89 protein-coding genes (2 of these 89 cut by a window edge) are annotated in these 115,343 nt (G+C 61.1%); 50 read left to right on the top strand and 39 right to left on the bottom strand.

The features are described from left to right. From OPIT5_24020 to OPIT5_23975, 10 genes are all read left to right on the top strand, one after another. Positions 1-838: the end of a hypothetical protein gene (locus tag OPIT5_24020; protein ID AHF92801.1), read on the top strand. 1,712 nt of this gene lie to the left of the window's left edge; the window shows 838 of its 2,550 coding nt (coding positions 1,713-2,550); the start codon falls outside the window, past its left edge; its stop codon occupies positions 836-838. Then, positions 835-1,464, top strand: coding sequence for a hypothetical protein (locus OPIT5_24015; protein ID AHF92800.1), 630 nt, complete (start codon positions 835-837; stop codon positions 1,462-1,464). The genes OPIT5_24020 and OPIT5_24015 overlap by 4 nt, the downstream gene beginning before the upstream one ends. 52 nt (positions 1,465-1,516) lie before the next feature. Continuing rightward, positions 1,517-2,263, top strand: coding sequence for a glycosyltransferase family 1 (locus tag OPIT5_24010; protein AHF92799.1), 747 nt, complete (start codon positions 1,517-1,519; stop codon positions 2,261-2,263). Further along, on the top strand, positions 2,260-3,072 hold the full coding sequence (locus OPIT5_24005; protein ID AHF92798.1) for an N-terminal cleavage protein: 813 nt from the start codon (positions 2,260-2,262) through the stop codon (positions 3,070-3,072). The genes OPIT5_24010 and OPIT5_24005 overlap by 4 nt, the downstream gene beginning before the upstream one ends. Positions 3,073-3,129: 57 nt before the next feature. Then, the gene (locus OPIT5_24000; protein ID AHF92797.1) at positions 3,130-4,431 is read left to right on the top strand and encodes a hypothetical protein; all 1,302 of its coding nucleotides are present in this window, start codon (positions 3,130-3,132) and stop codon (positions 4,429-4,431) included. A 19-nt stretch (positions 4,432-4,450) separates the two neighbouring features. Continuing rightward, the gene (locus OPIT5_23995) at positions 4,451-6,523 is read left to right on the top strand and encodes a sodium:solute symporter (GenBank protein AHF92796.1); all 2,073 of its coding nucleotides are present in this window, start codon (positions 4,451-4,453) and stop codon (positions 6,521-6,523) included. Between the two features lie 74 nt (positions 6,524-6,597). After that, on the top strand, positions 6,598-7,281 hold the full coding sequence (locus OPIT5_23990; protein AHF92795.1) for a hypothetical protein: 684 nt from the start codon (positions 6,598-6,600) through the stop codon (positions 7,279-7,281). Further along, on the top strand, positions 7,248-7,511 hold the full coding sequence (locus tag OPIT5_23985; GenBank protein ID AHF92794.1) for a hypothetical protein: 264 nt from the start codon (positions 7,248-7,250) through the stop codon (positions 7,509-7,511). The genes OPIT5_23990 and OPIT5_23985 overlap by 34 nt, the downstream gene beginning before the upstream one ends. Before the next feature lie 27 nt (positions 7,512-7,538). Then, entirely contained in the window at positions 7,539-7,724 is a 186-nt protein-coding gene (locus OPIT5_23980; GenBank protein ID AHF92793.1) for a hypothetical protein, read from the top strand. Between the two features lie 373 nt (positions 7,725-8,097). Continuing rightward, positions 8,098-8,784, top strand: coding sequence for a hypothetical protein (locus OPIT5_23975; protein ID AHF92792.1), 687 nt, complete (start codon positions 8,098-8,100; stop codon positions 8,782-8,784). Between the two features lie 102 nt (positions 8,785-8,886). Here the strand turns inward: OPIT5_23975 and OPIT5_23970 are convergent, their stop codons facing one another. Both OPIT5_23970 and OPIT5_23965 read right to left on the bottom strand, forming a co-directional pair. Next, positions 8,887-9,624: an N-terminal cleavage protein gene (locus tag OPIT5_23970; protein AHF92791.1), complete on the bottom strand. Its 738-nt coding sequence runs from the start codon at positions 9,622-9,624 to the stop codon at positions 8,887-8,889. Positions 9,625-9,662: 38 nt separating this feature from the next. Next, positions 9,663-10,355, bottom strand: coding sequence for a hypothetical protein (locus tag OPIT5_23965; GenBank protein AHF94722.1), 693 nt, complete (start codon positions 10,353-10,355; stop codon positions 9,663-9,665). A gap of 142 nt (positions 10,356-10,497) precedes the next feature. Here OPIT5_23965 and OPIT5_23960 point away from each other — a divergent pair, with 142 nt between their 5' ends. From OPIT5_23960 to OPIT5_23930, 7 genes are all read left to right on the top strand, one after another. After that, complete coding sequence (locus tag OPIT5_23960; protein ID AHF92790.1) at positions 10,498-11,700, top strand: ROK family transcriptional regulator; 1,203 nt, start codon at positions 10,498-10,500, stop codon at positions 11,698-11,700. Between the two features lie 166 nt (positions 11,701-11,866). Beyond that, positions 11,867-12,850 carry a hypothetical protein gene (locus OPIT5_23955; GenBank protein ID AHF92789.1) on the top strand — a complete coding sequence of 328 codons (984 nt, stop codon included), beginning with the start codon at positions 11,867-11,869 and terminating at the stop codon, positions 12,848-12,850. Positions 12,851-12,895: 45 nt separating this feature from the next. Further along, a complete protein-coding gene (locus OPIT5_23950; protein ID AHF92788.1) occupies positions 12,896-14,176 on the top strand; it encodes an oxidoreductase in 1,281 nt (426 codons plus the stop codon). Between the two features lie 11 nt (positions 14,177-14,187). Then, a complete protein-coding gene (locus OPIT5_23945; protein AHF92787.1) occupies positions 14,188-16,203 on the top strand; it encodes a glycoside hydrolase in 2,016 nt (671 codons plus the stop codon). A 2-nt stretch (positions 16,204-16,205) separates the two neighbouring features. Then, positions 16,206-17,057: a hypothetical protein gene (locus OPIT5_23940; protein AHF92786.1), complete on the top strand. Its 852-nt coding sequence runs from the start codon at positions 16,206-16,208 to the stop codon at positions 17,055-17,057. Between the two features lie 35 nt (positions 17,058-17,092). Next, positions 17,093-18,682, top strand: coding sequence for an ABC transporter substrate-binding protein (locus OPIT5_23935; protein ID AHF92785.1), 1,590 nt, complete (start codon positions 17,093-17,095; stop codon positions 18,680-18,682). A 294-nt stretch (positions 18,683-18,976) separates the two neighbouring features. Next, positions 18,977-20,455, top strand: a complete 1,479-nt coding sequence (locus tag OPIT5_23930; GenBank protein ID AHF92784.1) for a glycoside hydrolase family 20 — start codon at positions 18,977-18,979, stop codon at positions 20,453-20,455. Positions 20,456-20,908: 453 nt separating this feature from the next. On the opposite strand, the gene OPIT5_23925 is transcribed toward OPIT5_23930, so the two are convergent. Further along, a complete protein-coding gene (locus tag OPIT5_23925) occupies positions 20,909-21,124 on the bottom strand; it encodes a hypothetical protein (GenBank protein AHF92783.1) in 216 nt (71 codons plus the stop codon). Between the two features lie 332 nt (positions 21,125-21,456). Further along, positions 21,457-22,482, bottom strand: a complete 1,026-nt coding sequence (locus tag OPIT5_23920; GenBank protein ID AHF92782.1) for a LacI family transcription regulator — start codon at positions 22,480-22,482, stop codon at positions 21,457-21,459. A gap of 176 nt (positions 22,483-22,658) precedes the next feature. Between OPIT5_23920 and OPIT5_23915 the strand changes: the two genes are divergently transcribed. The 11 genes from OPIT5_23915 (at position 22,659) to OPIT5_23865 (ending at position 40,631) form a co-directional block, all read left to right on the top strand. Beyond that, positions 22,659-23,678, top strand: a complete 1,020-nt coding sequence (locus tag OPIT5_23915; GenBank protein AHF92781.1) for a LacI family transcription regulator — start codon at positions 22,659-22,661, stop codon at positions 23,676-23,678. A gap of 426 nt (positions 23,679-24,104) precedes the next feature. Then, positions 24,105-26,582, top strand: a complete 2,478-nt coding sequence (locus tag OPIT5_23910; GenBank protein AHF92780.1) for a glycoside hydrolase family 42 — start codon at positions 24,105-24,107, stop codon at positions 26,580-26,582. 20 nt (positions 26,583-26,602) lie between these two features. After that, a complete protein-coding gene (locus OPIT5_23905; protein AHF92779.1) occupies positions 26,603-27,268 on the top strand; it encodes an N-terminal cleavage protein in 666 nt (221 codons plus the stop codon). Between the two features lie 437 nt (positions 27,269-27,705). Continuing rightward, on the top strand, positions 27,706-28,206 hold the full coding sequence (locus tag OPIT5_23900) for a hypothetical protein (GenBank protein AHF94721.1): 501 nt from the start codon (positions 27,706-27,708) through the stop codon (positions 28,204-28,206). An 86-nt stretch (positions 28,207-28,292) separates the two neighbouring features. Beyond that, on the top strand, positions 28,293-29,033 hold the full coding sequence (locus OPIT5_23895) for a hypothetical protein (protein AHF94720.1): 741 nt from the start codon (positions 28,293-28,295) through the stop codon (positions 29,031-29,033). Between the two features lie 134 nt (positions 29,034-29,167). Beyond that, complete coding sequence (locus OPIT5_23890) at positions 29,168-32,704, top strand: hypothetical protein (GenBank protein ID AHF92778.1); 3,537 nt, start codon at positions 29,168-29,170, stop codon at positions 32,702-32,704. A gap of 104 nt (positions 32,705-32,808) precedes the next feature. Next, positions 32,809-33,480 (top strand): N-terminal cleavage protein, encoded by a 672-nt coding sequence (locus tag OPIT5_23885; GenBank protein ID AHF92777.1) that lies wholly within the window; start codon positions 32,809-32,811, stop codon positions 33,478-33,480. A gap of 82 nt (positions 33,481-33,562) precedes the next feature. Continuing rightward, on the top strand, positions 33,563-34,390 hold the full coding sequence (locus OPIT5_23880) for a hypothetical protein (protein ID AHF92776.1): 828 nt from the start codon (positions 33,563-33,565) through the stop codon (positions 34,388-34,390). 143 nt (positions 34,391-34,533) lie between these two features. Further along, a complete protein-coding gene (locus OPIT5_23875; GenBank protein AHF92775.1) occupies positions 34,534-35,373 on the top strand; it encodes a glycosyltransferase family 1 in 840 nt (279 codons plus the stop codon). 112 nt (positions 35,374-35,485) lie between these two features. Further along, on the top strand, positions 35,486-38,491 hold the full coding sequence (locus OPIT5_23870) for a hypothetical protein (GenBank protein ID AHF92774.1): 3,006 nt from the start codon (positions 35,486-35,488) through the stop codon (positions 38,489-38,491). A 115-nt stretch (positions 38,492-38,606) separates the two neighbouring features. Continuing rightward, positions 38,607-40,631: a sodium:proline symporter gene (locus tag OPIT5_23865; protein AHF92773.1), complete on the top strand. Its 2,025-nt coding sequence runs from the start codon at positions 38,607-38,609 to the stop codon at positions 40,629-40,631. 121 nt (positions 40,632-40,752) lie between these two features. Here the strand turns inward: OPIT5_23865 and OPIT5_23860 are convergent, their stop codons facing one another. The 3 genes from OPIT5_23860 to OPIT5_23850 all read right to left on the bottom strand — a co-directional run bounded on the left by OPIT5_23860 (position 40,753) and on the right by OPIT5_23850 (position 44,090). Further along, complete coding sequence (locus OPIT5_23860) at positions 40,753-41,892, bottom strand: LacI family transcriptional regulator (GenBank protein AHF92772.1); 1,140 nt, start codon at positions 41,890-41,892, stop codon at positions 40,753-40,755. Positions 41,893-42,324: 432 nt separating this feature from the next. Beyond that, complete coding sequence (locus OPIT5_23855; GenBank protein ID AHF92771.1) at positions 42,325-43,212, bottom strand: gluconolaconase; 888 nt, start codon at positions 43,210-43,212, stop codon at positions 42,325-42,327. Continuing rightward, complete coding sequence (locus tag OPIT5_23850; protein AHF94719.1) at positions 43,209-44,090, bottom strand: hypothetical protein; 882 nt, start codon at positions 44,088-44,090, stop codon at positions 43,209-43,211. Before OPIT5_23850 ends, OPIT5_23855 begins: the two co-directional genes overlap by 4 nt. 170 nt (positions 44,091-44,260) lie before the next feature. Between OPIT5_23850 and OPIT5_23845 the strand changes: the two genes are divergently transcribed. The 4 genes from OPIT5_23845 (at position 44,261) to OPIT5_23830 (ending at position 48,484) form a co-directional block, all read left to right on the top strand. Beyond that, positions 44,261-45,052 carry a hypothetical protein gene (locus OPIT5_23845; protein ID AHF94718.1) on the top strand — a complete coding sequence of 264 codons (792 nt, stop codon included), beginning with the start codon at positions 44,261-44,263 and terminating at the stop codon, positions 45,050-45,052. 73 nt (positions 45,053-45,125) lie between these two features. Further along, the gene (locus OPIT5_23840) at positions 45,126-46,475 is read left to right on the top strand and encodes an aminotransferase class III (protein ID AHF92770.1); all 1,350 of its coding nucleotides are present in this window, start codon (positions 45,126-45,128) and stop codon (positions 46,473-46,475) included. Between the two features lie 85 nt (positions 46,476-46,560). Further along, complete coding sequence (locus OPIT5_23835; GenBank protein ID AHF92769.1) at positions 46,561-48,117, top strand: MlrC domain protein; 1,557 nt, start codon at positions 46,561-46,563, stop codon at positions 48,115-48,117. Further along, entirely contained in the window at positions 48,113-48,484 is a 372-nt protein-coding gene (locus OPIT5_23830; GenBank protein AHF92768.1) for an endoribonuclease L-PSP, read from the top strand. The genes OPIT5_23835 and OPIT5_23830 overlap by 5 nt, the downstream gene beginning before the upstream one ends. A gap of 40 nt (positions 48,485-48,524) precedes the next feature. Here the strand turns inward: OPIT5_23830 and OPIT5_23825 are convergent, their stop codons facing one another. The 8 genes from OPIT5_23825 to OPIT5_23790 all read right to left on the bottom strand — a co-directional run bounded on the left by OPIT5_23825 (position 48,525) and on the right by OPIT5_23790 (position 56,227). Beyond that, positions 48,525-49,103 (bottom strand): hypothetical protein, encoded by a 579-nt coding sequence (locus OPIT5_23825; protein AHF94717.1) that lies wholly within the window; start codon positions 49,101-49,103, stop codon positions 48,525-48,527. A gap of 77 nt (positions 49,104-49,180) precedes the next feature. Continuing rightward, positions 49,181-50,161: a hypothetical protein gene (locus OPIT5_23820; protein ID AHF92767.1), complete on the bottom strand. Its 981-nt coding sequence runs from the start codon at positions 50,159-50,161 to the stop codon at positions 49,181-49,183. A 24-nt stretch (positions 50,162-50,185) separates the two neighbouring features. Further along, the gene (locus OPIT5_23815) at positions 50,186-51,775 is read right to left on the bottom strand and encodes a hypothetical protein (GenBank protein AHF94716.1); all 1,590 of its coding nucleotides are present in this window, start codon (positions 51,773-51,775) and stop codon (positions 50,186-50,188) included. A gap of 24 nt (positions 51,776-51,799) precedes the next feature. Beyond that, on the bottom strand, positions 51,800-53,344 hold the full coding sequence (locus OPIT5_23810) for a hypothetical protein (GenBank protein ID AHF92766.1): 1,545 nt from the start codon (positions 53,342-53,344) through the stop codon (positions 51,800-51,802). Between the two features lie 289 nt (positions 53,345-53,633). Beyond that, complete coding sequence (locus OPIT5_23805) at positions 53,634-54,401, bottom strand: hypothetical protein (GenBank protein ID AHF94715.1); 768 nt, start codon at positions 54,399-54,401, stop codon at positions 53,634-53,636. A gap of 32 nt (positions 54,402-54,433) precedes the next feature. Next, positions 54,434-55,099 carry an N-terminal cleavage protein gene (locus OPIT5_23800; protein ID AHF92765.1) on the bottom strand — a complete coding sequence of 222 codons (666 nt, stop codon included), beginning with the start codon at positions 55,097-55,099 and terminating at the stop codon, positions 54,434-54,436. A gap of 125 nt (positions 55,100-55,224) precedes the next feature. Continuing rightward, complete coding sequence (locus OPIT5_23795; GenBank protein AHF94714.1) at positions 55,225-55,941, bottom strand: hypothetical protein; 717 nt, start codon at positions 55,939-55,941, stop codon at positions 55,225-55,227. 40 nt (positions 55,942-55,981) lie between these two features. Then, positions 55,982-56,227 (bottom strand): hypothetical protein, encoded by a 246-nt coding sequence (locus OPIT5_23790; GenBank protein ID AHF94713.1) that lies wholly within the window; start codon positions 56,225-56,227, stop codon positions 55,982-55,984. A 37-nt stretch (positions 56,228-56,264) separates the two neighbouring features. On the opposite strand from OPIT5_23790, the gene OPIT5_23785 reads away from it, so the two are divergent. Further along, positions 56,265-56,387, top strand: coding sequence for a hypothetical protein (locus tag OPIT5_23785; protein AHF94712.1), 123 nt, complete (start codon positions 56,265-56,267; stop codon positions 56,385-56,387). 254 nt (positions 56,388-56,641) lie between these two features. Here the strand turns inward: OPIT5_23785 and OPIT5_23780 are convergent, their stop codons facing one another. Next, positions 56,642-57,157, bottom strand: coding sequence for a hypothetical protein (locus OPIT5_23780; GenBank protein AHF92764.1), 516 nt, complete (start codon positions 57,155-57,157; stop codon positions 56,642-56,644). After that, the gene (locus OPIT5_23775; protein ID AHF94711.1) at positions 57,154-58,008 is read right to left on the bottom strand and encodes a hypothetical protein; all 855 of its coding nucleotides are present in this window, start codon (positions 58,006-58,008) and stop codon (positions 57,154-57,156) included. Before OPIT5_23775 ends, OPIT5_23780 begins: the two co-directional genes overlap by 4 nt. A gap of 203 nt (positions 58,009-58,211) precedes the next feature. On the opposite strand from OPIT5_23775, the gene OPIT5_23770 reads away from it, so the two are divergent. Beyond that, positions 58,212-59,297, top strand: coding sequence for a transcriptional regulator (locus tag OPIT5_23770; GenBank protein ID AHF92763.1), 1,086 nt, complete (start codon positions 58,212-58,214; stop codon positions 59,295-59,297). 171 nt (positions 59,298-59,468) lie between these two features. Here the strand turns inward: OPIT5_23770 and OPIT5_23765 are convergent, their stop codons facing one another. After that, positions 59,469-60,512 carry a hypothetical protein gene (locus OPIT5_23765; GenBank protein AHF94710.1) on the bottom strand — a complete coding sequence of 348 codons (1,044 nt, stop codon included), beginning with the start codon at positions 60,510-60,512 and terminating at the stop codon, positions 59,469-59,471. A 263-nt stretch (positions 60,513-60,775) separates the two neighbouring features. Here OPIT5_23765 and OPIT5_23760 point away from each other — a divergent pair, with 263 nt between their 5' ends. The 3 genes from OPIT5_23760 to OPIT5_23750 all read left to right on the top strand — a co-directional run bounded on the left by OPIT5_23760 (position 60,776) and on the right by OPIT5_23750 (position 64,086). Then, entirely contained in the window at positions 60,776-61,600 is an 825-nt protein-coding gene (locus tag OPIT5_23760) for a 3-oxoacyl-ACP reductase (GenBank protein AHF92762.1), read from the top strand. A gap of 134 nt (positions 61,601-61,734) precedes the next feature. Then, a complete protein-coding gene (locus OPIT5_23755) occupies positions 61,735-62,538 on the top strand; it encodes a 5-carboxymethyl-2-hydroxymuconate isomerase (GenBank protein ID AHF92761.1) in 804 nt (267 codons plus the stop codon). A 300-nt stretch (positions 62,539-62,838) separates the two neighbouring features. Beyond that, on the top strand, positions 62,839-64,086 hold the full coding sequence (locus OPIT5_23750; GenBank protein AHF92760.1) for an MFS transporter: 1,248 nt from the start codon (positions 62,839-62,841) through the stop codon (positions 64,084-64,086). Between the two features lie 49 nt (positions 64,087-64,135). Here OPIT5_23750 and OPIT5_23745 read toward each other — a convergent pair whose 3' ends face one another. The 7 genes from OPIT5_23745 to OPIT5_23715 form a co-directional block, all read right to left on the bottom strand. Further along, entirely contained in the window at positions 64,136-65,221 is a 1,086-nt protein-coding gene (locus tag OPIT5_23745) for a hypothetical protein (GenBank protein AHF94709.1), read from the bottom strand. Between the two features lie 30 nt (positions 65,222-65,251). Then, complete coding sequence (locus OPIT5_23740) at positions 65,252-65,998, bottom strand: hypothetical protein (GenBank protein ID AHF94708.1); 747 nt, start codon at positions 65,996-65,998, stop codon at positions 65,252-65,254. Further along, complete coding sequence (locus OPIT5_23735; GenBank protein ID AHF92759.1) at positions 65,995-66,777, bottom strand: hydrolase GDSL; 783 nt, start codon at positions 66,775-66,777, stop codon at positions 65,995-65,997. The genes OPIT5_23740 and OPIT5_23735 overlap by 4 nt, the downstream gene beginning before the upstream one ends. Further along, complete coding sequence (locus OPIT5_23730) at positions 66,750-67,910, bottom strand: hypothetical protein (GenBank protein ID AHF92758.1); 1,161 nt, start codon at positions 67,908-67,910, stop codon at positions 66,750-66,752. Before OPIT5_23730 ends, OPIT5_23735 begins: the two co-directional genes overlap by 28 nt. A 122-nt stretch (positions 67,911-68,032) precedes the next feature. Next, entirely contained in the window at positions 68,033-69,169 is a 1,137-nt protein-coding gene (locus tag OPIT5_23725) for a hypothetical protein (protein ID AHF92757.1), read from the bottom strand. 64 nt (positions 69,170-69,233) lie between these two features. Then, complete coding sequence (locus OPIT5_23720) at positions 69,234-69,983, bottom strand: hypothetical protein (GenBank protein ID AHF94707.1); 750 nt, start codon at positions 69,981-69,983, stop codon at positions 69,234-69,236. Between the two features lie 41 nt (positions 69,984-70,024). Continuing rightward, entirely contained in the window at positions 70,025-70,882 is an 858-nt protein-coding gene (locus tag OPIT5_23715; GenBank protein AHF94706.1) for a hypothetical protein, read from the bottom strand. Positions 70,883-71,550: 668 nt separating this feature from the next. On the opposite strand from OPIT5_23715, the gene OPIT5_23710 reads away from it, so the two are divergent. Next, a complete protein-coding gene (locus tag OPIT5_23710; protein AHF92756.1) occupies positions 71,551-72,354 on the top strand; it encodes an aldolase in 804 nt (267 codons plus the stop codon). Positions 72,355-72,404: 50 nt separating this feature from the next. Here OPIT5_23710 and OPIT5_23705 read toward each other — a convergent pair whose 3' ends face one another. The 3 genes from OPIT5_23705 to OPIT5_23695 all read right to left on the bottom strand — a co-directional run bounded on the left by OPIT5_23705 (position 72,405) and on the right by OPIT5_23695 (position 74,934). Continuing rightward, on the bottom strand, positions 72,405-73,190 hold the full coding sequence (locus OPIT5_23705) for a short-chain dehydrogenase (protein AHF92755.1): 786 nt from the start codon (positions 73,188-73,190) through the stop codon (positions 72,405-72,407). Between the two features lie 12 nt (positions 73,191-73,202). Further along, entirely contained in the window at positions 73,203-74,195 is a 993-nt protein-coding gene (locus tag OPIT5_23700) for an oxidoreductase (GenBank protein ID AHF92754.1), read from the bottom strand. Positions 74,196-74,355: 160 nt separating this feature from the next. After that, positions 74,356-74,934 carry a hypothetical protein gene (locus OPIT5_23695; GenBank protein AHF94705.1) on the bottom strand — a complete coding sequence of 193 codons (579 nt, stop codon included), beginning with the start codon at positions 74,932-74,934 and terminating at the stop codon, positions 74,356-74,358. 383 nt (positions 74,935-75,317) lie between these two features. Between OPIT5_23695 and OPIT5_23690 the strand changes: the two genes are divergently transcribed. Continuing rightward, positions 75,318-76,103 carry a glucosamine-6-phosphate isomerase gene (locus tag OPIT5_23690; GenBank protein ID AHF92753.1) on the top strand — a complete coding sequence of 262 codons (786 nt, stop codon included), beginning with the start codon at positions 75,318-75,320 and terminating at the stop codon, positions 76,101-76,103. A 195-nt stretch (positions 76,104-76,298) separates the two neighbouring features. After that, positions 76,299-77,216, top strand: a complete 918-nt coding sequence (locus OPIT5_23685; GenBank protein ID AHF92752.1) for an N-acetylglucosamine-6-phosphate deacetylase — start codon at positions 76,299-76,301, stop codon at positions 77,214-77,216. 48 nt (positions 77,217-77,264) lie between these two features. On the opposite strand, the gene OPIT5_23680 is transcribed toward OPIT5_23685, so the two are convergent. Then, complete coding sequence (locus OPIT5_23680) at positions 77,265-78,095, bottom strand: hypothetical protein (protein ID AHF94704.1); 831 nt, start codon at positions 78,093-78,095, stop codon at positions 77,265-77,267. 223 nt (positions 78,096-78,318) lie between these two features. On the opposite strand from OPIT5_23680, the gene OPIT5_23675 reads away from it, so the two are divergent. The 4 genes from OPIT5_23675 (at position 78,319) to OPIT5_23660 (ending at position 83,193) form a co-directional block, all read left to right on the top strand. Then, on the top strand, positions 78,319-79,977 hold the full coding sequence (locus tag OPIT5_23675; GenBank protein AHF94703.1) for a hypothetical protein: 1,659 nt from the start codon (positions 78,319-78,321) through the stop codon (positions 79,975-79,977). A gap of 268 nt (positions 79,978-80,245) precedes the next feature. Beyond that, positions 80,246-81,517 carry an MFS transporter gene (locus tag OPIT5_23670; GenBank protein ID AHF92751.1) on the top strand — a complete coding sequence of 424 codons (1,272 nt, stop codon included), beginning with the start codon at positions 80,246-80,248 and terminating at the stop codon, positions 81,515-81,517. Between the two features lie 117 nt (positions 81,518-81,634). Then, positions 81,635-82,396, top strand: coding sequence for a membrane protein (locus OPIT5_23665; GenBank protein ID AHF92750.1), 762 nt, complete (start codon positions 81,635-81,637; stop codon positions 82,394-82,396). A 74-nt stretch (positions 82,397-82,470) separates the two neighbouring features. After that, positions 82,471-83,193 (top strand): hypothetical protein, encoded by a 723-nt coding sequence (locus OPIT5_23660; GenBank protein AHF92749.1) that lies wholly within the window; start codon positions 82,471-82,473, stop codon positions 83,191-83,193. Here OPIT5_23660 and OPIT5_23655 read toward each other — a convergent pair. Next, positions 83,165-85,486 (bottom strand): glycogen branching protein, encoded by a 2,322-nt coding sequence (locus tag OPIT5_23655; protein ID AHF92748.1) that lies wholly within the window; start codon positions 85,484-85,486, stop codon positions 83,165-83,167. The two genes, OPIT5_23660 and OPIT5_23655, sit on opposite strands and share 29 nt — an antisense overlap. 267 nt (positions 85,487-85,753) lie before the next feature. Next, a complete protein-coding gene (locus OPIT5_23650) occupies positions 85,754-86,050 on the bottom strand; it encodes a hypothetical protein (protein ID AHF94702.1) in 297 nt (98 codons plus the stop codon). Positions 86,051-86,235: 185 nt separating this feature from the next. On the opposite strand from OPIT5_23650, the gene OPIT5_23645 reads away from it, so the two are divergent. Beyond that, a complete protein-coding gene (locus tag OPIT5_23645) occupies positions 86,236-87,351 on the top strand; it encodes a hypothetical protein (protein ID AHF94701.1) in 1,116 nt (371 codons plus the stop codon). A gap of 2,044 nt (positions 87,352-89,395) precedes the next feature. Here OPIT5_23645 and OPIT5_23640 read toward each other — a convergent pair. Then, entirely contained in the window at positions 89,396-94,165 is a 4,770-nt protein-coding gene (locus tag OPIT5_23640; GenBank protein AHF94700.1) for a hypothetical protein, read from the bottom strand. Between the two features lie 336 nt (positions 94,166-94,501). Between OPIT5_23640 and OPIT5_23635 the strand changes: the two genes are divergently transcribed. Continuing rightward, entirely contained in the window at positions 94,502-95,005 is a 504-nt protein-coding gene (locus tag OPIT5_23635) for a hypothetical protein (protein AHF94699.1), read from the top strand. Between the two features lie 356 nt (positions 95,006-95,361). On the opposite strand, the gene OPIT5_23630 is transcribed toward OPIT5_23635, so the two are convergent. The 4 genes from OPIT5_23630 to OPIT5_23615 form a co-directional block, all read right to left on the bottom strand. Further along, positions 95,362-95,520, bottom strand: a complete 159-nt coding sequence (locus OPIT5_23630) for a hypothetical protein (GenBank protein AHF94698.1) — start codon at positions 95,518-95,520, stop codon at positions 95,362-95,364. A gap of 249 nt (positions 95,521-95,769) precedes the next feature. After that, positions 95,770-96,747: a hypothetical protein gene (locus tag OPIT5_23625; protein AHF94697.1), complete on the bottom strand. Its 978-nt coding sequence runs from the start codon at positions 96,745-96,747 to the stop codon at positions 95,770-95,772. An 84-nt stretch (positions 96,748-96,831) separates the two neighbouring features. Next, positions 96,832-101,637: a beta-glucosidase gene (locus tag OPIT5_23620; GenBank protein ID AHF92747.1), complete on the bottom strand. Its 4,806-nt coding sequence runs from the start codon at positions 101,635-101,637 to the stop codon at positions 96,832-96,834. A 20-nt stretch (positions 101,638-101,657) separates the two neighbouring features. Next, complete coding sequence (locus tag OPIT5_23615; GenBank protein ID AHF92746.1) at positions 101,658-101,867, bottom strand: hypothetical protein; 210 nt, start codon at positions 101,865-101,867, stop codon at positions 101,658-101,660. Between the two features lie 307 nt (positions 101,868-102,174). Between OPIT5_23615 and OPIT5_23610 the strand changes: the two genes are divergently transcribed. Beyond that, complete coding sequence (locus OPIT5_23610) at positions 102,175-102,381, top strand: hypothetical protein (protein AHF94696.1); 207 nt, start codon at positions 102,175-102,177, stop codon at positions 102,379-102,381. A gap of 23 nt (positions 102,382-102,404) precedes the next feature. After that, positions 102,405-103,796: a hypothetical protein gene (locus OPIT5_23605; GenBank protein AHF92745.1), complete on the top strand. Its 1,392-nt coding sequence runs from the start codon at positions 102,405-102,407 to the stop codon at positions 103,794-103,796. Between the two features lie 163 nt (positions 103,797-103,959). On the opposite strand, the gene OPIT5_23600 is transcribed toward OPIT5_23605, so the two are convergent. The 3 genes from OPIT5_23600 to OPIT5_23590 all read right to left on the bottom strand — a co-directional run bounded on the left by OPIT5_23600 (position 103,960) and on the right by OPIT5_23590 (position 113,421). Beyond that, positions 103,960-106,932: a phosphoenolpyruvate carboxylase gene (locus tag OPIT5_23600; protein AHF92744.1), complete on the bottom strand. Its 2,973-nt coding sequence runs from the start codon at positions 106,930-106,932 to the stop codon at positions 103,960-103,962. A gap of 153 nt (positions 106,933-107,085) precedes the next feature. Further along, positions 107,086-109,083 carry a hypothetical protein gene (locus OPIT5_23595; GenBank protein ID AHF94695.1) on the bottom strand — a complete coding sequence of 666 codons (1,998 nt, stop codon included), beginning with the start codon at positions 109,081-109,083 and terminating at the stop codon, positions 107,086-107,088. Positions 109,084-110,448: 1,365 nt separating this feature from the next. Then, positions 110,449-113,421: a valyl-tRNA synthetase gene (locus OPIT5_23590; protein AHF92743.1), complete on the bottom strand. Its 2,973-nt coding sequence runs from the start codon at positions 113,419-113,421 to the stop codon at positions 110,449-110,451. Positions 113,422-114,009: 588 nt separating this feature from the next. On the opposite strand from OPIT5_23590, the gene OPIT5_23585 reads away from it, so the two are divergent. Continuing rightward, a complete protein-coding gene (locus OPIT5_23585) occupies positions 114,010-115,011 on the top strand; it encodes an AraC family transcriptional regulator (protein AHF92742.1) in 1,002 nt (333 codons plus the stop codon). Between the two features lie 45 nt (positions 115,012-115,056). Then, a protein-coding gene (locus OPIT5_23580) for an aldo/keto reductase (GenBank protein AHF92741.1) crosses the window boundary here: on the top strand, positions 115,057-115,343 show its start. 754 nt of this gene lie beyond the right edge of the window; 287 of the gene's 1,041 nt are visible here — the first part of the coding sequence; the start codon lies at positions 115,057-115,059; the stop codon falls past the right edge of the window.

Here is a 115,343-nt window from a genome sequence, read left to right as displayed (position 1 = left end):
GGATCTCTCCGATCGGGACATCGCCGCCATGCAACAAAATGCCGCAGCCCGTCCTGTGTCTCGGGAAGAGCTGGTTGCATTGGCGCGCCCGGTGGTCGGGCGCCCGGATGCCATCACGTCATCCCTGGCTCTCCCGTCCTCCCCGATGGAAAACAAGATTGTATCCAGTCCATGGATGCGCAACGCCGCCTGCTTTGTTTTTCCTCTCGCCGCCGATGATCGTGTCGAAGCCACGCTCTCCATGCGTCGCTTCGGCTTCTCGGAACAGCCTCGTTACATAATCGAAGGGCCGGATGGCCGCATCCTCAACCGGGGCCAGCTACAGGGAGACAGGAGTCAGGTGATCATCGAAGGCGCCAGCCCCGGCTACTATGCTCTCATCGTCGAATACACTCCCAACTTGGTGAGATGTGAGGCTCCCCGTGGTTTTTACCTGAAACCGCCGTCTGATACCGCCAGCCTGGACGTCGTCCGCTACACTGGTTCGCTCTACTTCAGCCTGCCCGAAGGGCAAAACAGTCAGGTCATCGTTGGGGGGCAGGGCGATGGTGAGAAGGTTGGCGTGGTGATCTTTTCCGGCGACGGCCAGATAATCGCTTCGGCCAAAAGCGTCAGCGGCAACCAACCGTTGGTGACCGATCTCCGCGGCGCTTCCTCTCCTGGCATCCATCGAATCCGCATCAGGAAACCGGAGACGGGCCATTTCGAGGATGCCTTTGTCAGGTTTTCCGGAGGCCAACCGGACTTGATCGCACTGTCACCCGATTCGCTTCCTGCCCAGCAGGGAAAAACCGCCGTCGCCACTGCCACGACAACCTCCTCGACCGTCTCTCGGTGAAATCTTCACACAACACTCTCCTGCTCCTGGCCCTGTTCTTCGCCCCCTGCGCGTTGCTACGGGCCAGCGTGCAGGTGACAATGGCGACCGCAAAACCCACTCAATCCGTCATTGCGAGTTATGAAGCGCTCCCCGGTAGCGCGGGCAATACAACCGCTTTTTGGAGAGGCACCGGTCCCTTCCGCCATATCGGACAGTCCTTTGGCATTGCGACGAAAGAGGAGTCCGTCCGGCTGTCAGGCGTTTCCTGGAAAATCTGGAATCTTGATTCCTCGGTCGAAGGGAAAAAATTCAGCATCAAACTCTACCGACTCACGGCTCCCAACAAGGCCCCCGACCCTGAAAAAGATCTGCTTCACTCCGAGGAGGGTCTCCTGCCTGACATTCTGGAAGAGGGATACTATCTCACATTCACGTTTTCCAGTAGTGTGAAGCTGGCTCCTGCCGGTGCCTACCTCGTGCTCTTCGGCTTTGAGGAGGCCACATCCAAGGATGCCAGTGCCAAAGTGCTGGGGTTCGAGCGTTCGGAAGGCAGGGCAAATTTCGACGGGCGTCTCTGGATCTACAACGGAACCGCTTTTGTCGCGGACAACAAGGCGATGACCTTCTTCGCACATGGGCAATGATCGGTCCCCATTCCTTTCCTCATCCACCACCAATCCAAACATACACGATATCATGAAGACAAAAATCCGACTGCATTTCCTGTTCTCGATTGCCTTGGCAGGCTGTGCCCTCGCCAGCTCCGCCAAGGCTGCCGTCAGTGTCAGCCTCAGCGCCACTGCTCCAACCGAGGATGTTTATAAATTTCAGGAGATCCCATCTGGAGGTACCGCCTCCAATGTTACCGCCTACAAGAGGGTCAGTAGCACCATATTGGAACGGACTGTCGGCCAAGGGTTTTCTACGGAAAGCGAGACAGGCGATCTCCTGATGACTGCGGTGACATTCAAAATTTACAATTTTTCTGACGCGGTTGAAGGGCTGGATTTCACCATCAGTCTCTACGAGGGAACGAGCATCACCGCTGCTTCTCCAGCAAGTGCCACGCTGCTTTCCCGCCAGACCGGAACACTACCCGAAACGCTTGTGACAGGCAATTACATCACCTTCGATCTGGGGACGCCGGTCACGCTCAGTCCCGACAAATATTATTCTGTCGTGTATTCCTTTGCCGAACTCACATCTTCTGGCAGCACAGCCAACTCCATCGGTTTCGCGACAATCGGTAGCGGTAACTCAAATACTACCGGTGGTCGCCGCTGGCTCGGTGACGACGGAACCTACACTGGCTCGACCTCCAATGGCCTGGTTCTCTACGTCCATGCGGTTGCGGTTCCCGAACCTGCAACATGGGCGCTTCTGTTCGGAATCTTTGCCGCCGCCCTTGCTATCGTCCGGAAACGTTTATCGATCGTCTCATGAAACCGGAGATATCCCCTTCTTCCCGCCAGATTCCCGGTTGCCGGACATCCGGACATCGCCTGCGCGGGCAGTGTTGGGACGGCTTCACGTTGATCGAACTCCTCGCGGTCATTGCCATCATCGGGGTGCTCGCGGCGATCACACTGGTCACGGTGGGGAAAGTGCGTTCCGCCGCGCAATCCGCGCGCTGTATGGCCAATCTCAAAAGTATCGGCACCGCACTACTGACTTATGCGACGGACAACAAAAACATGCTCCCGCCCGCCGCCAACCTCCCCAACAGCCCTGTCCCGGCGGTCAACTACACTGGCCCGCTTTTCCGGCAAAAAACTTTCTGGTTCGACGCTCTCAATCCCTACATGGGCCATCCCGCATGGGCGGCGGACCGTGCGACAAATTTCCCGGAGCCCACCGACACCGGTTCCGGCCTTCCCTTCCCCTGGCAGCAATGCCCCTCCAAAACCTACACGCCTCTCATGCGTGCGAACGTCGGTTACGGTTGGAACGCATGCAATTTCGGGTGGGATGGCTCCAAAGCCACGTCCTTCGGCTATGCTATCCGCCTCGATCAGGTTGAGACCCCTTCACGCACCATCATCGCCGGCGACTCCAAAGATCCCGACTTCATGCCGGACCAATACGCCTTCGACCGTTACATCTACGACTACGACCATGAAACCCGATATCCCTATCCCAAACGGCACAACGGAGGAGGCAACTACGTGTTTCTGGACGGTCACGTCCAGCGTATTGCTGCTGAACGCATGAGCACGCGCGAGGTGATCGACCTCTTCAAAAAAACGAAATAGCCCCCCTTCCCAAGCGCGAACACGCTCCCAGCGCACGTCACCCGTCTTTCATTACACATGAGCAGATCTCTCCCTCATCATTACGACGCCCTCGGCACGGCTGACAAAATCGCGACTCTGCTTGAACCGGAAATCGTGCGTCAGTCGCTGCAAGGCGCCGCCCAATGGCTGCGCGCCGCTGTCGCCGCGACCGGTCGTCCCGACAAATGCTGCCGTGATGCGCTTTACCATAACGACGGACGCATCACCTGGTTTTACCCCAACAGCAACACCGCCGAACTGCTTTCCGCATGGCTCGACCTTGCCGAAATCTTCAATGCCTCCGAATATCTCGACCAGGCCATCGCCTATGCGGACGGGCTGCTGAATGACCCCGTTAAAGGCCTCCTCAACGACCCCGCTCATCCCGAAGCGCGCGGCATCCCTTGGTATTGGACGGACGGCGGCACCTATGCCGGTCACTACGCCATGCGCATGCCAATCCATTTTCTCCGTATGTATCTAAAAACTGGATACAACCGTTATCTCGACATTTGCGACATCATCGGGCGTACCCTGCTCGCACGCCAGCTTGACAGCGGGCTGGTGTCCGCCGCCTGGGATCCGAATTCGGGCTGGATGCACGAAGCACGCGTAGGCAGCCGTTACGTCTGCGCTGCCGCCACCTTTGCCGTGCTGTGGCGCCTTACCGGGGACGATGCCTATCGCCGCGCGTGGGAAAAAGCGCTCGCCGCCACCCTCTCCATGCAAAACCCCGATGGCTCCCTCTTCCACTGCTACGATCCGCGCACCGCACAACCGCTCCACTCCTACGTCAAACTCCACTTCACCGCCTATGTACTCGACATGATCGAGCATGCCCATGCAGCCACAAGCGATGGCAGGTTGCTGGAATGCGGACGCAAAATCGCCGATCATCTGGCCAGCGTTTTTTACTACCGTCATATTGTCCCGTATTGCGTCGGCAACGTCACTGACCCCACGGACCAGATGGAAGCGGAAAAGCCCGTGACCGATTCGGCCCCCGGTCTGTTCTGGCTCGCGCAAAAAACCGGCGTGGCCGTTTATCGTGACATCGCGAAAAACCTCTGGTTTGGGTCGTGGCTGCACCAGTTGCCGCAAGACCGCGAACCCGGATGGGCTGGCGCCCTGATGGGAGGAAGTCCGAGACCCGACGTCCGCGAGACGCCTGCCGGTGTTCCGACCAATCGCCAATATGTGCATTACGATCCCACAGTCATCGGCCGTTGCGGTGTCTGGAACATAACGCACCATATCTTCGCTTCACAGAAGTTGCTCAAAACAGTTTTAGCCACGAAACAGAATCCTGTTTCCCCCATCCTGGAAGAACACGTCTGATCCAGACATCTGCAGTTCCATGAACATGCATGCGATCGACTGGATGATCCCGGCCGGAATCATCGTTTTCCTCCTCATGATTTGCTGGGGAGCATCTCGCCTGACGAGCAGTGTGGCGGATTTTCTCGCTGCCAATCGCATGGCGGGGCGCTACCTGCTGGCCATCGGTCAGGGTCTGACCGGGTTGGGTGCGATCAGTATCGCAGCCAATTTCGAAAAATATTACCAGGCCGGTTTTGCCGCCTACTGGTGGATGCAAATGGTCGTTCCCGTCGGGCTGGTTCTGGCACTCTCCGGTTTTGTGATCTACCGCTATCGCGAGACGCGTGCGCTCACCATGGCGCAATTTTTCGAGATGCGCTACAGCCACAATTTTCGCATCTTTTCCGGCATTCTTGCCTGGTTGTCCGGGATTCTCAACTACGGCATCTTTCCGGCGGTGAGCGCCCGGTTTCTGGTTTATTTTACCGGATTGCCGCAGCATGTGGAGTGGCTCGGCTGGTCGATTCCGACCATCGCTCCGGTCATGATCATCCTGCTGACCGTGGCCATAACGATGACCATGCTGGGCGGGCAGATTTCAATCATGATCACCGACATGATCCAGGGACAGTTCGTGACGCTCGCGATGTTGCTGATTCTTGGTATCCTGTTCTGGCACATGTCGTGGAGTGATGTATTGGAGGGGCTGCGTCACGCGCCGGAAGGGCAATCGCGCATCAATCCATTCAAACAGCAGAATGTGGCGGATTTTAACGTGTGGTTTTTTCTCATGATGGGCGTGCTGCAGGTTTATGGAACCCGGGCCTGGCAGGGATCCCAGGGCTACAACGCTGCCGCGCGCACCCCCCACGAAGCGCGCATGGCCGGCATTCTGGGAGAGTTTCGAGGCATGATCACCGGACTCGTCATCCTCATGGTGCCGATTTTTGTCTTCGCCTACCTGCATCTGCCGCAGTTTTCGGAGAACGCTGCGTTGGTGCAGGAGCAGTTGTCGCAGATTGGTGATGTGCAAATCAGAAAGCAGATGCTCGTGCCGATGGCGCTGGGTGACATCCTGCCGGTGGGCGTGATGGGCATCTTCGCCGCCGTTGTCATCATTGCGGCGGTCTCCACGGACAACACCTACCTGCATTCCTGGGGAAGCATTTTTATCCAGGATGTGCTGCTGCCATTGCGCAGGAAACCGCTCACTCCGCGCGTGCACATGTGGGTGTTGCGGTTGTCGATCCTGAGTGTGGCCGCGTTCGCTTTCACCTGGAGCCTGGTATTTCCGCTGCACGACTACATCTACATGTATTTCCAGATTACCGGGGCGATTTATCTGGGCGGAGCGGGGGCGGTGATCATCGGCGGACTGTATTGGAAACGCGGCACGGCGGGCGGTGCGTGGGCGGCAATGATCACGGGATCGGTGCTTGCGGTATCCGGAATTATGCTGCGCAACGTCGTGTGGCCCTCGCTGCTCCCACGCTGGCGCGAGACCGCACCGGACTACTGGTTGTGGGCGTCGTTGCCCGAGATGTTTCCACTTAATGGCATGCAGATGTCTTTCGGCGCGGCCGGGGCGGCGGTGGCGGCTTACGTTCTGGCGTCGCTGTTGTCGAAAACTCCACCGGCCGACATGGACAAGCTGTTGCACCGGGGCCAATACGCGGTGGCTGGCGAGCATGTGGTCCAAGCTTCCATTGACCAGGTTGCGCCGGTGGCGAGCGCATCTGTCGTCCCTACCATCCGCCGGACGTGGTGGCAGCGACTCGGCGTGGGGGCAGAGTTCACACGCGGCGACAAGGTGATCTATGTGCTCAAAATCAGTTGGGCGATGTTCTTCGTTTTCGTATTTCTGATTGGCACAACAATCAATTGGTTTTGGCCAATCCCTGATTCTATCTGGGAAAAGTGGTGGGGATTCAAGGTGGGCATTACGATTGTGGTCGGATTCATCACCGTGGTCTGGTTTCTCTGGGGCGGTTTCCACGATCTTTTCGTCATGGCTCGACAATTACGGGACACAAAACGCGATGCCGCCGACGATGGCACGGTGCGCGCGTCAGAGCGTGTGCAAATCAAAGAAGAGAAAAACGCACCATGAACCACAGTCGGTCCATAACGGTCGCCTTGGCTGGCATACTGCCTTTTCCCGGCTGCGCATCCTTGCAATCAACCATGCCTGCTCATTCTGACGCCCCCCCCGTTGTCCGTGCGCTGCGGACAGACACTCCCGTCACCATTGACGGGAAACTCGACGAGACCGTGTGGCAGTCGGCGCCATCCTGGCCTCTGTTGCTGCCGGACGGTTCGGCTAACTCCCCGGCAGAATCCGGGAGCGTGCAGTTGTCGTGGGATGATCGCTACCTCTATGGAGCGTTCACGGTCACAGATCGTGACGTGGTGCAGACGGCGACGGAGGATCAGCAGCACCATTACCAAACCGGCGATGTGCTGGAGTTGTTCATCAAACCGGCGTCCCGCTCATGGTATTGGGAATTTCATGTCACGCCCAACGGCCTGAAAACCGCGTTTTTTTATCCCAGCCGCAGCTACAAAAATCTGCCCGGTCCACTCAACTATCGCAGCGGCCTGCGGGTGGCGGCGCAAATTAACGGCACGCTCAACAACTGGCGTGACAACGATCAGGGATGGACGGCCGAAATAGCCATCCCTCTCGATGAACTCGCCGCGCAAGGCGTCCCACTCGATGCCGAAAACGCATGGACAATTCTGGTTGGTCGTTACAACTACGGCCGCCACCTGTCTGACAGGGAACTTTCCTCCCATCCGGCACTCTCCCGTGCAAATTTTCACCGTTACGAAGAATGGGCGTGCCTGGAGCTGGTCCCGCCAGAGTGAACGATTACGTGACCGGGTCCTCCCTTGCCAACTTGCTTCTGTCCCGGTCCACGGTCTGTCTTTCGTCTTTCCGAACTGCTGTCATGCCTTCACCGATCCTTCGGATCCTCCGCGTGCAACCGCCTTCCGGCTCCGGCTGGGGCGACATCCGTCAGGCGCTCGCGTCCGCGAGAAATGGCGGAATTCGTCGCGACGCCGAAATGCGCGACGCCGAAATGCGACTTGCGTGACCACGCATCGCGATTAGCTTTCCGCCCATGAGTGTGAAAGAGCAGTTGCTGGAGTCGTTCCAGTCCCTTCCGGACAATGTTTCCTGGGAAGAGGCGGAGGAACGGTTGCGTTTCCTCGCTGCAATTGCTGAGGCTGAAGCCCAGATCGATCGTGGAGAGGGAATCCCTCACGCAGAGGTGAAAGCCGGGATGCTCTCGTGGTTTCAAAAATAATATGGGCTCCACGAGCGCTGGAGGATTTACGGCGAATTGCCACCTATATTGGCAAATCCAGCCCGATTCGGGCGGAACGCTTCTGCCTCCGTTTGATCGTTCATGTTGAAACATTGGAAGCGTTTCCCCTTAAGGGCCGGATCATTCCGGAACGGAATCAGGAAAAGCTGCGTGAATTGGTTTTTCCTCCCTATCGCATCGCATACGAAGTCCGTCCGGATAGCGTTATCGTCGTCCTTTCGATCTGGCACTCGGCCCGCGGACCGATTGATTTGCAGGATAATTCCCAGGCCGGAATTTTGCTATACGGACAACCGCGCAACCTCTCCCCTGCCCGGCCAACGCCCTGCCTTGCAATTTTTCCACGATCACCATGCCTTCACCGATCCTCCAGATCCCTCGTGTGCAACCGCCTTCCGGCTCCGGCTGGGGCGACATCCGCCAGGCGCTCGCGTCCGGCCTGGTCCAGAGGCTCGGGCAGCCCTGGCGGGATCAGCCCGAAACCGCGTTCGCTCCCGGATGCGTGTGGCTCGGCCTTCACGAGTCCACTCTTCTCATCCACGCCGAACTCGCCGACCGTGAACCGGCCAACCGCGCTACCGTCCCGAACGAGCGCACCTGGGAACTCGGCGACGTGCTCGAACTGTTTCTCAAGGCCGAGGCGAGTGACACCGGAACCGGCTCCAGCGCCTACTATGAATTTCACATCACCCCGGAAAACCGGCGGCTCCAGTTGCGTTTCCCGGCGACCGCCGCCCTCCGCGATATCCGGGAAAAGCGGGCAACCCTCGATTCGTTCATGATCGCCGACAGCCTTTTCGAAAGCCGCACGGAGATCTCCCGCGGACGCGACGCATGGCAGGTCTACGCACGCTTCGATCTGCGCCCTCTTTTCCCGGACCCCGCCGGCATTCCGTCCGGCCTCCGTTTTCTGATCAGCCGCTACGACTACCAGCCGGGCGCCGCCAGGCCGGTCCTGTCGTGCAACGAATCCTCGCGCCTCGCCCGGCCCGATTTTCATCACATCCCCGGCTGGACGCAGGCTGTTCCGGAATCATAAGCCCGGAAAACAAACGAGGCAGGTGATCTCCTGTACCACCTGCCTCGCGAACCATATCTTACCTTACGCCGTTACCGGGGGAAGCGGGTCAATTGTCGCGTCTTACCGGTCGGCGACCAGATTGCCGTAAGTCACTGTACCCTTTTTCAGCACAACCGCGTGACCGTCCACCATCGCCACCGGGGCACCGCTGCGACCTCGGTAGCGAAGGCCGCGCCGGTTCTGTTCATCTACATCGGAATCGGTCGGGATAAGCTCGGTAAGTTCTTTCGTGCTATCCCTGTTTTTGAATTCGGCCGGCTCCGAAAATGTCGCGAACGCCCACGTATTCGTCCGCTGTGCGGCTTCCCCGACGAGTATTACCTGCGAGGGTCTTGCCACCTGCGAACGGGGCAGCCGGGTATCACCGCCGGATGTATCCGCACAAAGCAGACCGTGCGCCGAATAGGTAAAAGGCATGGTGGCACTCCCCTCTGAGCTGTCATTGACAGGCAGCAAGGCCAGCGGAGACACATAGAGACTCTCCCGCGCAGAAAGAACTTTTTTGGGCAGGCCGATGTATGAGACCAGTTCCGATGTCCAGTACAGCTCACCTTCGCCCTGCTTGTAATAGTAGCCTGGAGGGAATTTGTCCTTGTTGTCATCGGCATAGGTGTTCATCGCCAGCGCGATCTGCCTGAGATTCGAGACCGACTTGACCTCGCGGGCCGCCTTTCGCACCGCGCCCACCGTCGGGAGGATGATGGCCGCCAGGATACCGATGATCGCGATGACCGTGAGAAGCTCGATCAGCGTGAACGCGCGTGAATCGCCGCCGCGATGGATGTTGGTAGTTTTCATGAATCCTTTGTCTTTGTTCTGATCGATCGGGATAAGCTTCAGCAGGTCTTGCGCCGGAAACGCCCGCCCATGCGGCACGCCGTCATCGTACCTGCGATACCGGCCAGCAGCAACGCCGTCGTCGAAGCCTCGGGGATGGTCGGCCCGCTGCCAGGCGTGACCGCAAGGTTGTCGAAGGTGATCGTCTGCCGGCCCGCCCCTGAATTGTTGGCAAACTGGAGCGTGATACTCGTCACACTGCTGAGGACATCCGCCAGCGAAGCCGTCCCCTGCACGGAGGAGGTCGTCGCCCCGTCAAACAGGAACGAGAAGGTCGTATAGCTGCCGGAAGTCAGCGCCTGCCCGGCCGTCACCCAGATCGAGGTGGCTGCATCATTCGGATCGCCGTTGGCAATCTGCGCCGACACCAGCGTATCGGCCGCCGGAGCCGTCCCCCCGGAGGAAACCGTCACCGCAAGGTCCACCGTGAAAACCGTGCCGGATTCGTACGACTGCGCCGAAGCAAACGTGTAACGCACCCGCCCCAGATTGCCTCCACCCCAGTTGGCGGAATAACTGGCCCCGCGACCGGTCTGTCCGCCGGCGATGCTGTAGATGCCATCCGCGGTGGCAGCCCCGGACCGGCTCCAGGCGGTGTTCTGCGCCTGAATGTAGGTCGCATTGTTGTATTCGTCGAAATTATCAATCACGACGACCTGTGCCCGACCAAAGAAGGGAGAAACTCCCGCCATAATTACCAAGGGTAACAGAAGACATTTTGAATGTTTCATGTGTCGAAATATTTTGAATTTTCGAGATCACATCAAGCAGATTTCGCGCCCGTCCATGATTTCCCCGTTGTTTTTCGCGTCTTTTTTTCGATAGATTCCGGCAATGGAATTTTTCGAGAAAGCATGGCCGCTGGCTGAAAGCGGCGAAGGAGCCTTCACCCAGAAAGCCGGAGCCGAGCGCAACCGCCTGCGCGTGCTCGGCCTGATCGCCCGCCGCCAGTGCCTCTCGCAGCGGCAGATCACCCGTGCCACCCGGCTCCAGGCTTCCACCGTCTCCAACATCGTGCGCGACCTCAAGGAATCCGGCCTCGTGCGCGAGGGCGCCCCCATCGAGGCCGAGCGCGTCGGCCCCAAGGAGACCGAACTGGAGCTCGTGGCGGACGCCGCCTGGAGCCTCGGCGTCGGCCTGGAGCCGCTCGGCCACCGCCTCACCCTCGCCAATGCAGCCGGGCACGTGCTCACCCAGGAAACCCTCCCTCCCGGGATGTCCGTGGACGAACTGGCTGCCCTCCTGCCAGCCCGCCTCGCGGAGCTGGCCGACCGCTCCGGCCTCGCCATGGAGCAGTTTGCCGGGGCCGGCATCAGCGTCCCCGGTGTCGTCGATTCCGCCAGCGGCACCATTCTCATGTCCCGCTCCCTGGGCGTCACCCGCTTTCCGCTGCGCCAGACAATCGCGGAAAAACTCGGCCACCCTGTCTGGGTGGAACGCAATGTCGCCTGCGGCGCTTACGCCGAGCACCACATCGGAGCCGCCCGCGACCGCGATTCCTTCATCTACTTCCTGCTCAGGAACGATCCTGGCCAGCCCCGGGTCTTCGGTCTCGCCCTCGTCATTGGCGAAAAAATCTTCCATGGCAGCAACTCCGCCGCCGGCGAAGTCGACCGCAACCTCCTCTCGGCCTGCTTCACTCTCGCCTCCGGCCAGGCCGGCGCAGCGGACCCTCTCTCCGACGAAGCCTCTCTCGACGCCTTTTATCGCGCCTGGGCCGAGGGCCTCGCCGGCATCGTCAACCTGCTCGACGTGAGCTGCCTCATCCTCAGCACCAACGACGAACGCTTCACCCGCGACCGCTTCGGCATCGTGCGCGACACGGTTGACCGGAACCTCATCCCGGTCCCCGGCCGCCGCTTCGACCTGTTGCGCTCCGGCATGGGCCTCGAGGGCACCGTCCTCGGAGGCGCCCTCCTCGCCCTCCATCGCGGCCTGGCCTCCCGGCTCGGTCAGCGCAAGTCCGGCTCGCAGACAGCCGCGGGCGACAACAACAAACCGCGCACGCCCCGCAATCCGGACAGAAAACGGAAATAACCCGCCCGTCCCTCCCGGCCGGCCGATTGGTTCAAACGCCGGGCCACAGACTCCGAAAGTCGACCAGAAAATATAAGTTACTTTACTTCAAATGATTAAATGATCATAAAAATTCAAACCTGAATACAGATTGACACAATTACAGTACACCGGCAGTAATTATTTCATGCGCCGCAATATTTACAGGCACCTCCTTCCAATTTTCCTCTTCACTTCTTTCGCGGCTCCGCTTTCCGCTGCCTCACCGGGCGGTCTCGGCATGTGGGTCTGGCATCGGGAGGAGGTCGTCGAGCCCGCCCGCCGCGCGGAGTTGCTCGCCTTCAGCCAGCGGCACGGCATCGACCTGCTCCTCGTGCAGATCCGCTACACCGGCCGCGGCGAAGCCCGCGCGATGACCGACACCGCCGCCATGAGCGCCCTCCTCCGCGAGGCTCGCGCCGCCGGCATCCGGGTGGAGGCGCTCGACGGCTCCGCCGAAATGGCCTTCGAGGCGAACCGCCCGGAAACGTTGCAGGCGCTCCGCTCCCTCCTCGCCTTTCACAAGGCCCAGCCCCCCGGTGCCGGGTTCGCCGGCATCCACTACGACATCGAGCCCTACCTGACGCCGCGCTGGAAAAACGGCGACGAACCCGGCGTCATCCGCGAAACGCTCGACACGATGGCGGCGATCTACCCGCTCGTCAAAGCCGCCGACCCCGCGCTCACCGTCGCCTACGACATTCCCTCCTGGTACGACAGCCACGAGCGGCTCGTCGTCGCCTACAACGGCGCAAAGAAAAACTTCCATCAACACATCCAGGATCTTTCCGACTACATCGGCGTGATGTCCTATCGCCGCAAGGCCGTCGGCCCCAACTCCGTGACGTACCTCTGCACTGCGGAACTCGCCTATGGCCGCAAGATCGGCAAACCCGTTTATCCGTCTCTCGAAACCGTCGAACTCAAGGACGAGCCGCAGATCACCTTCTACGGCCAGCCCGCCGCCGATTTTCTCCGCACGCTCGACGAGGTCCGCTCCACCCTCCGCAGCGACTCCGCTTTCGGCGGCGTCCTGCTCCACCAGTATCGCACCCTCCGCCTCCTCCTCGAGGGCGGCAAGGGCAAGCCGTCCGCCATACCGGCCGCGCAGGACAAGGCTCCCGCCCGCTAACCGCTAACCCGCTGGCTGCACCCACCTCCTCTCCGCTCCCGCCATATGAACGCCGCGCCTCTCCGCACCGCCATCATCGGCCTCGGCGGCTTTGCCGGTTCGCATCACGAAGCGCTGCTGCGGCTGGAGGAGAACGGCGCGGCCCGCCTGGTCGCCACCTGCGATCCGCGTCCCGACGCATTTCCGGACGAATGCCAACGCTGGCGGTTTCGCGAACGCGGCATCCGTGTGTTTGCCGACCACCGCGCGATGCTCGACGCCAGCCTCGCCTCTCCCGGCGGTCTCGATCTTGTCGTCATCCCCACCCCCATCGCCCTGCACGCGCCCATGCACCGCGACGCCGTCGAACGCGGCGTCGCCGTCTACCTGGAAAAACCGCCCACCCTCGATCCCGGTGAGCTGGAGGCGATGATCGCCTGCGACCGCCGCGCCGCCAAAACCACCCTTGTCGGTTTCAACTTCATCATCGAGCCCGCGCACCTCGCCCTGAAATCCCGCCTCCTCGCCGGTGAATTCGGCCGCCTTCGCGAAGTGCGCCTGCTCGGGCAACGCCCCCGCCCCTCCGCCTACTTCCGGCGCAACGCCTGGGCCGGCCGCCTCCGCTCCCCCGACGGCCGCCTGCTCCTCGACTCCTGCCTGGCCAACGCCATGGCGCACTACGTCCACAACGCCCTCTTCTGGGCCGGCCCCCGCGCCGTCCTCGACTGGGCTCCGCCGGCCGGCGTGCAAGCCTCGCTCTGGCGCGCGCACGACATCGAGGGCGCCGACACCGTCTTCGCCCGTGTATCCACTCCGGACGGCGTCACCCTTCGCCTCGCCCTCACCCACGCCCTGCACGGTATCGACACGCTTTGCGAGACGCTCGTCACCGACGAGGCCCGCATCGACTGGGTCGCCAGGTCGCATTACGCGATCACCTGGCACGACCACCGCATGCCCCCCGAACGCCGTCCCCTCCCCTCCTTCGATCTCCTCGCGGCCAATCATCTCGATTACCACCGCTATCTTCGGGGCGAGACCTCCCGCCCCTCGACCCGCCTCGAAGACTGCCGCCCCTTCGTCCGCCTCAACGCCCTCTGCTATCTTTCGGCCGGCACGATCGCGGACTTTCCCGCCGCCCTCCGCCACCCTCGCCACGACGACGCCGGCCAGGAATTTTTCCATATCGACGGACTCGACGACGCCATGCGCGCATTCCTCGAAACCGGCGCCTGGCCCCGCCTTCACACTGTATCCGCCGCACCCCGCACCGCCACGCCGGCCGATTCCGGCAACCTTTCCGGGGCTATCGACGCCCTCCTCACGGCCACACCCGCCTTGCCCTGACCTTGCCAATCATGAAACCAGCCCTTCTCGACGAAGAAATCCACTCCACCGCCGCTCCGGCCACCGCCCCTGCTCCGGCTCCCGCCGCTCCCTCCCGGCTGGCCTTCCCCGGCGGCGTGCCCGCCGAACTGACCCGCGGCCTCGCCGCCATCACCGGGATGTTTCCCGAACGCTTCGTCCTCCCTCCCGGCCACGCCGCCGGCAGCTCCGTCCTTTCCGTCCGCTTCCGGCCAACGGTCCCCGCCCGCCCTGCCGCCCGCGCCGGATCCCTGTCGATAAAAGTCACCTCGCCCGGTCACATCACCATCGACTATGCGCGCTCCACCGATGCCTTCCGCGCGCTCGGCATCCTCATGGGCCGCATCGAAAGCGGCCAGCCGCTGGCCGACACCACGGAGAGCGCCGCCTTTGACACACTCGGCGTCATGCTCGACGTGTCGCGCAACGGCGTCCTGCGCGTTCCCGTCATCGAGCGGATCATCCGCCACCTCGCGCTCATGGGCATCAACCAGCTCATGCTCTACACCGAGGACACCTACGAGATCCCCGGCGAACCGCTCTTCGGCTACTTCCGCGGCCGCTACACGCAGGAAGACCTGCGCCATATCGACGACTACGCCGCCGCCCTCGGCATCGAGGCCGTCCCCTGCATCCAGACGCTCGGCCACCTCGAACAGGTGCTCCAGTGGCCCCCGTATCGTCCTCTCCAGGACACCGGCGGCGTCCTCCTCGCCGGCGACGCCGGCAGCGAGGCGCTGGTGGAAAAAATGATCGCCGCCGCCTCCTCCCCGTTCCGCTCGCGCCGCATCCATATCGGCATGGACGAGGCCCACGGCATCGGTTCCGGCCAGTACCGCTTCCGCAACGGCCTGCAACCCCCCTTCGAGATCCTCGCCACCCACCTCGAACGCACCGCCGCCATCTGCCGCCGCCTCGGCCTCGCCCCGATGATCTGGAGCGACATGTATTTCCGCCTCGGCTCGCGCACCAACGGATACTACGACCGCGCCTCCGTCGTCCCTCCCGAGGCCGCCGCCCGCGTGCCCGCCGACGTGCAGCTCGTGTACTGGGATTATTACCACACCGACCCGGAGTTCTACGACGACTGGATCGCCCGCCACCGTGCCATGGGCAAGGAGCCCGTCTTTGCCGGCGGTGTCTGGACATGGAACCGCCCCTGGGCCGCGCTCCCCCATTCGTTCGCCACCCTCCGCGCCGGCATGCAGTCCGCCCGCGCCAACGGCCTGCGCGAGGCCTTTGTCACACTCTGGGGCGACGACGGCATGGAGTGCGACGTGCTTTCCGCGCTGCCCGCCATCCAGTTTTTTGCGGAGCTCGGTTTCGCCGCCACCTCCGCTCGCGCCGAAGCGCAGGTCTCCGCGCATTTCCTCGGCAGTTGCGCCGCCAGCAGCGAGGCCTGGATGGCCGCGAGCGACCTCGACTGCACGCCCGGCTCCGGAGATCCCGGCGAGGTCAACGCCAACCCGGCCAAGTGGCTGCTCTGGCACGATCCGCTGCTCAACTTCCTCGACAAACACATCCCCGAAGCATGGCCGGCCCACTACGCGCAGCTCTCGCAACGCTGTGCGGAGCGGGCCGGCCGCTCGCCCGGCGACGCCCGCCTCGGCTACGTCTCCCGGCTCGCCGCCGTGCTCTCGCACAAGGCCGCGCTTCACCTGTCCTTGCGTCACGACTACATGGCCGGCGACGCCGCGGCCCTGCGCCGCGCCGCCGTCAAGACCGTTCCCGCTCTCCGCGACGAAATCCGCGCGCTCTGGCAAGCCCACCACGCGCTCTGGCACGAGCTCTACAGGCCGTTCGGCTGGGAAGTCATCGAACGCCGCTACGGTGGCCTCCTCCTCCGGCTCGAAACCCTGCAAACCCGGCTCGACGCGTGGCTCGCCGCGCCCGGCGCCCACCCGATCGAGGAACTCGCCTGCCCGAGCGAAACGGTTTACCCGGCCCACACCGCCCACAACCTCACGCTCACCCATCACCAGGCCGCCACGCCCAGCCGCATCCAGTGAGCATGCCCGGCCGTCTCCAGATCTCCGCCCGCCTTCGCCTGCTCGCCGCGCTCCTCCCCGGCGTCGCCTTCCTCTCCGCCGCATCCGCACCCGCGCCCGCTGCTGCCGTGGCATGGGACGACGTCGCCCGCGGCCTTTTTCACGAAGCCCACCAGGCCTTCGCCGCCGCCGGCGACACCGGTGACACGGACCGCGAGACCCGGCTCGGCACGGCTCTCACGCTGCTCCAGCTCCAGCCGAAAACCGACGCCAACATCCGCCGCGCCGCGACACTCCTCACCCGCCTCCACGAGGAAAACCCCGGCGACGAGACCGGCCTCGCCGCCCTCTATTACCTCGGCCGCATCGAGCACCTTCACCGCACGCCCGCCGATCCGGAAGCCGCGGCGCGCTATTATCGCGAGCTGATTTCCACCCGCCCCGATCATCCCCTCGCCGGCCAGGCCCGCGTGAAACTCGCGCTCATCGAGCTGTACCGCTCCGGCGGCCGCCCCGAAGATCGTGCGCAGACCGTCGCTCGCCTCACTCCGCTCGCCGACCGCCAGCCGGATGCCGCCTCGCGTCGCGATCTCCATCTCGTGCTCGGCGAAGCCGCCCTCCGTTTCGGGCTCGGCTCGCAACTCGCGCTCGACCACTTCCGCGCCGCGCTCGACGCCGGCATCCTCCGCGCCACCCTGCGCGCCGACGCCCTCGTGCGCTGCGGCGAGTTGGCCCGCGAGCTCGGCCATGCCGACGAGGCCCGGCGCTATTACGAAACCTTTCTCGCCGACTTCCGGCGCGATGTCCGTCGCCGCACGATCACCGAAACCCTCGCCGCGCTCTCCTCTCCCGCGGCCCTCGCCGCCGCGCCATGACGACCCGCTCCGCCTCGCGCCTTCGCCTCGCGCCCCTGGTCGGCCTCGCCCTCCTGCTTGGCTGCTTTGCGTTCGCCACGCTGCGCGTCTGGCAGCACGGCCGGTCCGGGCAACCCGCCGACGGCCGCATCGTTGTCCGCTTCGCCCACTGGCAACTCGAATCCGGCCTGCGCGACGCGCTCGACGCGCTCGCCCGCGAGTACGAAAGCCTTCATCCGGGCGTCCGCATCGAACAGGTGCCCATCCCCAAGCGCACCTACGCCCAGTGGACCAAAACCCAGCTCGTCGGCGGCACCGCCACCGACATCATCCAGATCGACCGCAATCTCGACGACGAGACGCTCTCCCGCTTCTACCGGCCCGTCACCGCCGACGTCGCCCTGCCCAATCCCTACAACCACGATACGCCGCTCGCCGGTATCCCCTGGCGCGATACGTTCATCGACGGCATGTCGGGCAATTTCAGTTACCGCCCCAACCTCCTCGACTACTACGGCGTCCCTCTCTCGATGTTCACCGTGCGGCTCTACTACAACCGCGACCTCTGGCGCCAGTTGCTCGGCGACACGCCGCCGCCGGCCACGTACGACGGGTTCATCGCCCTCTGCGAACGCATCCGCAAGATCGCCGCCGACACCGGCTGCAACGTGATCCCGATCGCCGGCTCGTACGACAACGGCCCCATCCTCATCAACAAGATGGTTTCCGGCCAGACCCAGCGCCTCTCCCGCCAGATCGACCAGACGCGCACGCTCATGCCTGCCGGCGCCGAAATCGGCCTCGCCTGGCTGCGCGGCGCGTGGAACGCCGACACGCCCGCTTTCGCCGACGCTCTCGCCATCGCCCGCGAGACCAGCCTCACCATGCAGGCCGGCTACGAACAGCTCCGGCACGAAGACGCCACCTTTTACTTCGCCCAGAACCGCGCGCTCATGATCGCCACCGGCAGTTGGGACCTCCCGGTCTATCGCACCATCTGCCCGTTCACGATCGGCGTCTTCGACGTGCCGCTCCCCGCCCGCGACCACCCGCACTACGGCCGCAACATCCTCGGTCCGCCCTCCGAAGCCGGCAACAGCACCGGCATGGCCTTCGGCATCACCCGCCAGTCGCCCCACCCGGACGAGGCGCTCGATTTTCTCCGTTTTCTCACCTCCTTCTCCGGCAACGCCGCCTTCTGTCGTGCCAGCGGCTGGCTGCCCTCGGTTATCGACATCCAGGTGCCGGAAAGCGTCGCTCCCTTTCTCCCCGTCGTCGACGGCTATGTCGCCGGCTTCGATTTCTCGCTCGGAACGCTCGGCGCCTCCACCACCCTCGTCATGTCCAACCGCATGACGCTCCTTGTCCAGCCCTCCGGCTCCGTCGCCGCGTTCCAGGCCGCGCTCCGGTCCGCGCTCACTCCCGCCATTCGCGAAGACCTGCGCCGCGTCTCGCGCAACACCCTCCGCAACCTCACCCGGCAGGATGTCCTCCTCGCCGGCCAGCTTGCCCTCGGCCAGCGCGACCCCGCCGGACCCGACGCCGCCCGCAAGATCAGCGAACTCGAGGAAGCCCAGAACCAGCAGGAGTCCCTCCGCGCCTGGATCGACCATGAACTCGACCGCAACCCGAGCAATGATCCCTGAATCCACGATCCGGTTACACAGAGGACACGGAGAAGGCGCAGAGCCCGGGGAGGACCACCCCGCTGAATTACTTTACACAAAGATCGCGAAGACCGCGAAGTGTATGAATACTGATCCTTTGCGCTCTTTGCGATCTTTGTGTAAAAATCCGGAGATTTCAGGACGTTGGTATCATTCATCCGGGAAGGGTGTGTCATGATCGTTGTGGCCTCCCTGCCCTCGACTTTTCCCGCGACGGGAAAAGTGCCCTCCCTGTGTCATCCGCGTAATTGAATCAAAGCACCCACCCATTCCATGACCACCTTCGCCCGCACCGGCCTCCATATCGACTTCCGCATCCAGGTCATGCCCATGCCCGCGCTCCGCGCGCTCGCCCGGGAGGCGGCCTCCCTCGGACACAACACGCTCATGATCGAATGGGAAGGCGCGTACCCGTTCGACAAACACGCCCTCATTTCCAATCGCTACGCGTACACCCGCGAGGAACTGACCGGCTTCATCGCCGAATGCACCCGGCTCGGCCTCGATGTGATTCCCCTCCAGCAGTGTTTCGGCCACATCGAATACATCCTGCAACACGACCGCTACGCCCATTTGCGCGAGAGCGACGCCGACATCTGCCAACTCTGCCCCTGCAAGATCGACGAGGCGCTCGCCGTCTTCACCGACATTTTCCGCGACATCGCCGCCACCCATCCCTCGCCCTTCATCCACATCGGCGGCGACGAGACCTACCTGCTCGGCCACTGCCCGGCCTGCCGGGCCAAGGCCGAAAAACACGGCAAGTCGCGCCTCTACGTCGATTATTTCAAACGGGTCGCCGACCTCGTCGTCAGCCTCGGCAAGCGTCCTGTTCTCTGGGCCGACATGCTCCTGAAAAATCCGGAGGCCGCCGCCGACATGCCGCGCGGCAGCGTGTTCGTGGACTGGAATTACGGCTGGCCCGTGAACCATTTCGGCGACCTCGAAAAACTCCGGAGCACCGCCGGAAAGGCCGGCTTCGAATTCTGGGGCGCCCCCGCCCTCCGGTCCTCGCCCGACAACCACGCCCTCACCTGCTGGCGCACGCATTTCGACAACCTCCGCGACTTCCTGCCCTTCGCCCGCGACGCCGGCTATCGCGGCATGATCCTGACCTCGTGGTCCACATCGGGTGTTTACGGTTATCTGCGCGACAAGCCGGGAGAATTCATCGACATCCTTCCCATACGTCGCGTGTATCCTGCTTCCGGATTCGGAATCCTGCAGCAAGCCTTCCGCGCCGCGCTCGACACCACCGCCGCCGGCCAGTCTTTTTCCCCCGAAGCGTTTGTCATCGACTACGCCCGCACCCGCTTCGGCCTCGACGACCGCGGCGGCCGTGCTCTCTGGCGCGCGCTCAACGCCGATGCGACCCCCGTCAGCCCGGGGGTCAATCTGGCTGCGCTTCACCGCTCCGCCCGTACGGCTTCACGCCTGCTCGCCGGCCTGCGCCCCCGCCGCCATGCCACGGAATTCGCCCACCTGCGCCTGATGGCCGATCTCCGCGAATTCCATCTCCGGTTCAAGATTGCCGAGTCGCGGCTCCAGTCCGCGTGGTTCACCGCCGCGCGTCGCCCCGCGGCCGCCCGCCTGCTGGCGGGGCTGCTGAAGGAATCCGATGCGCTCGACCGCCGTTTCGCCCGGCTCAATCGCGGTTTCCTGTACCCCGAAGAAATCGTGGAAGAGGCCCGCTACCGCTCCGCCCGCCTCCGCCACCTCCACGCCCGCCTCGCCCGCGCCGGACGGGGCTGATCGATTCGACAGGGTTTCCGGGAACCCCTGAAAAAATGCTTTTTGACCGCGAATAGACACAGGTTGGCTGCGCCCGAACCAAAGGATAGCCCACGAAACACACGAAAGGACACGAAAAGAAAGACAGAAAACCGATGGTTCGTTTTTCGTGTCATTTCGTGTGTTTCGTGGGCCGGATTCATGGAGATCGTTTCGCGGATTCCGGAAAAGCAACTTGCACCACAGAGGAAGGGAGCGGGCGCAGAGGCGGCTTCGCCGCGAGTGGAGGGTGGAAATCTCAGGCTTTCTCCCCCCGCTCCCATCCTCCGTAGTGCAATGATTCAGTGTGCTCACAGAAAACCGCGTGAACATGGGCTGGCGAAAATGCAAACCCGGTAAAAAAATCCGTGAAACTGCCCTGAAAAATCGTGCGCGGAAGCGCATGATTTCGCTCGGTACGGATGCGTTCCGGATTCAAACCGGGATAGCCACAAAAAACACAAAATTCCCTTCTGTCCGGCGGGAACCTCCCGCGCGCTTATAAGCGCGATGGAGGATTTCATGCGCGGCGTGTTTTTTCGTGTTTTTCGTGGCCATCCTTCTCTCTTCGGTTGCGGCACAGCCGCCCCAGGTCATCCGTGGTCTGGTTTTCGCATCTTTTTGCGGCCATCCAAAACAAGCCCGCCCCATAGGGGAATCATGCTTTTCCATGCACGGTTTCTCAGGGTAGTTTCACGGATGGGCTGCGCCAAAACCAGGCCTGGACGAACCAACCGCGTACCGGGCGAAGCGACAGCCTGCCATGAACGCGAATAGACGCGAAGGAAGTGGCAAGGCATGGTTTGAATCCGTGATAATCCGCGAAATCCGTGGTTAAAAAACGACTACAGCTTTATCCGAACCGCTCCAAATGTGATTTTGTTGTGTTTTTATTCACGTCCATTCGCGTCCATGGCAGGCTGTCGCTTCGCTCGGTACGCGGTTGGTTTGTTTTTCAATTTTCAGGAGTTCCCTTCCGCGCCTCACGGCGCCGTGTTGCGCGGCACGAACGGCTGGCCCGGAATGCGAAGCTGGATACGTTGCGCCCGTTTGCTCCTGATCATCTTCAACGCCGCCTTCGCAATCTCCGCCCCGATTTCCTCGCACGGTTCGGGCGCGCTCGTCAGGCTGATCGACTGATGGCTGCTCGTGAGAAAATCTCCCATCGACGCGAGCGCCACCTCCTCCGGGATGCGCACCCCCATCTCGCGGATTTTTTCGAGAAGACGCAGCGCCAGTGCATCGTTCAGGACGAACAGCGCGTCGGGACGATTCCTCGCATTCGAAGACCCCAGCAACCGTGCCACCGCCTCCGTCGGCACCACGCCCGACTTCTCCCAGATGATCCAGTCCTCCCGCAAGGCGATACCCGCCTCGCCCAGACAATCGCAGTAAGCCTGGTAGCGCGCCAGCGTCATGGTGGTGGGGTGAGTCGGTCCGACAAAGGCGATCCGCCGCCGCCCGGACGCCAGCAGGTGCTCCATCACTTCGCGCGCCGCCTTGCCCGAATCCCACGCCACGTAGCTCGCCTCCGGCAAGTCGGGCAGCGTGTCGCTCAGGAGCAGCAGCTTTTGTTTCTGCGCCATGAGTTTTTTATAAAAATCCCGGCTTTCCGGCAGCGGCAGGCAGATCAGCGCATCCACCTTGCGCTTCAGGAGCGACTGCACCTCGCGCTCCTCCCGCGCCTTGTCCCAGAGATGCACGCTGATCAGCGGCATGTAGCCGTGCCCGTCCAGCACCCGCAGCATCCCCTTGAGCACCCGGTCCGCCCAGTTGTCTGACAAGTCCGCGAACACCACCCCGATGCTGTCCGTCCGCTGGCGGCGCAGCGTGGAGGCGAAAAAATTGGGCTGGTAGCCCAACTCGTCCGCTGCCGCCCGGATGCGCTCGACCGTGCTTTCGGAAATTTTCATCTCCGGCCCGCGCCCGTTGAGGGCGTAGCTGACAGTCGCCGCCCCCAGGCCAAGATGACGGGCAAGCGCGGCAATGGTGACTGTTTTGGAACTCATGCGTGGATCAAGTGAATGGATTCAGTTTTTGCCCACCCTAAACCCCCGCGGCCCGGATGCGAGACATTCGATGCGTATCCAGGAAAAAATACGCAGCATGAAAAATCCGGACGAAGAAACATTGCATCCTCTGAAAACCCGGCAACAAGTCTCGCCCTCCGAACCCGTAAAACCGGATGACCGCCAAACCCGTCACCATCACCGCCCTCGCCCGTCACCTCGATCTCTCCATCGCCACCGTCAGTTACGCGCTCAACGGGCGCGGACGCGAAATGAAGCTCCCGGAGGCCACCATCGAGCGCGTGTGCGCCGCCGCCAGGCAGATGGATTACCGGCCCAACTTCTTCGCCCACAATCTCCGCCGCAAGCACACCGACACCGTGGGCGTCATCTTCGCCGCTCTCGACGAGAACTGGGCGCACCGCGTCCTCTGGGGCATGACCCGCGTTTTTGACCGCGCCGGCCTCACTCCTCTCCTCGGTGTGCACTTCTGGGATCAGGCGCGCGAAGAACGCGAAATCCACTCCTTCCTCCAGCGTCGCGTCGACGCCCTCATCTGTTTCCCGCAGCCCGAGAACCTCGACCTCTATCGCACCCTCATTCGCCAGAAACAGAAGCTCATTCTCCTCGGAGACACCCTGCCCGACCTCCCCGAGGCCAGCTACGCCGCCTGGGATTCCGGCGAGGCCGCCAGGGTCGCCATCCGCCACCTGCTGGCCTCCGGACGCAAGCGCATCGCTTTTGTCGGACCCGACCCGCGCATGACGATGACGAAGGCGCGCTACCAGGCCTACCTCGATTGCCTCGCCGAGGCCGGCCTCCCGCTGCGCGAGGACCGGGTCGTGTGGGCCAGGTCCGGCGAGATTCCCCGCGACGCCGTCGTCCGCCTCGTGTCGCAACCCGCCTCCCGGCCCGACGCCCTCTTTGTCGTCAACGACGGTCTTGCCCTTCCCCTGCTGGAGACGCTGACGAAGGTCGGCGTCAAAATTCCCGACCAGATTGCGGTCGTCTCGATGGGCGACCTGCTCGCCAGCGGCCACGAAGCGATCGGGCTGACGAGCATGCACGAACCCTGCGAGGAGCTCGGCGAGGCCCTGGCCGGCGCCGCGCTCACGCTTATCCGAAAACCGAATACCAAACCCCTCCATCTGCTCATCCCCGGCAACACCCTCACCCGCCGGAAAACCGCTCCGTAAAGCGCGATGAAAGAGCAGGCGCCGAAGCAAGAAGTGACGACCCCCGGCCGTTGCGACGGCGCGCAGTGCCGCCGGTAACGGGAGCGATTGCCTCTGGATGATGGCGAATCGCTCGCCGCGCTTCGTCTGCAACGGCTAAAAGCCGTCGCTCCGTGAAAAAATACCTCCTCCAGATTCCGGAAAATCGGGCATTGACTTCCAAAGACTGAATGCATTCAGTCTTTCCTGCCGCAGTTATCTTGACCATCCATGCCATACCTCGTCGCCATCCTTTGCCTCTTCCCTGTCGCCCGGATTCTCACCGACTCGGCCCCTTCGGTTCCGCCCAATAATGAAAATTTTTATTCAATAGCTTAAACACTTAACCTGCAACCCGCCGACTCCCTCACCCGTCGATAGATGCGTTTACCCTCCTTTCAAGGCCCCATGCGTTTTCGCCTCGCAATCCTCCTCTTTCTTTCTGCTGCGATTCCCCGTATTGCTCATGCCACGGAAATCGATGCCGGCATTTACCAGGCGCCTTTGCTTCTCTCATCGCAAACGACCACTTCCTGGGCTCCCACTCAAAAGGATTGTGCCGCCCTTCGCTCCTGGTCCCCCAGTCCGGTCGCTCGTGAACTCAAATACCAGGGCACTGCCGATGCCTGTGCCGAATTGCGGGTATCCAGGGGTCCTGTTGTGGCCATCCTCGGCACTCGCAGTCCCGTTGCCGATACCACACTTGAATTTGAATACCGCATCCCCGACAGCATCAGCGCCCGCGAAATCAACATCAACCTCCGCACCACCGACAACAGCAAGCTCTACGGCCTCCGCCTTCCTCCCGCTCCTGTCGGCCAATGGCAGCGCGAAACACTCCCGCTTGCCAGCATTGTCGGCGGCGATCTCTGGCGCCTGAGCGCGCTTCGCACGGCCTCTTCCATTGAGCTCGCGCTTGTTCCCAGCCAAGGCCCTGCCGCAATCCAGTTCCGCTCCATCACACTCACGCGCCATATTTCTCCATGGGGATCGTTACCCATTCCCCAACTTATCAGCCTTCCTGCCTCCGGTGCGCAACGCACCTTTTCGATCACTGCCACGCCCCGCCAATCCTGGCTCCAGATCATCGCTTCCACCCCGGTTGAGGTCATCGTCAATGGCCATAACCTCGGCCAGGCTGCGCTCAAAAACCAGGATGCCTCGAAGTGGCCGTCCGTCCCCCTTCCCGTCGCCAGGGAATTCTCCATCGACGGCCTCCTGCGTACCGATAATGAAAATACTGTTGTCATTCGCCCCGCCTCCACCCTCTCCGCGACAACACCCGCTTCGACCCTCCAGATTCTCTGCGCTCTCGGCTACGATACTCCCGATACCCGTTGTATCATCGTCTCCGATTCCAACTGGACAACCCTTCCCGCGCCCGCCCTGAACAACTCCGCCGGCACGCTCCCGCCCACGCCCCTCATCGCACGGACCTACAAGGGCAACGAGCCTGCCCGCTGGGGACGCATCCCCGACATCTATCCCCTCCGCGAGCCACAAGCCTGGAGCACACGCTCCACACCATCCCCGATCCGGAACACGTTGGCCTCTCCATCCCGGGCCCCCGTCTCCGCATCCTCCACTCCCTGGCGTACCGCCGCACCCGGCACCGGCCAAAACCCGACCACCCGCTGGCAACTTGTCACGCCTGCCGGTCATTCCCTGTATTTCCTGGGCATCCAGACCCTCGGCCTCCTCCCCAACATCAACTACCGCCATTACCGTTCCATGATGGAACGCTATCCTGACGAGAGCCATTATATCGACGACACCCTCGCGACGGTCAGCCGGCTCGGATTCAACGGCATCTCTCCCGCCGCCACCACTGCTCCCTTTCACCGCGCCGCCCGCCAGGCCGGGCTTTATCACTTCCAGTACCTCGGCCCCGAAGCCGGCGGCCCCTGGCTCAAAAATCGCGCCGGTCGTGAGGAGCGCCATCTTGCCGATCCGTTCGACGAAGGCTGGCGCGCCCGTTATCGCGCCGAAGCCCGCCGCTTCGCCGCCGAGTGGGGCAACAACCCCGCGCTCATCGGCCTTTTCGTCAACAACGAGATCCCCCTGGATGGTTCTGTCAACGGAGGCAGCGTCATCGGCTACATCTATTCCCCCGCCTGCCGCGCCGCCTTCGTCCGCTGGCTTGCCGATCGCTATGGCAACGACCTCGAAAAGCTCCGCGCAGCCTGGGCTCCCGAGCTCCCGGCCTCTGCCAGCCTTTCCGACTTCACCGCCGCTCCCGATCTCGACCCCGCCTCCGCCCGCAAGACGCCTTCTCCCAAAGTTGTGGCCGCCGAGGACGGCCACGCCGCCCCCCGCCAGGCGGCCCGTGTCCGGGGCATCGTGGAAACCGATCTCTACGACTTCGCCGTCTATGCCATGGGCATCTACGCCGGCTTCATGCTCGAAACCCTCCGGGCTGAACTCCCCGGGAAACTCATCGCCTCCAACCGTTTCATGGGGAACGCCACCGACGAGATGCTCGCCGCCTGGAAAAACTACGACCTCATCGCCTGGAACGCCTATCCCTTCAGCAAATGGCAGGCCGCCACCTACAGCCCCGCCCAGCTCGACATCCTTCGCCGCGTCCACCGCATCACAGGCCGCCCCGTCATCATATCCGAAACAGGACTACAAGCCCTCGATGCCCGCCTTCCCAATCCCACCGCCACCCTCTACACGCAGAAGCAGCGTGGTGAAGAATACGCCAACCTTCTCCGCCAGGTTTACGACCAGCTTCCCTTCGTTGTCGGCTTCATTCTCTTTGGCTGGCAAAACCTCTCCGACACCGAACGTCAGTCCTGGGGGATCGTTGACGACGCCGGCAACCCCTACACGGACTATTTCACCGCCGTCGAACGCGCCAACAAAGCCCTCCTTCGTAACTAACCCTGCAAAACCTCCCCGCCATGAAAAGCCACCCAGGACAAAACCGCCCCTCCACGCGCACCACCGTTCGCGCAGCCTTTACGCTGATCGAGCTGCTCACGGTCATCGCCATCATTGGTATCCTCGCCGCCATTATCATTCCGACTGTCGGCAAGGTCCGCGAAACCGCGAAAAATGCCACCTGCATTTCCAATCTCCGCCAAGTCGCAACGGCGATGCTTCTTTACGCGGAAGATAACCGTCAGGTGCTGCCAACCTCCGCCGCAGGCTCCGAAAACTGGATATTCGATCTGACGGGTTATTACATCCCCCGGCGCACGAGCTACATTGGCCAGCAATTGGCCAGTCTGCCCACTGCCGGTTCCGGGCAGAAAAGCATTTTCCTTTGCGAAACCAATATCCGCAGTGTGGGCGCCCCTCCTTCGGGAGCCGCAAGCACCTACGGCATGAATCACAACCTCTCCAAGCTCAGCCTCAACCGGAGCCTGCAAACATCCCGTCTCGTTCTCGCCGGAGACATGGCGCTCTATAACAACAACTGGGAACTCCGCATGCAGCCCGATGCCGTGAATCGTCTGCCGGGAAAAGTTCACAACAACAAATATCACTTCGTGTTCCTCGACGGGCATGCGGCTGCCCAAGCCGATTATCCCACCGACGCCAACGATGTTTTCTGGGTCCCCTGACCTCTCTCCCCACACGCAGGGGCGATCATGACTTACTTCCCGAAAAGCCAGCCAGTTTATCCGGCACTGAAAACCGTCCGATTCCAACAACATCATCAACTCATCCAAAACGCATGAAAACTCGTATCCAAAAGATAATTGCTCGCTCGTTGTCCCTTTGCCTGGCAACCGCCTTGCTTGGCGCTTCGGCGCAGGCCGCCACAACGCTGGTGATTCTTGAAGACACCTTTACCGCACCCTATTCATGGGGCGGCTACCTTACTGGACGCACTCCCGATACTTCTCTTCCTGGCACTACGTGGACCTGCGTCTGGCTTGAAAGCTCCAACACCAACAGCCAGCCATTTGTCCATAACAGTAACGTTGTCCGCACCCTATTCAATGGAGCCGGATATATCGACATTTCCAGCACAGGCAGCTATGCAAAGCCGACCACTATGACCATTAGTGCGGATCTGACGATCAACGGACTGACAGGCGGGAGCACCAACGGCATTGGACTGGGATTCTTCTCCTCATCCCCCGCCCAGGCCGGCGGCCAGTCCATTGTCGGCTTCACGGGCCTTGTTTTAAGCCCCGACGGAACCCTCAATCTCATGAGCAATGGAGTCGGCGTCACCGCTTACACGGCTCCCATCCCCGGATTCGCCACGACGACAACTTACAATCTCTCCTATTCCATCGATACCACGACAGGCGGCATCACCAGCGTCAGCCTGAACGGCTCTGATCTCGGCAGTATCTTCAGCAGTGTCACAGGCATCTTCACCGACTCCGCCACCGTGTATGCCGGTTTTTTTGGTCGTTCCAACGCATATGGCTCCACTGGCATCATCGACAATTTCAAGCTCACCACCGTCATCCCTGAAGCCAGTGCGATCTGGCTGATTGCCCCCGCCTTCGCCTTCGCATTGATGCTGAAACGCCGCCGCAAGTAACACATCCTCGCATCACACGGTCCGTGTCACCGCATTCGGTGTTGCGGACCGTTTCCCACAACGCGCCACCTCCTCACACAAAACCGATGAAACCACTCCTCACCCTCTGCATTGCCACCACCCTCCTCGCGTCCGTAGCGACCCACGCCGAGACCATCATCTTCCAGGACGACTTCACCACCGCCAACGGCAAAGCCGCCCTCCTCAACACTCACCGCCCGGCCACCTCCATCAACGGCACCGGCTGGCAATTCACCTCCGCCAGCGACAAACCCAACACCGAACCCTACATCCATCAGGACGGCACGGTGCGCACCCGCTTCAACGGAGCCGGCTATGTCAGCCTTGCCTCCACGGACGCCTACACCAAACCCGCCACTCTCACCCTTCAGGCCGACCTTACGCTCAACACCCTCGACGGTCCTGCCGCCGCCGGAGCCGGCATCGCTCTCGGCTTCTACAAAGCCACGCCCCTCCCCCGTGGCAACGAAACCACGGTCAATTTCCTGGGCCTGATCATCGACCAGGCCGGCAAGCTCAGCCTCATCGACAGCTCGGTGACCAACGCGAAAAAAATCCACGCCAGCGTTGCCCTTCCCGACTTCGACGCCACCAGGCCCGTCACTCTCCGCTACACCATCAACACCACCACCGGCGGCATTACCAACGTCACCTGCGACGGCGCGGATTACACCGCTGCCTTCCAAAACGTCACTGGCCTTTTCACCGACTCGGCCACCCATTACGCCGCCTTCCTTGGACGCGCCAATTCCAAACCCTCCGCTTCCGCCAACGTGGACAATTTCCGCGTCACCACTGCGGACTGACTTCGTTCTCTCTAGCAGCACAGCCCGGGCTGTGTCCGTGTTGTAGTGTCCATGTCAATCGCAGCGCATGCGAGTGCTCCGGGAGCCCCGACATGCGCTGTTTCCCGGCCCCCTCTCCATAAGATTTCCATTCGATGACCCATCCGTTCCCATTCCCGCGCACGCTCCTGTTTGTCATGTCCCTCATGGCTGTGTTCGCTGCGCCTCATCACGGCGTTGCCGAGACACAAGGTGCGGGCACTGCGTTCTGGATCTGGTATCCGGAAAAACCTGCCGACAAGACCTCCCGCTACTTTCGCAAGACCATCCATCTCGATGCGCCCGTCGACACCGCCATCTTCCACTTTGCCGCCGACGACTTCGCCTTTTTTTACATCAACGGCAAACCGGCCTCACCAGCCGGTTTCGGACTCGGCAACAAAAAATACGACCTCAGCCGCCAACTCACCCAAGGCGCCAATCTCCTCGCCTTCAAGGTGGACAACTCTCGCGGTGACGCCGGCCTCCTCGCCTACGGGGAAATCATCCTCCGGGACGGACGTATCCTGAAAATCGCGACCGACTCCACCTGGAAAACGACCGACACACTCCCGCCCGCCGCCGGCGACTCCTGGCTCACCGCCGCCTACGACGACTCCCGCTGGCTTCCCGCCCGCGCCCTCTGTGCTCCCGACGCCGGCCCCTGGCGTTCCCTCATCACCCCCGCCCTCTACAAGGACGACGGCATCACCTCCAACGCACGCACACCGATACCCCCTGCCAACCTCGGTCTCCTCACCATTGACGACTTCTCCGACACCTCCTCCTGGATGGGCGGCCCCCGACGCGGTCAGCTCCCCGGCAGCAACAACCCCTTCCCCTTCAGCTTCGGCTCCAGCCCCAATCCCGACCGCGACGACGGATTCACCGGTGAATTCGTGTTTCACTTCACCGAACCCGATGGCATTGCCCGCTTCGAAAAAAACGCGGCGAAACTCCTTCAAGTCGTCCCCGCCGCCATCGCCTTCTCCGCCAACCCCCTCGGCCACGAGGCCCTCGTCACTTTCGAATTCGTGGACAAACGAAACCAGCAAACCTTCAAAACCACCCCCGTCAGACTCACCGGCAACACCTGGCAACCGTATCGTCTCCCCATCAACTCCGACACGCTCCTCAATCACGACTCAATTCTCTACCCCATCGCCCTCCGCAACCTTTACATCGAGGTGAAAGAACCTGCCGCCGGCAAAATCCTCATCGACGATCTCGCCTACGAAACCGACATCACCCGCCACGGCGGCCCTCTCCATGCCCGACCCAACTACACAGGCATCGCTCGCGTTCCCGGCGCCCCCATCGAACTCACCTACCGCGTCCGCAACCGCCAGGCCCTTTCTCGCACCACCGACTGGACCCTGAACATCTTCAACGCCGCCAACCGGAAAATCCGCACCCTCACCGCTCGCGCCACCCACCCCGGAAACGCCCTCTCGACCCTCTCGTTCCGCCTTCCCGACAACACCCTCCCCAACGGCCCCTATCGCGCCGAACTCATCGCCAGCGACGCACCCGACGACCTCGCACACTTCGGCTGGTTTGGCGTATTCACTCCCAACGGACACCGTCTCAACCGCTCTCCCATGTGGTTTGGCATCGAAGACCAGGAAATCCGCAATGCCCCCGCCGAAACCGCCCTCCATGTTGACTGGATGCGTGCTCTCGGTGTCGATCTCGCCCGCAGTGGCATGATTGGCGGCATGCTCGAATCCATCCCCGGCACCCGGGTCGGTTTCGATGGATACGCAAAGCTCCTGCAGCCCTTTTTCGACGCCGACATCGACATCCTCATCGACTACGCAGGCGGCATCCCCCCCTGGACTTACCCCAAACCGGAATCCGGACGCTCTCTCCATACGTGGGACATCAATCTCTTCGGCGAACACATGACGCGTATCGGCCATTTCATCGCGCGCCATCCCCGCATCAAATACTTTGAGTTTCTCAACGAACCCGATCTTCCGCACTTTTCCACCCTCGCGCTTGACGACTACCTCGCCAGCCTCCGCACACTTTACCAGGCGATCAAGGCCGAAGCCCCCGCAGTCAAGATCACCACTGGCGGCGTAACCGTGGGCCACCCCCGCGCCACGCCCGGTTTCTCCAAGGGGATGTATCAGCAGGGCAAGGACTATTACGATATCGCCGCCTTCCACAGCCATGGCCCTCCCGACGACTACAAACGCTATCAGGACACCGTGAAAACCTGGCTCACCGAGGTCGGAAAAAACGTCCCTGTCGGCAACACCGAGGCAGGCTTCCGCTCCTACCAGGGCAATCACTCGCTCTTCATCAAACAAGCCGAAGTCCTCGTTCAGAAAATCACCATCGCCAAAGCCGCCGCCTCTGAATTCTACGTCTGGTTCATGCTCCAGGACTACTGGGACAAATACATCGATGCCGACGACTCCTTCGGCCTGGTCACCGTGGACAACCAGCCCAAGCCCTCCTTCCTCGCCTACAACGAACTCATCCGCCAGCTTGCCAACACCCGCCCCGCCGCCAATCCCGTCCAACTGGACCCTCGCCTCGAAATCCATCACTTCAGCGGCGAATGGGAAGACATCCTCGTCTGCTGGCCGCGCATCACCGGCAATGCCTTCAATTTTTCCATCAAAGCCACCTCCCCCGTCACGGTCATCGACCTCTGGGGCAATCAGCAAAAACTCACCCCGGTCCACGGCATGGTTTACATCAATGCACACGAGTTACCCTTTTACATCCGAAGTAGCACCAATTCCATCGCCCGGACCAGCCCCCTTGTCTCCATCGGTGCCGATAACATCATTGCCGCCGGCGAGACGCGCTCCCTTTCCCTCGAAGTGAGCAACCCTTATCCCCAACCCGTCAAAGGGACGCTCGTCTCCGGTGACATCACGAAATCCTTTGCCCTGAACAGCGCCGAAACCACCCGCATCCAGATTCCAGTTACCGTTCCCGCCACCGCCGCCGTCGCCCCGCACAGCCTGCATCTGGTTGCCAAGGTCGAAACCTCCGACGGTCAACCCGTTTACTCCGGCGAGATCGTCCTGCCCTACTTTGTCTGCCTCCCGGTCAAGGCTCCTGCCGGCACTCCCGGCGACACGCCTCAAATCACTCTCGCCACCATCGAACATGTTCGCGAGCTTGCCTTTGACCCAGGCACTCCCCGCTGGAGCGGTGCCGAGGACCTCTCCGTTCGCGCCCGCGTTGCCTGGGACAATCGAGGTCTCCACTTTGTATTCGAAATCCGCGATCAGGACATCTCCTTCCCTGCCAGCGGTCCGGACATCTGGCAAAATGACTGTCTGCAACTCGCCTTCCTCAGCGCCCGGGGCGACCAGACCGAAATTACCGTTTCCCGGGACGCCTCCACCCGAACACCCGAAATCTGGTGCCACATCTCCTCCCCCAAAAACCACACTGGCGAATGGGATGTTCCCGCGTCCATCGACACGGCCGAGGGCAAGATTGTTTACCGATTCACCCTTCCCTTTGAGAAACTCGGTGTCGCCGGCACGCGTGACGAACTCGTAAAAATGTCGTTCCTTGTTGCCGACAACGACGGCGGCAAACGTCTTCGCATCATGGAATGGGGCGGCGGTATCGAAGGCGGCAAGAACCCGACTTTATTCAACTGGCTGCGCCTGGACTGAATACCTCCATCGTCTCAACCAATCGCGCTCCGATATGTTCACTCAAGCACTTCTTCAGACTGATCAATGCACCATCGCAACCCCCTGAAACTACCCATATCCTCATGAAAACGACCACCCACCACAAGCGCCCCCGCGTCGCCTTTCCTGGCGGCTTCACCCTGATCGAACTCCTCACCGTCATCGCCATCATTGGCATCCTTGCCGCCATCATCATTCCCACCGTCGGCAAGGTTCGCGAATCGGCAAGGACGGCTGCCTGCCTGTCAAACATGCGCCAGATCGCAGCGGCCATGTTATTGTATGCCCAGGATAATAAAGACGCACTTCCTCCTGCCGACGATAATACCTGGCCCAACAACTATGTGGCGAAACTTACCGGTGCCGGGAATCCAAAAGGTCCCGATTACATTAACAGCCAGGGAAATATCTTTAATGTGAGCTCCGGAGTCCAAACCGTATTCTTGTGCCAGTCCAACATCAGGTCTGTCGCCACCCCTCGGGCCAGTGCAGCAACAACCTATGGAATGAACAACCGGGCCAGCAAGATAAGCATCAATACGGCTCAGCAGCATTCCCGTTTTTGCCTTTTGGGATGTTCCACCGGCCCCGATTGGGATATGCGTATGGAGCCTGACGGTCCAGCATGGCGTGTTCCCGGCAAGACCGCACACGGCAAATATCACTTCGCCTTCCTTGATGGGCATGCAGCCTCCCAAGCCTCCTATCCTGAAACCAGCAGTGATGATAATTTTGATACATTCTGGAAACCTTAGTCGCGCTGTTTATATCAAGAATGAATTTCAATAAACTCTGTCATGCCCGGACAGTAGCAGCCATAAACAAAGGCATAATCCAATGAAATCGAACAACCCGATCAAAAGATTCCTCCTCGGAGGAATTACTACATGCGCCTTGTTGGGCGCATTCGAGGCCCACGCACTCGCTGCTGTTGTCATTCATGATGCCTTCACGACAGGGACACTTGAAAAAGGGCTGAATCGCCAGCCGGACACAATCAATACGCTAAATCTTACCTGGTCGAGCGGCTGGCAGGGAAGCGGCACTCAAATCCCTTCTCTGGAAGACGGACGCCTCAGAACGGGATTCAATTCTTGGCATTACCTTGACATATCGAACTCTGCGACCCTGACCAAGCCAACCGAGATTACACTTAGCGCCGACCTGACTGTTAACAATATTGCTCAAAACAATAGCGGTGCCGGGGTTGCACTTGGTTTTTATTCTGCGACAACCATGGCCAGCGCACAGCAACATTTCAACGGTTTGATCCTTGAAGGCGAGTATCCGGCAAACACAGGAAGAATCTCCATCTGGATCAATGGAACTCGAATCGATGCCTACACCATCGCCGACTTCGATAAAGCTGCCAGCTACAATTTGAAATATACGGTCAATACCAGCACTGGCAGCATTACTTCCGTATATCTTAACGGTGCTGCGATTACGCTGAATTGGAAAACGCAAACCAACGCCGGTATTTTTACCGATGCGAACACCAATTATGCAGGCATATGGGGACGTTCAAATAATAGCGTGGATCAGTTTGGTTATATCGATAATTTCAAAATCGAAGGCGACTTTGTCGTGAGTCAGGTTCCTGAACCCGCCACTGTCGCCGCCTTTCGAATCGGAATTACTGCTTTTGCCAGTGGAATCGACTGACACCATGACTAACAGAGATCCCCTCACACGCTTTCGATGCCGGTTCCGGTAATTTTTCCCAAAATCTCCAAGAAACTTAACTTTATAGTGAAGCAATCCAGTTTTAATTCCGAAAACGACCAATCCATAAATCCACCCAGACTATGAAAACTAAAAATATGAAAGCTCCGATATTCTCCACTGCGCGACTCCCGCTGCTGGCACTCGCCTTGGCGTGCTTGATTCCGACGATGGCCTCGGCCCAAGTCGTGGTAACCGAGACATTCATCTCAGGCACAGCCGGAACAACGTTTTTAGGGCAAACCACCTCGGACGGCAATGCCGTTTGGAGTGCTCAGCAGGGCAATGCAGCTGCCAATGCAGCTGATCAATACACCGCTGTTGGCACCACTCCGTTTACTTCTCAGTTTGGCTCAAGTTATATGAACGGTGCCTCAGGCAGACAAAATGCATATTCTCTGGTTTACGACCTGGAAAGCCATACGGAATTGATCCTCAACATCGGCCAATTCCAAGCCCCGACAATAGGAACCACCATCAGTGCTTTTTTCAGAATCGGAGCACGGACGACAACTAACAATGGCCTTAATGCTTATCAATTCACTGCGTTATCTGCGAATTCGTTCTACGTGGGGTATGTCGATGAAACCGGAATCCTGACCGAAGTTGGAACTATCAATACCACCGGGGCGGGCACTTCGTTGTATTACGACATAAGCCTGGTGGTTACTGCTGATACGCAGCAGCTTTATATAGGCGGAGTGGCATTTGATTCCGTTGCGCGCGCGACTCAGACAGTTGCCGGAAGCGGCCTCGCGCAATACTGGAGTTTCTATCAAGGTGGCTCATCTAATAACACTTTCAGAATGGACAATCTCACGATCACCGTAGTTCCTGAGCCCACCACATCCGCACTTCTTATCGGTGGCATTGTGTTTGCGATTTTGCTGTGCCGCTGGAAGGTGCGCGCGCTCCGGCAATGAGGAAGACTTAACTGTTCCAATGATTTTGGTCGATACCATCTTCTTCAGCAAGCACCAGACCGACGCGAGAAGCCACCTCTCGACCGAATCGTTTAAATCCCATCGAAAGACCATGCTCCGGAAAATCGCAATAATCACACTATCCGCCTTATTTGTTTTTGCCCTCAATTTCTCGTTGGCCAATGCCAATTCCGATGAAGGCAGAGGAACCATCAGAATTGATGACTTTTCCGACATCTCTTCATGGATGGGCTGGACGAAGAGTGGACATGCCCCCGGAGCAAGCGTCCCGTTTCCGTTTTCCTTCGGTTCGATAAAGCAGGATGGCCGGCCGGACGGCTACTGCGGCGCCTTTGTTTATAGTTTCGAAAGCCTTCCTGCTCAGGTGTTCTATGAGAAGAACGCTGCTTATCAACTACAGGTCCGGCGACCGGAAGCCATTGAATTCGATGCCAATCCACAAGGTTATGAGTGCTGGCTCGAATTCGAGTTTTCGAAAAACAAATCCAAGAGCACCTTCAAATCACAAAAGATCAAGCTGTCAGGCAACCAGTGGCAGCGGTATCGGTTGGAGTTCAACGATCAGAATTTCCCCAGATTTTCTCCATCCGATGATCTTGTCAGCCTGCGTTCCATCACATTTCATGGAAGCGCGCGGGGACGCGGAACCGTCCTCATCGACGACATCTGCTACATTGGGGATGTTTTCCAAAACGGATCGCCAGTGGAGGCATTTCCCATTTATAAAAAACTGGAAAGCCTTCCGGAAGAAAACGTCGTTCTGGATTACAATATAGCCAACAATCTGTTTTCCGACTCAAAGGTCAAAGCCACGCTGAAGGTCTATGACCAGCACCGCAACGAGAAGGCTGACAGGAGCATGGATCTGTCGCTCCCGGCCGGCGGCCTGAAAAAGGTATCTTTCAATCTGGGCAATGATTGGGAGAAAGGTCCCTATCTGGTGGAAATCGCACTGGAATTGCAGGATAAAAAAATCCGGACTTATCATAAGGGTTGGTTTGCCGTTTTCGAGCCAAACAATCAGCGTATCAACAAGATCCCGATGTGGTTCGGCATAGAGGATCAGGAAATACGCAATTCCCCCTCCGAGACCGCCCTGCATTTGGAATGGATGAAGCTGCTTGGCGTCGATATGACACGCAGCGGCATTCTTGGAGTGCTGCTGGAACAGGCCAGAAACAGGAATATCGGTTTTCAAGGCTATGAAAATCTGCTCAAGCCTTATCTCGATGCAAATCTCGATATCCTTATGGAGTATGCATCCAATTTCCCCGGCTGGATTTATTCCGATGCAGATCGTGCCAGTCGCTTCTTCAGCACCAAACGGCCGCCGATCAATACGGCAATATTGGAAGAACATTTCTCCAAAATAGGAGACCTCATTGCACGAAACCCCGGAATAAAATATTTCGAGTTTATCAACGAGCCGGATATCAGCTACCACCATGACGACAGCGAAGTAACCGATCTTTATATCCAGGGATTGAGAGCAGCTCGGGAAACACTAAGAGCTAAGGCACCCCATGTGAAGATCACCACCGGAGGGGGAGCGCTTACTCATCCGCGGGAAAAACCTGACTTTTCGCACAGGGTTTTTCAGGAGGGCAGCCCTCACTATGACATTGCCGCCTTTCATGCCCATGTGGACCTCGATCACTACAAGAAAATTGTGGACCTGCTGGACAGTTGGATCGATTCGGCCGCGCGGCCGATGGCCAATACCGAGTCGGGATTTCGCTCCTACTATGGGGATATGCATCTCGCACTCAAACAGGCTGATGTCCTGGTGAAAAAGGTGGCCTATTCGAAGTGGAAGAATTTTGAGTTCTACATCTGGTTCATGTTGCAGGACTATGCGGACAAATACCTCAATGCCGACGACTCCTTCGGCTTGGTCACTGTCCAAAACCAACCCAAACCCTCCTTCATTGCCTACAACGAGCTTATCCGCCAGTTGGCCAACACCCGCCCCCTGCCGGATAAGCAGTTGGACTCCCGCCTGGAGTCTTATGGCTTTCGAGGGGAAAGCGAAGATGTTTGGGTATGCTGGCCCAAGATTCGGGGGAACGAATTTTCCTTCACGATAAAATCTTCGAAGCCTGTTACGGCAGGAGACATCTGGGGCAACCAAACGACACTCGAACCCCGGGAAGGTGTTGTGCATTTGAACTCGTTTCCGCTGCCCTTCTATATTCGGTCCGCTCGAGACGAGATCCAGACAACCGCTTCCTTATTGAACGTCGTTTCCGGAAACGTCCTTGTTCCAGGTGAGCGGAAACAAATTTCCATCAAACTGCGCAACCCCTACGACCTTCCTGTGAGCGGGAAAATAGGGCTCGGTAATGAGCGAAGAGAGTTTTCGATCCCGGCTTCCGGAACCAGCATCATCCAGCTGCCAATATCGGTAGGGTCAGATGCTGAAATTGGAGTGCAACGCGTCATGGCCAAGCTGAATCTGGAGTCGGCTTCCGATAAAAGGGTGCTTTATCAAGGCGACTTGTTGCTCTCTTTCGATGTGGCTCTTGCTGTTTCCCCAGGGAGTTCATCGCGCAATCAGATTGTCTTTCAATCGGTCAAGCAGGTCCGGGAACTGGCCTATGATCAATATACTCCCCGTTGGGAAGGAGAGGAGAGCCTTTCAGGGAAGCTGGACGTGTCGTGGTCGCCCAACGGGCTTCGCTTTGTCGGGAAGATACGGGATGACGATATCTGCTTCCCGAACTCCGGCGCAAACGTGTGGAAAAACGATGCCATCCATATCGGCATTATGGGGCAGCAAAAACAGCACGTGGAGTTCGTCGTCTCAAACGATTCCGGGGGGAAGGCTTCCGTCTGGTGCGTGTATTCCGACGATGGAAAAACCGGGAGATGGGATGTTCCTGTCTCCATCAAGACAGAACCAAACTCCATCAACTATTCGTTCACGATTCCCTTCGACAAGATTGGCGTCCTCTCCCGGGCGGGAGAAGAGTTCAGGATGTCCGTCCTGCTGAGTGACAACGATTCGGGTTCCCGGCTGCGAGTCATGGAATGGGGCGGTGGAATTGAGGGAGAAAGGAATCCCGAGCTTTACCGCTGGGTCAGGCTGACTCCCTGAATCGGTTATCATTCACGCCGCTAAACCAGTGCGTAATTTTCTGACTTCCTCCGGCTGAAATTCAGATTCAGCCGGAGGCGGCTATTACACTTCCTTAGCACCTTTAATCCCTCCTATGCACACGCTCGACTGGCTCGTCATTGTCATACCACTACTGATTATTCTCACGATCGGCATCGTCACGCATCGCCACATGAAAAGCGTGGCGCACTTTGTCTCGGGCGGACGGGTTGGCGGGCGCTACCTGCTCGCCGTCGCCAAGGGCGAAATGCAGGCCGGAGCGGTCGTGTTCGTCGCCCTCTGGGAAATCTTCGCACAGTCCGGTTTCGTCCCGACCTGGTGGGGCTGGATCACCATCCCGGTCGGCCTCATCGTCGCCATCTTCGGTTTCGTCATCTATCGCTTCCGCGAAACCAGGGCCATGACGCTCGCCCAGTTTTTTGAGATGCGCTACAGCCGCAACTTCCGCCTCTTCACCGGCGTCCTCGGCTTCCTCGCCGGCGTGATCAACTTCGGCATCATTCCCGCCATCGGCGCGCGCTTCATGGTCTATTTTCTCCAGTTGCCGGTGGAGCTGACCGTTTTCTCGTATTCATTTCCCACCTACATTCCCTTGATGGGAATTTTTTTGGCCATCGCCCTCACGCTCACCCTTTCCGGCGGACTCATCACCCTGATGATCACCGACTGCATCGAGGGTATTTTTTCCCAGATCATGTACATCGTCATCATCATTGGCGTGCTCTGCATGATCAAATGGAGCGAGATGGCCGAATTCATCGGCACCCGCCCGCCCAATCACTCCATGGTCAACCCGTTCGACGCCTGGGCCGTGCAGGATTTTAACCTGTGGTACGTGCTCATGGGTGTTTTTATCGGCACCTACGGCACCATGGCCTGGCAGAACTCCAGCGCCTACAACGCCGCCGGAGCCACCCCGCACGAGGCGCGCATGGGCGGCCTCCTCGGCCGCTGGCGCGAGTCCGGCAAAAGCGCAGTTGTGGTGCTCCTCGCCCTGGGGGCGCTCACGTGGCTCAACCATCCGGACTTCGCCGCCTCTTCGGTCGCCGCCCGTGAAGCCATCGCCGGCATCGATCAGCCCCAGATTCAAAAGCAGATGACCATCCCCGTGGCCCTCTCGCACATGCTGCCCGTCGGCATCAAGGGCGCGCTCTGCGCCATCCTCCTCATGGGCATTTTTGGGGGCGACTCCACGCATCTGCATTCCTGGGGCGGCATCCTCGCGCAGGACGTCATTCTCCCGCGCCTCAAGCGTCCGCCCTCGCCCAAGGGGCATATTCGCATGTTGCGCTGGTGCATCACCGGCGTGGCGGCTTTCGCCTTTTTGTTTGGCGCATTTTTCCGATCCACCGAATACGTCGTCATGTGGTTCACCGTCACCATGACCGTTTACATGGGTGGAGCCGGTGCTGCGATCATCGGCGGACTTTACTGGAAAAAGGGAACCACCGCCGGGGCATGGGCGGCCATGCTTGCCGGCTCCATCCTCTCCGGCGGCGGCATTGTTTGCTACAAGATATGGGGTGATGATTTTCTGGCTGTCGCAATCAACCGGATACTCGATCTTCTCGGGGCCGCCCCGATTCCCGTATTCACCCTCAACGGCGCTCAAATCGGCTTTTTCAGCACGCTCATCGCCATCGCGCTTTATGTGAGCCTTTCACTGCTCACCTGCCGGCGGGATTATCCGCTCAACAAGATGCTGCACCGCGAGGAGCTTCCGCTCGACGCCAACGGACGCCCTGTCGTCCCGAGGAAAAAGTGGACGTTTGCCCGCGTCGTCGGCGTGGATGAAAACTTTACCACGGGCGACAAGTGGATCACCGGCAGCCTCTTTGCGTGGAGCATTCTCTGGTTTGGCATCATGCTTCTCGGTTCGGCATGGAATCTGGTCGGCCAGTGGGGTTGGGTGAGCTGGATCAAGCCCTGGAGCAACGACACCTGGCTCGGCTTCTGGCATGTCGCCTGTATCGCCCTGCCTATTCTCATTACCGTGGTCACCGGCATTTGGTTCACCTGGGGCGGCATCCACGACATCCGCGCCCTCTTTCGTTCCCTCGCCACCTACAAAATCGACAACTCCGACAACGGCACCGTCGAGCGGCATAAACCATGGTAAACCGTCTGCTCCATACGCCGCCGGGCATGCTCCATCCCTCTTCCTCATCAGGTATTAGTCACCGGATACATTCGAAACAGGGCGCCTTTGTGGTCAATACCCGCTCCGGAAAAATGCAGCCTCAACTCGAACCCCGCACCATAAGGCGAGGGGCAACCATAATGACTTTCCTCGACGCCGGAATGACAGGCCGGTTTTTCTCCGCCACGCGCAGCAGCAATGCCAGCGCGGCTTCCGCGTAGGCCTCGTGATTCGGGTTGATCGTTGTCAGCGGCGGCTCGATCACGCTGCCGATGTCGAGATCGTCGTGGCCGATCACCGCCACATCTTCCGGCACGCGCAGGCCCTTTGCCTTCAGGGTCTGGATAAAGCGCACCGCCCAGATGTCGTTCGACGCCAGGATCGCATCCGCCCGGCCCGTGCCGACCAGCGCCTCCACGCCGCGATCCATCGTCGCCGGATCGGGCGTCACGCTTTCCGAGCCGGCGTCCCATACGCGGACCGCCGCCGCGGGCAAACCGTGCGCCGCCAGTGCCTCGGCGAATGCCGCCCGGCGTACCTCCATCAGTTCGTCGCGCGCCGCGTTCCAGAGCGCGAGCGCCGGACGTTTTTTGCCGCGCGCGATCACATGATCGACCGCCGCCCGGATGGCCGCCGCCGTATCCGTTTTCACCGCCAGGCCGCCGCGCCAGGCGGCGCGCCCGTGAAAAACCACTTTCCGGAAACGCCCGAACGCCGCCTTCGCCCACGCATCGCGCCCCGGCGCGAGGTCAAACAGGCACAGCACCGATTCCACTCCCCTCCCGGCAAAATCCGCCACGTAACCCGCCAGCGGATCGTCGGCGGCGATCTTGCCGGTTTCCGCAATCTGTGGCCCCGGCACGCGTCCGACGAGCAACCGGTAGCCGCGCGCGGCCGCCGCCTGCTCCAGGGCAAAGACGCGCTCCGCCATCACCCGCACGTTTTCCGAACCGACAATCACGCCGAGCGTGCGGCTGGAGGCGCCGCGCAATTGCTGGGCAAGGCGGTTGGGCGCATAGCCGAGCCGCGCCGCCGCCGCCCGGATACGAGCCTGCGTCTCCTCCGACACCCGCACATGCTCGCCGCCCGTGCCGAGCAGCACGCGCGCCGCCGCCGAACGCGACACGCCGGCCGCCAACGCCACGTCCCGCAGCGTTGGCAGCCGGTTTCCGGAAGAAACCGATGAAGAACCGGATGCCATACCCGGCATACCAGAACAGACCTCTCCCCCCGCGTCCATCCCGGAGCCACAAATACGGGGTGTGACTCCGAGTAGCGTCAGGTTGTGAAACGTAGTCCGGAACTTCAGCCCGCACCCTGCGCGTCCCTCCCTTCCCTGTCCCGCCGCGGCCGGGCTGCCCTCGCCTACGCAACCAGTTCGCGGCCATGCTCCTCACGCTGCCCTTCCACGTATCCGGATGCTATCCTCGCCTTCGACGGTTCAAAGCCACTCGGAGCGCTGCACGCAGACCGGCAGCACCTTGAGCCCGTGACGCCGGCAAGCCAGCCGATGTGATACGTAATACCCGCGCCAGGAATCCGGAAACAAGGCCCCTGGGCACGCTATCGTTTCAAAATATGGATCGGGTTCTTTTCGGATTGTTTTCGGGAGTTACCTGTGAGGGAAACGGCCTCATGGTCACGTTATCGTATTCGTGCATGGTCTGTGGAATTAAGGCGCTGCCCCATCAAGCGGGAGCGAGGACCGATATCCGGGAAGCCCGGAACCGGCTTGAGGGATGACGAAGAGATCGTGTTCGCCCGGTTGTCCGTTTTCCCGTGCCGCCGTCACGTAGAGATCGGCCAGCCCGGTGCCTCCCCATGCAGCCGATGTAATGTTCGTCTCGGGAAAATGGAAACGCTCCACCTCTTTGCCTCCAGGCGAGATCACAAACAGTTTTCCTGTTCCCCATCGTGCCGACCACAGGTTCCCCGACACATCGATTGTCAGTCCATCCGGCCAGCCCTCATCCGCAGCGCATACGTAGAACGGAACCCGATTCGTCAACGATCCGGTTTCACGGCAATAGTCGAACCGGTAGATCGTTCGCGTTGTGGTGCATGTCCAGTAGAGCCGGGTCCCGTCGGGGGAAAATGCCAGTCCGTTGGCGCAACCTGTTCCCCGACAGATGCAGATAACCGCGCCGTTTCTGTCGAATCGATACAATCCTCCCGACTCCGGCGTTTCCCCGATCGTTCCCGCGTAAACCCGGCCCGCAGGATCAGCGATCACATCGTTGAAGCGCCTGGCACCGTCCAGCCGGACAGGCCAAATCGCGATCAGCCTTCCCGCCGCGTCCACGCGCGCCACGTCGTCCTTCCGGAACAGCAACCAGCTTCCATCCTCCTGCAAGGTGAAGCCGCCAATCGGCACACGTTCACCGTCGGCATCCGACTCCGTCTCACAGAAAATTTTCGCCTGCCCGGTCGACGGATCAAACGTCCATAAACGTCCCGCCGGGATGTCGGTGAAATAAAGCGAGCCTTCCTCTTCGTGCCACCACGGCCCCTCCGCCAGACGCGCATGTCCCCGGAGCAGGGAAATCGGGACTCTTGTCATGAAACCGCATTTCCTTCTCCCGCGCTTCCGGATTCCGCCTCGTTCCCGGCATCCGGCAACGCATCGAGGCCGAGAAACGCCATCGTATTATGAAATGAGATACGTTCCTGCACTGCCTCCGGCAGAGCCAGCAGCGGGCGCGCCTCCTCCTCGTAGGAACACGTCAGCTTCAAGCCTTCCCCGGGATCGGGAGACACATAGCTGTAAAACGGCGCGTCGCTTCCCCACATCAGCTTGTCCGGATACGCATTCGCCAGCTCGGCGAGCACGTTTACCGGATCATGGTAATCCGATTCAAACCGCCGTTCCCGTACCGCCACCGCCGGATGATCCTGCGCGGCCAGCCGGCAATGAATCACATGGGCCGAACAGTCGAACCACGCATTCGGCAAACGAGCGACTTCATCCAGCCCGTCACGGTCGAACCGGCACGAATGCGCGAGGCAAAATCTCACACCCGGCCACGCCCGCACCACCGTCAAAATGTCCGCCACCTGCGACCACGGATCTTCCGGATGGATGCTCGTGTGGATCAGCACCGGCAGATTTTCCCTTTCGGCAAATTCCAGCAAACAGCGTCCCGCTCCCGCCAAATCAAGGATCGGCGACTGAATGATCGTCGCCTGTATTTTAAGGCCATAAAACCGGTATTCGTTTTTCAGGCACTCCAGTGCCTTGACCTGACCGGCTTGTTCACGTGAGGGATCAACCATCGCCAGGGGAATCGTCCATTGCCCCAACTCCGGGAAAAGATCATTCACCTCCTGCAACAGCCGCCGGTTCTCCCATGCGTACGGGATTTTCTCGAGCGCATCGGCACCCGCCTCAATTCGCCCTGCCTTCAGGGCCGCAATCGACAGAGCCGAGTGCGTCACCATCGGAAACACCACCCACCGCGACAACCCGAGCCTCCGTCCTTCCGTGACCAATCCCGGCAAGTCCTGTGAGCACGGATGCCCGCCACCAAACCAGAACAACAGGTCAACGCCGACATGCGTATGGGAATCAATCCGTTTCAGAAGACTTTGGGACCGTGATTTCATTTCGCTTGATAAAACAGATATTTTGGCACACGAAACGCAATCACAGAATCACGTTCCTGATTCCAACCGATCAAATCATGACTGTCGCCGTCGTTGAAAAAATCTTCCTTCTGCTCGAATCTCTGGCCCGGGCCAACCGCCCCCTCCCGCTCAAGGAGCTCAGTGAAATCACCAGGCTCCCCAAGCCGACAGCTTACCGCCTGCTGCAAACCCTGCAAAAGCTCGGCTACGTCACCCGGCCCGGAGAAGACAGCACCGACTATCTTCTCGGGCCACGCATCAAGGAACTCTCCACAGGCGCGGTCCATCAACAACTCAAGGATGCCGCCAGACCGCTCATGACCCGGCTTCACAAGGCGGTGAACGAAACCGTCAACCTCGGCATCCGGGAGGGGCTCTCCGTGCGCTATGTGGAATACATCGAGACGACCCGGCCGCTGCGCCTCATCGTCCGGCCCGGGCAGACCGATTCGTTGTTCTCCACCGCCCTTGGCCGCGCCATCCTTTCCGCGCTGGATGACGAAGGGCTCGATCGTCTTCTCATCGCAGCCAAAACCAAAGCCGACCCTGAGCAACCGCCACTGCGCCCGGCCGCCATCAGAAAAATCGTCGCAGCCACCCGTGACCGAGGCTGGTCCGAGGAGAAGGAGGAAACCGTAAAAGGCGTCTGCTGCGTTGCCATCTCACTCGCTTCCCTCGGTCACCCCGAAGCCGCGGTCAGCGTTTCCATTCCCGGCGCCCGCTTTGATGCCGCGTGCCAACGCACCATAGAGGATATTTTCAAGACGCTCGTCTGACGAAAAACCCTCCCTTTCCAGGCTCACGCCTGCCGTCCCTCTTTTTCACTCACCCCATAATTTCACCGACACCATGAGCACAACAGCCATTCCCTACACGTTCGCACGCTCTGCCAAACTCTACGAGCGTGCCACGCAGTCGATCGCCGCCGGCGTCAACAGCGGCATTCGCAAACTGGAGCAGCCCGTGCCCCTCTACTTCGAGCGCGGCCAGGGCTCGCGTCTCCGGGACGTCGACGGCAACGACTACATCGACTTCCAGTGCGGCCAGGGCGCGCTCCTCTTCGGACACGCCCCCGCTGGCCAGGCCGCCGCCATCGCGAAACAAGCCGCGCTCGGCACGCACTGGGCCGCGCAGTGTGAACTCGAAATCGAGGTCGCCGAACGACTCCAGCATTTGATTCCCGGTGCCGAACTCGTGCGCTTCAACAACTCGGCCACCGAAGTCGTCGGCGCCGCGCTTCGTCTTGCCCGGGCTCATACGGGGCGCCCGCTCGTGCTTCGGTTCGAAGGCCATTACCATGGATGGGGAGACGAAGGACTCGTCGGTTATGCCAATCCGCCCGAACGCTGGGGCACGGAAGAAAACCCGGCCCGTATCCACCCCAGCCAGGGCATCATTGACGAAGTCTGCGACCACTTCGTTGTTGTCCCCTGGAACAAGCCCGAATTCCTCCGCAAGGCTGTTGACGCCCATCGCGACCGGATCGCTGCCATTATCTTCGAGCCCGTCCTCTGCAACACGGGCTGCATGGAGCCCGTTCCCGGGCTTCTCCCGCTCATTCGTGAACTCTGCGACCGCGACGGCATCGTCATGATCGCTGATGAAACCATCACCGGTTTCCGCTTCGGCCCCGGTTGTGCGCAAGGCTATTACGGGGTGACGCCCGACCTCACGATCCTCGGCAAGGCCATCGGCGGCGGCGTGCCCTTCGCCGCCCTCGCCGGTAAAAAACCCTTCTTCGAAAAAATCATTTCCGGCGAAGTCGTGCACGCCGGCACCCTCAACGCGAACCCGCTCTGTCTCGCCGCCAGCAAATGGTGCCTCGACACCATCATCGCCCAAGGAACTCAACATCCGGGCGCCATTCAGGCACTCGGCGAAAAACTCAAGCAGGGGTTGCGTTCTCTCGCCGACGAATTCGGCCTCCCTCTTCGCCCGCAAGGCCCCGGCCTCGTCTTCTGCACCATCATGCTCAAGCCCGGCGCCGCCGAAGGGCCGATCAACGATTACCGCGACCTCGTCCAGCGTCATGACGCCGCCCGCTGGAAACACCTCCGTCGCTGCCTCCTCGAACATGGCGTCCGCGCTATCGAACGCGGCCTCTGGTTCATCTCCCTCGCCCACACCGAAGCCGACATCGACGAGGCCCTGAGCCGCGCCCGGGCCGCGTTCACGGCCCATGCCAAAGCCTGGAAATAACCCAAGTAGCTGCCGGCGCACGTCGGCAGGCAACACCTGGTCCTGACCTGCGAACTTACGTTCGCAGCTACGTTCATCCAAAACCTTGTCTCTCGCCAACCTTATGCGTCCGCGCATCCTCCTCGCCGGATTTTTTCACGAAACAAACACCTTTGCCGACGACACCACCGGCATCGAATCATTTACCTGCCTGCACGACGGCGAACTCCTCGCCACACGCGGCGACGCCTCCCCCCTCGGAGCCGTTGTCGAACTCGCCAGCCAGCTCGGCTGGCAGCTTGTCCCCACCGTTGACTACCGTGCCACACCTGGCGGCATGGTCGCGGATGACGTTATCCAAAACTTTTGGAGCGCCTTTGCCGAGCGGGCGGCCCGTCCCCTGGCCGAGAGGAAAATCGACGGCATTTACCTCGTGCTTCACGGAGCCGCGGTTTCGCAATCGTGCGACGACGTGGAAGGCGAGATTCTCCAACGCATCCGGGCTCTCCCCGGGGCCGGACATCTTCCGGTCTTCGGCGTTCTGGATCTTCACGCCAACCTCACCGCACGCATGGTTCGCCATGCCACCGGGTTTGTTTCGTATCGGGAAAACCCTCACACCGACGCCGCCGAGGCCGCGATCTGCGCCGCCCGCCTCCTCGACCGCGCACTGGGCGAGCAAAGGGAACGCGGTTCCCTGCCCCGTTTTTATGCCCGTCAGCTCCCTCTCGTCTGGTCACCTCCCGGCACCGGCACAGCCGACACGCCGATGCGCCTCCTCGAAGCCGCGGCCCGCCGCCTCGAACTCGAAGGCCACCGGGCCGTCAATATCATCGCCGGGTTTGCCCATGCCGACACACCCGATACCGGGGTGTCCGTTTCCATTGTCACCGACCTCCCGGAGGCGCAAACCGAAGCCGCCCTTGACGAACTCGGCCGGATCGCGATTGCCCACCGCGAAGCGGGCTGCCCGCGTGAATGGAAGCTCGACGACGCACTCGACCGCATCCTCGCCGGCGTCCCTCTTCGCCCGGCTCTCCTCGTCGAGCCTGCCGACAACATCGGCGGTGGCGCTCCCGGTGACTGCACCACCCTCCTGCGCGCCCTCGTCGCCCGCCGCCATCCCTCGGCCGGCGTCATCATCAACGACCCTGCCGCCGTCGCCCGGCTCGCGAACATTCCTCCCGGAGGCAAAACCTGTCTTTCGCTCGGAGGCAAAGGCAGTCGCCTTGATCCCGGTCCGCTTGAACTCGACGTCCGTCTCATCCGTCGCACGGACGGACGCTTCGAGCTCGAAGACAAGCAAAGCCACCTCGCCTCCATGTGCGGTTCACAGATCGACATGGGACCTTGCGCCGTCGTCAGGCACGAAGGCGTCACGATTCTCGTTACCAGTCGTAAAACTCCGCCCTTTGATCTCGGCCAGTGGCACAGCCAGGGCATCGATCCGACGGGTTTTGGCGTCATCAACGTCAAGGCCGCCGTCGCTCACCGCCGCGCCTACGACCGCATCGCCGGAGACAGCTACACGGTGGAAACTCCCGGCCCCTGCGCCAGCAATCTTGCGCTGCTTCCGTTCCGTAAAATCCGGCGTCCCGTCTTCCCGCTCGATGCCGCGGACTCCTCTCCGGTTTCTCTTCATCATCATGTCACACAAGATTGAATACCCGTCCGGCGACGATACTCCGCGTTCCCATTTGCCCTTCAGCCCGGCGGCCGTGGCCGGCGGCCTTGTTTTCGTTTCCGGTCAGGCATCGGTCGATGCCACGGGCAAACTTGTGCCGGGAGATTTCGAATCCGAATTCCGTCTCTCGCTGGAGAATCTCGAAAAAATCCTGAAAACCGCAGGCAGCGACTTCGCGCATGTCGTGCAGACGCGCAACTACGTCCGCGACCCGGCCAATGTTCCCCTGTTCAACCGACTTTACCGCGAATATTTTTCCGCACCGTATCCGGCCCGCACCACGATCACAAACTGCCTGCCCCCCACCATGCACTTCGAAATCGAATGCGTCGCCATGCGCAAGTAACCGCCCTTGCTCGCGGACAGGGAGTACCCGAGTGATCCGACTAACCCGACTTCCGCAACTGGAGAGTGAAAACGTTTTTTTCCAGATGTTTTGTCACGCAAGACCCTGATAGATCGCGGTTGGATTTTCGAAAGTGCATGTAGGACCGACCTGCCCTCCTATCCTTGAAGCGGACGAGAGGGTAAACCGGGCGGCGTGTATTTGAAGTGCCGCCTGCGTCGCAAGGACGGGAAAGATCCTGACCCGCGGCTTCACCGGTTCGGTCAAGATCGCGCGGCGCTTCCTGCAACAACTTCAGGCGGCCAGTCGTCCGGAGCCCCGTCTGCCCGTGCGTTTCGAGACCCCGCCCGGCGGGCAGGCCCAGTGTGACTGGGCCGAGGTAATAGAGCGCGGCAAGGCCGGTCTCGTCGCCGGGATTCTCATCGCGGAGGCGGTTGAAGAGTGTGGCGTGGTGGGCTTGCCAGAGCGCGCGGAAGGCGTCGGTGGGGCGCGCGTAGTCGATGGTGATGTGGCCGGGAGAGGTGACCTTTATGGCGAGGGAGCCGGCGCGGGCGGCGGGCAGTTCGTCCGCCGCGGGCAGCCGGAAGCGGCGCGGTGCGGCGACGGGGATGGCGGCCATGTCAGGAATTTCTTCCCCGAGGAGAGCGTATCTCATGGAGAAAAACCGGGTGGTGAGTGACGGACGCGACCGGAGGCTTACTTTGCGGAAGCCGGGGCGGATCCTTCGCCGCCTTCGAGCAGGAGGCGGAGCGTGCGGTACTGGTGCAGGAGAATGCCGCCGTAGCCGGCGGAGCCCTGAAGCTCGGCATGCACGCCGCGGACGGTTTCCAGGAAGGATTCGGCGCTGCGTCCGTAGAAGGTGATCTGGGGTTCCTTTTTCAGCTGGACGGTCTCGATGGACGGGTAGGCCAGGCGGCCGATCCGGGCGGCGTAGGCGAGTTCCTCGGCGCTGATGGCGGTGACGGAGTTGGGACCGGTGGCCTTGGTGCGATAGGACATGATGCCGACGTAGTCGGAAAGATCCTGGATGTGTTCATGGAAGTTTTTCCGCACGCCGTTGAACTCGATCGAGAGCTTCTGGTGGCGGTCATACCAGGCGGGAATGTCGTGGGCGACGGTCAGCGCGGGATCGGCGGCCTTCACCTGCTCGCGGATGGCGGCGAACGTCACGAGGGTTTCCTTCATTATGCCTGCCTCGTCGCCGTTTTTCCAGCGGTCGCTCAAATACGGTTCGATGTCGTAATGGATGCCGGCGAAGCCTGATCCCGGAGGCAGGTTGCGGTGGAAGGCCAGCACGGCGGCGAGTGTTTGCAGGGTGACGGCGCGGTTTTGCTCGAACCCCATGGTCTTGTAGGCATCGAGGGCTTCGACAGCGATGCCGACGGCCCTGGCCTCGGTCAAAAGTGCGCGGTAGGCATCGGGATCGGCCAGGCGGGCTCCCGGTTTCCGGGCGTCGAAGCGCACCTGCACGAGCAGCGTGGTGATGCCATGCCGCTGGCTGAAGGCGAGCAGCTCGCGCCGCGCCGCCGGCTCCACCACTTCCTCGCGGTGCCAGACCCACATGCCCAAATTCGCACCGGGCGCAATGAGCGCGGAGGCGGCCGGTTCCCCGCTGGCGGCGCAAGCAGCGGAAACAAATGAAAAAAAGAGAAGCGTGGATTTAATAATACGACACATAAAATAATAGCTCTGTTCAATGGTTCATGAAAGCAGGACGGTCTCCTCGGTTGCCGTGCTGGCTGGATTATTCCCGCCAGTCTCCTCCGCATTCCTCCGCCCGTGCAGGCTGAACCGCGCTTGACCTGACGTGGGCGCAGGGAGAAACAGGCTGCACATTTCCCCGACCAGTATCGTCGGCAAACAGCCGATCAAGGCATACCACATGAACGAGACATGCGTGAAGAAGCCCACCCCCACCACTGCCAGGAATCCGCACACCGCCCCCGCCAGCGCCCCCGACCCATTGACCCGGCGCGACAACACTCCGAGGAAAAAAATCCCCAGCAACGGCCCCCCCAGAAATCCCGCTATCTTGACCGAAGCCTCCATGAACGTGCCCAGGCGGCTGATGCCCAATGCCACCACGGCGGTGACAATCCCGTAGAACACCGTCCACTGACGCGCCGTCCGCACCCGAAGCAGGTCCTCGGCCGGAGCCGCATCCTTTTTCCTCACGTAAAGAAAGTCCATCAGCGTGGCCGTGGTCAGGGAATTGATGCCGGCCGCCACCGTCGACATGGTAGCGGAAAGGATCGCCGCGACCAGCAGGCCGGGCATCGGCGAAGCCAGCTGACGGCTCACAAAATTCGGCAGCAGGCGGTCCGGGACGGTCAGCGTGGCCGCCATCTCCGGATGTGTTTGATAAAACGCATACAACACCAGGCCGGTGAGAAAAAACAGCGCCAGCAGCGGCAGCGTCAGCGCCAGCTTGAACCACAGCGCCCGCTGCCCCTCCCTGAGCGAGGAGGCCGACAAATAACGCTGGACGGAAACCTGGTCCGTCACCATCTGCACCAGAGCCGCGGCCGCTCCTCCGAACAGCGCGCCCCAGAGCGTCATGCGCTCCGTCAGGGAAAAGCTCGCGTTGATGAAACGGGTGCGCCCCCCGGCCTCCGCGATCTGCCAAGCCTCCCCCAATCCTCCCGGCATCTTGTGGATGGCCACGCACAGCACCGCCACGATGCCGGCCACCAGCACGCAGAACTGCATCACATCCGTGTAGATCACCGCCTTCATCCCGCCCACCGCCGTATACAGCGTCGTGCAGACGCCGGTGATGGCGATGGCCATCCAGACCGGCAGCCCGCTCATCTCGGCGATCACCAGCGACGGGGCGTAGATGGCCAGCGAGAGCCACAAACACACCCGGAAGATGAAGGTGGCCGAGGACAGCCGGCGCAGCCGGAGGTTGAAGCGATGCTCCAGATACTCGTAGGCCGTGTAGAAGTTGAGACGGTAAAAGAACGGCAGGAAAAGCAGCGCCGTGACCGGTGTCGCGATGAAGTAGGCGATCACCGCCCACAGGTAGACCAGGTTGTGATTGAAGGTCTCCGACGGAGCGCCAAGGAAGCTGATGCCGCTGAACAGCGCCGACAGCACCGAGATCGCCACCAGCGCCCAGTGCATCTGGTTTCCCGCCAACAGAAACGTTTTCAGGCTTTTCTGCCGTCCGGCCACGCACATTCCGATGGCCAGTGAGACCGCCAGATAGGCGACGAACACCACGTAGTCCCAATGTGTGATCGTGCTGGCCAGCGCCCGCCCGGAATCCGCGTTCAGGAGATGATTCATATCAGGATATTGGATACGCCATGCTCAGGGAGAAGCCGGAGCAAGAGAAAGAACGATATCCGTAAGTTCGATCGGCCCCGTGGCGGTGACCTCCACGACATGCGTGGCCGGCGTCACGGCGGCGGATTCGACTTTTGCCTCGAACACTCCCGCTCCCCCCTCCTCCAGTTCCAGATCCAGCCCGTTCCAGCGGACAGACGGAGCCTTGCTTTTCGATTCCGGGTTCGTCCGGATGTGAAGGCGTGCCTCCAGAGCGGGACTTGCGCTCAAATCGTCGCCCACGTGAAGTTCATAGGCGCGGGTCTCGCCCGTTTTCAAGGTCTCCGGATTATCCGGCATGAGCGTGCCTATTTTCAAGTAGGGCCTTGGAGACGTCCCCCAACTCCGGCCATCCAGGTAATTCCTGGCGCCGACCACGCGGACATAGTATCTTTTGGACAGCGGACGCAGGACCTCCGCCGAACCGAGCTCCCGCCACAACGGATGCCGAGGCTGAAAGAAGTTGAACATCTCGATGCCGTCCACCCCGGCCGACCACGCATCCAGCGCGCGGGCGCGCAGGCTCTCGATGGCATTGCGCTCCCTGGTGACGTCCTTGTTCGCATTTCGGGCATCGCTCAGCGATGCGTAGACAGGCACTCCATAGCGCCGCCCGAGCATCACGCTTTCCTTCCACGAGGTGATCTGAAAATAGCCGCTGCCCGGCATGTAGAGGTCGACCAGTCCCTCCGACATCCACCGCTCCACATCCAGGCCGATGGCGCGCGAATACTCCAGGGAGTCGGGCGTGCGGATGGACAGCAGCAGATACCGGCCCCGCTTCGTCCCCTCTTCGTCCAGCTTCGCGCGCACACGGCGCACCAGCGAGGTCATAGCATCCAGGTCAGTCTGTTCAAGCGGCCTGCCTTCGGACGAGCGTTTGAAAAAGATGGGGTGTCTCCAGAAATCGAGCTGCACGCCGTCCACATCGTAATTCCCGATTACTTCCGCGATGCAGGCATAGACGAAATCGCGCACTTCGCTCCGGCCGTAATCCATTGCCGACCATTGCCCGCGGGCCGGCCTCCGGTCGGTGGTGGAAAGCAAATACCGGGGATTCTCCTTTTTGAAATCGGCGATGAAGTCCGGGCCATAATTCTTGTCCGCGTCGTGGGTGTCGTTCATCCGCAGGCTCCAGAGCACCTCCTTGCTGTTTTCCCGGCAGAACTCGATGGTCATCTGCAACGGATCCGTCCCCTGTTTCAGGAATTCCTCGAACCTGTTGAACTCCAGTGCGCCCCGTTTCTGCACCGCCATTTGCGCGACTTTCGTCCGATGCCAGAAACTGCCGAACGTGCCCGCCGTCGTGCAATACGCGATCATGTCGACATGGCTCCCCAGCAAGGGCGTGGTGCGCCGGGCCAGAAACTCCGCCTTGGTGGAAATAATTGGCGTCCTGGGATGGAAAATGTCGCAGCCATCGTTATTGAAGATGAGCCGGCGCTGCCGGAACCGCGCGGCCTCACGCTCCTGGTCGGTCGGCTTGCGTCCGGGCTCGGCCTGGATGTGCGAAGCGAGGCCGGTGAACATCGCCAAGGTGGCTGACAAAAATCGACGTGAGAAAACAGTCATGGTTTATTTGGTTCAGGGTGAAAAATCAGGGGAGGGTTCCAGGCGCACGGCCGGGATTCACCGGTCCGCCTCCCGAATGCGATCCGTTCAACACGAGTTCATAGCGGAAGGTCGCCCCGGCGGGAATCGCCACGTCATACACCGCCTCGTCCGACGTGCAGGAGGGAGTCGTGAAAAAGGATCATGAACGCCGTAAGTTCGCGGCTCCCATGGAGCCGCGAGTGAAAACCGGTGTTTCGGGGAAGGATCATCGGTTCCGCTTGCGGCGCAACAGCATGACCGTAAAGCCGACAAGCCCCCCCACCAAAGCAACGCTGCCGGGTTCCGGAATCGGCGCGAACGCCCCGGTATGCGTGAACGCAATATAATCCCAGAGCACGGTTCCGCCTACCTGGGCGGCTCCACTCCCAAAGTAGATCTGGTCGGAGGTGTTAGCCTGCCCCCCATAATCTGTAATCACGGGCGTGGCGGAATTGTTGATGTAAAGAGACACCACCCCGGCCGGGGTCAACGTCAGGCGGTAGGTGTTGAAATCGGCTTTCGTATCGATTGCATAGGACAAGCTCGGGGTTACAGTATTACCAAAAAACACCGTTGTCTCGGTGAAGTTTACTATATATGCACGTGAGCCTGTCGAAAAGACGAATGCCATCGCCGAACGGATCGCCCCGGCGTTATGCTGCACAACCTTCATGCTGAACTCAATGGTCGTCCCCGCGCCCTCCCCCGCCTGCCAGATGGAGGGATCGTTGAGCGAATAATAGGCCGTATTAGAAGCCGCCATGGAAAGGATGCCATCTGTCGTGGAGGCAGTGAGAGTGCCGGTGCCGTTCTTCGTCCAGGCCGGTGTGGATTCAGTCGGAATAAGGGAGCCATCATATACAAAGGAAAACTCCGTATTGTTGATAAGCACCGCGGCCGCCGGAGAAACCAGCAAGGTGGCCGCGAGGCAGGCGAAAGTGATCTTGCCGCCGATGGAGAAACGCCGGTTCGGATTGATTGTTTTTTTATGCATGGTTATGGATTTTGACTGGTCCGGTTGTGGGCTCACAGATCCCAATGATAAAATCGCTCGGGCAGAGGATAGGCGTGCCGGGCCACGTGGCCGTCATAAAACAGGAGGTTGACCGCCCTCCCCTCATAATGCGGACGGGGATAGGTTCCGGGAGTTTCAGGTGAAAACTGTTCATCGTAATTCCTCGCCCAGATCATGGTGTTATATTTCCAGAGAGGCAGATCGAGGGTGCCTGTGTAGGCGACGTCGAACAACATGACATAGCCCGACGGATTGTTCACATCGGCCAAGCTGCGGCGCCTGTCCGCCGAAGTGGCCAGCTTTTCTCCCGTGGAACTGTTGCCGGAATTGTAACGATAGGTTCTCAATTGCCGGGGAGACTCGGACGGGTCATCCGGGCATCGAAAAACATCCGCACGCTCCTCCGTCCCCGTCAAACCCAGGTAGGGGGCCAGCTCGAAGGTCCAAGCGACACCCCCGGCATGAACGATCCTGTTCTTGTTGTCTGTCGACCACATGGCCGCCGCCATTCCGACCTGCCGCATATTGGACATGCAGGCGGTCACACGCGCGGTTTTCCTGACCTTGCCGACAACAGGGATCAGTATCCCCGCGAGTATGCCGATGATGGCGATCACCGTGAGCAGCTCGACCAGGGTAAACCCCGCCACCTGCCGTGAGTGTATTTTTTTAGTCATGGTTAGCCTTTCTCGTAGTGTTGCGCCTGGACACGCTCTTCCGGGCGCGTCGCATGGCTCGTGATGACATCGTTAATGTTTTGATTTTCATGGAATTATTGCCCGGATGATTGGGAACAGGAGTATCAATCGATCTCGCCGGTATAGGCACCCAGCCGCAGTTCCTTGGTACGGAGAATATGCTGCCGGATGATGCGGCTGGCCGCCTCCGGATCGCGGCTGGCAATCATGGACACCAGTTCGACATGGCTTGGCACCGGCCGATCCGGGCGGGGCGACTGGAGGACATCCATCTGCGAGACCAGAGAAAACGTGTATTCGATCAGATGCTGCTGTTGCAGGGTCGAGATCAGCCGTTTGTTCCCGGCCACCTTGGCAATCATCATATGGAAACCGAGATCCGCCTCGATCAATGCAGGGACCACCTGCGTATCCCTGGCGATCAACCGCTTCCCCATATCGTCAATGCGGCCGGCCAGTTCGTTCAATTCAGCCAGCTCGGCCTCCGTGGCCCTCGCCGTCGCCAGTCTGGCCGAAAGCGCCTCCAAGGCGGCCCGCACATCCATTGCATCGCAGAATTCTCCGACTGTGATCTCGCGCAAAAACGTTCCGGAACGCGCCACCCGCGTGACCAGGCCTCCGGCTTCCAGGTGTTCCAGAGCCGATCTGATCTCCGACCGGGATACGTTCAACTCTGCGGCCAGACTGCCCTCCCCGATTCGACGATATGGCACAATCCGGCCCATTCCGACCAGACCCACGATTCGCGCGGCACATCGGACCGTGGCGTCAGCCTCCAAGGGCTCCTGTTTGCCCGCCTTTATAAGTTTTAAATTTCTCATTCTGAATTTCAGTTTTTTTCTTTGGTGTCAGTGAAGTTCCTCACTCCTTCTCCTCTTGAAGTAAGATTCCACTCCATTTCTGCTTCAGCACAATCAATGCCAATTTCATTATTCTGAATTTCAGTTTTAAATTTCCCGTGAACTGCATGATTTTGCCCACCTGAGTCGCGAAAAGCAGCAGGGGTTGCGCTTCTGAATGTGTGCATGGATCCACTCCCCCACGCAGGCAGTAGACGCACATCCCGCGACGGATCGTCGACCCCGGAAGCGCCCGCGCACCGGGCATCAGTCATCTTTCGGAATTCCCACCAGCATTGCCCGCAATGGTTGTGCTCATGGTCGATGACGAAACCGGCTTCGCGCATCATGGGACCGATCCATCCGATGCAATGGTCACAGTAATCCGGATACTGCTCAAGTCCGTTGCGGACAAGAAACCCTTTTGAAGGGCATTCATGCATGTCGATACGAAAAACGCCTTTGCCCTCTGATGCCGTGAAACCCGCACCCTCCTCTGTCAAAGTGTGATCCCAATAGCGCCGCATGCCCGCGAAGCCCTGAGCCTTGATCAACTCGCTCGCGTGACGCTGGCTGTCGCCATGAATCGCCTCGTCCCAGAAACGCCGCACCAACGCCTCCCCGCCCTGTCGGCGAAGCCATTCGAAAGTCCAGTCGTAGTGACCGCAAAAATCGTAACAGCCTAACATGACGCGATGTCCTCCATGCTCTGCGGAGCATTTCGCGCTGCCGTTTCTGTTGTCCCGGTTGCAAAAAACCGCTGCCGGCACGACCCGTTGCCCCCCTGCACCCGCACGGCATATCCCGCCTGGGCCGCCGCCGCCGCGTTCACGTGATAGCAGTGCTGGCAAAACTCCGCCACGATCTCTCGTCCGCCCGCCCGCAAGTGCCGGATCGCCGGACATGTCTTCACCTCGATCAGCACCTCCTGCTCCTGTCGTGAAACCACGACTTCCGCACCCGGCTCCGCCGCGAAAAACGCCCGCCAGTAACGCGCGACCTCATCCAGTCCGCCTTCCCTCCAGCGCGTCCACACCGGGCGCATGTAGTCCTCGCCCAAGGCCCGCCACCAGGCGACCAGCCCTTCCGGTCCACGCACGCGATGAATGAAGCGAAACGTCGCATTGATCGCATAGTAGAAGTCCGCCGCCCCCCAGGGCTTCGTATCGGAAAAGGGCAATGGACCGCACCGGCTCATGCCATGATTTCCTCCGGTTTTTCAGTGATCAACGTTCCGGAAAACTCGCCCGAGATCGCCTCATCGATAGCGCGCCGACACGTCTCCGTGAGCGGATAACCGAGGTGACTCGCGATCCCTGAAAACACCCCAAGACGCACCAGCAGGTATTTGAGACCCGTCAGCCAGCACTCGATCTTCGGTCCGCCATACACGCGGAACATCAGGTCTGTCATCCGCGCCTGCGCCGCGCGAGCCGCCGCGCCATCGCCCGCGCGCACGGCGTCAAGGATCTGCCGTGCGAGGCGGGCGTTAAAAATGCCTCCGCCCAGCAACAAACCATCCAAACCCTCCTCCAGACAGGTGACGCAATCGAACTCGTCACCATTGAACAAAACCAGTTCCGGCCGTTCCTGCTTGACCGCAAGCGCCGCCGCACGGCGTCCAGGATCGGCGGAGCTATCCTTCACCATCACCAGGTTCGGCTCGGCCAGCAACCCGGCGAGATGCGGCAGGGAAACCTGGCAACTCCCATGTTTTCCCCGATCATAAAAACCAACGGGCAGTGCACTGTTCCGGATCACCGTCCGATAAAACGCCAGAATCCGGTCCGAGGTCGCGTTCATCAGAAAATACGGGCTCGCCACCACCGCCACCTCCGCGCCGGCCGCCGCCACCTGCTCGATATTGCGGAGGATGCGGCGGGGGGAATTATCCGTCACCTGGACGGCGATCGCCATGCGCCCGCGGTTTGCCTCCACCGCCGTCCGGACCAGTTCAACGGTATCCTCGGCCTTCATCCACGGCCCCTCTCCGCAGGTGCCGGCAAGCATCATTCCGCTTACCCCGAGCCGGACATGGTGTTCCACCATGCGATGGACGGACTTCGCATCGACGGAAAGATCAGCATCAAAAGGCGTGGGGGAGGCAGACCAGATACCATCTGGAACAAATGCAGGCATGGCACGAAACTATGCAGGTCCCGTTCCTCCTGAAGCCCTGTCCTCCTGTAAGAAAATCTTACAGCTTTTGGCATATTTCCATTCCTCGCGCCTCCGGATTTTCATTGAGTTGCATGATGCCCGAATCTTCTCCGCTTTTCCGGAAAACGTCGTTGCCCGATCAGGCGGCCAGCGCGTTGCGTGCAGCCATCCGTGACGGTTTCCTGCGTGGTGAATTGCCCGGAGAAATCCAGCTCTCGCGCCAGTTTGGCATCAGTCGCCCCACGCTCCGTGCCGCTCTCGCCCGGCTTCAGCAGGAGGGTATGATCGTGACGCGAAAAGGACGCGGCTCCCGGGTCATGACAACCCCGATACACCGGTCACCGGCGCAAAACCGACCCGGTGTTTGCATCATCAGTCCTCTTTCACGCACGGCCCCCCTCCTTGCCGAACATCCTGTGTTGCTGGAACTGCAGGCTCAACTCGTCTCGCACGGCATCTCCTACGAAGAGATATTCGACGCCCGCCTGGCCGGCCCCCGTCCTTTTGCTGCCTTGCGATCGCTGGCCCATGCCCGTCCTCATGTCTGCTGGGTGCTGCTCGCATCGACCTCCTCCATGCAGGCGTGGTATTCGGAAGGAGGTCTGCCCGCGCTGGTGCTCGGTTCTTGCCATCCCGAAACACGACTTCCCTCCATTGACCGGGATTACCGGGCCACGGGCTGGCACGCGGCGGGCGAACTGATCCGGCACGGGCATTCCCAAGTGGGGCTCGTTCTTCCCGCCTCGCCCCTGGCCGGTGATCTTGCCTTCCGGAATGGGTTCAAGGCTTATATGGCAAACCGATCTGTGAGCGTTTCCGAACTGGTCGCCGATGACAATCCGGCTGTTTTTCGGTCTCGCATCGACCGGTTCTTCCGCTCGCATCGGCGTCCCACCGCTCTCCTCATCCTGCGTCCAGCTTACAGTCTGGCGCTCGTGATCCAACTTCTCCGCATGGGATTCCGGATACCGGAAGATGCATCAATCATCTCGCGCGACACCCATCCGCTCATCGATACGGCGTTCCCTGACCTTACGCGTTACAGTAGTCCGACATCCGTCCTGGCAACCAGGACCATCCGCCTTGCCGAATCTCTGCTGGGCGGCAAGGCCCTTCCGCCGACCCCCATCTTCATCACTCCCCATTTTATTCCCGGGTCCACGCTCGGAACGGTATGAATTTCATGGAGAGCGGACACTCCTGTCCGACGACGTGGGGTGCTTCGCCCCAAATCGCGCAAAGCATGGATCCGTAGCTGCGAACGTGAGTTCGCAGGATTTGGTGACTGGCGGCCCGCGAACGACCTGCGAACTCACGTTCACAGCTACGGTGTCCGTCCTTCCGTGGTCTCACCAGTTGCACCCGCCGGCATCCACCGGCCAGCGAACGGCGGAGCCATCGTTATTCACGATGACCAGCTCCCGCGCCAGATTCACCACCGGACACACATGCGCGGGGATCCAGTCGATCACGTCGCCGATTTGCAGGGAATCCACGGCCGCGCCCGTCACAAAACCGTGCTCCTCGCTCAGACGCGTCACCGCCAGGTCACGACCGTCCGCCGGACGCGCAAACACGCTGACGGCACCCTCGGTAAGGCGGTCGCTGCCAAACGTCTTCGTGCCCGCATCGATCAACGCCAGTCCGCACTCCGGACGATCCACCACGGTCGCCCGCACGACCAGCGCCACCTCGCTGCGCCGGCAAGCGCCAACCGGCTCCGACAGATAAAGGTCGCCAAAAACATAGGCACCCGGCCTCACCACCGCCACGTGTTCGCGTCCGGCAAATGCCTTTGCCGATACACTGCACCCCGGCCACAACGGCAACTCCCCGCCCAACACCTCGCGAAACTCCAGCAGCCGCGCGTACGCCCGGTCCACCAACCCGGCCAGTTTCTCCCGCGGCGTCGCATACGCGTGCCCCTCATGCGTGTAAATGGCTACCGGATGCACCCGGGCGGCATGCCCCGCCAGCAAAGCGCGCAATGCCCTCGCCTCCTCAAGCGAACGCAGTCCCTCGCGTCCCAGCCCGGTGTCAACCGCCACGGCCACCGACCACGGTCTGCCTGCGCCACCGGTTGCGCCGCCAGCCGCTGCGTCCAGCAGCGCGACCAGCGCCTGCGCATGGGCCAGACTCGTCACAGCGATCACGAGGTCATCGAGTTGCCTGCGTAATGAGTTTGCCCTGACAAGCGCCGCCGGCGTCGCCAGCGAGTGCGCCCAGAAAATCCTCTTCACGCCCGACGGCAGCATTGCCTCCGCTTCACTCAACTTCGCGCACGTCAAACCCGCGGCTCCCAGCGCCAGCTGGCGGCGGGCAATTTCCACGCACTTGTGCGTCTTGATGTGCGGCCAGAGCTGCACCCCGGCCTGATCACACACCGATTGCATCCCTTCCAGATTCCGTGCCAGCCGGCCTGCATCCACCCGCACCTGCGGCGTCCTCGTGGCTTCCGGCCCAAACCGGCACGCAGCACCGCGAATCTCCTCTTCCCCTCCTGCCGGCTCTGCGGACTTATGTCCGCGGCTACTGGTTTTTTCCGGTTTTTCCATTCTTCAGTGTTTCGTATTGTAAAACTTGCATTCCGACAAGCAAAATGCCATCTCTCTCAGGACACAGCAAAACGCCACCCGGCGCCAACCGTTTTTCGAGCATGAGCACACCTTCCGTTTCCATCCCCGACTCCGCCGCCTGCCCGGCATCCGGTCGCCCCACTCCTTTTTCTCTCCACGGGCGCACCGCGCTGGTCACCGGCTCCTCCAAAGGCATCGGCCTTGCGTGCGGACTTGCTCTGCGGGATGCCGGAGCCCATGTCATTTTCCACGGGCGCGTTCCGTGTCCGGCCGATCTTCCCGACGACTCGTCCTACATCGCCGCCGACATCGGCACGTTTGACGGCATTCAGACGCTCGCCGACGCCGCCTTTTCCGATGCGGCTCCGCACCCCGCCGATATCCTGGTCAATTGCGCCGGCAGTTATTTCGACGTTCCCTTCGGGGAGATTACGCCCGCCATCTGGCAGCAGACATTCGACGTCAACGTACGATCGGCCTTCTTCCTTTCCCAAGCCTTCGCCAATGCGCGCGGCAAGCGCGGCGGGGCGATTGTCATTGTCAGCTCGACCAACGGATTTCAGGCCGAGGCGCAAAGCGCCGTCTACGACACCTCGAAGGGCGCGCTCGTCATGATGACGCGCACGCTCGCTCTGGCCCTCGCACCTCAAAACATCCGCGTCAACGGCATCGCGCCCGGTCTCATCCGCACACCGCTCACCGGCTGGCTCGACACCAACGACGTCCTGCGCTCCCACTACGAACACAAAATCCTGCAAGCGCGCATCGGCCGCGCGGAGGAATGCGGCCCTGCCTGCGTCTATCTCTGTTCCGATGCCTCCAGCTACATGACCGGTCAGACGCTCGTCATCGACGGCGGCCTCACCGTCGGCCAGATCGGCCGCCTGCCTGAAGCCTCCCCGTAGCTGCCGAAGTAAGCCGGCAGGCTGCGCAGACCCGGTTCTTTCGCCGCTTCCTTTTTTCTCCATCTCTTCAAACCGCCTCCTGCAACTCCGTACGTGCCTGCGAACTCACGTTCGCAGCTACATTTTTCCAAACCATGAAGATCATCCGTTATCGCGACAGCCATGACCAGATTCACTTCGGCTCCCTCAAGGCCGATGGCAGCGCCGAGCGTCTCACCGGCGACCTTTACGGCGAGCTTGCGCCCACCGGCGAACGCGCCGATGTGGCCAAACTCCTCGCCCCGCTCGTCCCCGCCGGCATTCTCTGCATCGGCCTCAACTACAAGCACCATGCAGCCGAAAGCGGAGCCAGGGTTCCCGAGATTCCGATCCTTTTCGTCAAGGGCAACAACACCTTGCAAAACCCCGGCGACCCCATCGAGATTCCCACGCACCTGCGCAGCGACGAGGTCGATTACGAATGTGAACTTGCGGTCGTCATCGGCAAGCCCTGCAAAAATGTCACCCGGGCCAATGCTCTCGACTACGTCCTCGGCTACACCTGCGCCAACGACGTGAGCGCACGCGACTGGCAAATCAAACGCGGTGGCGGGCAATGGTGCCGCGGCAAGTTTTTCGACACCTTTGCGCCCCTCGGTCCCGCCATTGTCACTACGGATGAAATCCCCGATCCCAACGCCCTCAAAATCAGCACCACGATCAACGGCGAAGTTCTTCAGGACTGGAACACCGGCGACATGATTTTCGATGTGCCCGCGCTGATCGAGTTCCTGAGCGGCAGCACCACCCTGCTCCCCGGGACCGTTATCCTGACCGGCACTCCGCATGGCGTCGGCATGGCGCGCAAGCCCCCGCGCTGGCTGCGGGCGGGCGATCGTGTCGTCATCGAAATCGAAAAGATCGGCCGGCTCGAAAATCCTGTCATCGACGAACCGTGACGTTGCCATGACCTGACAACCACAAGAGGCGGACAGGGAACTGCACGCCCTCCCGCGTCTTCCATGAATGCAGATCGTGCGCACCTTCAGAGATGGAAATTTAAAATTTGACAAAAAATGGACCTCATATGTATACACATGTATCAACTTTGGGCATTTTTGATTTTTCAAGTAACAACCCGAGCGAACCAGGCTGTTTGATGAATCTTGATCGCTGCGGCCGGGGTGGCCCATCCGGACGCCGATTCTCTTCACTCAACATGTCTGCCGCGTGCCGTGACCGGCCCGATTGATTTTTTCATGCCCGCATCCTCACCTGCTCTTCCGGCACGCGCCTGGCTCGTTGTCGGCCTCCTCTGGGTCGTCGGCTGCCTCAACTACATCGACCGCATCATGCTCACCACGATGCGCGAGAGCGTGGTCGACGCCATCCCGATGACCGACGCGCAGTTTGGCCTGCTCACCTCCGTCTTTCTCTGGATCTACGGCTGCCTGAGCCCCTTCGCGGGTTTCCTCGCCGACAGGTTCAGCCGCACCCGGATCATCATCGGCAGCCTGATCGCGTGGTCCTGCATCACCTGGCTCACCGCCCACGCCCAAAACTTCGAGCAACTTCTCGCCGCCCGCGCCCTCATGGGCATCAGCGAGGCTTTTTACCTGCCCGCCGCACTCGCGCTCATCGCCGACTACCACCGCGGCTCCACCCGCTCGCTCGCCACCGGCATCCACATGACCGGCATCTTCGTCGGGCAGGGGCTGGGCGGACTCGGCGGCGTCATCGCCGAGCGCCACGACTGGACCACCGCCTTCAACCTCTTCGGCCTCGCCGGCGTCGTCTACGCCGTCGTGCTCATGATCGCCCTGCGCGACCCGCAGCCGGTCGCCTCCGGGACGGCAGGCCGGTCGGACGCCTCCGCGCCCGTGTCCAGGCCCCGTCTCGGCAAAGCCTTTTCCAGCCTCTTCCGTCTGCCCGCCTTCTGGCTCGCCTTCGGTTTTTGGGGCCTGCTCGGCATGGCCAACTGGTGCGTGCTCGCGTGGATGCCCACCTACCTCGGCACCCGCTTCAACCTCGGGCAGGGCGCTGCCGGCTTCTCCGCCACCGGCTACCTGCAAATCGCGGCGCTGGTCGGTGTGCTTTTCGGCGGCTGGTGGGCGGATCGCTGGAGCCGCCACAACGAGCGAGCCCGCATCCTCGTGCCGCTGATCGGCATGCTCGTCTCCGCACCCGCGGTCTTCCTCGTGGCCACGACCGACACCTTCAGCCTCGCCATCGCCGGGCTCATGATCTTCGGCGGCACCCGCTGCTTCGCCGACGCCAACATGATGCCCATCCTCTGCGTGGTGGCCGACCAGCGTTACCGCGCCACCGCCTACGGCATCCTCAACTTTTTCGCCTGCGTGATCGGCGGCCTCTCCATCTACGTCGGCGGGGCCATGCGCGACGCCCACGTCGAGCTCGACAAGGTTTTCCTCTTCGCCGCCTTCGCCCTCGCCGCCTGCGCCGCGCTCCTCGCCTTCCTCAAGCCCCGCCCCGGCGCGAACGAGTGACGCCGCGGATTGGGCCCGCGCAATACACGGAAGGCGATAGTCCGCCGGCTCAATCTGCCGATGCCCGGGCGGAGCGAAATCGCCAGGCCAGGACGGCGGCGGTCCTGGCCGATGGCCGGGTTTCGCCGCCCACGATCACCGCCCGTCCCCGCCAATACGCCCCCGCCGCGGCCGCGACTGGATGGAGGCCGGTATCGGTGATGCCGTCCCGCTCGCCGAAAGGCTCCGCCGGAAGGACCGCGCCGGTCTCCCATTCGCCGGAAGACACGTTGTACAAAAACGTCCCCGTGCTGAAGCCCGGATGCTCGCGCGGCGGTCCACCAAAAACATCGGCGTAGCCACCCGCGATGAGGATACGTCCGTCTTCCAGGACCGGGCACGGCGTCGCCGCCGCCACGCGCGCTTCCGGCATCGCGGGCAACATCCGCCACACCCGTTTCGCGAGATCGTAGCGGCAGGCTCCGGAGGACGGAGACGGCCGGCCGTCTCCGTCATACGCCAGACCCCCGAACAGGTAAAAATGATCTCCCTGCGCGGCGGCGCAGGGCACGATCACGCCGGATCCGGGCAGATCGGCCTCGCGCCGCCAGCCTCCCGCCGGCGCGCGCGGGTCCAACGACCATACCCGCGTGTTCATGCGCCTCGCATCCGCCGCGTGCTGCCCGCCCGCCACGACCACCCGCCCGCCCGCCACCGCGGCAACCCCATAGCCGAGCGGCGCAGGCAAATCGGGCAGCCGGCTGACGACGATTTGCCCGCCGCTCCACCCGATCCGGTGACAAGCCGCCTCGTATCCCTCCGCCGACAGGCCGCCGAGGAGGTAGATTTCATCCCGCGCCGCCGCGACGGCGAAGTGCCCCAGCCCCTTGGGCAGCCGGGCCTCGCTCTCGCTCCAGCGCCCGTCGGGTGAAGCCAGGACATAGATTTTTTCGCCGTAGCCTTTCGTGCCGCCCTGCCACAGCGGACGGTCCACGAACCGGGAACCGCCGCCCGTGACCAGGGCGCCGTCCAGCACGCCGGCGAACATGCCGCCAAAACCGACCGGATCGGGCAGGCGCGCCAGTTGCTGCCATTCCCCGCCAACCACCTCCCCGCACACGGTCGCCAGCCCCACCGCCGCCAGGGAGAGGTGCATTCTGTTCATCCCGGGATGAAGTTTCCCGGCTCAATAGGGCTGCGCCTGGGTGGCGTCGGAAAAGCCATACCAGAACAGCCTCTTGGCCGCCGACCAATCGGCGCTCGACGGCTCCCGGATCACCTCGTTCTTCGGCACCGCGGCGACATGGCCGTCGCAAAACAGCACCATCGTCTTTCCGTCCACGAAATTGAAATAAGTCTCGGGATAGGAGCCATACATCACGCTGTTCTGGCGGGTTTCGATCAGGAGCATGGTGCGCGCCGGATTCTCGAGCAGCATGAGCCTGGCCGGGGCATCGATCCAACTGGTCGCGTTGCGCGGCCGGGGCAGATCGACGTTGCGGGCATAACTGTGATAGGTTTCCCGCCCGCCGAGCAAGGGAGGCGCGAGCCGGCTGCGCTTGATCCCGGGGTTGTTGGCCGTGGCCAGATCATCGCCCCGTGTCACCATGATGGCGTAATTCTGACCGGCGTAGAAGAAAGGAAGAAACTGGTCCCAGTACGTGAAGGCCGTCGAGGACCCCGGCCCCCATTCCGTCGAATAGGTGGTGAAAATCTCGTCCTTGCGCTCCGTCGCCCACAAGGCGGCGGCCTGCCCGAGGCTGCGCAGGTTGCCGATGGCGCTTACCCGGTTCGCCTGCTTGCGCACCGCCTGCACGGTGACGAGCAGGATGGCGGCCAGCACGCCGATGATGGCGATGACGGCGAGCAGCTCGATCAGGGTGAAGCCCTGCCGTCCGGCAAAGCGGCCCGCGATTTCATGTTCATTTTTCATATATTCGATTCCTCCAGTTTCAGTGTGTCTCCCAGGGCCGCCTTGATGGCGGCGGTCAAAATCTCGTAGCCCGCGGCATTCGGGTGGATGCCGTCGGGCATCAGGCGCCGGTCCACCTCTCCGTCCGGGAGCAGAAAGGGCGCGCCGCAATCGATGTAGACAACCTGTCCATCGCCGCCGATGGCCGGCAGGCGCCGGTTCACCTCCTCGATTTGCTTTCTGTAATCCGACCCGGCGGGCCAGCGGGGCAACAGACCGAGGAGCAGGATGCGTGCCTCGGGGAAACGTCCACGCAGCTCGGTCACGATCGCGACGATGCCGTCCACGATCTCGGGAGCGGTGTTGCGCAGGCCGGAGCCACCCTTTTCACGCCCGGTGTTGTTCGTGCCGGCGAGCAGGACGACAGCCTTGGGCCGGTAGCCTTCGCCCTCGCCGTTTTGCAGGCGCCACAGGATGTGCTGGGTGCGCTCGCCGTTCACCCCGAAGTTCGCCGCGCGGAGAGGCTCGAACTCGCGTTGCCAGACCGGCAGCCCTCCGCGCGCGGGGCTCCGGTCGGTCCAGTACTGCGTGATCGAATCACCGATGAAGAGGAGATCGATCCCTCCCTGTCGCGCTCGCTCGACATAGCTTTGATGAAAGCGTCCGTCCCGCGCTTCCGGCGTGGCGGCGGTGTTGCCTGTCGCGCGGCCACCCGGCAGCACGACGAACAGTGCGCCGACGAGCATGATCCCGAGGGAGGCGCGGCGCTTGTTCATGGCCGTGACACCTTGATGTTCCATTTCGCCTGCCGCAGCCCGGCGAGATGCGAGCCCTCCGGCGCCTCATACCAGACGGTCAACAGGCTCCCGTCGCGGAGCTGCACCGTGCTGGGATAACCGAGGTCCCAGTTCGCGCCGTCGTCGGTGACGACAAACTCCTCCGACCAGGAGCGCCCGTGGTCGCGGCTGAGTTTTCCGCGAATGCCGAAGGGAGCCTGCCGCCAGCCGTAGGTGGTGATGAGCGTGCCGTCCGCCAGCCGCACCAGATGCGAGGGGTAACCTTCCGCCACCACGCGCGGGGCATCCCAGGTTTTTCCGCCGTCTTCGGAACGGCTCTGGATGATGCGCTGCCGGGTACCCTTGGCCGTCTTCACCTTGTTGCGGACATGCACGATAAGCGCGCCGTCGGCCGCCTCGATGGAGTGCATCTCGCCGGGGCCGGTGGGCAGCTTCGAGAAGAGTGTCCACGTGAGGCCGTCGTCCTCCGACACCCACGCGTCGTGAGCCGCCGCGAAAAACATCCGCCCGTCGCGCAGCGCCACCGGCCCGTGGGGATTGTAGCCGGGCACCTTGTAGCGCGGGGACCAGGTGAGCCCGCCATCCGTGGAACGCTTCATCCAGAATCCCACGTCGGCCTGGCGCTCCGCCTGCGTGGAGCGCGCCTCCACGTTGCGCCACCTGGCGAGCGTCTCCGGCAGGTGTTCGCCAAACACCGAGGCAATGAGGCGCTTCGGGTCGTTCATGTGGATCTGGTAGCCGATGATCGAGGTGTAGAAGCCCGCCAGCAGCACCCCGTTCGGCGTCTCCACGATGCCCGAGTCGCGGTTGTCGGTCAGACTGTCGTCCAGCACGCGGGGCCAGGTCCACGTCGCGCCCTCGTCATGCGAGGTCATGTATTCGAGCCGCCCGAGCGGGCAGACGTGGTAGTCGCGCCCGCCCGAATACACGAGATGCAGCGTGCCGTCGCGTCCCGCCGCCACGGTGCCCCAGCCGTGGTAATACCGGTTTTCGTGACTGATGATCTTCGTCTCCGTCACGCTCACGGTCACGCGCTCGCCCGAGGCCGGCATCGGCGGCGCGTCCGCGAGGGACTGGCGCGAGACTCCGCCGGCGGGCGCCATGCGCGCCTCGTCCGCCATCGCGACCGCGCCCATGGACAAAAAGGCGGCAAACCACCTCCAGTAGGGAAAACCGGAAAACGGGAAGAACCCGTTCCGCCTCTCTATCCATTCCCTTTTTCCTGCTTTCCACATAAAATAAAACGTTCGCGGCTTCTTTATTCGAGGCTCCAGCGGGCCTGTCGCAGCACGGCCTTGGGCGAGTCGGCCATCACCTCATACCACACGGTCAGGAGCTGGCCGTCCGCCAGTTCCACCGTGCCCGGATAACCCACGTCCCAGCCTGGCGCGTCGTCGGTCAGGACAAACTCCTCCGACCACGTGCGCCCGTGGTCGGCGCTCACGCGCCCCCGGATGCCGCGGGGCGCCTCGCGCCAGCCGTAGGTCATCACCAACCGGCCATCCTTCAGGCGCACCAGATGGGAGGGGAAACCGTCGACACCGATCGCGCGCGGCAGGGTCCAGGTCGCCCCGCCATCGTGCGATTCGCACTGGAGCGTCTCGCGCCGTCCGCCGTTGTGATTGCGAATCTGCACGATGAGCGTGCCGTCGGCGGCCTCGATGGCGCTCAATTCGTGGTAATCGGTTACCGTCTCGCCGGGCCGGGGCTCCAGCCACGCGGCGCGTTTCCACGTCAGCCCATCGTCGGCGGAGAGCCACACGCCGACCTTCTTTTCCTCCGTCCAGAGTTCCTTGCCGGCATAGAGCAGGCGGCCGTCGCGCAGCGCCACCGGACCATGCGGGCTGTTGCAAGGCGCGGCATAGCGGTCCGACCACGTCTTGCCGCCATCCCCGGAGCGGATGAACCACATGCCCACGTCGCGCTCCTTCGCGGCCTGCGCATACCGGGCGTCCGCGCTGCGCCAGCGCGCCAGATGGGTGTCGAGTTCGTCGCCGAAGGTTTTTTTCAACAAGCGCGCGGGGTCGCGCAGATGGTCCTGATAGGCGAGCGAGGTGAAGGAGGTCACCAGCAGTGCTCCGCCCGGCGTGGCGAGCACGCCCGCGTCGCGGTCGTCGGTCGCGCTGTCCAGCACCACACGCGGCCACGCCCAGGTCCGGCCGCCGTCGCGCGAGGTCATCAGCTCCACCCGGCCAAAGGGGCAGACATGGTAGTCGCGCCCCCCGGAATAGACGAGAAAGAGCCCGCCCGAGGCATCCGCCGCCACCGTGGGCCAGCCATGATAATAGCCGGGCTGCGGACTGACGACGCGTGTCTCCAGGACCTGAATACCGGCTCCGGCCTGACAGGCCCACGAGCCCGCCGCCACGAGACACACCGCACGAATAAAAAACATCATTTCGGAAGTAGGGAAAAGTGGTGCGGACTGAACACGGTCGCGCGTCAGGGGCCGGGCAATATCAACGATGGCGACGACGGATGGCCGCGACCCCGACCGCCACCGCGCCCAGACCGAGCGCGATGGTGCCCGGCTCGGGAATTGCCGACGTCACCGAGCCATTGATGGTGAAGGGAGCGGAGCTGTCGTTGCCGATGGTCAGGAGCCCGTAGCTGGCGTTCGACGCATTGCGCCCATAGCCGTAGATGCGGAAGATGATGGTTCCCGTCACGCTTTGGACGGTTTCACCCAGATTGAAGACGACCCCGGTCGGGTCCGCCGCAGTGCCGGCGATGGCCTGGGAAGCCAGGTTGGAGGCAAAACCATCCAGACTGGAGCGAATGGCCAGATTGTTCGGACCGGTGTTGTTGCTCGCCCGTCTCGCCCCGAAGGTGATGCTGGCGACGTCGAGCTCATAGCCTGCATCCACCGTCAGGCTGAACTCGAAATAGGCGTCGTATTCGACGGCCGTGCCAATTGTATAATTGGCTCGAAAAAGCGCATTTCCCATGGCGAGACCCGGCGCAAACGCCATGCCATTCGAGGTGAAATCCGATGATGAGCCCGGCGCGCCGAAGTTCGTGCCGCGGGTGATATCGCTCACCGTCACGAAATCGGCCGAAAAACTGGCCGACGCGGAGGCTTCAAGCCCGGTCGTGCCGGTGAAGTTGTAGGTGGCGAGGACATCGGCCTGCGCGACCGGGAAGCAGGACAAGGCGCCGGCGGCAATCAGCGCCGCTTTGATCGTTTTGTGCATTTTATTGGTTTTCATTGTGTTGAGACAAAAATATCGGGGAGCTTACAGGCTCTTGTTTATTTATTTTGAGGCCAAAGGGTCGGGTTCACCAAAATGTCCGAAACTGCAGGCTCGAAGGCTTCGAGCGCGGCGAGGACTGGCTGCGGGAGCGGGCCCTTGCGAAAATGAGCCAGATTCTGCTCGAGCTGCGGCACGGTCTCGACCCCCACCAGGACCGAATCCAGGTCATCACGGCTGAGCATCGCCCGCACCGCGAACTCGGCGAGAGGCAGGTCAAAGGCCCGGGCGATTTCGCGAAGCCGTCGCCGCGGTTGCTCCACTTCGCGCAGGGCATCCGGAGTGGCTTCGTCCGTCATCAGGAGCAATCCCTGCAGGTAAACACTGCGGGCAAAAATTGTCGTGCCCTGCCGTTTCGCCGACGCCAGCAGGCCGGAGTGCGTGTAGCGACGGTCGAGCAGGTTGGAAGGCACCTGCCAGACCGTGAGCTCGGGCAGTGCAAGGGCTTTTTTCGCAAATTCAGGATTCACGAGTGATACGCCCCCCGCGCCGATCAAACCACGGTCGCGGAGGGCGATCAACTCGTCCGCATAGGAGATGTTGTGTTCGCGGTGAAAAAGGCAGATTTCGAGACGCTCCAGGCCAAGATGCGCAAGTGATCGCGTGACGCTGGCCTCGATCCGGCGGGCCGCTTCAGCGGAGGAGAGTCCGGGAGAAAGCGGCTCCACTTTCGTCACGACATGAAACGCATCACGAAGCCCTGTGATCGCAAGAGCACGGCCCAGAACCTGCTCGCTCTCGCCATAACAGGCGGCTGTATCCAATACATTGATGCCGCCTTCATGAGCCCGGCGCAACAGAGCGCAGATGGAATCGAAGGAGGGGCAGCCCGTGCTGTTGGCGACTCCGTAGGGCAAGCCAAATTGCACCGTGCCCAGTGTCATGCGTGACAACGTCCCTGCGCAGCCTTCCGGCTCACGCTCCGGGCTGCGAGGCAAGCCGCGGGCCGGGGCGGGAGAATCAATGGCAGGATTGGCGGATACAAGAGAAGGCATCGGTGGTAAAAACGCAAAAGGAGGTGGGTTACCGGAGCTGTAAAATTTTGAGCACAGAGATCATGTCGATACGTGTATACATGCGAATGCAGTAATCGTGCCAGATTCACCTTTCCTGCTGAATTTCCTCAAGACTTGGCGCCGGGCTTTTCCGGCGCTGCGGTAAGCGGGGGCGCAACTCTTCGTTGCGCGTCCGTGGCGGCCAGACGAGGCACAATCCGGAGCAGGGCAATCAGCAGGAAGAAAGACCGGGGAGGAGGCATCGGCGGGAATCGCGGGTTGCGTTGCCGTGTTCGTCAGAACACGGGTCCTCGGAGAGAGAGCCGGCATGCGTCGGCAGTCGCGAGGAATGGTTGGTATGTTGGCGGGTACGGGGTTGCGGGTGGGTCAAAAGATCAGATGGAAATCGAGAAAAATCTCGCCATGACGACATATGTATACACATAAACCCATGCCGGACATCAAGCCTGATTTCCCGTTTATTCCAATGAATAATAAATATTTCTCAAAAATATCATAAATAATATCTTATGAAACTCAGATCAAGCCGCCTGCTCTCCGCCTTGCGGTCGGGGCAATCCACCACGCTCTTCAAACTCAACCTGACCGATCCGGCGATCGTCGAGGTGGCCGGCGTGGCGGGAGCCAGCACGCTCTGGCTCTGCAACGAGCACGTGCCCAACGACTGGCTCAACCTCGCCAACCAGATCCGCGCCGCCAGAATCCACAATATGGATACAATGGTGCGCGTGGCCAGGGGAAGCTACAGCGACTACGTGAAGCCTTTCGAGGCCGACGCCACCGGCATCATGGTGCCCCACGTGACCACGGCGGACGAAGCGCGGCAGATCGTGGCGTGGACGCGCTTCCGCCCCGTGGGGCGCCGGGCGCTCGATGGCGGCAACATCGACGGTCGTTTCTGCCAGGTGTTGCTCCCGGACTATCTCGACCATTCCAATCGCGAACGGTTTGTTGTGCTCCAGATCGAATCACCCGAGGCACTGGAAAACGTGGAGGCCATCGCGGCGGTGCCCGGTTTCGATCTTTTGCTTTTTGGCGCGGGCGATTTTTCACACCTTGTCGGCAAGCCCGGAGAGATGCAGGCTCCGGAAGTGGTCGCCGCCCGCAAACGAATCGCCGCCGCCGCGGTGAAGCATGGCAAATGGGCTGCGCTTGCCGGCCTCCCCGCACCGCGCGCGGAACTCGAGGCAGAGGGGTACCGCGTTTTCGGCATCGGCGCCGATGTGATCGGCCTGCACAACTATGTGCGCGATCAGCTGGCCAGCTTCGAGAGCGCTCCCTCGATGCAGGTGCAACTCTACGCGAAGGGATGATGGCCCCAGCCTGCCGACTCACTTCGGCAGCTACGGTCCTCCGCGCCGCCTCACTTCGCCAGATAGCCGCCGTCCACCGCGAGGCTGGTCCCGGTGATGTAGGAGGAAGCGTCGCTGAGCAGGAAGACCACGGCGCCGCCCAGATCGGTCCTGTTGCCCATGCGGCCCAGCATCGTCTGCGCGGCATAGCGTCGGACAAACCCGGGCGCTTGCGCTGCCTGGAATCCGCCGGGTGACACGCAATTGACACGGACGCCGCGCGGCCCCAGCACGCCCGCATAATACCGCGCAAGGTTGAGCATGCCGCCCTTGTGGAAAAAATAATCAGGGGGCGGGGGCGGCATGGAGAGTCCCTCGTAGAGCGAGAGCGACGGGCCGACATGTCCCTGGATCGAACCGATGTTGACGATGCTTCCCGATCCGGACCTGGCCATGACGTCGCCAAAATAACGATGCATCAGGTAGAGCCCGGTGGCATTGACGCGCATGGACTCGGCGAATTGTTCCGAAGCGCGCTCCTCCGGTCCGACCATCGGGCGGGCGGCGGAATTGTTGACCACCCCGTCCACACACCCGAAACGGTCGAGTATCCCGTCGCGCAAGGCGATGACGGATGATTCGTCGCCCTGGTCCAGCCGGGCGGCGCAAGCCCGATATCCTCGTGCCTGCTCCTCGGCGGCGACTTTTTCGCAGGCTTCCTTGTTGCGCGATGCGATGACCAGTTCGGCGCCGGCTTCCGCCAGATCGGCGGCAAGCCCGCGCCCGTAAAGGCCGCTCCCGCCGGTGAGCAGGATCACTTTTCCCTTGAGGCTGAATCGGTCGAGAATGGTCGGCATGGTGTCGGAAAATTACCGGGACGCGGGGACCTGCGGCGTTTCAGTTTCGGCCAGTTCATCCGCCATGGCGGAGACAGGCACCGGGATGCCGCCCGATTCCCTGCTCCGGATGCCGGCGAGGAGGACGAGCATCAGTTCCCTCGTTTCCTCGTAAGGCACGGGCGGACGGCCGGTGCGCACGTAATCGATGAACGCCAGCAACTGGCCGCGAAACGCACGGTAGGTGTCGGCCAGGCGAATCGTTCGCGACGTTTTTGTTCCGAACAAATTGACCGTGCCAAAGCTGCCGTAGGCATCGCCGAGAATGGACAGGGTCACCGGCACACGGGAACGATGCGTCAGGGTGGCGATCTGGCGGTCGTCCTGTGCGCGCAGGCTCACGTCGAGGAAGCCCGGTCCCAGCAGCGGTTCGACCGCTTCGAGCGCGTGGATGCCGTAGCGCTCCCAGGTCTTGCAGGTCACGCTGGTGATCCAGCGCAGTTCGCCCAGTGCTTCGCGGGCAGTATCCGATCCGGCCTCCGCGATCTCCGGCGCGTAGCGCAGACCACTCGACGAAGTGAGGCGCGCCCCCTGTCTTGCCCAAGCGTCGAACCGGGACAAATCGGCGAAATTTGTGGCCAGCGGCTTGTCGACGAAAACCGGGATCCCCGCCTCCACAAACGGATGCACCCGCCACACGTGATCGTCACCGTCGTCAACCGCGACAAGCACGGCATCGACCTGCCCGATGACGTCCTCCGGCCTTGTCACAACGTTCGGGATGCGGGCGGCCTGTGCCACGGACGCTGCCTCCGCCGGGTTGTCCGTCCACACATGCGTGACCCTCGCATCCTCGATCCCGACCGAGCCGGCCGGCTCACGCGAGAGGTATTCCTGAATGACGGGATAGGGACAACACCGCATCGCATCGGCATTGTAGCCGTTGACGATGGCCGACCAGGAATACGGATGCCCGTTGCCCGGAATCATCCCGAGCATGGCAAGGCGGAGAGAGGAAGAGCTCATTGAAAATGCAAAAAAACGTCCGCTAGACCAAGCGGATCATCCAGACGAATCCACATGCATACATATGAGGGCAACAAAAATTTTTCAAAAAGGAAATCGGCGGACCGGAGCGTCAACCGGAAGGCAGACAGAAGTTGCTCCCTCCCGCCCTGTTGGCTGGTTATGCTGGCTCGGCCACAGCAACGCTGTGCAGCCATTCGTTCGCAGCCCGGCTCAGACCGGCCAGGTGATTCTCCATGGCCTGCCGCGCCTTCGCGGAGTCGCGTTTTTCTATGGCTGCAACGATCGCCTCATGATCGGCGACCACTTTTTTCGGCTTCTGGAAAAACTGGGAAGGAAACCGGAGGCCGCGCGGCGGACTCTGCCTGAAAAGAGTCAGCCAGACTTGCAGGCGGCTGTATTCGTCGGAAAGCACCCGGCTGTGAGCCCCTTGCACGAGCGCCTTGTGAAACTGGTAATCCAGATCAGCCAACTGGCGGCGGACATTGACATCCTCGGGATTTTCATCGCCGTGTTTCGCAAAAAGCTGCTGCAGGCGTTCGTTGCGCGCGCGCATGGCGGCAAGATCCGCCGAGGAGCGCCGCTCCGCAGCGACGGCAGCGATGTTGGGCTCCAGAGACGAGCGGAGCATATAGAGATCGATGATTTCGTCCGGGGAGAACTCGCGGACCGTGGCTCCCGAACGCGGGGCGATGGTGACGAGTCCTTCCGCCTCAAGTCTTCGCAAGGCATCGCGCACAGGGGTGCGGCTGAGATTGAGTTCTCCAGCCAGACCCTGGTTCGAGAGAAACGCTCCCGGTGGGTATTGGCCGTCAAGAACCCGTCTGCGCAATTCCACAAAAGCGACATCACTTGCCGATTCATCCATGATTGGGAGAGCGGTAAGTCGCCACCCTTCGCATGACAACTGGAAATCCACTGTGCGTGTCATTGCGTGAAACGCCTGTGCCATCGTCGTCCTGCCATTATGACGGATGGAACTCCGGTCTTTCATCGGTCGACCCGGAGAGGTTTTTGCGACGAGGGGCACTGAATCCCACCCGCAAACACGCGTGATCGCGTTCGCACGTTGACAATATCCCGAATTTGATGTCACGTAACATCATTCTTCCGTCAAACATCATGTCCGACATCGTCACCACCCTTCCTTCCCGGCCGGTCACGGCCATTTTCCCCGACCGCCGCGCCATGGGCGAGGCCGCCGCCCGGCTCGTGCAGGACGAGATCGCACGCGTCGTCGCCACCAAGGGCTCGGCCCGCATCATCATGGCCTGCGCCCCGTCGCAGAACGACTACTACGCCGCGCTCATCCCGCTCGCCAGGGCGACGCCCGAGGTCTGGGAAAAGGTCCACGTCTTCCACATGGACGACTACGTGGGGCTCACCGCCGACCACGAGCAGAGTTTCCGCAACTACCTCAAAAAACACTTCCTCGATCACGTCGAGGTGGCTTCCTTCAGTCCGCTCCAGGCCGAGGCCGCCGACATCGCCGCCGAGGCGCGCCGTTACGACGCTGCTCTCGCCGCCGCGCCGATCGACATCATCAGCATGGGCATCGGCGAAAACGGGCACATCGCCTTCAACGATCCGCCGGTCGCCGATTTCAACGATCCTGTGCGCGTCAAGGTCGTGGAGCTCGATCCCGTCTGCCGCCAGCAGCAGGTCAACGACGGCTGTTTCCCGACCGTGGCCGACGTGCCGAAGCACGCGCTGAGCCTCACGCTGCCGGTTTTCGCCAACGCCGGCCTGCTCGCCTGCATCGTGCCCACCGTCCGCAAGGCGCAAGCCGTGCGCGACACCCTGTTCGCGCCGGTCGGCACCGCCTGCCCCGCCACGCTGCTCCGCCAGCATCCCCGCGCCCACCTCTTCATCGACGCCGACGCCGCCTCGCTGCTGCCGAAACGGTAAGCACCGTCAGACCCGGAGAAGATGTGAACCGCTAAAATACGCTGAAGAACGCCCAAAAAAATCACTCCATCCTCTTCCCTGCCTGGCGACAGGGGATCCGGCAATTTTAGCGTTCTTCAGCGTATTTTAGCGGTTCACCTCACGGTTCGGAAAGCGGACCGGAGGATGAACCATACGCCAACATTTCCCGTCACCATGTCCGTTTCCGTTCCCTTCTTTGATCTTCAGGTCAACGGTTATGCCGGCGTCGATTTCCAGCAGGACGGCCTCACGCCGGCTGCGCTGGAGCATGCCATGCAGGCCCTGCTCGCGCACGGCACCGGGCGGATTCTGCTCACGCTGATCACCGATTCCATCGATGCGATGTGCGCCCGCCTCGAACACATCGAACGCCTCCGCCAGCGCAGCGACCTCGCCCGGCGGATCGTCGCCGGTTATCACCTCGAAGGTCCGTGGCTGTTGCCCGAACCGGGTTATCACGGCGCGCACAATCCCGCCGTCATGAAGGCCCCGAAGCTGGCCGACTTTCGCCGGCTCCACGAGGCCTCGGGCGAACAGATCCGCCTCGTCACGCTCGCGCCCGAATGGCCCGGCTCGCCCGAGTTCATCGCGTGCCTCACGGAAAAACGGATACGCACCGCCATCGGCCATTCCAATGCCGGCGATGAGGAAATCGACGACGCCATCGCCGCCGGCCTCACCCTGTGCACACACCTCGGCAACGGCGTGCCCGCGCAGCTCCATCGCCACCACAACGTCATCCAGCGCCTCCTCGCGCGCGACGAGCTGACGGCGGTCTTCATCCCCGACGGCATCCATGTGCCGCCTTCCGTTCTCCGCAATTTCGTGCGCGCCAAGCCTCCCGGCAAGGCGCTCTTCACGAGCGACTGCATGGCCGCCGCGGCCGCCGGCCCGGGCCGCTACACGCTCGGGCGCATCGTCACGGAAGTCGGGCTCGACGGCGTCGTCCGGGAGCCGGGCAAGGAAAACTTCGCCGGCTCCGCCCTCACGATGGACCACGCCGCCAACAACGTGCAGGCCTTCCTCGGCTGGAGCCGCGAACAGGCGTTCGCCGCCTGCTCGACCGGCGTCGCCGCCGCGCTCGGCCTGTAATCCGCCGACGGGTACACATCCGCTGGCGTGACGGCAGGCCCCTTCCGCTCAGGGCGCTCCGCGCAGGCGGCGTCCGGGCGACCAGCTCCAGCCCCTGTTTCCGTCCGGCATGGGCAACGGCAGTCCTGCGGCGCCGGAACCGGCCACGCTCATGACGGCCTCGACCGGCGTGCGCACGCCGAGACGGGCAAAGGCTGCCTTCCGGTGCGTGCGCACCGATTCCAGGCTGATGCCGAGCGCATCGGAAAGTTCCCGGTTGCCCATGCCCTCGCAGATGCCCGCCAGCACCTGACGCTGGCGCGCCGTCAACTGCGGATGGATCAGCCTGATCTTTTCTGCCGGCGAAGCCGATTCCCAGGCGCGCAGTTGCGCCAGGCGGAACACCCGGCCCAGATGCGGACGCACCACTTCCAGCAACTGCCGTTCGCGCTCGGTGTAGGGTCGCGCCTCGGTCCGGAAAAACCCCAGCACCAGCAACCACTCGCCATCCGGAATGACCATGCCCAGTTCATGCTGGATGCCCCCTGGCAACAATACTTCCCGATAAAGAGGAAGGGAACGGTACTCCCGGTCGGTGAAAAAATCGCGATTGCCCAGCACCCGTTCTCCCCAGACATCCGGGTCCAGGGAGAAAAGCGGCGAGCAATTTTTGAGGCGCATGTAGATTTCGCCTCTTTCCTCACCATTTTCCAGCGGTATCGATGTCGAGCTGCGACAGGCGCCTGTCCGCCGGTTGAGACAGCCGCACTCGATGTACGTCACCTCGACCAGCCAGCCGAGGACGGCGAATACATGGCCGGCAAATCCCTCGACCGTGCCCTCGAATTCGTGGAGCCACACGATGGCCTCCTGCGCTCGCCGGCAGGCCGCGCTGTCCATTTCCCGAAACGGTCGGCTGATCATGACCCGGCCACCGGTAAGGCAAACCGCTGGCATCGCAACCGGAACACCGGTTTTTTCGCCGCAGGTTCCTCCCGCTCGCAGGCAATCCGGGAAAATGACAAAAAAATGCGTTTTTCCCCCCGCGGGGGGAAAGACATATTCGCCAGCGTGTGGCAGGATGGGGGCGAACCCGATTTCTACCACACTCTGCCACGCCACGATGTCCGTCTCAGTCGTCTCCTTGTTTTTTACGAGGTCGGCGCATGTCTTTTCATGCCGCCGGTCTGTTGTTCTGGTCCTTGCCGGCCTTCTTCCGCTCCTTCCGGCCCGCCTCGCCGCCGGTCTCGTCGCCACGGATGGCGACCTGGTCGGCGAGGAAGCGCCCCCCGTGATCCTCGACGCGGGCGGCACGGAAGCCGACACGGCCGACTATATTCTCGGTGAAACCGGAAAATTCGATCTCGATCTCTGGGTCGGCAGCTACTTCGAGAACCTCACCCTCGGCGGTATCACCGAATGGAATACCTTCACGATCCGCAATGCCTCCGTACTCACCGCCGGCCAGGTCACGGCGGGCGGTTCCGCATCCGGCAATCACAACACGATCGCCGTCACCGGAGAAGGCTCCACGCTCGATGCGCGCGCGCGTGTGACCATTGGCGATAGCGGTTCCTCCAATCGCCTGATCGTCTCCGATGGAGGTTTTGTCGGAAGCACATGGAGTTCCTCCCCCAGTATCGTCTTCACGGTCGGCGGCATGAGCGGCTCCTCCCGCAATTCCGTGCTCGTTACCGGCAGCGGCTCCACCGTAAGCGCCAACACGTTCCAGGTCGGCTTGGCGGGTGACCATAACGACGTCCGCGTCGAAAACAGCGGGACCGTCGTCACCAATTACGGCTACGTCGGTGTTGTCTCCGACTCTTTCTCCGCCGGCTATGGCAACTCCGTGACGGTCACCGGCAATGGCTCGTCATGGAGATCGGACTACGTTTTGACCATCGGCGATAACGGGCAGGATAACCGCATGCGAATCGAGGACGGCGGCAGCCTTTCGGTCGGAGACAAGTTTTACGACATCGTCGCGTCCCGCCCTCCCGCCGCCCTGATGATCGGCAGGGAAGCAGGCGACAACCGTCTGGAAATCACCGGCGGGGGCAATGTGCACAGCACCAGCGCGGCCATTGGCGTCTTTGATATGCCGGCTAGCGAGGGTTACACCGGCGGCAACGGCAACAACCAGGCTCTCGTCTCCGGCGCCGGCTCCGTCTGGACCAACGACGAGGCCTTTTATGTGGGCTGGGGACAGCCCGACAATACGCTGACGGTCGAGAACGGCGGCGCCGTTTCCACCGGCTCCGCCACCATCGGGCTTCAGGACACCGCCCTCGACAACCGCCTCACCGTGCGCGACGCCGGTACGCAGTTCGACATCAGCGACGCCCTGATCATCGGAGCGGGAGGAGCCGGCAACACGCTGACCATAGAAAACGGCGCACTCGTCGCGCTGCATGCCGACGATGCCTCCGCTCTTGTCATCGATGCGGAGGGCGCGGGCGGCAACTTTCTCCGCCTCCACGACGGCTACTTTGCCTGGGCCGGCGACCAGACCGAGGCCGTCCGTTCTCTCCTCGATGGGGGTCTGATCCAGGTTTTCGATGGTGAAAACTGGATCACCGCCACGCTGGACAACGGTTTCGAACTGGCCTGGTTCGAAACCGATGCGGAGGCCCTCGACTGGAGCGGATACGATCATCTCGGCGGCTACACACTTTTCACCGCCAGCCTGGCCGTCATACCCGAACCGGCATCATGGCTCATCCTCGCCGGCCTCACAGCGCTGGTCGTCGTGGTGCTCCGGCGAAAAATCTGCGCCGGGTAAGTCACGCTTCCTTGCGTTACGGGTGTAATCGGGGGTGGTGAAGGCCGGATTGGCAGAAAAAGTGGCACGGGCATCCTTGCCCGTGGACGGCGCGAAGCGCCGCCTTCCGGAACACGGGCTGGAAGCCCGTGCCACTTCATGGGCAAGGATGCCCATGCCACCACCACTTCCGATTGCACCCGGGCGTTACTGCCGGTCGACATTTCTGTTTCCCATCGGCGTGTGTTCCCCTTTTCTCGCGGGCACAGCTTCCATCTGCCACACCCGCATGTCGCCCGCTACCTCTTCTGCCACATCCGTTCCCGCCGTCCGTCCATCCGTCCTGCGCGAGGTGCTGCACCCCGCCGTCGTCGTCGGTGCGCTCGGCTACTTTGTCGATATCTACGACCTCACGCTTTTCAGCATCGTGCGCGTGCCCAGCCTGCAAAGCCTGGGATTCGCCGGCGACCAGCTCGTGAAACACGGCATCTGGCTGCTCAACCTCCAGATGATCGGCATGCTGCTCGGCGGCATCGCTTTCGGCATCCTCGGCGACCGCGTGGGGCGCGTCACCGTGCTTTTCAGCTCCATCCTGCTCTACTCGGCGGCCAACATCGCCAACGGCTTCGTCTCCACCATCGAGGCCTATGCGCTGTGGCGGTTCGTCGCCGGTTTCGGCCTGGCCGGCGAACTCGGCGGAAGCATCACGCTCGTCTCCGAAGTGCTCTCGAAGGAGCGGCGGGCGTACGGCACCGCGCTCGTCGCCACGGTGGGCGTACTCGGGGCCGTCGTCGGTGGCGTCGTGGCCGAACTGGTCGACTGGCGCGTATCCTATTTTGTCGGCGGCGGGCTCGGGCTCGCGTTGCTGGCGTTGCGCGTGAGCGTGGCGGAATCGGGCATGTTCCGGCACATGAAAACCACCGCGACAGGCATCTCGCGCGGAAAGTTTTTCTCGCTGTTCACCAGCCGGGCGCGTTTCGGGAAATATGCGCGCTGCATCCTCATCGGCCTGCCGAGCTGGTTCGTGGTCGGCGTGCTGGTGACCTTTTCGCCGGAGTTCGCCCGGACGCTCGAAATCCGGGGCGAGGTGCGGGCGACGGTGGCCGTCTCCATCCTCTATCTCGGGCTCACGCTGGGCGACCTCGCCAGCGGACTGCTCACCCAGTGGATCGGCTCGCGCAAGAAAGTGGTGCTCGGCTTCATCCTGCTCACGGTGGCCGGCGTGGCCGTTTATTTCTGCTCGCGCGGCACGCCCGCCTGGTGGTTCTACACGGTGATTTTCTGCCTCGGCACGGGCATCGGTTACTGGGCGGTGTTCGTGACGATCGGCGCGGAGCAGTTCGGCACCAACCTGCGCGCCACCGTGGCGACGACGGTGCCCAATTTCGTGCGCGGCGCGGTCGTGCCGATCACGCTGGCGTTTCGCTGGTGCCAGCAACAGTTCGGCCTGACGACCGGCGCGCTGATCGTCGGCGCAGCCTGCCTCGTCATCGCGCTCTGGGCGCTCTCCGGGCTGGAGGAAACGCACGGCAAGGACCTCGACTACTTCGAGCCAGTGTGAGACCGACGGCAGAGAGGCCCACGAAACACACGAAAGCCAGACCATCGGATCTCTCCGTATTTTTTCGTGTCCTTTCGTGTGTTTCGTGGGCCATCTTCCCCCCGGTCACCTTCTCCCGTGCAACTCACCTTCTGGAGTTATCCGTTTCTGTTTCTCACCGGCCTTGCCGCCGGGCTGGTGGATTCGATCGCGGGCGGCGGCGGGATCATCTCGCTGCCCGTCCTCCTCAACCTCGGACTGCCCGTGCCCGTCGCGCTCGGCACCAACAAGCTCCAGTCGAGCTTCGGCAGCCTCACCGCCGCCTGGCACTACTCGCGCCAGGGCGTGGTCGACTGGCGGCAATGCCGCGTCGGCGTGATCGCCACCCTCGCCGGAGCGATCGCCGGTTTCGCCGCGGTGCAACTCGTCCGCACCCGGTTTCTGGAGGCGCTCATCCCGTGGCTGCTCGCCGCCATCGTCATCTACAGCATCGTGCGTCCGCAAGTCGGCTCGCAGGATCATCCGCCGCGGATGGGAAGACACACTTTCTTTATCTGCTTCGGCCTCGGACTCGGATTCTATGACGGTTTTTTCGGGCCCGGCACCGGCTCGTTCTGGACCATCGCGCTGGTGGCGGTGATGGGCTTCAATTTTCTGAAAGCCACCGCGTACACGAAAATCATGAACGCCACCAGCAACGTCGGTTCGCTGGTGCCCTTCATCGCCGCAGGTCAGGTGGACTTCGCCGCGGGCCTGGTGATGGGCGCCGGCCAGATCGCCGGCGCACGCATCGGCGCGAGCCTCGCGGTGAAGCGCGGCGCGCGTTTCGTGCGCCCGGTTTTTCTGGCGATGGTCGTGGCCGTCATGGCGCGGCTGATCTGGATACGATTCACGCAGTAGTTCTCCCCCCCGTGGGGAAGTCCTTGCCCGATCCCGCCATCTGCATGTAGATGGCAACCCGTTTTTCCTTCGCCATGCACCCAACTGACACCCGGCAGGAACCCTCCCCCTCCGAATCCACGCGCAAACACCGGTGGCGCCGCATCGTTGTCGCCGCCGTTTTCGCTAGCGTCCTCTGTGCCGCCTACGCCTTCTGGCCGCGAGCGGCGCGGCTGCGCAGCTTCGACCCCGACGAGGTGGCGCGGATCGACGCGCAGGCATGGCGGCATTATTACGAAAAAGACTACGCCAGGCTCACACGGGATCTGTACCGCCTGTGCCGCCGCCAACTCGGGGCTTCTCCGGCCCGAAGCCTGCAGATCGGCTGGGAGGCGGCCTGGGCCGCCCGGGTGTTCCAGCAGTCGAAAAGCAGGGAGCAGGCCCGGGCCGCCCTTCCGTATCTGGAAAAATATTACGACATCATCCGGACGGTGAGCGGCGAACCGTTCGCGACGGACGAAGCCGCGCGGCTGGAGCTGGAATGGTGGCAGCAACGGCGGGAAAACGCCGGGCCCGAGGAGTACGCCCGGCCCATGGCCGCCTGCGCGGCGGTGTTGTACGGGGTTTTTAACGACGACATCCGGCAGTCCGCCGAAATCCGCGCCCGGATGATGGCCTGGCGCGATGCGCGGGGCGGCGCAATGACCGGCGACGACTGGCGCCACATCGAGGAGGAACTGCGCCGCGCCACCCGCCACCTCCGCGCGGGAGTGCAACCCGCCCGCGCCGTCAGTCCCCCGCGTGGCGAAACACCGTGACGCTCATCGGCGGGAGGGTGAGCAGGAGGCTCTCGTCGAAACCGTGCGCGGCGACCGGCTGGGCGTGCTTGCCGCCGTCGTTGCCGAGGCCGGTGCCGCCATACCAGGCGCTGTTGGTGTTCATGATTTCCTGCCACCAGCCGCCGTGAGGCACGCCGATCCGGTAGCCTTCGCGCACGAGCGGCGTGAAGTGACCGACGACCGCTAGCTTCGTTTTCCCGTCGGGCGAAATGCGCAGGAACGCGATCACGCTGGCCGCGGCGTCGTCGCCGGCGATCCAGCGAAAGCCTTTCGACGTCAGGTCGGTGGCGTGCAGGGCGGGCTCGTCCCGGTACAGGCGGTTGAGATCGCGCACAAGGAGACGGATGCCGTCGTGGTCCAGGTATTGCAGCAGGTGCCAGTCGAGCTGGCGCGCGTAGGCCCACTCGGAGCTTTGCCCGAACTCGCCGCCCATGAAGAGGAGCTTTTTGCCCGGCCAGGTCCACATGTGGCCGTAAAGCGCGCGCAGGTTGGCCGCTTTCCCCGGAATGTCGCCCGCGCCCATTTTCATGAGGAGCGACCCCTTGCCGTGCACGACCTCGTCGTGCGAAAAGACAGTCACGAACTTTTCCGAGTACTGGTAGAGCGCGCCGAAGGTGAGTTCGTTGTGGTGCCAGCGGCGGTGGACGGGATCTTTTTCGAAGAAGCTGAGCGTGTCGTGCATCCAGCCCATGTTCCACTTGAAGTCGAAGCCGATGCCGCCTTCGGCGACGGGCTTCGAGATGCCGGCAAAGGCGGTGGACTCCTCCGCGATCATGAGCGCACCGGGATAATACTCGTGGACGAGGCGATTGGTCTCGCGGAGGAAGTCGATGGCGTCGAGGTTCTCGCGTCCGCCGAACTTGTTGGGAATCCATTCGCCCTCCTTGCGCGAGTAGTCGAGATAGAGCATCGAGGCGACGGCGTCCACGCGCAGGCCGTCGATGTGGTAGCGGTCAAACCATGACAGGGCGTTGGCGATGAGGAAGCAGCGGACTTCATGGCGGCCGTAGTTGAAAATCAATGTTCCCCAGTCCATGTGCGCGCCCTGGCGCGGGTCGGAGTGTTCGTAAAGGTGCGTGCCGTCGAATTCGGCGAGGGCAAACGCATCGCGCGGGAAATGCGCAGGCACCCAGTCCACGATGATGCCGAGGCCGCGCTGGTGGAGGTGATCGACGAAAAACGCAAAATCCTCCGGCGTACCGTAACGCTGCGTCGGCGCGTAGAAACCGGTGACCTGGTAACCCCACGAGCCGTCGAAGGGGTGCTCCGCCACGGGCATGACCTCGATGTGCGTGAAACCGTGTTCGAGCGCATAATCGGCCAGTTGCGGGGCGAGTTCGCGGTAGGAGAACACGCGGTCGCCATCCTCGACCTTGCGTTTCCATGAGCCGAGGTGGACCTCGTAAATCGAAATCGCGCGGTCAGGGTCGGCAGCCTGCTCGCGGCGGCGGGCGAGCCAGGCGTCGTCGCCCCACGCGTGTTTGCACGGGTTGCAGACGATGGACGCGTTGCCGGGGGGAGCCTCGAACCGGGTGCCGTAGGGATCGGTCTTGATGCGGATATTTCCGGCCTGGTCGAAGATCTCGTATTTGTAGAGCTCGCCTTCGCCGAGCGAGGGCAGGAACAGTTCCCAGACGCCGGAGGCGCCGAGCGAACGCATCGGGCAGGAGCGGCCGTCCCACTGGTTGAAATTGCCCACGACGGAAACGCGGCGGGCCGAGGGCGCCCAGACGGCGAACGACACGCCGGCCACACCGTCGATCACGCGCGGGTGGGCGCCGAGTTTTTCGTAGATGCGGTGCTCGTTGCCCTCGTTGAACAGGTACAGGTCCTGTTCGCCGAGCGTGGGAAGGAAGGAATAGGGATCGAACACCTGGAAGATATGCCCGTTGGCGTAGGTGGCGCGGAGCTGGTAGCGGAAAAAGTCGCGGCGCGGGAGGAAGAGTTCAAAAAACCCCTCGGGCGCGATCTGCTCCATCTCGTGGGCGGCGGGAGCGGCCACAGCGGGGGCGGCGGAGGTCGTTGCCGAAGCGGTTTTCGCAGCGGCGGATTTTTTGCCGCCCCTGCGCGCCTTGCTCCTGCCGGCAGGCGCGGAAGGGGCCGGCGCAGGCGTGACCTCGACGACTTCGCAACGCACGGCATCCTTCAGGAAAGCACGCACCACGAGACCCGCGGTTTTGCCCTTTCTGGCGGGGTGCATGCCAAGAAAGGAATGGGGCTGGGCGTTGGTGGCTTCGAGGAACGACTTGAGTTCGGAGGGGCTGATGATCATGCGGCGGACAAGTCAGCGGAAACAGGGAGGCTTGTCGAGCAGGAGCGGCGGCATTCTTGCCGCTGCGACGACGCGACGCGTCGCCGGTTCGGACGGCGAGGCACCGGGCGAGGCGCTGGCGCGCCTCGTCGCAGCGGCAGGTACCGAGGCCGAAGGCCGACAGCTTGCCATGCCGCCGCTCCGTCAAACGCCGTAGCCGTTAAACAGTGACAAGTGGAGCCGCTGGCCGACCTTCGACTTTGCGACGTTTGGCGTTGGACATCACACTCATGATCGCTGTGCTCGGCGGATCAGCACCGCCAGCAGCGCCAGGATCAGACCGGAGGCCAAGGCGAAATCCGCCGGTTCGGGAATCGCCGTGATGCTCCAGGCCAGCGCATAGGTGGTTTCGTCCAAGCTTCCCCCGAGGTCCCGCAGGTCGAAAATCATCCCGCTGTGCACGATCCGCACTCCCAGATGCGTATCTTCTGTGACAATAAACGAAAGATGCTCGACCGTATCGACCGTTGTGGCGGACGTTGCCAGCAGCGCATCGAAACCGCCGCCTTCACCCGCCGCCCACACTTCGAGATCGAGATTCGCCAGCGCCAGCAGTTCCAGGCCCTCCTCCGGCGCAATGGATTATGAACCGGAGGCCGGGGATGGCGACGCGATAGGCATAATGGCGCGATGGCAAGGCGTGGACGGCGCTCCCGGTTTGGCGTTGCACGAACCCGTATGGGAAGACAGGCTGATCGGCGTTTCCCTCGATGAGCCAGTCCCCTTCCGAACCCGTTGAACTGAAAAATGCATGGATAAAAAAGATGGGCATGCAGGTTGTCCGTTCGTGGAAGGAAGGCCGGAGGCTTTATTATGAGGCCCACTGCAAGGTCTGCGGAAAGCTCTACGTCTTCCAGCCCGCACTGCCACGTGCCACCTGTTCACCGGAATGCACGGAGGTGGCGAGATCACAGCATCGCCCGGTCGGCAGGCCGGTGGTCACACGCACCTTCCGGTGCAAGGTTTGTGCACGGGAATTCACCGTCCAGGGCAGGCTCTCCAGCGCGTCACACAGGGTCACCTGCTCACCGAAGTGCAAACGCGAACTGTCCGCTGCCGCCTGTTCCCAGGCGTCCGGCACGCCTGTGCCCGAAAAGGCAGGCGACCTTGCGTTGCCTCCTCCGGGCTCGGCAGGAAAATCCCCTGCAGTCGCCGTTGAACTGAAAGGTAGCTGGATCAAAAAGGTGGTCCCCAATATTGTCCGCTCATGGAAGGTCGGTCAGCGGCATTATCATGAAGCCCCCTGCAAGGCTTGCGGAAAGCTCTACGTGTTCACGACTACACAGCCGCGTACCGCCTGTTCGCCCGAATGCACGGAGGAGCTGAGAGCGAAGCATCGCCCTGCCGGCAGGCCGACGGTCACCCATACCTACCGGTGTGCGGTCTGCGGAAAAGATTTTCTCGCCGGCAGAAAGATTTCCGGACGCAAGGTCACCTGTTCTCCGGAATGTGAACGCGAACTTTGCCGCCGCCTGTTCGCCACCCGGATGGAGCGAATGCATAAAAATGCCGTCAAGGCCAGAGCCATAAGCCCCCTGCACGGTCCGTTCGCAACCAATATCCATGCCTGCCGCTGGTCGCTGGTCGATCCGGGGGGCAGGTTGCATGAATTCGAAAACCTCAGCCTCTTCATCCGCGAGCATTCCCATCTGTTCGCCAAGGAAGATCTCACCTTGCAGGGACGCAGCAAGGTCAGCCGGGCGTCCAGCGGACTCGCCAAGCTGGCCCCCATGCGTTCCTACAGAAAACGCTCGTGGAAAGGATGGGCCTGGGGCGACGAAAACGTCGTTCCGGTCAGAAAATGGGAACAGAACCAAGAGGCATGAACTCGACAGACAGACACACTGCCTCACGGTTATAGACGAGACCGAGATTTTCGTTTCCCCAAAATGCACCCAGACTACTTTTCGATTCCTTTCGCCGACCTCCTCAAGGCATGGCGCCGGAGATAGCCATAAGCTAAAGAACGTAACATTTGGGCCAATCGGCCCTCTATATGGCTTCGGCGAATATACAAGCCGACGATTATATAAGTATTTAGTGAAACTCTGTCGACGTTGTCAAAGAGCAAAGTGGATATTTCATCACGATTCCCTCCCTCATCGGCAATATGAGTCTCTATGGCAGATATGGCTATTATGTATAACGCACGTAGTTCAGTTGATTTTTCCCCCTTGGGAAACCAACTTGCGCCCCCGCGAACAGTCACTTGCTGCGCACTAACAATGCAGCTCCAAATTGCCACGTAAAGAAACAGGCTGATGATGATAAATATGGGCTTAGCCTTCATTGTCGTGTTTTTGTATCTCTCAAAACGACGCAAATCAACCCTAACTAAGCGCCATTCAGGTTTGGCCCCTTACGGATTGCCTTTGAGGTTTGACCATCGGATTGGCTCCATGCTATTGATGACCTGTAGGTTCATTTTTGGCCCCTCTGGATCGCTCCCGGCCTCCTTTGTACCAAGCAAAAATAATAGCGATTACTCCTCCCGCCAGTCCACAAAGGCTAGCGATACCCAAATCAGACAGATGATTCTGATGTTTGTAAGACAATATCTTCCCAGGAGAGAGAGGTGGAAAATTAGCAAACACGAGCCAAGTTACCAGGCCATAGAGAATCAATATGGCTGCCACATAGATCATCGCAATAAACATAACTCTATGTTGCTGCGCTCGCCTGATCAGAATAACATGTGCTATTAAGAAAAAAACCGGGATCAAGAAGACACCTGCAACCCCTGGGCCGCTTCCTAACGCAAAAGACCTACTTATTATCGATGCAGTCACCGTTACCGATTTCCCAGTATATATGGTAGAATCATGAATTCTGGCACTACTCACCAATAATGTGAGCCAATGCCCCAAATGCAGCCCAAATGCACCAATCGCGGTAATAAGAATTACAACCGCCTTCATGTGACTAGCGATGACAATCGACTGTTTCTTCCAATTTTTCACCACCGACAGGGCAATCCGTAAGAGGTCAAACCTGAACAATTGATATTATTAGGCTCGAAAAATGGGCGAAAAGCGAGGAAAAATGTAAAGAAAGCGAGCTTCGCCCCGTCACGTCCCCGCTCGGCAACGTAACCTGCAATCTGGTTGTATGATCTCTCTTCATCCTTGCGCCGAATGATGCCCCAACCGTCGGGCTCGAAAAAATGTCAATAGTAAAGGTTTGACCCGAATGGCACTTAGTTAAGGGCGTTTCTCGTTGTTTTAAGAGGTGATTTCCAATGCATGAAGTAATCCGATGTCGGCCTGAGTTTCAGAGAGGTTTTTCCTCTCAAAAGGTGGATGGAATTTGCGCTTTTCATGCGTTTGGCAAGTCACTGATTTTCAACGAGGAGGTGGCTTAACTAAGTGCCATTCCGGCCTGACCCCGTCCGTCTTACCCCTCTTCTACTGCTTCAAAAAATGTGCACAACATTCCGGACGTTATCGAGCGGGGCAGCAATCGCCCCTCCCCACGCCGTCGACTTGGCTTATCGAGCCGTGGATAGTGAGATAAGTATGATACTTCCAGTAAGCAAGGCATGGGACATAAATAGTAGAAAAATACGACTTCGCCATTTCTTCCCCCTTACCCCCAAAAATGATAAAACAGCATAATAAAAAACTGAACACATGGGTACATATAGCATCGCCCCATGTCCGGTTGGCGCAGTATCCATTAATCCACTAAAGTAGCAAACCTTAAGAACCATCCAGCTGATGGAAAGTGGAACTGTGTTTAAGGTTAGAAATAAGGGGATGCAAAAGGAGGGCGCATGATTTGCATACATGCTCCCTGCACATAAAAGTAGCCATACAAGAATACCAACGCTCCATTTTTTATATTTATAGTTTTGAGAGTGAAATATGTGCATCATAAGCTGGACATCTCGATATAGATATCTTTAATATGCTGCTGGAAGGACATAGAGTGGGAAAATTGTTTATAGGCGCAATTTTGAGTCAACCAAGAAGCCGCGTCGTATGTCGCACTCCATGCCGAAGTCAGAATTCCCCGTAAATCAGTTCGCCATGCATATGTGTCATCCAGTTTGATAATAAAGTCACCTTCATAAGGTACCGAGATAGTACCAAAATTGTTCTGCCTTGCTCCGATCAAAATGCCGGAAGCATATATTGTTAGTTGAACATTCCCATATGAGAACCCCATATTCCCACCAGTAAAAGTGTAGTTCACATTTCTATCCGCAAAATAGAGGGTGCCTCCGTTTGGAACTCTAACTCTATCCATTTCTGCATTAATTTCCGCCTTGATCGCAGACATGCCATATTGTTTCACTTCATTCTCATCGTTACTTGATGTTATGTACGGGAGTATAGGCATAGAAAGTCCTTGACTCTTACGATTTTCCCTAAGCCAATGCGCCATCAGGCGACTGGCAAATGGATAAATCGAGGACCAAGACGAAATTGTCCCTTGCACTTCAGATATGGCACTATTGTATGTCCAATTGCGTATCATCCCAAGTATGTCATACTGATTGATTGTGCCATTACTAACCATTGCATACAGGTTTGTTCCGCCTCTTTCACTGATGATATCTCTATTGAGCCAACGGCCAATTGCAGGGGCGTAAAAACGATATCCATAGTAATAGATACCACCAAGATTATCCAAATACTTGGAGTTAAAACGCCAAAGATTATTGTCCTTATAGGCGCCCGAAGAGACAACAGTGTCTCCGAAAACATCATATTCGTAATGAGCGACCACTGTGCCGGAATCATTTAAGACTTCGCTGACGTTACCATTGACGTCCAGAGTGAAGTGCTTTACACTAGAATATAAACCTGACCGCTCCTTTACTGCAAGCAGACCGCCAACACCACCTGCTCCCTGAAGAGTGCCGGATAGGTCAAGGCCCCACGTATGAGTTCGAAGCAGAGCATTGCTGTTAGTAGCATCAAGTACAGCTACCAAGTTCCAGCCATCATAAATGAATTTCTCATCTGTGTTGAGAGACCATGTCGAACCATTATAGGAAAGAACTTCTTTTCTGACACGACGACCCTGCGAATCGTAGGTATTTCGCTGTTTCTTATCTCCGACAAAAGGAGCGACTGGCTCGACCACTACCAACCGATTTTCTGCGTCCCATACATATCTGAAGCCAGTGCCGACAATTGTCATATTGCCATCCAAGTCATAATCGGAAGCAATAAATTGCGAACCTAGAGATTGGATGCCAGAATACTGATTCAAGTTATTTGTCGTATAGCTGAATGTTCCAGTGTTATTTGTAAAGCTAGTTCGGTTGCCGATATCGTCATAAATAAAATTACGATTATAGTCCGGAAAGATTGTGTTACTGGAATCTGTTACCTCGCCTTTTCCGTTATAGACAAAGATGTCGGTGGAGGTTGCTGTAAATGCTGTGCCTGATTGCTGACGCTGCGTGCGTTGGCCGAGACTGTTCACGGTGTAATCGTATTTGGACACGGTTACCGCGCCGACTTTGTTTTCGATACTCGTGACGACATCGCGGTGGGGTTCATAGGAATAGGTCACGGTGTGGGCGGGGCCGGTGATGGTTGCACGCAAGTTGCTGTTAGGCAGATAGCCGTAGGTATAAGTGGCATCGAGGTCGGTCACGGTATTCAGCCGCCCCGCGTTGTCGTAGCCGTAAATCACAGCATGATCGGAATCCAGATCGGAAATCGTGCCCAATAAAAACCCGGCCTCGCGACCAGGAATGCTCCCGGTTCCGGCGATCTCATGGCTGCGCGTCAAAATACGGTTTCCAAAGAAGCCGGGTAGTTTCTCCTGCTCCAATTGCAAGGCAGCATTGTAGGTAACGGTACGGAGGCCAGTCGCATCGGTAACGGTTGCCTGTGCACCGAAGCGGTTGTAGGCAATTGTCACGTCCGGGGTGCTATCGCTGTAATCTATCAGAATCAAATCACCGGCATTATTATAGTCGTAACTGGTGTCAAGCGGAGAGCCGTTTACGGTTCTTGCCCATATGCGCGTGGCCAGTTTGCCTGCTGGCGTATAAGTATAGCTCGGGCCAGTGTTATCGGCATAAAGCTTTTGTGTAAGCCATCCACGCTGACTATCGTAGTTCCAAGTTGTGACAGCGGCTCCGGCAGCGGTGGTAGCGTTCCGCCAAGTGGTCAGCGTCTTCATGCGACCTTGAAGATCGTAGGTGTATTCTATCGGATACGCCTGCGAGCCGAATATCTTTTTCAGGAGATTGTTGCGCAGGTGGTATTCGTTGATCGTAACACTGTTGTCGGGATGTGTCACTGTCAGGCGATTTCCAAGGGCATCATACGTATAACTTGTCGTGTTTGTTCCGTTGTTGCTGGTGACGGAAAGCACCTCGTCCCGGTCACTGTAAGTTTGTGTCACCGGACCGGTGCGGGCGTCAGTCTGTGTAATTACGCGGTTGTGGGCATCATAGGCATAATCGGTTCGGGTTACCTGTGCTCCGGTGCTGGCTTTCTGCGTGGAGTAGGCAAGTCGCCCGTTGCTGTAGGATTGCATCTGCTGGCTTCCATCAGGGGAGGTCATTGTAACGGACCAGTTCCCGTTGCCATTAAGAACAGTCTGATTGTGTGTGACGGCTCCGGCTGCATTGGTCTGCCAGCTTTCGTTTCCGTAAGCGTCCTGCTCGACGATGGAAAGGGTGGTTGGAGTGTTGGAATTGTCGGTCGCCCACACCTGCGTGATGATGCGATTCACTATGGTGCCAGATTTGCTGTAAACGTCGTTCGTCGTTTTTGTGATGCGATCCGCGCCTGCGTAGTCGATCACACCGTCCTGATTCATGTCGATGGCGGTAACCTCGCGTTTTCCCTTGGCATTGTAGGCGAAGAGGGTGGTCAAGCCATCCGGATCAGTCTGGCCGACAAGGTGCCCTTGTGTGTTATAGGACAGGGCAGCGTAAGAGCCATCCCCATCCGGATACTCAATCTTGATCTGGCGACCGGTGAGGTCGCTGTAGGTCTTGATCCATTCGGTTTCGGCATTGTTGTCGCCGACTTTGATTTCTTGTGTCCACTCACCAGCTTGGCCAGAGGTGGTCCATGTGCCATAAACGTAGCGTAGGGGCGAGACGGCGGTGCCGCCGATCTCCTTGAGCTTTCCATCGGCGTAAGCAGTTTCAATGCGGGTACCTTCACCAGCGGCAGTGATGGGATTAGTCGTGGTAGTAACAGCGCCGCCTTCTGACGGATATGCATATATAATGGTTATTTCGTTACCAAGCGCATCTTTTCTTGTTGCTTCGCGACCCGCCATGTCAAAGGTAACCTGTTCCCGGATGGTTTCGGAGCCATCACTACCAATGCGGGTGCGTTGGATCACGTGGTCGACTGCATCATAAATGATCTGCTCGCTGATGCCAAGGCGCACTGTTCCGATACGTCGTCCGAGTGCATCATAAGTGTAGGTGGTCGTAATTCCGTAACGGTCGATTTCTTGGGCTATCTGCCACGTTCCAGGTCCAGAGCAGGAACCGCAGGAGGCAGAGGAACCAGCATAAATAATGGAGCGTGCTGTCCCGTCACCGTAACCGATGAGCGTTGGACGCCCCAAGCTGTCCACTTCCAGTGCCGTTATCGTGGACAACGTCAGACCAGAAGCTATGTCTACAAGCTCTTCGTCAACCTGCTGGCCTACCTCGTTGATTTCAGTAATAGTGCGGATACCGTCAACGATTGCCGTTTTATTTGCATTGGGCGCACCAACGTCACGTGTGATCGTACGATTGCTACCGTTAATAGAGTAACTGTAAAATGTCATCGTACCATCCGGGGATTGTATCCACTTGATCCGTCCACGCAAAAACTCGGTCGGATGCGAAGAGTGATATGTTCGGGTTTTACTTACCAGATTCTCTGGCGCGTCCCAAAGAGCATCCGGAGTAACGGCGATAATGGTCCAGTGCTCGAATTCGTTCCAATCGTCAAACTCTGCCTCGTAACTGCGCGTCACTTCTTGACCTTGGATGGAGACAACATGCGTTAATATTGGATTGGAGGTCGAATAGGCAAATGTTTCGACCTTATTATCGGCTTCACTGCGAGTCGTAGAATTCAGATACCGGCTAACAGTTTTTATCAGGACTCCGTCACCATTGTAGGTGTAGACCTCCCAATAGCCGTCATACCGATTCATGCTCTTTATTTCTCCATATCCTGCGGGCTTCGGGTCGGCAGGATTTTCGGAACCCTCAATATAATCCCAAGTGGTAGCGAGTGCCGCGCCATCGGGGTCCAGCACTTCACTCACTTTGCGGAAACCGAACGGGAACTTTTCCCATGTCGTGGCGGTTTTTGAAACCAACTGATCTGATGCATTGCGCAAGGTGCGAATTTCTGTGTAGGAAAGTTGATCAAGACTCCATACGGTTTCTTTGCCTTCTTTCTTGAGGCCACCCGCATAGGCAAGCAGACATTCGCCAAATTCTCCGCTATGAGGCACGACTGTAAACGAATAATCATAAGTGACGGTCTGCCCGCTAGGGGGGGCATCTGTCACAAGTAAACGATTCTGCCCGCCCAAATATTCCCGGCCACCGGTAAAATAAGTGTCCGCTATGTATTGAGTCCCAGTGGAGTCGATATAGGCACCGCCACCGGCATTGATGGCCACCAACGGCAGGCCGGGATAATCCATCTCTCCCCCCGTATAGTCGGTATCGGAGGCAAAAAGAGTCCCATCTGGCATTTCATAATCAGAGGCTGACCCTGCATTGACCGCCCATACCACATCGCCAACTTCGATATTTCCAGTACTAGCGTTCGTGGTAAGCGGACGAACTGCGATTGCGCAAATGCTGGCGTCGCCGGTCACACCGGTAAAACCGAGGTTCAGTCCTCCATCGACAACCGTGACACTAAAGGTCTCCGTTTTTGCGGTATTGGCTGCTCCCGCCTGTTGATAAATGTCGTAATTATCGAGAACGACTGTCCCCTCTGCCGAAACATCAAAAACCCGTTGTCCGGTCGCCGAATGGCTTTTCTCGACAAAATACAGGGTTACTTGATAATCTCCATTTTCCAGCGAAATATCATAGTTGAAATTTCCGAAACGCTCCGACTGATAAACTGTTGCGCTATCTCCGGTGCTGCCGATCACAGTGATTTCGGAACGGATAACTTTGATCGCCGAAACCTGTGCGCCGTAATTCGTCGCATGGAAATCAAGATTCAATTCCCCATCAAGAACAATGCCACTGATGTTTTGGGTTTTGGCGGTGTTTCGGGCACCGGCCTGTGCAAAAACATCGTAATTGGAAAGTGCCGTATTACCTTCCAACTTTACATTGAATCGGGCCTTGCCAGATGTATCGTGGAAAAGTTCTGCAAAATCGAGTTGTACATTTACCGGACCATCGGGAACGGGAATAGCATAGGAAAAATCTCGCCCCCATCGCGAAGTATAAAACAAAACCGGATCGCCCGTGTTGTTGATAACTGTATAGCCTGGATTGGAAAAAGTGACGGCTTTGATTAGATTGTTTGATGGTTTGGAGCGGAATTCGAGACTGTAAGAGTCCGATGTCAGGACATTGACTGTTATAAACGCCTCTCCTGTTTCCATGTATGTAATCATTCCGGCTGCATCGCGCAAAACACTTGCAGTTCCCCCAACCTGTAGGATAGCAGGTGTATAAAGATTGGCATCAGGTCGATTTACTTCCAGATAAACATTGGCGCCACCATTTCCATAGCTGTCAAAACCAAGCTCATAGGACACATCAATACTATTATTTCCACCACCACCGCTACCAACAGAACCTGATGCTTTCACACGAACATCATTCTTTATATCTGGTCCGGTTTTCTCGCCACTTACTTTCCCGTACGCTTTTACATCAATAACACATGCATCGACATTTGAATTTTTAAGTTCATAAATCTTATTTCCACTTCCTTCTTTAGGAGTGGCTTTCCATACTGGTTTAGATTTCCCTTGAGCATAAATTTCGACCTCAGCGGCTTCTCTGCCCAATGCGCTACCGCTACCATCTCCCTTCATTTTTTCTCCGAGGGTTACAGTCACGGTTATCGTATTATTGTTTGTATTTAGTGACGCTTGGACACTTTGTATCCATATATCAGACGCATTTTTATCATTCTCAGTTCCCTTTGGATTATGGGTAACGGCGAGGCAAAGGGACGCCGAAAGGAACACGGCGAGGAAGCCTGTGCGCAACAGTCTGGAGCGGAGGAATCGGGTGAGGAACGACATGGCGAGGAATGGGAGGATTGAGAGATTTAGTGCTGGATATGTTGAAGGGCGGAGCGGGCGGGGACGCGGAGGCGTCTTTCGCCTCCGTCCGCATAGTTTTTCAAAAGGGAGACAATGCGCTCGTCACCCTGTCCAAGATCGCCCAAGGCCGCGATGGCGGAGATGCGCAGCGGGAAACCGGCTTCGGGCGACTGTGCCAAGCTAAAGGCCAGTTGGCGGGCGGCTGATACCTTGAGCCTTGTGCAAACTTGCAGGGCGGTGATGCGGGAGACATCCGGCTTGTCTTTATCGGAAGCCATGCGAAGGGCGGCGGATTCGAGTTTCTGTTTCTGCGCTGCGCTCAGGCTGTTTTTCTCGCTGGCGGAAACGAGGTGCAGCATGGCCGTGGCAGCCAGTTCCGGCTCGGCATCGGCTGCGCCGACGGCCTGCCAATGCTGCACCCATTTATAGGCTTTGCTGCCATCAAGCGCGATGACGGCGAGGTGTTGCAGGGCGTAGTCGCGCATGACCGCATCCTGCTTCCTGTCGGCATATACTCCGGCCAGAATTGGTACCAGTTTTTCTACAAAACCCTGCTGGCGGGTGAGGGCATTGATGGCGTCGTTTTTGAGGGCGTAAATCTCGCCTGCGTCGAGGCCGGCGGGGCCGGAGCGGGCGGAGACAAACGCCGTGAGCGCGACGATGTGGTCAGGCGAAAGAATCGCCGGGAGCGCATGCACAACCGCCAGTCGTTCATCGAACGGAAGTCCGGTTTTTAACGAGAGCGCGGTGGCGAGCGTCGGTGACGGCGGGGCCTCCCGCACTTCACCTTCCGGGGCGACCGAATCCGCCACGCCATGCGTATCCGTTTTCCCGGCACGGATCTGAATGGACGGGGCATCCGCAGCCCGGACTGCCGGCGCGATGCAGTCGGATAACGCAGACAGAAGAATACCAGCCAGCAGGTACACACCCTGCCGCAGGCGGGCGGGACGCCCGCGCCACATCATGGGCAGGATGCCCATGCCACATTGCTGGCCGGAAGCCCGTGTGACTTCGCTTGAGGACACTCGGGAGATGGCAGGGATCATGGCTGGCCGGAGGGAGGGTTAGAACGTTCCGAGGTAGGTGCTGCCGTTGTAGACGTGGATGCGGTGGCAGAAGGAATTTTTCGAGGCACCCGGCGTGTACAGGAATTTCACATAGATCCTGCCGAGCGCGTCGAAATCCGCCGCCGTGAAGGTCTTTTTCGTGGTGCCGTCTTCGAAGGTGACGCCCTTGAGGAAGATTTCCACGACGACCTTTGTGTCGGGCGTGACCTCGCTAAGCTGGATTGTCGTGCCGTAAAGGATGCTGCCATCCGGATAGAAGGTCAGCGCATCCACGGCCGTCTTCTCGTTGCTGCGCACCTGCAAGCCGGTGACGGCCGCCTGGCTGATAACCGGGCCCTCTTCCGAGAGGCGGGCGATGGCGTAGCTCTTGCCGAGATTCGACGAGGCAAGGTTGAACCGGGTGCCGCCTCCGGAGAGGGTGGACGCCTTTTCCAGCAGGATGCCCTGGTCCACCTCGATAAAGAGGCCGTCGGCGGCGCGGATCTTCGGGTTGTCCCAGGTGACAAGCGTGCCGAAGCCGACGCCGGCAACCGGATCGCCGTTGAACTCGGCCTCGATGACCTCGACCGTGAACGCTTCCGAGAGCGTGCTTTCGCCACCCACTTCTTCGGGAACGGCTACGGCCGTGACGGTGAACGTGCCGGCCTGATCGAAGAGGACGGGCAGGGGCGCGGTTTCCTCCATCGGAAGAACCTGCGTGGTGGCGTCGGTACGCTCGATGGCGAGGCTGCTGCCGGAACCGGCGGAAGCGAAGAGCAGGCTGTCACCCTTGCGGATGCGCAGCTTTCTTTCCGGCAGGTCGGACAACTCGCCGGACAGGTCGAGCGCCTTCCAGGAGACGCGGGCCGACTGGCGCAGCGCGCCGTTCTCGAACGCGGCCTCGACCAGCACGGTTTCCTCCGGATCGGCCGACAGGGGCACATTGGTGAACCAGCCCCACGAGGGCGCGGGCGTGGCGGTGACGGATTCGCCGTCGGCGGAGACCGCCAGCAGGTTGAAGTACCGGGCGGTGCCTTCCACGAACAGCGGCGAAACGTAGCTCTGCGTTGGCAACGGGCGGAGGCTGTTGGCTCCGGTGATCCGGGCCGCCATCCAGTCGGGCGTGCCGTCGTTGTCGGCATCGACGCCGCCAAAACTCTGTACGCGAACCGCGTTGAGTTGCAGGTAGCGGTAGCTGAGCGCGCCGTCGTAATAAAAGCGCACCGTGTGCGTGCCGGCGGTCAGCCAGGGCGTGATGATGCGGCCGAGGGTGATCGCACCGGTCTTGGGCAGCACGAAGTTGATGCGGCCGACAACCTGGCCATCGACGGAGATTTCCACCGGGAAGGTCGTGTCGGTCGTCGGGTTGCTTCCGCTCTTCGCCTCGAATTCGAGTTGATACACGCCGTCGGCCGGAACCGTGATCGTGAAGTCGAGCGCGGCGCGGGGGGTCTGCGTGATCATCGCCCCGCTGCCGTCGTCCGCCTCGATCCAGGAACCGGTCACGGACGTGCCGGTGTTGCCGGCCTGGCTGCCGATGGTCTGCGGGACCTGCACGTCGGCCACGGTCGGGTCGGAGCCGAGGCGGTTGACCTCGTCGCTGTCGCTCACCCCGTCGCCGTCCGTGTCCTTTTGTCCGGGATGCGTGCCGAGCTGGTATTCGAGCAGGTTATTGAGACCGTCGCCGTCCTTGTCTCCGTAAGCGCCATGAACGCCGTAGCCGTAAACGGTGCTGATGCCGTATTGCTGTTCCCAGGCATCGGGCAGGCCATCGCCGTCGAGGTCGTCGGCGCGAGGCACAAACGTCGCCAGGTGCGCGGCGGTGATGACTTCCACTTTTGTACCGCCCGGAATCCGCCACCCCACGGACAAGTGATCAGTGCCGGTGGATTCCTTGTGCAGGACCTCGATGTAATAGTGCTGCCCGGCCCGGAGCGGAATGACGCCGGAGGCCTGGGTGGCCTGCGCGTCCCATTCCCGGAGCGTGGCCGTGCTGCGGGCCACGCTGGCGATCTTCTTGCGGTCAAACGGGCTGTCGGTCGGACTCAGCCAGAGTTCGGCGCTGTAGTCGCCGGCAATCCAGAATTCGTAATTTCCGTCCACCGGCGGCACGAGGAAGCCGCGAATGCGCGTGCCGTAGTTGTCCCCGTATTCGGGGCCATACTCCAGCTTGTCGAGCGTGGTGATTTTTGTCGGCTTGAGCGGGAAGTTGCCGTTGCCGGTGAGGTTCGACACGGCGGAGCCGGTCAGATTGTTCCACTCTTCAAGGATGATGATACCGGTCTGCGGGCCGTCCGCTTGGGTCGGATCAAGGTTGTTCAAAAACTCGGCAAGGTTGGGAATGCCGTCCTTGTCCGGGTCAGCGGAGGCGTCAGCCGGATTGAGCGGGTTGAGGCCGTGAATCACTTCCCATCCATCGGGCATCCCGTCACCGTCGGTGTCGGCGTTGAAGGGATCGGTGCCGAGCAGGCGTTCTTCCTCGTTGGTCAGGTCGTCGCCGTCGAAGTCGAGGCCGGCCGGTTCGGTGTTGCTCACCACGATGTCGTCGAAGCGGGCTTCGTGCGGGGTCTCGCGGTCGCTACCTTCCTGCATCATCCGGATGCGCGCGATCGTCGTCAGGCCGATGTCGCGGAATCCGATGTCGCGCGCCACGAGGCGGCCGTTGACTGCCAGCAGCCAGCGGTGTTCGCGATAGTCCAGGTACAGGACATAATCATTCCAGTCGCCAGCCGCGGTCACGAGGTTTTGCACGTCGTGCTCCACCCACTTGCCGGTCGGGGCGTCGTAGATCGATAGTTTGCCCTCGTTACGGTAGCCGAAGAGGCTGGAAATTTTTCCGGTGATCGACGCCGGATCGGGCAGGCGTCCGACTTCGAGTCTGGCGCGGAAGGAAAGCCAGACGCGGTCAATACCGCCGGCCCCGATCACGTGTTCGAGCGTGGCGGGTGTGTCCGCATCGGGCGCGTGCAGGACGGCTTCCTCGCCGGTGACGGTAGCCGCTCCGGTCGCCTGCCAGCCAAGCTGGCCATCGAGCGGGCCCGTTTCGTAACCTTCGGCAGTGGAGAACTGCGTGCGCCAGGCCCAGGTGCCGTTGCCCTCGTCCACCAGTTTGGCGATCATGCCTTCCGGCGAGAGCGGATCGAGCCCGAGAGCGATTTCCATGTTGTCACGGATGCCGTCGCCATCGGTGTCGGGATTGTCCGGATCGGTGCCGAGGGCGCGTTCCTGCGCATTGGTCAGGCCGTCGCCGTCGTTGTCCAGGTCGGCCGGTTCATCGGCTACGGTTGCGCCAATCGTCACCCGGAAGTCATCGAGCGCGGCGGGATTCGCAGGGCGTTCGCTGTGTTGCACGGCAAAGCCGGAGAAGAACGGAACGGGACGGGCAAAGCCGAGGTTTTGTCCGTAGCGGACGCCGTCGAGCCAGAGTGACCAGCGTTGCGTCCCGTAGTCGAGCCGCAATGTGATCCGGTGCCAGTTACCCGCAGTGACGGGGATCAGGCCGTGCCAGACGCCGCCGCCGGCTCCGTCGCCGTCGAGCGCCATCAGGTAACCTTCCTCGGAGACATAAAAGACTGCGGCAACATCGGCCGGGATGGCAGGGGCCTCGCGGCGCGGAGCGGCCTGGAGCCGGAAGTCGAGCCACACGGATTGTTCGTTGTTTCCGGAAGCGGGGTCGGAAGCGAAACTGCGTTCCACGCGAATGCCCGAACCAGTCAGGCTCAGGTAGTGGCTGCCGCCATCGGAAAGCGGCGTCGGGGCGGACAGGACTTCGACCGCGGAATTTTCCCCCGTAACTTCGACCTGCCACAGCCGGGTGCCGTCGGCAAAGGCACCGGGCGCGTCGGCTTCAAAACTGTCGGCAAACGGGACCGCGCCGAGCGGATGCGTTTCGGCGGTCTTCGGATCGGTGCCGCGGGCCACCTCACGGCCATCATACACGCCGTCGTTGTCGGTGTCGGCTTTCGTCGGATCGGTGCCGAGCAGGTATTCCTGCAGGTTGCTCAGGCCGTCGTGGTCCGGATCGAGGTCGCGCTGGTTGATCGCGGTGCTCAGTCCGTGGGCGATCAGCCAGGAGTCGGGAATGCCGTCGCCGGAGGCATCGGCGTAGAGCGGGTTGTCGCCGCCCACGTAAAAATAGTCGAGGAACGCGGCGGTTTCCTCGTCACCGCGCAGGGAGAACTGCGAAAAGCCGGTCTGCGTGTTGTCAAGAAACGCGAGGTTCGGCAACACGAGCTGGCCGTCCACAAACAGATCCCACCGCTTGAGCGGGTAGTCGATCCGGTACGAGATCCGCAACCAGTTGGCCGAACGGTTGCTGTCATCGGTGGCCAGCGATACATGATGGCCGGTGGCAATCCACTCTCCTCCGCCTGCGCCATCGCCGCTGGCAGCATACAGTTCGCCGGTCGCAGCATCCGCCACGACAAAACCGGTGGCTACGGTCCGATGCAGATTCTTCAGCTTCGGCAGGGCTTCGGCTGCAGGCGAGAAAACCGGACGGGTGTAGAAGTCGATCCAGGTAACGGGGTACTGCCCGGGGTTCTCCGGAGTAAAATCCAGCCAGCCCTTGCCGAGCAGTGACAGCGACTGGTCGCCGGAAAAGCCGCTCGTGACGATCTCCGCCGACAGCGGCGCAGCGAATGTCCAAGGATGGCTGCCGCTGGCAGAGAGAGGACCGGCCGTGTAGCCGCCCGCCGTCTCGAAGTCGTCGATGAACGGCACCGTGGCTGCTGTTACCGAAACGGCGAGGCCGAGTGCGGCCAGAATGGACGTGACAAGTCCGGTTGCCCGGGGCAACCTGCTGCGAATTCCCGTCTTTTTCATTGTCGGGTCTCCTTCGCAGTTCAGGATTGCTGATCGGGCTTGGCGGTGTCTGTTGCGCTGGCGGCTTTCCGGTGGCGCTTGCGGATCGTGAAAATCGACGAAAGAATAACCCAAGTCCCGATTGATGAGACCATTACAACGGTGCCACGGGAAGGTTCATCGGCCAGAAGGGAGGTGGGGAGCAACAATGCTGACAACGCAGCGTACAGGGACAGGAGGCGAACTTTCATGGTTTCGAGGGATTGAAGGGTGAAGCCGTCAAAAACGGTGGGAACAATCAAGTTCCATGAAAAATCTTATGAGTCGTCAAGCAGGCTTTCGCACATTCTTCACGTAATTCCCCGTGTTGCAACATTTCTGCGATACATACCTGCCTGTGGCGGACGAGCTATACTTGCCTGATTCCTGCCAAACCGGAAGAGCATCGCATCTCATGAAAAGACCCTCCGTCGTTACCCTCTGCGTCATAATCTGGCCGCTTCCGTCATCGCTCTCTTCTTCGTTTTCAAGCCCTGGCTGATACCTCGCGACCCACCGGTGGAGCAGGCCATTGCCCAGCCGGTTTCTGGTACCGAAAACAGTCTGCCTCCCGATGAGGCATGGAAAAAATTCCTCAAAAGCCGGAATGCCGGCGAAGCGTCCTCTTTCCTGTCATTGCTGCCGCAAGCACCGGAGACCGGAGCCCGTGCCACCACCCCTTCCGATTACACCCCTGCCGGCACTCCCGCCCAAAACGAACGTTGAACAAACGGGTGCGGGCTACTGTCATGCAACCCATGCGTCCCCCCGACCCTTCGCCCGCCGCATCCCTCCCCGAACGCGAACGCCGCCGTCTCAGCCGCTCCGTCCGCCTCAATATCACGCTGTGCGCGGCCGTGCTCATCCTCGGCGCGATGCTCGTCCGGGAACACCGCACGGCCGATACCCTCGCGACCGGCGGCATCAAGGCCTCACTCCGCTCCGGCCCGGACGCCCCGCGCCTCCCTTCCACCCCGGTCCGCCTCTCCGCATCCGACGCCGCCCGCGCCGGCCTCACGCGTACCGACTCGGTTCTCCTCAACGCCATCAACCACGGCGACGCCTCTTCACTCCTCGATGCCCTCCGCAAAACCGGCATGGCCGAGGAGGACATCCGCCAGATCGTCCGCGGCACGGCCAGGCTCCATCTGGAAAAGGAACACCGCCGCGAGGCGCAGGAACGCTTCGCCGACGACCGCCCCTGGTGGCAAAATGCACGCCCGAACGACAATCCCGAATACCTGCAATTCCAGAAAGAGTATGCCCAGAAATACAAAGACCTGAACGCCGAACTGAACACCCTCCTCGGTCCGGACCCCCGTCGCATCGAAAACCTCCGCAAACAAAACCCCTGGCTCTCCGACGAAAAAATCGCGCAACTCCTCGAAGTCCAGAACGACTACGGCGAACTCCGCAACGACACCTGGGCACAATCCCGCGGCTTCCGCACCGCCACCGACAAAGGCGGCTTCGATATGCTCCGGGCCGAGGAGCAACGCGACATCGCCGCCCTGCTCTCCCCCGACGAATACATCCGGTATTACGTCGCCCAGAACCGCAACCTGCGCCAGGACGCCACGCTCTACAACCTCACCGAAAGCGAGACTCTCCAGCTCGCCGCCCTGCAAAAAGCCTTCGACGACCAGTTCCCGCCCGGCTCCCGACCCGCCAACGACGCCGAACGTGAACTCCGCCGCCAGGCGCGCGCCCCGCTCGACGCCCTCCGCAACTCCCTCCTCACCGACGACCGCCTCGACACCTCCCTCGTCGCCCGGAACACCGGCGACTACAGCCTGCTCAGGAACGCCACGGAGCGCTTCAACCTGCCCCCGGAAACCCCCGCGCAGGTCTATGCCCTGCGCGACGAGGTGGCGCACAAATCCCGCCGGATCGCCACCGATCCCACGCTCGACGAGAAGGGCAAAAGAGCCGCCCTCGCCGCCCTCGCCGGCGACACCCGCAACCATATCCGCCAAAAGCTCGGTGACGAGATCGCAACCGCCTATTTCGACAACCGCGGCATGGAGTGGCTCAAGGACGTCGAGAAAGGCAAGACGGTCGAATTCGATAAAAAAACCGGCCAGCCCAAGGCAAGACCGCTCCCCCCTCCGCCCAAAAAGAAAAAAACAGGGAACTCCTGAAAATTGAACAGAAGGCAACGAAGAGAACGAAGAACAACCAAGGACACTTGCCGTTCATTCTTTCTTAACTTGTTTAAAACAAACAATTTATTATTCAGAATCTTCTTTATTCTTACCTTCGTTTCCTTTGTTTCCTTCTGTTCAGAAATGAATCCCCGGTAGCTCATCCGGTGTTTTTCAGCCCGCCCGAGATGCCATTGATCGTCAGCTCGACCACGGCGCGCACGGCCTCCTCGTCCGCCTTCGACAGGCCGCCGGCGCGGAGACGGCGAAGCATCTCCACCTGCAGGTAATTGAGCGGGTCGATGTAGGGATTGCGCAGCTCGACCGAACGCAGCAGCACCGGCTCGCGCGCCAGCAACTGCTTGCGGCCCGTGATGGCGAGGATCGCCCGCTCGGCGCGCGCAAACTCGTCGGCAAGCGCCCGCAGCATCCGCTCGCGCACGCCTTCATCCTCGACCAGCGAGGCGTAGAGCCGGGCGATGCCCATGTCGGCCTTGCGCATGGTCAGTTCGGCGTTGTCGATCAACGTCCGGAAAAACGGCCAGCCGGCGTGCATCGTGCGCAGCAATTTCCTGCCGGCCGCGCCGCGCCGCAACACCGCCTCGAGCGCCGAGCCGAGCCCGTACCAGCCGGGGAAATTGAAGCGGCTCTGCATCCAGGAAAACACCCAGGGAATGGCGCGCAGGTCGGAAACGCTTTGCGTGGCGCGCCGGTAGCTGGGACGCGAGCCGAGCTTCAGGTTGCTGATCTCGTCGATCGGCGTGGCCTGTTTCCAGAACTGCAAGAACTCGGGGTCGTCATGGACGAGTTTCCTGTAGGCCGCGAAACCGGCTTCGCTCATCGTTTCCATGGCCTGCACCCACGCCGCGGCCGGCGGCTGCACGTTGCGGGCGGCGTGCGCGCCAAGGAGCACGCCGTAGGCCATCTGTTCGAGGATGCGGTGGGCGAGGTCGCGGTCGTGATAACGCGTGGAGAGCACTTCGCCCTGCTCGGTAATGCGGATGCCGCCATCGCGCAGGCCGGCGGGCTGGGCGAGGATGGCGCGCGCCGCCGGGCCGCCGCCGCGGGCGATGCTGCCGCCGCGTCCGTGAAAGAGCGTCACCCGCACGCCGCTGGCCTGGCAGGCGGCGACGATGGTTTCCTGCGCCTGGTAGAGCGCCCAGTTGGCGGTGAGGTAGCCGCAGTCCTTGTTGGAATCGGAGTAGCCGAGCATCACGTGCTGGTGCCGCGCGCGCGCCTCCAGCAGGCCGGCGTAGGCCGGGTGCGCGAAAAGCTGCGCGAGGATGTCGGGAGCGCGGTTGAGGTCGTCGAGCGTTTCGAACAGCGGGGCGATCGGCAGGTCCGCGCCGGCCAGGCGCATGATCAGCGCCACTTCGAGCACATCGGAAACATCGTCCGTCATGCTGATGATATAGATACCGAGCGCGCCGGAGCCGAACTTGACCGAGGTGAGCGCCGCCAGCACGAGCGGATCGAGGACATTGCGCGTGGCGGCGGAGAGTTCGGACCGTTGCAGGGCGTCCAGCGGCTTGGCCGTCGCGAGCGCCCGCGCCAGCACCTGGCGGCGCGCCGCCTCGTCGAGCCGGGCGTAATTTTTTACCGGAGCCGCAGCCGCGCCCTCCCCTTCCCCGGCCACGCCCGGCACTTCGAGCAGCTCCGCCACCGCCGCCTCGTGCGGGCCGGAATGCTGGCGGATATCGAGCCGCGCCGTGTGCAGGCCGAAAACGTCCAGCACGTGCGCCGCGTCCTTGAGTTCACCTTCGGCCAGGAGCGCCCCGCGTCCGGCTTCGAGGCTGCGGCGGATCGCGCCGAACACCTCGCGGGGCGTGTCCTCGCGCAGGCAGGATTCGTCCGCGACCGGTCCGCCGAGCAGGGTGGTGCCGTCGCGGCCTTCCTCGGCCGCTTTCGCCAGCCGCGCGCCGAGCCCGGCGAGCAGGAGCCGGTAGGGCTCGTGCGGATACCGGCTGCCGAGTTCATCGACGTGCGGAGAGAGGTGGCGGTTCTCGCGCAGCAGGCGGCGCAGCTCCGGCGTGACGGCGTCGCGCCGGTCGGAAACGGTCAGCGTGCGCGAGAGCTCGCGGGTGGCCGCCGCCAGTTTTTCGACTGCCAGCCGGCGATGCAGGACAAGAATCCCGGCCGACACCGCCGCCGTGACGTTGGGGTTGCCGTCGCGGTCGCCGCCGATCCACGAGCCGAACGTCAACCAGCGCGACGGCGCGCGCACGCCGGGGTAGTGCAGCGACAGCGCGCGCTCGAGATCGGCCTGGAGGCGCGGCAGCACATCGTAGAGCGTGGTGTTGAAATACCAGAGGCCGGTGCGCGCCTCGTCGTTGACGCCGGGGCGCTCCACGCGGCTGCGGTCGGTCAGCCAGAGCGAGGCGACCTCGCGGCGGATTTTGGCGACGCTTTCCGGATCGCGGACGCCATCGGACGCGGACGCCGGTGACGGGGCGGCAAGGCCGGCCGTATCGGCCGTTGCCTGCGGGTTGCGCTGGCGCAGGATGAGCGCCAGGCGCTGCAACTTGGTGAGCAGCGTGCGGCGTTTCGATTCGGTGGGGTGCGCGGTGAACACCAGCTCGATGCCGATCCGGTCGAGCAGTTCCTGCAACTCGGCCGGACCGACGCCGCTCGCCCGGAGTTCGGCGAGGGCGGCGTCGAACGATTCGCGTTGCGCCGGCGCCGCGGGATTCGCCGACCGCTCGGCGCGGCGGAGGCGGAGGAGTTGCACGCGGAAATTTTCCTCGGCGAGGTTCACCAGCTCGAAGTACAGCGTGAAGGCCATCGCCTGGTTGAAGGCCTCCACCGGCGTGAGCGCGGCGACGGCCTTGTCAAGCTGGTCGCCGGCTCCATCACGGACCGCGTGCGATTCGCGCGCGTGGCGTGAATCGCGTCCGCCGCCGGCCCGGCCGCGGCGGGCCTTGGCGAGGGTGCGCAGGCGTTCGACGGTGGCGAACGTCGCCTCGCCCTCCACCTCGCGGATCACTTCCCCGAGGACGGAGCCGAGAAACCGGACCTCGTCGCGCAGGCGGGCGAGGTCGCCGAGAGCGGAGGACGTTTTCCGGCGCGGTTTTTCAGATTCGGAAAATGCGGATGTTGTTGAAGCGGAAGCGGCGGCAAGGGTGCGGCGGGCCATGAGTCGTGAAAAGTGCAAGCGTGGCGGAAAGTCGTGGTCGTGAGAGACCGCCTGCTACCATGCAGCGAGCTTCCGCCGCCGCCAGCGGAAAGATAACGATTTCTGATGAAGCCTATACGCAGATGCGTAACATCAGCGAATAAAGGCAGATGATTACGGTTCGCGGTAGGTGAAGACGCCGGAGCCGGTGAACTCGCCCGCGTCCGGCATGCCGTCCGCAAGCTCATCCTCGAAGTCACCGGTCACCGTCCAGGTGCCGCCTGTTTGCGAGGTGAAGGCGAGCACGACAAAGCCGTGCTCCTCGCTCGTGGCGATGTCGCCGCCAATTGCGAGCGTGTCGTTGATCAGCGTGTAGGCCAGCGTTGCCGTGTCGGGACCGGTTCGCGTCCAAGTGCAAGTTCGGTCTGTATCGGTGCCGTCCGCAACCCATGTTGCCGAAACCTCCCTTATGCCGTCGTCATCCGTATCGGCGTCGTCGCTCCCCAGGCTGCTTGTATCAGAACCGCCTGGAGTCAGCATGATCCCCTCGAAGGAAAGGGATGCGCCCACCGGCAGCGTGGCCGGGGCCAGTTCGGGTTTGGCCAGTGTCGCCGCAATGAGGGAATTGGCGGACAGGGTGTTGATTCCGGCAGCGGCAGGCGCGGCGGACGCAGCAAGCGTCACGATATTGGACTTCACGGGGCGGTTGGCCGGGTTGTCCACGACTACCCAATATTTGCCGGCCAGCGAGGCGACGCTGGTCCCCTTCGCCGCCTTGAGCGAAAGCGTGGCCTTCGTCGCTCCGGCGAGCGCGACGGTTTTGCCGTCACTGCCAATCTGGTACCACTGATACGTGAGCTTCGCCGTGCCGGTCGCCTTGACCGTGAGCTTGACGGCCTTGCCCTCGACCAGCGTTACCCCGACGGGTTGCGAGGTGATTGCGGCGGGGATGACGACCTTGATGGCGACGGCCTTGCTCTTTGCCTTGCCGACAACCTTGCCCGCGCCGTTGGTCACCTCCACCGAGTATTTCCCGGCGGCGGTGATGGCGGCGGCGGTAAACGTGTCGGTGGCCGCGGTAGTCGTGTGCGTGGCGAGGACGGTTTTGCCGAGCATCCATTTCCATGTGAGCGGCGGCGTTCCCGTGCCGCCTTGCAGGGTCGCGGTGAACGTCACCGGCTCGCCCGCCACGATGCTTGTCTTGCTGGCCGTGATACTGGCGACTTTCGGCGGCGTGATGAGTCTGATGTCGGCGATCTTTTTCTCGACCGTCCCGGCGGCATTGGTCACGCGCACGCTGTAAACACCGTCGGCCTTCGCGGTGTAGGTCGCCTTGTTGTTCGCGCCGGGCGCGGGTTCGCCGTCGAGCAGCCACAGATAGGTGGGCTTCGCCTTGTTTTTGGCGACCTTGACGGAGAGCTTCGCGCCCTTGGCGGCGAGCGCATAAGTGATGTCACCGGCAGGGGGGGGAGGGGTCTCGATTTGCGGCGGCAGGATGGCGCTGAGCGTCGTCGCGCTGCTCGTCACCTTGTTCGGGCCGCTGGTGATCACGCAGGTGTATTTGCCAAGGTTGCCCTCCGTGACATTAGCGATCGTGAGCGTCGCGCTGGTCGCGCCGGGGATGGGCTGGCCGTCCTTCATCCATTGGAAGGTCGGCGGCGGGTTGCCGCTGGCGGCAACAGTGAACGTCACGGATTTGCCGAGACCGGTTTCGACCTTCGCAACGGGTTTTTGTGTGATTTTGGGCTTTTGTGGCACGTTGACCGTAAGCGTGGCGGCGGCGCTCGTAACCGAACCGTTGGCGTTAGTGATCGTCACGGTGTAGTTACCCGCATTTTTCGCGGTGGTTTTGGCGATGGTGTAGCTGCTGCCCGTCGCACCCTTGATCGCCTTGCCGTTGAAAGCCCACTGGTAGCTTAACACGCCCTGTCCGGTAGCCGTCGCGGAGAACGTTGCGTTTTCGCCCTGCCACACATTCCGGGCCTGCGGCTGGGTGGTGATGGTAGGTGACGATGTGTTGTCGTTGGATGATTCGGATGACTCAACCTGAACGCCGCCCGTTATCCAGAGGCCTTCCTTGTTCAGAAAGAAACTAGCGAGACGGTTGCCTGAAAGTTGCACATAAAACCTGTTTTTGAAATCGGCTCCGGTGTCGGCATCTGCATATTTCAAGAAATTTCCCGAAGCAATATAGCGTTTTGATCCGTCTATTGATGAGTAATAGTAGTCTCCGATCTTAGTGATATTATCTGCCCGCTTCCAATGGTATGTCTCGTCAATAGATGGATATCCGAGATTCCCGGAGAAACTTATTCCGTGCACAGCTGTATTCTTTATCCACGCGAGCCCTGAAGCAGAAGGGAGCGGCGAACGCGTAATCACACCAAACACAACGCGTCCCGGTTCCATGTCCACGACTCCATTCCATCTGTAAAAATTGGTGTAATAGAACATCCATGTGCCATCGTCCACCTGTGCGACCTTTATATGACGTTCCTCTGTCCAGAGACCTTCCCCGGAACCGGAGTAATCAAACCGCCAGACCAGCGTGTTGAAATTGGAAGGTTTTTGATTATCGTCGTTCAATGGAAACGCGTCCCATCCGAGGTCATCACCTCCTTCGAGTTCAGCGTAATAGTATGATCCGATTTTGCTGATAACAAGAGGAACGTTCCGGCTAACGGAAGAAGTGGGGATGTTGTCTAAGTCCCCTCTGGAAAACACTTCCCATGAATCCAGACCGGTAAAATATACCTTGCCTGTGGGAAGAGGCATTTCGGAATGAGCGACAAGGAACGCCGCAAACATGGCGACAGACGCCAGAATAACACGAATTATAGATTTGTTGCTGATATTCATATATATTGATGGGTTTTTCCTGGATAAACATAAAAAAGGGACGCATTTACTTGCGTCCACCATCGGGCACCTAGGAGAGCCTTACAAGGAACGCTTTCAATGCGCCCCAGCACGGGGCGCATTCAGCGATGTCCTTGATCTTTCGAAATTTCCTAGGTTTCGATGGAGACAGCAGCCGAAGCTACGCGAAATGGATGTTGGTTAAAATTGGGTCAGGTCAGTGGCGGATGGGTTGAGTGATTGGCGGGTTGAGTTTGTGTCGTTTGCCGTTCCATTTGGCGAAACGACGCCAAGCAGTAAACGTTGCAAGTCCCCTGCGGTCAATCGGGATTTCCGTTGAACCTGATAGGCGGTGCGGAGGTGGATGCCGTGCCCGGAAAGCAGGGGCCGCGCAGGCTGCAGCGGGCGACTGGCGATCGCAGGTCAAAAGTCGGAAGGTCACAGGTCATTTTTTCCCCTCCCGAATGGACAGGTGAAGAGGCCGATGGCGCGGGCGCGGGCGACGGAGCGGCGGCGGGGAGAGGCTGTCTCGGAACCTCGCGATATGTCATTTTGGGCCAATTTAAGGCGTCTGTAGCCACATAAACGCCTTTTGATTCGATTCCGTTTTGCCTTTATGCGGCTACAGAGACTTTCGCGTCAGGTTCCGAGACAGCCTCGGGACGCCGCCGCTCCGGCTCACCCGAGCGCGGCCAGCAGGCGCTCGATCTCGGCGAGCTTGGCCTGCTGTTCGGCAAGCTGCTTGCGGGCGCCCTCGATCACGGCGGGCGGGGCCTTGTCGGTGAACGCCTTGTTGGCGAGGCGCGACTCGGTGCCGGCGATGTGCTTGCCGACTTGGTCGCGCTCTTTCGTGAGGCGGGCGCGCTCGGAGGCGGGATCGACCTTGATGCCGGTGTCGAGATAAAGCGTGCCGAGCGGCGTCACGACGGCGGGCAGCGGGAGTTTTTCCGTGGTGCGCGCAAGTTCGGCGGCGCCGGCGAGGCGGGTGAACTTCGCGGCGGCGGATTCGAGCGCCAGCCAGGCGGCCTGGCCTTCGTCGCCGATGGCGGTCTCGGCGAAAAACCTCACGTCGCGTTTTTGCGCGACGCTCTGCTCCAGCTTGAGCTGGCGGGCGAGCGTGGTGACCTGCCGGAGCTTTTCCACGCGACCGGTGGCGGCGGCGTCCACGGCCACGCCGCGCGCGGCGAGCGTGGCGACGAGCGCGTCGGCGGTGTCGAGCCGGGTGTGTTGCAGGAAATCGGCCTCGCTCTTCGCATAGCCGAGCAGGTGCCAGAGTTCCTCGGTGATGAAGGGCGCGAACGGCTCGAACAGGAGCAGGAACTGGCGGATGACGAGGTCCTGGATCGCGAGGACGTGATCCCGGGCCGCCGGTTCCTGGACGCGGGCCTTGGCGACTTCGACGTACCAGTCGCAAAAATCGTTCCAGAAAAATGAATACAGGCGCTGCGTGGCCGCCGCGAACTCGAATTCGGCAAAGCTGCGTTCGAGCGTGCGCATGGTGTCGAGGAGCGCGGAGAGGAGTGCGTGGTCGTCGTCGTCGAGTTGTTGCGCGTCGAGGCGGGCAAGGACGGCGTCGAGCGTGGTGTTGTCGGGCGTGACGACGGAGCCGTCGGGCGCGGCCCCGCTCATCTGGCGGAAGCGGCAGGCGTTCCAGAGCTTGTTGCAGAAATTCTTGCCGGCCTCGATGCGGTCCTCGTCGAACTTCACGTCCTGGCCGAGCGGCGCGATTTGCAGGAGGCCGAAGCGCAGGCCGTCGGCGCCGTAGCGGGCGATGAGGTCGAGCGGATCGGGCGAGTTGCCGAGGGTTTTCGACATCTTGCGGCCCTGCTTGTCGCGGACGATGCCGTTGAAATAAACGTGGCGGAAGGGGATGCGCTCCTCGACGGGCGCGCCGGGCCGGGCAAATTCGAGGCCGGCCATGATCATGCGGGCAACCCAGAAAAAGATGATGTCCGCGCCGGTGGCGAGCGTGGTGGTCGGGTAATGGCGCGCGTAGAACGCGCGCTGTTTGGAGTTTGGAGTTTCGGGTTTGGAGTTGTCGGCCGTAAGGGCGTCCGGGTGGACGAAGCCGTTGCTTGAACCCTGAACCCCGAACCCTGAACTCTGAACCGGCTTCGGCGACGCGTCGTCGAAGTCGGGCCAGCCCTGCGTGGCGAAAGGCCAGAGCCAGGACGAGGCCCAGGTGTCGAGCACGTCTTCTTCCTGTATCCAGTTTTCCGGGTCGGCGGGACCGTCGAGCGAGACATGGATTTTTGCAGGGTCGCGCAGGTCGGCCTCGGTGAGGTTCTCGCGATCCACGCCCTTCGCGTACCAGACGGGGATGCGGTGGCCCCACCAGAGCTGGCGGCTGATGCACCAGTCCTGGATGTTGTCGAGCCAGTGCAGGTAGATCTTCGTCCAGCGTTCGGGGTGCATCTTGATGAGGCCGTCGCGGACGACCTGCTTCGCCTCCTCGACGCGCGGGTAGCGGAGCCACCATTGCTGGGTGAGCCGGGGTTCGATGGGCACGCCGGCGCGCTGCGAGTAACCGACGTTGTTTTCGTAGGGTTTTTCCTCGATGAGAGCGCCGCGCTGGCGGAGAACCTCCGCGGCCTTCTTGCGGGCGGCGAAGCGTTCGAGGCCGGCGAGTTCGGGGCCGGCGTGGAGGTTCATCGTGCCGTCGGCCTCGATGGATTCGATGACCGGGAGGCGGTGGCGCTGGCCGATCTCGAAGTCGACCTTGTCGTGCGCGGGCGTGACCTTGAGCGCGCCGGCGGCGAAGGCGGGATCGACGGCGGCGTCGGCGATGATCGGGATCGGCACGCGCGCGCCGAGCGGGCGCCAGACTTTTTTGCCGATGAGGTGCCGGTAGCGCGGATCGTCGGGGTGGACGGCCACGGCCACGTCGGCGGCGATGGTTTCGGGGCGGGTGGTTTCGAGGACGATGTGGGTGATGCGGCCGTCGGTGATCGCCTCGGGCGGGAGAACGGAGACGTTTTCATCCGCCTCGGCGGCGGCGGATGCGGGCGAGGCGTCGAAGGGTTCGACGAGTTCGTAGCGGAGGCGGTAGATGAAACCCTTGGTCGGGCGCATCTCGACTTCCTCGTCGGAAAGGGCGGTGAGCGAGGCGGGGCACCAGTTGACCATGCGCTTGCCGCGGTAGATGTGGCCGGCCTCGAAGAGCTTGATAAAGGACGTGAGCACGGCGCGCGAGTAACCGGGGTCCATCGTGAAGTGGGTGCGGTCCCAGTCGCAGGAACAGCCGAGTTCGCGGAGCTGTTGCAGGATCTTGTCGCCCTTCTCGTCGCGCCAGGCCCACACGCGTTCCAGGAAGGCGTCGCGGCCGATATCGCGGCGGGTTTTGCCTTCGGTCTGGCGCAGGTGTTTTTCGACCATCGTCTGGGTGGCGATGCCGGCGTGATCGGTGCCGGGGATCCAGCAGGCGGCCTTGCCTTCGAGGCGGGCGCGACGGATGAGCGCGTCCTGGAGGGTGTTGTTGAGCACATGGCCCATGTGCAGGATGCCCGTGACGTTGGGAGGCGGGATGACGATGGTGTATGTCTCCTGCCCGGGGACGGCGGCGGCAGGGGCGAAGGCCCCGGCCTGCTGCCAGGCGGCATACCATTTTTTCTCAACGTCGGCGGGTTCGTAACTCCTGGTGATCTCGGACATGGCAGGTGTGTAGTTCGGTGTGCGGTTGCTTGAAAATAAACCGGCGAGCAAACCGGGCGCGGCGGACGGAGGCAAGCACGCGACGCAGGAAGGCGGGGACCGCCCGGGTTCCGGCCTCGGGCGTCCGTTCATTTCTGTTTAACTTTCTTAGAATAAATAACTTCTTGTTCAGAGTCTTCTTTGTTCTTACCTTCGTTTCCTTTGTTTTCTTCTGTTCAAAAATGAATTTTCAGAACTTTCCTTAAGCCTCGATTCAGAAGTTGAAACCGCTAAAGGACGCTAAAAGTCGCTAAAGGAGAACAGGTTGATAATGGAATCAGGAGACCGGGACATTCACCTGCCGGGTGAAGACATCGTCCGTTCATCCAGCCTGACAATGTCTTTGTTTAGCGTCCGTTAGCGTCCTTTAGCGGTTCCCTCTACTGCGCCTTCGCCGCCTCCGAAGTACAGAAAGCGACAGGCCGCGGTGGACGCGCGGCATTTTTTCCCCCGGAGTTGCCTCCGGAGGCCGATCCGTCGAACATCAGGGGTATCATGAGCAGGCGTCCAGTCCCTCTCCATTCACTCGATAGCTGTCTTCCGGCCGGGATGGCCGCACACGGGATCCATGTGGGGAGGATCGAGGACTCGCTGGAATGTTGCCCGCTCCGCTCGGAATGCCACCGGCACAACCACTTCGAGTTTTTCTGGATCACGGGAGAAGGTTCGCACTTCAACGATTTCGACCGCCACACCCTGCGCGGGCGCTCGCTGGTCATCGTCAGCCCCGGGCAGGTCCACGCCTGGCCGGCGTCGGCCGGGCTGCGCGGCACGATGATCGGATTTACCGAGGCGTTTTTCGACGGACGCGAACCACCGCCGAGCGCGCTGCTCGGTTATCCGTTCGTGCTCGGCGGAGGCGCGCCGCCGGTGCTCGCTGTCGCCGACAACGACCCCGCGGCGTCCTCGCTCGATTGTGTGACCGGGCAACTCGAACGCGAATTCGCCGCCCGCTCGCCCGACTGGCTCCCGGTCATGCGCGGCTACCTGCGGATCGCCTTCGCATGGGCGGCGCGGCTCCACGCGGCGGCCGCCGCCTCATCCGCCACAACAGCCGAGGCCACCGATGCAGATCCGGTCCTCCCGGTTTCCGGAACGCCGGCAACCACCGCTCCCGGCACAAACGGCACGACGACCGTCATGCCCGCCCGGATGACGCGCGCCGCAGATCTGGTGCGCCGGTTCCGCGTGCTGCTGGAAGAAAAATTTTGCACCACGACCACACCCGGCGACTACGCCCGGACTCTGGGTGTCACGGCGGGGCACCTCAACGACACGCTCCGCGAGCAGACCGGCCGCACCGCCGGCGAACACGTGCGCGCCCGGGTGCTGCTGGAAGCCCGGCGGCTGTTGCTCCACTCCGGGTTGAGCGTCTCGGAGATCGCCTACCGGCTCGGCTTCGACGACCCCTCGTATTTCGCGCGCTTTTTCCGGCGGGAGACCGGAGTCGCGCCGGGCGAATTTCGCGCGGATATCCGCGAAAACTACCGGTCAAATGCCAGCGAGTCCCGGCCCGGCCGGTTGATAACGGCGAGTCTGCGCGCAGGTTGAGCGCAGCGCTCCGTTCGCGGCGCGCTCAACCGATTTTCAATCATCATGGAATACAGGCAACTGGGACGTTCAGGTTTCAAGGTGCCGGCGCTCGCTCTCGGCACCGGCACATTCGGCGGCGGCAACGCCTTCTTCAAGGCATGGGGGGCCAGCGATGTGGCCGAGGCCACGCGCCTGGTCGATGTGGCGCTCGAGGCAGGCCTCAACCTCTTCGACTCCGCGGACGTCTACTCCGCCGGCCAGGCCGAGGAAATCCTCGGGCAGGCAATCCGGGGCCGCCGCGACCGCGTGCTCATCTCGACCAAGGGCACGTTCCGCAACGGCGACGGCCC

The organism is Opitutaceae bacterium TAV5 (assembly GCA_000242935.3).
In the GTDB taxonomy this organism is placed as follows: Bacteria; Verrucomicrobiota; Verrucomicrobiia; order Opitutales; family Opitutaceae; genus Geminisphaera.
The sequence above is the reverse complement of the archived record's forward strand: the minus strand, read 5'-3'. Positions and strand labels throughout refer to the sequence as shown.

Bases quoted from the DNA above. Each gene is read 5' to 3' on its own strand.
- OPIT5_23765 (AHF94710.1), bottom strand. From the start codon at position 60,512: ATGCAATCGGTGTGTGATCAGGCCGGGGTGCAGCTCTGGCCGCACATC.
- OPIT5_23960 (AHF92790.1), top strand. From the start codon at position 10,498: ATGGAATTTTTCGAGAAAGCATGGCCGCTGGCTGAAAGCGGCGAAGGA.
- OPIT5_23655 (AHF92748.1), bottom strand. From the start codon at position 85,486: ATGATCATCAGCCCCTCCGAACTCAAGTCGTTCCTCGAAGCCACCAAC.
- OPIT5_23660 (AHF92749.1), top strand. From the start codon at position 82,471: ATGCACCCAACTGACACCCGGCAGGAACCCTCCCCCTCCGAATCCACG.
- OPIT5_23605 (AHF92745.1), top strand. From the start codon at position 102,405: ATGCAACCCATGCGTCCCCCCGACCCTTCGCCCGCCGCATCCCTCCCC.
- OPIT5_24005 (AHF92798.1), top strand. From the start codon at position 2,260: ATGAAACCGGAGATATCCCCTTCTTCCCGCCAGATTCCCGGTTGCCGG.
- OPIT5_23945 (AHF92787.1), top strand. From the start codon at position 14,188: ATGAAACCAGCCCTTCTCGACGAAGAAATCCACTCCACCGCCGCTCCG.
- OPIT5_23920 (AHF92782.1), bottom strand. From the start codon at position 22,482: ATGAGTTCCAAAACAGTCACCATTGCCGCGCTTGCCCGTCATCTTGGC.
- OPIT5_23965 (AHF94722.1), bottom strand. From the start codon at position 10,355: ATGGCGGGAGTTTCTCCCTTCTTTGGTCGGGCACAGGTCGTCGTGATT.
- OPIT5_23875 (AHF92775.1), top strand. From the start codon at position 34,534: ATGAAAACTAAAAATATGAAAGCTCCGATATTCTCCACTGCGCGACTC.
- OPIT5_23900 (AHF94721.1), top strand. From the start codon at position 27,706: ATGACCATTAGTGCGGATCTGACGATCAACGGACTGACAGGCGGGAGC.
- OPIT5_23885 (AHF92777.1), top strand. From the start codon at position 32,809: ATGAAAACGACCACCCACCACAAGCGCCCCCGCGTCGCCTTTCCTGGC.
- OPIT5_23590 (AHF92743.1), bottom strand. From the start codon at position 113,421: ATGTCCGAGATCACCAGGAGTTACGAACCCGCCGACGTTGAGAAAAAA.
- OPIT5_23815 (AHF94716.1), bottom strand. From the start codon at position 51,775: ATGAATCATCTCCTGAACGCGGATTCCGGGCGGGCGCTGGCCAGCACG.
- OPIT5_23985 (AHF92794.1), top strand. From the start codon at position 7,248: ATGGGCGTGCCTGGAGCTGGTCCCGCCAGAGTGAACGATTACGTGACC.
- OPIT5_23585 (AHF92742.1), top strand. From the start codon at position 114,010: ATGGCCGCACACGGGATCCATGTGGGGAGGATCGAGGACTCGCTGGAA.
- OPIT5_23735 (AHF92759.1), bottom strand. From the start codon at position 66,777: ATGGAACATCAAGGTGTCACGGCCATGAACAAGCGCCGCGCCTCCCTC.
- OPIT5_23995 (AHF92796.1), top strand. From the start codon at position 4,451: ATGAACATGCATGCGATCGACTGGATGATCCCGGCCGGAATCATCGTT.
- OPIT5_23675 (AHF94703.1), top strand. From the start codon at position 78,319: ATGTCCGTCTCAGTCGTCTCCTTGTTTTTTACGAGGTCGGCGCATGTC.
- OPIT5_23950 (AHF92788.1), top strand. From the start codon at position 12,896: ATGAACGCCGCGCCTCTCCGCACCGCCATCATCGGCCTCGGCGGCTTT.
- OPIT5_23705 (AHF92755.1), bottom strand. From the start codon at position 73,190: ATGCCGACCATTCTCGACCGATTCAGCCTCAAGGGAAAAGTGATCCTG.
- OPIT5_23860 (AHF92772.1), bottom strand. From the start codon at position 41,892: ATGGACGCGGGGGGAGAGGTCTGTTCTGGTATGCCGGGTATGGCATCC.
- OPIT5_23780 (AHF92764.1), bottom strand. From the start codon at position 57,157: ATGAGCCGGTGCGGTCCATTGCCCTTTTCCGATACGAAGCCCTGGGGG.
- OPIT5_23615 (AHF92746.1), bottom strand. From the start codon at position 101,867: ATGAAAGTTCGCCTCCTGTCCCTGTACGCTGCGTTGTCAGCATTGTTG.
- OPIT5_23790 (AHF94713.1), bottom strand. From the start codon at position 56,227: ATGCCCGGTGCGCGGGCGCTTCCGGGGTCGACGATCCGTCGCGGGATG.
- OPIT5_23895 (AHF94720.1), top strand. From the start codon at position 28,293: ATGAAACCACTCCTCACCCTCTGCATTGCCACCACCCTCCTCGCGTCC.
- OPIT5_23990 (AHF92795.1), top strand. From the start codon at position 6,598: ATGCCTGCTCATTCTGACGCCCCCCCCGTTGTCCGTGCGCTGCGGACA.
- OPIT5_23825 (AHF94717.1), bottom strand. From the start codon at position 49,103: ATGGCCGCCATCCCCGTCGCCGCACCGCGCCGCTTCCGGCTGCCCGCG.
- OPIT5_23940 (AHF92786.1), top strand. From the start codon at position 16,206: ATGCCCGGCCGTCTCCAGATCTCCGCCCGCCTTCGCCTGCTCGCCGCG.
- OPIT5_23635 (AHF94699.1), top strand. From the start codon at position 94,502: ATGGCTTTTCTCGACAAAATACAGGGTTACTTGATAATCTCCATTTTC.
- OPIT5_23915 (AHF92781.1), top strand. From the start codon at position 22,659: ATGACCGCCAAACCCGTCACCATCACCGCCCTCGCCCGTCACCTCGAT.
- OPIT5_23930 (AHF92784.1), top strand. From the start codon at position 18,977: ATGACCACCTTCGCCCGCACCGGCCTCCATATCGACTTCCGCATCCAG.
- OPIT5_23685 (AHF92752.1), top strand. From the start codon at position 76,299: ATGTCCGTTTCCGTTCCCTTCTTTGATCTTCAGGTCAACGGTTATGCC.
- OPIT5_23910 (AHF92780.1), top strand. From the start codon at position 24,105: ATGCGTTTTCGCCTCGCAATCCTCCTCTTTCTTTCTGCTGCGATTCCC.
- OPIT5_23725 (AHF92757.1), bottom strand. From the start codon at position 69,169: ATGTTTTTTATTCGTGCGGTGTGTCTCGTGGCGGCGGGCTCGTGGGCC.
- OPIT5_23970 (AHF92791.1), bottom strand. From the start codon at position 9,624: ATGAAAACTACCAACATCCATCGCGGCGGCGATTCACGCGCGTTCACG.
- OPIT5_23975 (AHF92792.1), top strand. From the start codon at position 8,098: ATGCCTTCACCGATCCTCCAGATCCCTCGTGTGCAACCGCCTTCCGGC.
- OPIT5_23800 (AHF92765.1), bottom strand. From the start codon at position 55,099: ATGACTAAAAAAATACACTCACGGCAGGTGGCGGGGTTTACCCTGGTC.
- OPIT5_24000 (AHF92797.1), top strand. From the start codon at position 3,130: ATGAGCAGATCTCTCCCTCATCATTACGACGCCCTCGGCACGGCTGAC.
- OPIT5_23870 (AHF92774.1), top strand. From the start codon at position 35,486: ATGCTCCGGAAAATCGCAATAATCACACTATCCGCCTTATTTGTTTTT.
- OPIT5_23770 (AHF92763.1), top strand. From the start codon at position 58,212: ATGATGCCCGAATCTTCTCCGCTTTTCCGGAAAACGTCGTTGCCCGAT.
- OPIT5_23905 (AHF92779.1), top strand. From the start codon at position 26,603: ATGAAAAGCCACCCAGGACAAAACCGCCCCTCCACGCGCACCACCGTT.
- OPIT5_23810 (AHF92766.1), bottom strand. From the start codon at position 53,344: ATGTTCACCGGCCTCGCTTCGCACATCCAGGCCGAGCCCGGACGCAAG.
- OPIT5_23840 (AHF92770.1), top strand. From the start codon at position 45,126: ATGAGCACAACAGCCATTCCCTACACGTTCGCACGCTCTGCCAAACTC.
- OPIT5_23925 (AHF92783.1), bottom strand. From the start codon at position 21,124: ATGGGGCGGGCTTGTTTTGGATGGCCGCAAAAAGATGCGAAAACCAGA.
- OPIT5_23755 (AHF92761.1), top strand. From the start codon at position 61,735: ATGAAGATCATCCGTTATCGCGACAGCCATGACCAGATTCACTTCGGC.
- OPIT5_23760 (AHF92762.1), top strand. From the start codon at position 60,776: ATGAGCACACCTTCCGTTTCCATCCCCGACTCCGCCGCCTGCCCGGCA.
- OPIT5_23850 (AHF94719.1), bottom strand. From the start codon at position 44,090: ATGGTGACGCACTCGGCTCTGTCGATTGCGGCCCTGAAGGCAGGGCGA.
- OPIT5_23625 (AHF94697.1), bottom strand. From the start codon at position 96,747: ATGGGCATCCTGCCCATGATGTGGCGCGGGCGTCCCGCCCGCCTGCGG.
- OPIT5_23775 (AHF94711.1), bottom strand. From the start codon at position 58,008: ATGGTGGAACACCATGTCCGGCTCGGGGTAAGCGGAATGATGCTTGCC.
- OPIT5_23785 (AHF94712.1), top strand. From the start codon at position 56,265: ATGGTTGTGCTCATGGTCGATGACGAAACCGGCTTCGCGCATCATGGG.
- OPIT5_23680 (AHF94704.1), bottom strand. From the start codon at position 78,095: ATGGACAGCGCGGCCTGCCGGCGAGCGCAGGAGGCCATCGTGTGGCTC.
- OPIT5_23645 (AHF94701.1), top strand. From the start codon at position 86,236: ATGAGCCAGTCCCCTTCCGAACCCGTTGAACTGAAAAATGCATGGATA.
- OPIT5_23630 (AHF94698.1), bottom strand. From the start codon at position 95,520: ATGGTAGCGGTAGCGCATTGGGCAGAGAAGCCGCTGAGGTCGAAATTT.
- OPIT5_23690 (AHF92753.1), top strand. From the start codon at position 75,318: ATGTCCGACATCGTCACCACCCTTCCTTCCCGGCCGGTCACGGCCATT.
- OPIT5_23640 (AHF94700.1), bottom strand. From the start codon at position 94,165: ATGGATTATCCCGGCCTGCCGTTGGTGGCCATCAATGCCGGTGGCGGT.
- OPIT5_23670 (AHF92751.1), top strand. From the start codon at position 80,246: ATGTCGCCCGCTACCTCTTCTGCCACATCCGTTCCCGCCGTCCGTCCA.
- OPIT5_23890 (AHF92778.1), top strand. From the start codon at position 29,168: ATGACCCATCCGTTCCCATTCCCGCGCACGCTCCTGTTTGTCATGTCC.
- OPIT5_23795 (AHF94714.1), bottom strand. From the start codon at position 55,941: ATGAGAAATTTAAAACTTATAAAGGCGGGCAAACAGGAGCCCTTGGAG.
- OPIT5_23700 (AHF92754.1), bottom strand. From the start codon at position 74,195: ATGAGCTCTTCCTCTCTCCGCCTTGCCATGCTCGGGATGATTCCGGGC.
- OPIT5_23955 (AHF92789.1), top strand. From the start codon at position 11,867: ATGCGCCGCAATATTTACAGGCACCTCCTTCCAATTTTCCTCTTCACT.
- OPIT5_24010 (AHF92799.1), top strand. From the start codon at position 1,517: ATGAAGACAAAAATCCGACTGCATTTCCTGTTCTCGATTGCCTTGGCA.
- OPIT5_23720 (AHF94707.1), bottom strand. From the start codon at position 69,983: ATGAAAACCAATAAAATGCACAAAACGATCAAAGCGGCGCTGATTGCC.
- OPIT5_23820 (AHF92767.1), bottom strand. From the start codon at position 50,161: ATGTGTCGTATTATTAAATCCACGCTTCTCTTTTTTTCATTTGTTTCC.
- OPIT5_23620 (AHF92747.1), bottom strand. From the start codon at position 101,637: ATGAAAAAGACGGGAATTCGCAGCAGGTTGCCCCGGGCAACCGGACTT.
- OPIT5_23750 (AHF92760.1), top strand. From the start codon at position 62,839: ATGCCCGCATCCTCACCTGCTCTTCCGGCACGCGCCTGGCTCGTTGTC.
- OPIT5_23805 (AHF94715.1), bottom strand. From the start codon at position 54,401: ATGCATAAAAAAACAATCAATCCGAACCGGCGTTTCTCCATCGGCGGC.
- OPIT5_23745 (AHF94709.1), bottom strand. From the start codon at position 65,221: ATGCACCTCTCCCTGGCGGCGGTGGGGCTGGCGACCGTGTGCGGGGAG.
- OPIT5_23980 (AHF92793.1), top strand. From the start codon at position 7,539: ATGAGTGTGAAAGAGCAGTTGCTGGAGTCGTTCCAGTCCCTTCCGGAC.
- OPIT5_23865 (AHF92773.1), top strand. From the start codon at position 38,607: ATGCACACGCTCGACTGGCTCGTCATTGTCATACCACTACTGATTATT.
- OPIT5_23730 (AHF92758.1), bottom strand. From the start codon at position 67,910: ATGGGCGCGGTCGCGATGGCGGACGAGGCGCGCATGGCGCCCGCCGGC.
- OPIT5_23710 (AHF92756.1), top strand. From the start codon at position 71,551: ATGAAACTCAGATCAAGCCGCCTGCTCTCCGCCTTGCGGTCGGGGCAA.
- OPIT5_23600 (AHF92744.1), bottom strand. From the start codon at position 106,932: ATGGCCCGCCGCACCCTTGCCGCCGCTTCCGCTTCAACAACATCCGCA.
- OPIT5_23740 (AHF94708.1), bottom strand. From the start codon at position 65,998: ATGAAAAATGAACATGAAATCGCGGGCCGCTTTGCCGGACGGCAGGGC.
- OPIT5_23855 (AHF92771.1), bottom strand. From the start codon at position 43,212: ATGACAAGAGTCCCGATTTCCCTGCTCCGGGGACATGCGCGTCTGGCG.
- OPIT5_23880 (AHF92776.1), top strand. From the start codon at position 33,563: ATGAAATCGAACAACCCGATCAAAAGATTCCTCCTCGGAGGAATTACT.